This is a genomic window from Rothia endophytica (assembly GCF_928381505.1).
GTDB lineage: Bacteria > Actinomycetota > Actinomycetes > Actinomycetales > Micrococcaceae > Rothia > Rothia endophytica_A.
Genome location: NZ_CAKMSJ010000004.1, coordinates 57,672 through 173,014, shown reverse-complemented (window position 1 = coordinate 173,014; position 115,343 = coordinate 57,672). Strand labels below are relative to the sequence as shown.

Sequence of the window (115,343 nt, the reverse complement as noted above, 5' to 3'; positions counted from 1 at the left end):
AGAGCACGTTGCCGGTAATCAGCTGGGCCTTGAAGAGTTCGTCCGCCAGGGCGGCATCGTTCGTGGTGGCGACGCCTGCCAGTAGGTCAGCGTGACCGCTTAGGTACTTGGTGGCGGACTGCACGACGATATCGGCACCTAGTTCTAGGGGGCGCTGCAGGTAGGGGGTCATAAAGGTGTTATCGACGACCAGCAGGGCACCGTTGCGGTGAGCGATTTCAGCTATTGCTTTGATGTCAATAACGCGCAGGGTGGGGTTGGTGGGGGTCTCCAAAAAGATCATGCCCACGTCTTTGCCCTCAAAGTCAGCGTCGGTGAGAGCGGTGAAGTCGTGAACGAACTCGTAGCTGACCCCGCGCTTGGGCATCTCGATGGTTGCCATGCGGTAGTTACCGCCGTAAACGGGCATGCCCAGCATAATGGTCTGACCTGCCTTAAGGATTCCCATGGCAGCGGCGGTAGCGCCCATGCCAGTGGCATAGACATAGGCGTGCTCAGCGCCTTCTAGGGCGGCCAGAGTGATTTCGGCATTGGAACGAGTGGGGTTACCGCCGCGCTGGTATTCGAAGGGGCCTTCGGTGCCGTCAGTGGGCTGGCCAAAAGTGGTTGAGGTATAGATGGGGGGAACAACCGCGTTTTCTTCGAGGTCGTGGAGGGCATGAATAGCGCGAGTAGTAAAACCTGCCATGGGTCGTTTGCCTTTCGGATACATGGGCGTATTGTCTGAGCCTATACCCGGCGTGGCCAGCTAGGACAATTATTGTTACAAGTTTATGACCTGCCTCTAGGGCATTCGACAGGCATGTAACTAAGACCACGAACCACAGCAGGGAAAGTTGCTACCCCCCTAGGCATCCTGACCGGTGGAAGCGTACCGGTCTCGCAGAGCATTCAGTTTCTTCACCGCCGTGTCGGTAAGTTCCCACAGGGTCTCCTCTGCGCCCGGGCGGCAGGGGTTAGCAAAAACTACTGGCTCCCCGTCCAGATGTAATTTTTGGAGGCTAACAAGGGCGTTAAGACACTGACGCTCCGGCTTGGTCGTTAATTCTTGGGCTGAACTGAGAGTGACATAACCATGGGTAACGATATGGTGCAGTAGAACCAGAAGGTCAAGGTCCCGGCGCAAACGTCGAGGGGCTAGCTCTCTAACAAACCGCGCCCACACCATATCTTGATCATCAGCAGTCAGTAGAACCCTCACAGCATAACCATCAGCTACTTCCTCAATCCGTGGGGCAGGCATGCCACGCTTTAGCATTTCTCGACGCATGGTAGCGATACCTCCGCCCTGGTAATCCATCAGGCGAAGCTCAACCAACACCTGGACCAGAGCATTGTTCCGGGATCTGGGTGGGTGGCTTTCAAGATTCTCGGAGGTCACCCCGCCAAAGAACCCGCCAATAGAAACAACCATCACATCACTAGCTGAATGCCATATATCCACAGGAGCGGGCGATGCCCAGTCTCGATGCGCTACCCCGTTAATAAGGGCTTCTTTAATAGCCCGCGGGGGCACTTGAGTGAGCAACCTTCCCGGCTTCTCATAGGTTGCCAGATCAACATCCTGCAGGCTCTTGTAGTCGCCTTCACCGGTTTCAGCCGCACATTCAAGTTCAGTTTCCAGGACGCAAATACGGGTTGCACGATCAATGTGGGTGAACACCGTGGCAAGTTCCTCCAGCAGGGAGACACGCGGAGGCGTCTGGCCTTCCTGATAGATCGGTGGCAGCACAGAGTATTTACGGTTTTTGGCGAAGAAGCGGTAGATAATATCTGGCTGCCCACGTCCAATAAACAACAGGTAACCAGCGTTGGTGAAGGTGTTCTGGGCAGTTACCACTCCCAGCCGGCGCAACAAATCCTCATCATCAGTCCTAGATAAATCTAGGTGGTTGGGCAGACCCGTTGCCGCCAAAAAACTACGAGCGGCGTCTAAGGCGGCAGGGCGCATGTGGTAAATAGGGATTTTAGAATCTTGCGCTGACCAGTCAAAGCTCAAGCTTCGACCCTGTCTCTCTAGCCATGCTTCCTTGGTCACTGCGACACACTGGTCTTTGACTCTCCAGTGAATGACTCCTTTCCAGGGCACAGGCTCTATAGCTTGCGGAGCGAGGATGACGAGCAACCTACGGCCCCTAATGTGCACCTCCTGGATGCTCACGGTCAGTTGGTGCTCAGTGAGCGTGTAAATACGCCCCCGCAACCAGGCGGCGTCCATCTCTGTGCCGATAATGTCACCCCCATCTGCCACTCCCACAATCAGGGCACCGCCGTGTTCAGTGTTAGCCATGCAGGTGGCCTCCCCCGCCAGCGCAAAGGCGGCCTCCTCATTATGTGGGTTTGAGGGAAGTATTTCGCCGCGACCGTTACGCCGGCCAGCTTCTTCTTTGAAGTCTAGGTAGCGTGATTCATAGGTGTGAGACCAGATGTTATCTTCTAAAGCTCCCAGCACACGATTGACCTCATCGCGCACCGGATCACCGCGCAAAAACTCGTGCATAGATTCACCCTACATCTTTTGTGACACGAGTTACGCACGTGTACCAAAAGTTCTTAGGCCAGCCATCGGGAGTCTACTGCCCCTGGGGACACCCGGGTAGACAAAAGCGCCACCTCTTGAAAAAGAGATGGCGCTTGGGAAAAGCTAGAGAGGCTTAGACCTTACAGGCCAGCAGGTGAGACGAAGATAGGTGCTGAACCGGTGGGCAGGTTGACTGAGAAGATGGAGGTTCCCATGCCGTTCCAGCCGCCGTGCACTGCCTGGCCGTTGCCAATGTAAACAGCGATGTGCTGCTGACCGAAGCCGTTGGAGGCGTAGAGTACGAGGTCGCCAGGCTGGGGGTTAGAAGTAACGGTACCCAGTTGCATGTAATCCATGGGCCAGCCGTGGAAGTTGATACCAGCGGCGCGCAGTGAGTTGGTAGCCAGCATGGTGCAGTCGGTCTGAGCGTTCATCGCTGCGTAACCGCGGGCAGCTGCAACTACAGCATCACGCTTAGCTGAGTTGCTAGCTGCTGACAGCGCAGGCTGCGGTGCAGAAGCCGGAGCAGCAGGTGCAGCTTCAACAGCAGAAGCAGGTGCAGCTTCAACAACAGGAGCAGCTTCAACAACAGGAGCAGCCTCGATAACCTCTACGGTTTCAGCCTGAACGGCAACTTCTGCGGGAGCTTCTTCAACAGGTGCTTCTTCAACAGGAGCCTCTTCAACTACTACCTCAGCTACAGGAGCTTCCTCAACGGGAGCCTCTTCAGCAACAGCTTCTTCAACAACGGGGGTTGATTCAACGGGCTTCTCGGGGGCCACAACGTAAGCGGGCACGCCCCAAAGAGCAATCTTGCCCTCGCCGGCCAGGGCTAATGACTTGAGCAAGGGGGCAGAAACTACTGCACCGTTATCTGCGGTGGTCTGCGGAGCTTCATTGGTTGCGTTAGCGGCTGCAAAAGCACCGCCTGCTAGAACTACACCTACCGCACCTACTGAGAGTGAACGACGCACGTTAATACCTTTTCCTTCGTTAGAATTTCAGCAACCCGCCTGTTGTACTGGGCTGTCTTTGGCTCTACTTGCTTCGTGGAAGTTCCCAGAAGCTGATTGGGCTCTGAACAGCATATAACGATTTGGTAACGATGTATACCAAATCGTTATAAAACTCTGCTCAAGATGCCTCCCTCTGGCCCACGGAACACCGAAAACCCTGTAAATTAGCTGTTTTTACTCCCCAGTGTGCAATTCATCACCCCGGGGGTTAGCATGTCAACAAATAGCTTCAAAGTATGGAATGTTGGCGCGGCGCATTCTTTGCACCGTTGAGGGGCAGAGAGCTTAATCTCCGCGTGACTTAAGAGTGACCGGGGGTAGCTGAGGGGCAGGGATCACGGGCATACTCTCCCCATACTCTGCCGGGAGTAGCACGACGCCGCCAAAGCGTGGGTAAACCCCCGCCGCGGTTTCAGGTGTGGCCCCTTCTGCCAGGGCACCATCCGTCACGACTCCCTCTTCAGCACCGGGCTCAAACAGCTCTACTTGCGCTTGCCAGGCGGCGCGGGCGTCCACAATATCCTGGTGGTTTCGCCCGATGAAGTTCCACCACATGGTGATGTGCTCGCCAAAGGGCTGGCCACCTAGAACGATGAGGCGGGTCTCCCCCACCGTTTCGATGGCTAGGGTATCTGAGCCGGGCTCAAGATAGAGCATCTGGTCTGCCTCGATACGGCGACCCTGCACGATAGCGGCTCCGGTGTCCACCAAGATGCCACGTTCGAAAGTGGGATCCAGGGTCAGGGTGAAGTGTTGGTGCGGAGCATCCGCAGGTGGGTTCTTGGCAGCTTCGGGGTCTGATCCCGGCGCGCCCACCATAATTTCAGCTCCCAGTAGGGGCGAAAAGGTTTCAACCGGAGAAGTCCCCTGCAGGGTAGCGTTACCCATAGTGAGGGAGAGCTCGCCCAAAAAGACGCGGGCCTGCAGCGGGAGGGTGGTCGCACCGTCCGCCCCCTGGCGGGCGGCAAAGGTGAGGGGCGGAGGAACAAAGTTCTCAAAAGCGGGTTCAGCATTAAGGTGAGCCTCAGGTAGTGCAATCCAGAGCTGCACCCCGTGGAGCACCTGGGTGTCGGCGGTGGAATATTCACTGTGGTTAATGCCGTAGCCAGCTGTCATGAGGTTGAGTTCACCGGGGCGGACGTCCGCTACAGTGCCCAGGGAGTCCCTGTGCTCAACGGTTCCGGTGAAGATCCAGCTGGCGGTTTGCAGGCCGGTGTGGGGGTGGGGTGCTACGCGCATGCCGCCGGTGGACGCCACGTCATCGGGGCCGTAGTGGTCGATGAAGCACCAGGCGCCGACCATACGGCGTTCCTTAGAAGGAAGAAGACGGCGTATGGTCATGGCGCGCAAGCCGCCCAACGGAACGGGGCGGGGCTCAAGAAGTTTCATGGTTTTAGCCTAACCCGCACCGAGAATTGGTGAAACCTTCAGATGCGCGGAAGAAGTGAGGCGCACTTGAAGTTTTCAGCAACAGCCACTGCCGGTCTCAGCCTGTGACTGGGACCGGCACCCAACGGTTAAGGGCAAGGAAATCACGAGTGCAATCATGGGTAAGTGTGCCTAGGCCAGTACCTGCCGTTTGGAGGAAATCACGCCGGTCACAAAGCCTGCGAGGTGCAAACCACCGTGGAAGCGGGCGTGCTCAATTTTGACGCAGCGGTCCATCACTACGTTCAGCCCGGCACCCTCCCCCAGTCGCGCGGCCTCCTCATTCCACGAGCCCAGCTGCATCCACACGGTCTTAGCGCCGGCGTCGATAGACTCCTGCACTACGCCCGGCAAATCCTCGTTGCGGCGGAAAATCTCCACCATATCAGGGGCTTCCGGCAAATCAGCCAGGGAGGCATACACCTTCTGACCCAGAACTTCCTTACCTTTGGCAGCAAGAATAGGGTTCACAAAATACAGGGTGTAGGGGCTAGAGGACTGCAGATAGGTTGCTACGAAGTAGGAGGAACGCGAAATTTTATCGCTCATACCCACAATGGCAATGCTCTTCGTATCGTGCAAAATCGCGAGACGTTCAGGGGCGCTGGGGCCTTCCCAGGTACGTTCAGTCATGGCTTATGCCTCCTTCTTGGGGCGGGAAATCTCGCGAGCGGCGCGCTCGGCGGCGTGGGCTGCGGCATCTGCCTCTAGTGCCTCTTTCTGCGCTAGGGCTTCTGCCTCAGCGGCTGCACGGCGTTCGACCAGCTGATCAGCGCTAGCAACGCCCACGGTTTCACCGGCGTAGTTGCGCCCGGATGCATGGGTGAGTGCCTGGTCCAAATCCCAAATGATATCCTCGGGGTCTTCGAGACCCACCGAAATGCGAATCAAATCTTCGTTGACGCCACCGGCAGCCAGCTGCTCAGCGGTCAGCTGCTGGTGGGTGGTGGACGCCGGGTGCAACACCAGCGTGCGGGCATCCCCGATGTTAGCCAGGTGGGAGGCCAGCTGCAGGGCACCGATGAACTCGGCACCAACGTCTCGGCCACCAGCTTTCTCGGTGGCAGCAACGCCGAAGGAGAAGACCGAGCCCACGCCCAGGGGCAGCAGCTGCTGGCCACGCTCGTAGTGGGGGTGGGCAGGCAGACCAGCGTAGTTGACGTAGGAGATGCGGGGGTCAGCATCCAGCCATTCGACCACAGCGCGGGCATTTGCCAGGTGCGCGTCCATGCGCTGCGCCAGGGTCTCAACGCCCTGCAGAAGGTTGAAAGCTGACTGGGCGGGTAGAGAGGGGCCGAAGTCGCGCAGCTGTTCGCTGCGTAGCTTGGTCAGGAAGCCGTATTCGCCGAAGTTACCCCACCAGGAAATGTTGTTGTAGGAGGGCACCGGCTCGGTCATGGTGGGGAACTTGCCGTTACCCCAGTTGAAGCGGCCAGATTCAACCACAACACCGCCCAGGGTGGTGCCGTGACCGCCCAGGAACTTGGTCACCGAGTGAATCACGATGTCAGCCCCGTGCTCAATGGGACGGATCAGGTAAGGGGTGGAGAGGGTCGCATCGACCACCAGCGGAATATCGTTCTCATGAGCGACAGCTGCCAGGCCGGGCAGGTCAGCAATCTGACCCGAGGGATTAGCAACGATTTCAGTGTAGAGCGCCTTGGTCTCGGGGCGAATGGCGGCGGCATAGTCGGCAGGGTCAGTGCCATCGACAAAGGTGGTCTCGATACCGAAGCGACGCAGGGAGACATCTAGCTGGGTGATGGTGCCGCCGTAAAGGTTGGAGGACGCCACGATGTGGTCCCCCGCCTGGCAGAGGGCAGCGAAGGTAATGAACTCTGCAGCCATACCCGAAGCAGTAGCAACAGCACCGATACCGCCCTCTAGCGAGGCGATACGTTCCTCGAGGGCTGCCACCGTGGGGTTACCCAGACGGGAGTAGATATTGCCGTACTTTTGCAGGGCAAAAAGGTTGGCGGCGTCGTCCGCGTCCTTAAAAACGAAGGAGGTGGACTGGTAGATGGGCACGGCGCGCGCCCCGTGCTCAGCGTCGGGGGTGCCGCCAGCATGCAGGGCGCGGGTGCGGAAGCCAAAGGTATGTTCGGCCACGTGGTGCTCCTTGGAAAGGGGATAGGTATTCACTCTTCATAGTGGTCTAGCCCTCACCAGATAAACAAGTGTTTCTCACATTGCGTATTATGACGACGCGCCCCTACCGCCTGCTAGGTCACCGTGAGTTGCTGGACAAGGGTGGCGTTATCGCGGGTAAAACCGCTGTCGGTGGTAAAGGAGGTCACGTAACCCGCGTAAAGAGTCACTTCTTCTGCGCTTCTTCCAACCATGGATAGGCTGATTTCGCTCCCGGGCCAGGTAGCGGTTGCCGCATCCAACAGCACTGGGTTGGTGGAGGGGCCGGTGAAGCTGGTGACATAGAGACGGTAGCCAGTGAGATCAGGGGTGACTCCTTGAGCTGTTGTTACCGTTTCTTCCACTAGCCGGGGTGCGGTCCACGACTCGGTGCAATCATCCAGCAGCTGGGGTTCTTGCACGGAAACGCACTCTGCGGGCACCGCAAAGTAGTAGTCCAGGCGTGCTAGCTGGGCGGTGGCGTCCACGGCCTGGCCGCTTTCGTAGCCCACTGAGAAGCCTGCGGGTTCCGGGGCTACCGGCAAATCGGTAAAGAGGTTAAGCACCCGGTTGCCATCGCTGTTCAATGACAGGCGACCATTCTGGCTGCTGGCATTGTAGTAGGCATGGTCGGACACCGCGTGGGCAGCTGGCGCGGAGATAGCCAGGGTGGCAGCACCTGACCAGGCGGCACCTTTAAGAGCTGTTCTTCGAGAAAATGCGTTGTTCATGAGTCCCAGCCTAATAAAATTCGGGGCAGAATACTTGCCCGACCAGTGCATACGGCCTCTTATTTGTAATCTGGTTTCATATAAAAGTGGGGACACAACCCGCAGGGTGGGGCTTTCTGAGGGCACGTAAGGCGAGATTCTGGCTCCTGCGCCCAAGAAACACCGCCCGGCGTCCACCCTTAGGTTCTATGACCAAAATCCCCAGCTGACTCACCAGCAGCCTTCTGACTTTTCCCACGTAAGTAAGCAAGAATGAATACAGTTTTTCTGGCGAGGGATAAGCCCGCCTCTAGCATGAAAGAGGGCATGCATGCTCCAAAATATTATTGACTGGATCATCTCGGTCATGGAGGCCATCGGTTCACCGGGTGTAGGTCTAGCGGTGTTCCTTGAGAACGTCTTCCCTCCTATCCCTTCTGAGGTCATTTTGCCGCTGGCAGGTTTCACCTCCTCACAGGGGTCCATGAACGTGGTAGCCGCTTTCATCTGGGCAACCGCCGGTTCCCTTGCCGGCGCCTACTTTCTCTACTATGTCGGTGCCGCCATTGGCGCTGAGCGTCTACGAAAAATTGCGGCATGGATGTGGCTGGTCAAGGTCGATGACGTCGATAAGGCCCTCGCTTGGTTCGACCGCTACGGCAAGGTCTCCATCTTGCTCGGTCGCCTCATCCCCGGCGTGCGTTCCCTCATCTCAGTTCCCGCCGGTATCGACCGCATGCACCCCCTCACCTTCGGCCTCTACACCCTAGCTGGTTCAGCCGTGTGGAACGCCCTGCTCATCTGGTTGGGTTGGATTCTGGGTGAAAACTGGCACGCCGTAGAACACGTCATCGACCAGTACTCCACCGTGGTCTACGCAGTCATCGCCCTAGCCCTGCTTGCCTGCCTGGTATGGCTTATCCGCCGCGCTATCCATGAGAAGCACGACGTCGCCTAAAGTAATAAAGAAGGACGCCGCACCCGGGCCGGGTGCGGCGTTCTTACTTTTAAAGAGGAAAAACCACTTTACCTTGGGTAAATAATAAAAAGGGGGGGGTGTTGAACGTTTCAGACCAGCCAAAAACAAGTAGTCTTCTGATAATTGCTCCTGGGAGGATATGAACTTATGGACGTCGTGCTAGTCGACGAGCAGGGTCAGCCTGTGGGCGTCGCGCCCAAAAATATGGTGCACACAGCTGAAACGCCCCTACATCTTGCATTCTCGTGTCATGTGCTCAACGGGAACGGGGAAGTTCTGATTACCCGCCGGGCCTTGAGCAAAAAAACCTGGCCCGGGGTATGGACCAATTCTTTCTGCGGTCACCCCACGCCCGGCGAAAGTATCACAGACGCACTAACACGCCACGCACGGGGGGAGCTCGGTGCCACGCTAGAGAAGGTAAGCATCGAATTACCTGATTTCAGATATCGTGCCGTAGATGCCAGCGGTGTGGTTGAAAACGAAGTATGCCCGGTCTTTACCGCACATTTGAACGGTGGTTTGACCCCGCACCCAGCTGAGGTTCTAGAGTACCGTTGGGTTTCTCCATCTGACCTTAGGACTAGTCTTACCGCAACCCCTTGGGCCTTTAGCCCCTGGCTCACCTTACAGGCGCCTCTGATGGGACTCTATTCAAACTCCACTGCAGAAAAGGGCTAACAGTGCTAGCTCCACCGGTAAAAACCCAGCAGTCATTTGAAAACTACCTTTCCCAGCTTGTTGAGTTAAATACTCAATCAGCGGTCTCTATGGGGCCGCTCTATGAGCAATTATGGTTGAGTATTGCAACGCTCAGCGCATCAGGTAAACGAGTTCGCCCCACCCTGCTTCTCACCGTATTTGACGCGTACGATGGAATCGCTCATGACGCCGCACTAAAAAGCGCTGCTGCGCTAGAACTATTGCACATCGCTCTGCTCATGCACGATGACATTGTTGATCAGGATCTTGAGCGCCGCGGTTACCCCAACTCTATTCAGGTTTTTCGGGATGCCGCCCTGCATGAAAACCACCCATCTAATATCGCTCAGCGCTGGGGTGAGGCTAACGCTCTGCTAGGAGGGGATCTGCTGATTTCCCTTGCCTACAAGCTTATGGCCTTAATCGACGCCCCTTTCGAGGTGAGAGAGCACTTGCTATCTGTTTTTGAGGAGAGCGTGCAGCATGCAGCGAGTGGGGAACAGCTAGATTTGGCGTATGGGCTGGGTATTAGAACCCCGACCCTTGAGGATTTGCGGACGATGATGCATCGGAAGACGTCCGTCTGATCATGTTCACAGGAAATTCGACAGGCACAGTTTCCCCCCGCTCTGCAAGAACATCTTCTAGCCTTTACCACCACTCTAGGGGGTCGTCTCTCATGAATCACACTGACCGTCTGGGCCTTTACTCCTTAGCCGCGCGGCGTAGTAGCTACCCGGTGATTGGGGTTTACTCTAGCTCCTTTAGGCTGGCGAGTCTCATTTACCCGTCGGCAATGCGCGCTTCTATCGCGTGCATTTACGCACTGGTGAGAGTTGCCGATGAAATTGTTGATGGCACTGCTGCTGATGCCGGGCTCACCGTAGACCAACAGCGTCAGGCTTTGGACGTGTTAGAACGCGAGGTCGAGTTTGCCCTGTCTACCGGTTTCAGTAGCAATCTGGTGGTGCATGCCTTCGCGAGAGAGGCTCGTGCCTGCGGCATCACAGCTGACTTAACCCGGCCCTTTTTTGAATCCATGCGCATGGATCTTGATGAGGTCAACTTCGACACCGATGAGCAGTACCACCGCTATATTTACGGTTCAGCTGAGGTTATCGGCCTGATGTGTCTCTGCATTTTTCTTAAAGATAACCCCTGCCCCCCTCCTCAGCGGCAGGAACTTGAGGGGGCGGCACGGGCATTGGGTGCGGCCTTTCAGAAAATAAATTTCTTACGGGACTACGCTGATGATTCAACTCGCTTGGGGCGGAACTATTTTCCTCACGTGGAGGGCAAACTTAATGAAGACTCCTTGGGGGTGATCATCGCCGATATCGAGCAGGATTTAGCGCATGCACGCTCCGGTATCGACGCTCTGCCACGCCGCGCCCGGTACGCTGTCCGTAGCGCCACCGCTCTCTACAAGCACCTGCTTGAACAGCTTCAAGCGGCCTCCGTTCGTGATATTGAACGTCGCCGTTTCTCTCTTTCCACCCCGACAAAATTACGGCTAATTGGCAAAGAACTGATGCCACTATCGAAAGCAACGCTATGAAGCAAATTGTCATTATTGGTGCAGGTATTTCTGGTTTGGCGGCGGCCGCCCTGTTAGGACGTCAGGGGCACACCGTCACTCTTCTTGAAAAGAAAAAAACCACGGGAGGACGGGCAGGTTCCTGGGAAAAACAGGGGTTCAGGTTCGACACAGGCCCTTCCTGGTATCTAATGCCCGAAGTTTTTGACCATTTTTACGAGTTGATGGGCAGCAGCACCTCTGAGCAGTTGGACCTCAGCCGCCTTGACCCAGGTTACCGCGCCTACTTCGAGGGCCAGCAAGAGCCCTTTGATTTAGCAGGAACCACTGGAGCATTTGAGTCGCTCGTGGCCTTAGACCCCGAGCACAGGGAGGGAATCACAGCTTACGTAGAATCAGCCCGCGATACCTACAACATCGCTTTGAAGCGTTTTCTCTACGGATCTTTCCGTTCCGCTAAGGATTTGGTTCACCCCAGCGTCCTGCGTCGGCTCCCTCATCTGGTGGGACTGCTCAGCCGCTCACTGGATCAGAAGATTCAGGCGCATACAGCAGACCCACGGATGCGCCGTGTGCTGGGCTACCCAGCTGTGTTTTTAGGTGGCTCACCCCTAAAAACCCCCGCTATGTACCACCTGATGACGCATCTGGATGTAAATGCAGGGGTTCTCTACCCACAGGGTGGATTCAATCGCGTGGTAGAGAGCGTCGAGACTCTAGCCCGCCAGTCCGGGGCAACTATCATTACCGGCGCTGATGCCCATAAGATACTGGTGGACGAGGGCGTAGCCAGGGGTGTTGAATATATCGACAGCTCAGGTGAGAGCCATCGTATCTACGGAGATACCGTGGTAGCAGCGTGTGACCTACACTTTGTGGAACATCAGCTTCTTGAAAAAGAAAACCGCGATCATAGCGAGCGCTGGTGGGCTAAGGCAGACAGTGGACCTGGAGCGGTGCTCGCGATGCTGGGTGTTGAAGGGGAGCTTCCAGAGCTGGCACACCACACCCTCTTTTTTGCTGATGACTGGGAAAAAGGCTTTGCTGAGCTTGAAGGCAACACGTTACCTGAAACCCCATCAATTTATATCGGTAAGCCCAGCGCTTCTGATGCGTCAGTTGCCCCTGACGGTTATGAGAACTTATTTGTACTAATTCCCGTGGCTGCGCGTCCAGAATTCGGCCACGGTGGTGAAGATGGCACCGGAGACGAGCAGATTGAACGCTTTGTAGACCGAGCCATTGAGCAGGTAGCAGAGTGGGCTGATATTCCTGACTTGGCTGAGCGTATAGTGGTACGCCGTACCGTGTCACCTGCAGATTTTCAGCAAGAACTGGGGGCATGGAAAGGCACCGCTTTGGGGCCTTCTCACATCCTCACCCAGAGCGCGGTTTTCCGGGCTAGCAATAGGTCCAAGAAGGTAAAGAACCTGCTCTTTGCCGGCTCATCTACGATCCCCGGAATTGGGGTACCCATGTGTCTAATTAGTGCTGAGCTAGTGGTCAAAGAAATGATGGGTGATAAAAGCATGAAGGCGTTGAAGAGCCTATGAATTGGCTCTATCTCTTAGCACTTTTAGGCTCCATCGCTGGCATGGTGATTCTGGATGCCCGGTTTAAGGTGGCGCTCTTCCGGAGGGCCCTTAGTACCGTGCTGATGGTAGGTTTTGGGGTGGTTGCCCTCATCATCGTCGACTTTTATGCCATAGAGCACGCTATTTTTGTTCGGGGTGAGTCCCCTTATCTTCTGGGTATCTGGCTCACCCCGCATATACCCCTTGAAGAGCCTATTTTTCTGGCTTTTCTGAGTTACTGCACCTTGGTCATTTATGGGCTGCTCAACAGATGGGCAGAAACTCGACGAGGTCAAGAAGGCTTAGCTCCTAACGATTCAGCCAGCGAGGTGCAGGTGTGAGCCCCTATAGCCAGCTGGCATTAATCGTCGTCGGGCTAGCGGTTGCCCTCACCCTACTCGGAGCCGTGGTTCTGCGCCGTCAGTCTCAGCGTTTACCGTTGGCGGCTATGGCTCTCACATTGTTGGTGATGCTGACCCTTACCTTGATCTTCGATAACATCATGATCGCTGTTGATCTATGTCGATACCCTGAAGAGAACTTCTCCAATATCACACTAGGGCTCGTGCCACTGGAAGATTTTAGCTACCCCATCTTCACCGCTATGGTGTTGCCTATGTGGTTCGAGGTTCTCAATAAAAGATTCGCTCGCCAGAGACCCCCACAGAAAGCGAGCTAGCGGTGGCAGTATTACCTCTGTTCCAGCGGCTCTTCGTTGCCTCACGCCCCATTAGTTGGGTGAACACTGCATACCCTTTCGCTCTGACCTACTACCTCTTGACCGGTTCCGTTGATCTCACGCTAGTGGTTGGCACCTTTTTCTTCCTCGTGCCCTACAATCTGGTTATGTACGGGGTTAATGACGTCTTCGATTACGCTTCAGACCTCGCTAATCCCCGCAAAGGAGGGGTCGAGGGAGCTCTGCTTCCTCCTGAAAGTCACCGGGCAGTCTTGCTGGCCTGCGGTCTGTGTTCCCTACCCTTCCTCCTCTATCTTTGGTGGGGGTCACCGCTAGTAGCTGGCCTTTTCCTAGCCCTACTAATGCTCGACGTGGTGGGCTATTCCATGCCTCCCTTACGCACCAAAGAACGTGCATTTTTAGACTCCTTGACTTCTAGCATCCACTTCGTGGGCCCAGCCGTCTATGCCGTCTTCTTGACTGGCACCCCCTGGTCTGCCTCACTTATATTCATCATGGTGAGTTTCTTAGCTTGGGGCATGGCAGCTCACGCTTTTGGGGCAGTGCAAGATATCGTCCCAGACCGTGCAGCGGGGCTCAGCTCTATCGCCACCGTGCTCGGTGCCTGCACCACGGTACGCCTCGCCATAAGCTTCTGGGCCCTCAGCGGGCTTTTGTTACTCCTCGCGGGCTGGCCCATCAGCCTTCTCGCTGTTCTAGTCACTCCCTACATTGCGATGGCAGCACCCTTTATACACATCACCGACGACACGTCTATGAAAACCAATCGAGGCTGGCGCCATTTTCTGTGGATTAACTACAGCGTAGGTTTCTTGCTCACCCTGTTCATCATTGCAATCCACCTTATGGCAAATTAAACCCTCATAAAACTCATGGTAGGACGCCGCACCCAGGCCGGGCGCGGCGTCCTTACTTTTCTTGGGTTCGGTTACTTCCAGAGCCTGTTCTTAGCGTGCACACTGGAGGCCTTAATCTGCACCCAGTCAGGGCAGGGTAGGCGCAGTGCCTTCTCACAGCCAGACAGCGCGGTAATTATAGACTCACAGCGCTTATTGAACTCCCCTACATTGGTCTTATCAACAATCTGCCCCGGAAAGTGGCGGTGCATCTTAGAGACCGAATCAGAAGACTCCTGCAAACCGTGACCGGCATGTCCAGGGATATGCTTCACCAGAACTCGGCGCTCGCGGATTGCCTCAGTGAGTTTCTGCATCTCATCAATGACCTGCTGATTCTGCACGCCTTCAGTAACCCACTGGTTATAGCACCAGCGGTTATGAGCTAGCCGCAACACAAAGGTCAGGGCGCCCAGCGAGTCAGTGTGAATAATCAGCTGTCGACCACCGTGGTAAAAGATGTTGAAGGCAGCCAGCATGGCAGAAAGCTCACCGGTCATAATATTGGTGGCATCGTAATGAGAGTGAAAGAAGAAGCCGTCTTCACTCACACCGCCTATACCCATACGCCCACCTTTGAGGTAGCGCTTATTGTTGGTCGCCCTGAATGAACAGTCAGTGAAAACGCTGTACTCCATCAGTTTCTCGACGGGCAGGGGGGCAGTGTGCTTCTCCAGCTCGCCGTGAGCTAGGCGTGAGGCTTCGTCCATGAGGTGAGGCATCAGCTCACCCGCTTGAGTGCCGATGAGCTTCACATGAATCTCCCCTAGTGAGTGGACCTCGTAGGGGTTCATCACCTTATCTAAAGAGCGGTATTCCAAGAAACTCTTGAAAACGGGGAGCTTGCGAAAGAGCAGTTTAAGGTAATGCTTATCCGCTGCCGCTGTCATCAGATTGGTCTTGTACTCAGCCGGAATCACCTGGATCGCCGCTAAAATAGCGCGGCCCAGCATATCGGTATGCACCTCATCGCAGGGAGTCATCAGCGAGTGCGTCAACGATTCAGCAATCGGCTCGCACTCAATAACCTCACGGTCACCGTTCTCACGCGATATATAAATAAGAGTGGTCAGCCCAACATGGCAGTCCCCTGCCGCGCGTACCTGATCCATGATGACCGCAATAACGGCTACGCCCTGTTCAGTAAACCCTGCGGGGTAGGAGCTCGTATAATCCGGGGGCTCCCAAGTCAGCTCGCACTTTTTGATTTGTGCCGGTGTAATTTCCACATTATTCACCTCCGGTGGGGGTGTCTATCTTTGTTTTACTTACGCTTTAAAGCTATACCACCCCGTCGACGATTAGCCAACAGGCTAGAGGAACAGAGTAAAAGCAGCGGGGCAGGTCAGGGTGTGCCCAGTGGGTTCACTTTCTGCCATCAAAAATAAGGACGCCCGCCGCAACGTCACTGTTGCGGCGGGCGTCCTTAGCGTTGAGCGAGCCCTATTAGCTGATGGGTTTGAGAGAGCCAACCAGGGAGAAGAGGTCTTTGGGGTCCTGAGGGTCAGCAATAAGCTCAATGGAGTCCTGCAGTTCGGTGCCAGCGGTCAAGTCGCGCACACATCGCAAGGCTGCAAAGTCAGCAATAGCGAAGCCAACCGAATCGAAGAGGGTAATCTCTTCGGCTGAGCGGCGGCCAGGCTCCTCACCGGTCAGAACCTTCCAGAACTCCACCACGGGGAAGTCCTCTTCAACCTGCTGAATCTCACCCTCGATACGGGTCTGGGGCGGGAATTCAACGAAGACGGTGGAATCGCGCACAATCTGCTCATCCAACTCGGTCTTGCCGGGGCAGTCGCCACCTACAGCGTTAAGGTGCACGCCAGGCTTGACGTGGTGGCGGGCCAGGATGGTGTTCTGCGCTTTATCAGCGGTGCAGGTGGTGATGATGTCTGCGCCCTCTACTGCCTCGTCCACTGAGGATGTAAGGCGGATGCGGAAGCCCAGGGGCTCCATGTTGCGGCGGAACTTCTCCATCGCTTCGGGATCGGTATCGAAGATGACGAGGTCTTCGATGCCCATGGCGGCGCGGAAGCCCAGTGCCTGGAACTCGGACTGTGAGCCGGCGCCAATCATGGCCATGGTGCGCGAGTTGGGGCGGGCCAGTTTCTTAGCGACCATGGCTGAGGTAGCTGCGGTGCGCAGGGCGGTCAGCAGAGTCATTTCTGAGATGAAGGTGGGGTAACCGTTATCAACGTCCGCCAGCATGCCGTAAGCGGTGACGGTCTGAAAGCCGCGAGCAGGGTTTGAAGGGTGCCCGTTGACGTATTTGAAGGAATACTCTTCGCCGTCTGAAGTGGGCATCAACTCGATAACACCGAAGGGGGTGTGGCTGGCGACGCGAGCAATTTTGTCGAACTTTTCCCAGCGCTTGAAGTCGCGTTCTAGGTAGTCAATCATGGTGCCGATGATTTTTTCAACGCTCTCGCGCTGAATCCAACGAGCCATGTTGGTGACGTTAACAAACTGAACCATTCTAGAAAACTCCTCCTTGAGTTTGAACGGAAATAAACATAAACCTGTGACTGCGATAACGATACTCCGCTTTACCTACCACCGGTACATCAAAAATGTACATTTTTTGTAGGGTGAAGAGCAGATTGTATATACAGGGTTAGCATTATGTACATGAGATCCTTAAGCGACCTAGAACATCGACTGCTCACCGAGCTGCGCTCTAACGGCAGAGCACCAGTTTCGCAGCTCGCTGAGAAACTTGGTGTTACGCGCGCAACGGTAACCAAGAAGATGGAACAGCTGGAAACAGAGGGAATCATCGTGGGTTACACGGTGCGTACCGCTTCAGATGCCCTAGAGCAGGGTGTACGTGCCATCTCTATGGTGGTTGTTGAACGTAAGAACTCCAGCCAAGCCATTGCGGATGTGCGTGGCATCCCCGAGGTAACAGCCCTGCACACCACAAACGGTCACTGGGACTTGGTCCTTGAAATTGCCTGCCGTGATTTACCGGATTTTGACCGGGTCTTGCACCACATTCGTTCAGTTAAGGGTGTAGTCAACACCGAATCTAGCCTGCTGTTACGCACTATCAGCAGGTAGCTAATGACCAAGCTTCCCACGCGCTAAAAGGGCGGGCACTCGTGAAAGAGTGCCCGCCCTTCTTGACGGTAGCTAGCGCTCGTCGCGCTGTTCAGAGTCTCCCTGAGGGAGATCCTGATGGATGTTCACGGCCCCACGCTGACGTTCCAGGTAGGCATCAGCCGAAGGGACGTGGGCGACCACGGGGAAGTTACCGGTGTAGCCCTCGCGCACCCGGGCGATTTCGTTGACTCGCTTACGAACCAGGAACCACCCAATGATCAGGATGGGGATCATCAGCACGAAGGTACCCAGCGTCCAGGTACCTACCGGGTAATCAATAGCCATCAGTACAAGTACAGCAGCCAAGAAGACGAGGACGAGCTAGTCACTCACCGGTGAGAAGGGGGCACGGTAGTCCGGGCGCACATACTTGCCTTGCTTAGTCAATTTGATGAATTTCATGTGGGATAGGGTGATAGCTGCCCAGCCCGCCATGGTACCCAGGGCACCCATGTTGAGCACAATTTCAAAAGCGTTCTCGGGGACCACAAAGTTGAGGAAGACGCCAGCGACTGCAACAAAAGCGGTTATAACGATTCCCCCGAAAGGTACGCCACTCTTCGTTAGTTTGCCGGCAAATGCAGGGGCAGAACCAGCCTGAGCCATGGAATACATGATGCGGCCGGTGGAGTAAAGCCCAGCGTTAAGGGAGGAAAGCGCTGCGGTAATAACGACCAGCTGCATGATAGGAGCCGCGTAGTCCACCCCAATAGAACCAAAGAAGGTAACGAAGGGCGAGACACCTGCGGAGTAAGCAGTGTAGGGCAGCAGCAGGCAGAGCAAGAGGACAGAACCAACGTAGAAAACAGCGATACGCAGAATCACGGTGTTGATGGCCTGAGGGATGACCTTGCGGGCATCCTGAGTTTCGCCCGAAGTGGTACCAACCAGCTCAATACCGGCATAAGCAAAGACCACACCCTGCACCACAATGAGGGCAGGTAGCACGCCGTTGGGTAGCAGCCCCCCGTTATCCATAATGAGCGAGAAGCCAGTGGGGGTGCCGGTGGGAGTACCAAAAATAACCATGTAGATACCCACGATCATGAAGATGACCAGTGCGCCGATTTTGATGAGGGAGAACCAGAATTCCAGCTCACCAAAGACCTTGACCGAGAGCATGTTGAAGAAGAGCACAAAGGCAACCACGAAGAGGGCAATAACCCACTGGTCCAGCCCGGCAATAAACTCGCTGTACTGACCGAACCAGAGAATATATATCGCCACGGCGGTAGCATCTGCCACCAGAGTCATTGCCCAGTTGAGCCAGTAAAGCCAACCCGAAACATAGGCCGCTTTCTCACCGTAGAACTCGCGGGAGTAGGACACGAAAGAGCCGGATGATGGGCGGTGAACGATGAGCTCACCTAGGGCACGCAGAATGAGGTAGCCGAAGAAACCGCAAATAGCGTAAAGAATGAAGAGGGAGGGGCCAGCAGATTCAAGACGCGAGCCCGCACCCAAAAATAGGCCGGTGCCGATGGCGCTACCCATGGCAATCATTTGAAGCTGGCGGCGGCCAAGGCCCTGGTGTAGGCCAGCTTCCTCGTGGGCGAATGCGTCGTCAGACGCAATCTGTTGTGGTGTCTTTTGTGACATGACATCCCTTTTTCTCGTAGTGAGGGTTTCAAGTCACAGGTTCATAGTTAGCCAGATTACATTCATGACAGAACTTTGGGAAGTAGCCTCACTAAATTTCCCGGCCGTTCTTAAAATTTCTGGCAGGACTCGGTATGGAAGGGCGTGCCCAGCGGGTGGACGCAACACAGCAGGTTCACTTTGTACCATCAGAATAAGGACGCCCGCCGCAACATCACTGCTGCGGCGGGCGCCTTATAGATGATGAGCTAGGAAGCCTAAGCCTTCTAGTAGCCCTCGGGGAGGACGCGCACGCCACCCTTATCGGCTGAGGACGCCATCATGGCGTAGGCACGCAAGGCCTTAGAGACCTGACGTTCGCGAGGCTTAGTGGGCGCCCAGGGGAGGGGGCCTTTGGCGGCGCGGCGGGCTTCCAGCACCTCGTCGGGCACATTAACCTGCAGCAGACGCTCGTGCACGTTGATCTCGATTTCGTCACCGGTCTCAATCAGGGCAATAGCACCACCGGCTGCTGCCTCGGGCGAGACGTGACCGATGGAGATACCCGACGTACCACCGGAGAAACGGCCGTCAGTAATCAGCGCGCAGGTCTTACCCAGCCCCAGACCCTTGAGGTAGGAGGTGGGGTAAAGCATTTCCTGCATACCGGGGCCACCGCGGGGGCCCTCGTACTGGATGACGACGATGTCGCCCTCTTTGACGTTCTTCGAGAGAATTTCGAAGACGGCCTCGTCCTGGGACTCGACCACAAAGGCACGGCCCTTGAAGTGAAAGAGCTCCTCGTCGATACCAGCGCTCTTGATAATCGCACCGTCTAGGGCGATGTTGCCGCGCAGAACTGCCAGGCCACCGTCCTTGGTGTAAGCGTGCTCAACGCTGCGGATGCAGCCGTTCTCGGCGTCGGTTTCCAAGGATTCGTACTGGTTAGCGGTAGAGAACGCCTGGGTGGTGCGCACGCCGCCGGGGGCTGCGCGGAAGAGTTCCTTGGCACGGTCAGACGCAGAGCCGGAGCGGACGTCCCACTCCCCCAGCCAGGTGTCCAGGTTATCTGCGTGAACCGAATGAACGTTTTGCTTGAGCAACCCGGCACGGTTGAGCTCACCTAGCAGGGCAGGGATGCCGCCGGCGCGGTGCACATGTTCGATGTGGTACTTGGTGGAGTTGGGGGCTACCTTGGCAAGGCAGGGAACTCGGCGGGAAATATCGTCGATATCCTGCAGGGTGAAATCAACCTCAGCCTCGTTAGCAATCGCCAGGATGTGCAGCACGGTGTTGGTGGAGCCGCCCATAGCCACGTCCAGTGCCATAGCGTTCTCAAAAGCCTCTTTGGTGGCAATGGAGCGGGGCAGTACGCTCTCGTCGTCCTGCTCGTAGTAGCGCTTTGCCAGATCGACGATGGAGGCGCCAGCATCCAGGAAGAGCTGCTTACGGGCAATCTGGGTTGCCAGAGTGGTGCCGTTACCGGGCAGGGCAAGACCGATTGCCTCGTTCAGGCAGTTCATGGAGTTGGCGGTAAACATACCGGCGCAGGAACCGCAGGTAGGGCAGGCATTCTTTTCAATCTGGGCAAGCTGTTCATCGGTGACGGACTCGTCGACCGCCATCGACATGGCATCGACCAGGTCCAGGCGGTGTTCAACAACGCCCTCAATGCCTTCGCCGGATTCCATGGGACCGCCGGAAACAAAGATGGTGGGGATGTTCAGGCGCATGGCTGCCAGCAGCATGCCGGGGGTGATCTTGTCGCAGTTAGAGATGCAGACCAGGGCATCCGCACGGTGAGCGTTGACCATGTACTCCACGGAATCCGCAATCAGGTCGCGGGAGGGCAGGGAATAAAGCATGCCGTCGTGACCCATGGCGATGCCGTCGTCCACCGCGATGGTGTTGAATTCCTTGGCGACGCCGCCAGCTTCTTGAATGGCACCAGCGACCAGGTCACCCATGTTTTTGAGGTGGACGTGTCCAGGCACGAACTGGGTGTAGGAGTTGGCGATAGCAATGATGGGCTTGCCGAAATCGTCATCGCCCATGCCGGTAGCACGCCAGAGCGCGCGGGCACCTGCCATGTTCCTGCCGTGAGTTGATGTTCGCGAGCGCAGTTCAGGCATTGTATTCCCCTTGATAACTGGTGGTAGTCGTCTTTGGGTATATAGTCTACGCCGGGGCGCCGGTGAGGGTACATGCACCCCCTGGTGTTCTCAGATAGTGGAGTTTTAGACGGTGATGGGTTTTTCTATGAGCAGCACCCGGGTCGGGTCACGGTTGCCCGCCACCCACCCCGGTATTACCCTGGTTAGGCCAGAGGGATACACACCTCAGTGACGAGCTGATCGGCGGGAACCTCATCCGGCGTAGTGAGATAGAAGCTGAAGTTTCTTGCTTCAAGGGAACCTCCACCCATAGGCACAAGCCCGTCCTCGGCGATTCTTTCGGCTAGCAGATTATATGCTTGCGTGATGCCTTCATAGGGGCCAACTAACCTAGCCACTAGGCAGTCGCGAGCAGGGAGCTCATGAATCATCAGTGGAGTAGCTACCTGTGTTCCTAACGCGACAGGAACAAAAATCTCCTGGTCCACATCACGCTCGGTGTACTCCCTATCGTGTTCGATCACCCCGCAGGGTGCACCCGCTTTAATTCCTTGACGGTCTAGCTCCGGCATCATGCGTTCCCAAAGCAGGTGCTCATCTGAGTAGGTAGGGATAACGCCACGTAGGGCGACAATAGTCATGGCGTCGATAGTGCGCCGTTCAATGGTGATGTCCATGCTGATTTCTCCTTCAATAAGGCGGTTGATAAGAGCCAGCCGAGCCTGGGCTGCGCGCGTCTCTTCAAGAACGGTCTGACGTTGGAGTTCCAACGCAGCTGACCATGTTTGAGTACCGCGGGCAACGAGAAGAGCTGAAATAGCTGAAACGCCAAACCCGACGTCGCGAAGGTTCCGAATATCAGCGGCATCCCGCAACTGGTGAGGTGCGTAGCGGCGGTATCCGGTCCAGGGATCAACGTGAACAGGGACGAGCACACCGTGAGCGTCGTAGTGCCGCAACATACGCACAGATAGACGTGTCAGGGAACTGAACTCGCCAATAGTCATGAGGTTCGTGGTTTCAGCCATAGTCCCAGTATGTGCCCTTACATCATGTCAGGGTCAATACAGACGTTTAATGAGGCTTGCTCTTATTAATGAGGCTTGCTCTTATTAATGAGGCTTGCTCTTAAGGGTGGCGCCTCACGACGCACGCCACAAGAATGTTTTATGTAAGTCCCCTGTCACAAACCTGACACAGAGAAATATTGAAGGACTTAGCTTCAGGGCTTGGGGTTAGCAGCGGGCAAAGGGTTTGCTAGAAATACGGTACTTTCACATAGGTAAGCGCCGCTACAGCCGTAGGATCAACCCGAGGAGCAGCAATGCCCATCAACACAGACCGTATCTTGACCAGCCACGTCGGCTCACTGCCGCGCACCGACCGCCTGCGTGAGGCAAACGCCCGCCGCCAGGCAGGTGACCTGCCCGAGGCAGACTTCCAGCAGATCCTCACCGAAGAGGTCCGCGCAATTGTTGCACGGCAGGTAGAGCTGGGCATCGATATTGTGAACGACGGCGAATACGGCCACGCCATGACAAATACCGTGGATTACGGTGCCTGGTGGACCTATAGCTTTGCCCGCACCGGTGGGCTAGAGCTAACGGAGGATAACCCGGCGTTTGAAGTTGTGCGCTCCACCCCCGGGGACCTGCGCTACACCAGTTTTGCTGACCGCCGTGATCGAGCTGCTTTCCTCAGCGCCTACGACGAGGTGGTAGACGTTGATCTCAAAGTCGTGGATGCCTTTCCTGCCGCCACTAGCGCTATCAGCTACATCGGCCAGGAGGACGTCGCCAGCGATGTCCGCAACCTCACCGGCGCGCTCAAGGGTAGCGGGGCGCACTCAGGTTTTATCGCAGCTCTTTCCCCCGGATCTGCAGCCCGTATTGGCAACAAGCACTACGCCACCGACCGCGACTTCCTCTTCGCCTGGGCTGACGTGCTCAAGCAGGAGTACAAGGCAATTACGGACGCCGGGCTCACCCTGCAGATTGATGATCCCTCCATCGCAGAGGGCTGGGATCAGATCAACCCCGAACCCAGTGTCAGTGACTACCTGGCCTTTATTCAGGACTCAGTAGACGCCCTCAACTACGCCCTGGAAGACATCCCCACCGAGCTCACCCGCTTCCACCTCTGCTGGGGCTCCTGGCACGGCCCCCACACCACTGACCTGGAATTCAAGCACATCGCCGAGACCATGCTCTCCATTGATGCGCAGGGCTACACCTTTGAGGCCGCTAATGCCCGCCACGCCCACGAGTGGAAGGTCTGGAAGAACCTAGAGCTACCGGAGGGTAAGTACATTGTGCCCGGTGTCGTTTCGCACTCCACCAACGTGGTGGAGCACCCCGAACTGGTAGCTCAGCGTATCGAGCAGTTTGCCTCGGTAGTGGGCAAAGAAAACGTCGTAGCCTCCACCGACTGCGGGCTGGGCGGGCGCATTCACCCTGAAATCGCCGTAGCTAAACTGGCATCCCTATCTCAGGGAGCTGCGCTGGCCACCCAGCGTCTCTTCTAAACAGGAAGACGTATATTCACAGAGCTGGCAGGTTGGTTGTGCCCGGCCCCGACCAACCTGCCAGTTAAGCAGTGCCCACGAAGCCCGTTGATAGCTATTCCGTGCCATACACTTATCAGCGAGTCTCACGCTAGCCTTACCTCCACCCCCTAAAATATTAAAAACGCATCAGGAATTGCGAAATGGTCACTCAGCTCTTGCATTTTCTGCTCACTATCATTTGTTTAGGGGAACCACATGGGAAAGTTTGAACGCATCTATCACGACCTCGCCCGTGATATCGATGAAGGTAAATATAAAGTTGGAGACCTGCTGCCCAGCGAAAAAATGTTGACCGAAAAGTACGGCGTTTCTAGAGAAACAGCACGCAAAGCGCTAGCTATTCTTACCGACCGCGGCTACATTCAGCGCATTATGGGCAAGGGCTCACTGGTCGTTGACCACAAACGCTACTCCATCCCGGTATCCTCCCTCGTCAGTTACAAGGAATTTGCTGAATCTGCCAGCAAAACCGCTCATACTGAACTCATCTCCATTGAAGAAGGCATACTCCCTCCCGTGCCTTTTCAGCCCCTTGCAGTCGAAGAAGAGGTTACCTCCATCCCCGTAACCCACATCATCCGCGTACGCCATATGGACGGAATCCCCGCAATCATCGATCATGACTACATCGCGAAAAGCGTCGCTCCTGCCATCCCCCAGAAGGCAGCAGAAGGCTCTCTCTACCAATATTTTGAAGAGGAGCTGAACCTCAGCATCGCTTCGTCTGCCAAGCAAATTACGGTGGAGCAGGCCACTCCTAACGATGCCAAATACCTCAATCTGCACGCAGGTGAATATGTAGCTGTCACTACCTCAATCACTGTATTAGAAGATGGAACAGCTTTTCAGTACACCATCTCACGGCACAGAGCTGACAAGTTCCGCTACCTAGATTTTGCTCATCGCCGTCAAAACATTCCTGAATCTGAATAAAGTGCCGGGAACTTTTTATCGCCTAGCTCCGCACCTGTCTGACAGGTAAGATTGAAGCGTGTCCTAGTGGCACGCTTTTCTTTTTCACCATGCACCCACTGCGCCAGCAAAGGCGTCTACGAGAGCAGTCAACTTTATGAGCATGCGCAACGCCGTCATCTACCAGATCTACCCAAAGTCTTTCTACGACTCCACCGGTAGTGGCACCGGCGACCTGCGCGGCATCATCCAAAAAGTGCCCTACATTGCCTCACTGGGCATAGATATGGTCTGGTTCAACCCCTTCTTCATCTCACCCCAAAATGACAACGGCTACGACATTGCCGACTACTACAACATTGATCCCATCATGGGCAGCATGGCCGATGTTGAAGAGCTCATTGCGGCCCTCAAGGCGGAGGGCATCGGAGTCATGTTCGATATGGTGCTCAACCACGTTTCCACCGAGCACGAATGGTTCCAGCGCGCCCTAGCCGGCGAGAAGGAATACCAGGACTTCTTCTACCTCCGCCCCCTGCAGGCAGACGGATCACTACCCACCAACTGGGAATCCAAGTTTGGTGGTAAGTCCTGGAGCCAATTTGGTGAAACCGACCTCTACTACCTTCACCTCTACGACACCACCCAGGCTGACCTCAACTGGCACAACCCCCGTGTTCGTCAAGAACTCTTTAAGGTCGTCAACTTCTGGGCTGATAAGGGCGTGCGCGGTTTCCGCTTCGACGTCCTGAACGTCATTGGTAAGGACAAAACCCTGCGAGACGCCGCACCCGGCGAGAATGACAAACTGCTATATACCGACACCGAACAAGTGCACCCCTGGGTGCAGGAACTGAACGAGGAAACCTTCGGCGGCCTGGAGGGCGCAATCACCGTAGGTGAAATGTCCTCCACCACCATCAAGAGCAGCGTGCGCTACACCAACCCCGCCAACCGCGAGCTGGATATGGTATTCAGCTTCCACCACCTCAAGGTGGACTACATAGACGGCCAAAAGTGGTCAGATACGCCCTTCCGCTTTATGGAACTCAAGCAGCTACTCACCGACTGGGCAGTGGGTATCCAGGCAGGCGGGGGCTGGCAGGCGTCCTTCTTCAATAACCACGACCAGCCGCGCGCCCTCAACCGCTTTGGCGACGCCGGCACCTACCGGGTACAGTCCGCCCAGATGCTGGCAGCAGTCACCCATCTAACTCGCGGCACCCCTTTTATCTATATGGGTGAAGAGATTGGCATGACCGATCCGGTCTATGAATCCATAGATGACTACGTGGATATTGAGAGCCATAACGCCTACAAGATTCTTTGCAATGAGGGCATTCACCCGGCGGACGCCTTTGAAATTATCACTAAGAAGTCCCGTGATAATTCGCGTACCCCTATGCAGTGGACGTCCGGAGCTAACGCCGGTTTCACCTCGGGGAAGCCCTGGCTACGCCCCACTTCCCATGCTGAGATCAATGTTGAGGCCGCGGAGCGCGAGGGGCAGATTCTGCCCTTCTACCGCCGTCTGGTTCAGCTGCGCCACGAGATACCGCTGGTTGCCGAGGGAACCTATGAGCCCTTCGCCCGCGAACATGAGAGCGTCTACGCTTTTGTGCGCGAACACGAAGGTCAGCGGCTGCTGGTTCTCAACAACTTCTATGGCACCGAAACCGAAGTGAAGATTCCCGCGGCTTTCGCTGCCGGTAGTGTGCTGCTCAGCAACTACGAGCAGACCGAACTGGGTGAAACCGTCACCCTGGCCCCTTACCAGACCCTTGCGGTTCTGGCTGGCTAGAAAACAGACTGAGGCGCGATACTTCTTGTGTGCCGCGCCCCGGTGCAAGTAGCTTAGAGGTACTCGAAGTTAATCTCGGTTTCTGCATCGAAGAAGGTACAGCGGGTCGGCGCGATTGAAATACGCATGCCCGCTTCGATTTCGTGCTTGCCCAAGAGGCGAATTGCCAGTGAGCCGGTACGCAGGGTGCCGGGAAGTTCACCAGCAGGGCGCACGTAGGCGAAGGACTCTGCGCCCAGCTGTTCCACGTGGGTTACATCAACCGGCACGCCGTCGTCCTCAATATCCCAGTGTTCGGGGCGAACACCAACGATTACCTGCTCCCCTACCTTGCCCACGAATTCCTCGGGAATTGGCACCTCAATACCGGGGGCGATCTTGGCGGTGGTCACCGGGCCTGGAACCACCGGAACCTGCTCAATCAGAGCCATCGACGGTGAGCCAATAAAGCCCGCCACGAAGGTGTTGCCGGGGTGGCGGTAGAGGTGCATGGGCTCATCAACCTGCTGCAAGATGCCATCTTTGAGAACCGCCACGCGGTCGCCCATAGTCATCGCTTCGGTTTGATCGTGGGTCACATAAATAGTGGTGACGCCCAGTTTGCGTTGCATCTCGGCAATCTGTGCGCGGGTAGAGACACGCAGGCGGGCATCCAGGTTAGACAAGGGTTCATCCATGAGAAAGACCTGCGGTTCGCGCACAATAGCTCGCCCCATGGCAACACGCTGACGCTGTCCACCGGACATATTGGCGGGTTTGGTGTCCAGCAAAGGCTCCAGTTCAAGCATGGCCGCAGCGTTCTCTACTCGCCGGTTGATTTCGTCCTTCGCCATACCCGCGTTCTCCAGCGCAAAAGCCATATTCTGGCGCGCCGTCATATTGGGGTAGAGGGCGTAGGACTGGAAAACCATGGCGACGTCCCGGTCGCGCGGGCGCAACTCCGTCACGTCCTTACCGCCAATGAGCACGCTGCCCTCGTTGACCGGTTCCAAACCGGCGACCATGCGCAGGCAGGTCGATTTGCCGGAGCCCGAAGGCCCAACAAGGGTGAGAAACTCACCGTCCCGCACGTGAATATTCACGCGGTGCACAGCGGCAGGGCGTGCGGGGTCGTAGATGCGGGAGATGTGCTGAAGTTGGACGTCGACCATGGTTTTCCTTGTACTGACGGGCGTGGTTTAGAGATGGGGCTTGATGTCGCGGTCGATGACCTTCTGGGTTTCCTCCTGCAGGGAAGAGAGAACCTCAGTAACATCCTGACCTGCAACGATGCGGTCCAGTGCTCCACCGATACGCTTGCCACCACCGTTGACGAAGACACGGGCGTAATCCTGGGACGCAGTATTTTCGCTCAGCTGTTCAATGGCGGTGCGGGCGTTGGGGTTCTCGTTCAAGAAAGCTGCCTCGTCTGGGTGTTCGGCGGCGTCCTGACGCACCGGCATGTAGCCGGTTGCCTGGGTGAACTCGATGGTGTTCTCGGTGTTAGTGAACCAGTCAATGAACTTAGCTGCCTTAGCCTTGCGCTCATCTGAGATGCCTGCGGGGATCGACAGACCAGCACCGCCGGTGGGGCATCCGGGCGCAGGGCCGGGCATAAAGGCGGTGATGAAAGGGACGCTGGCGCTTTCGGTCATGCCGCCCAGAGAGCCGGTGGATGCCAGGGTCGCAGCGGTGTTACCTATGCCGAACTCATTTTCGGCGTCCTTAGAAATGACGATGTGGCCAGCTTTAACCTGGTCCTGTAAGAACTTAGCTGCTTCTACTGTCTTCTCGTCAGTGAAGGTGGGATCCCATTCCTTGGAGTAGTGACCGCCGAAGGTCCACATCATGCCCTGGAAGTACCAGTCCAGGTAGTTTGACCCGTCGGGGATCGACAGAGCCGCCTTACCGCCGTTAGCTTCTAGAAGTTTAGGCGCCCATTCAGCGAATTCCTGCCAGGTTTCGGGGCCGCGGTCGGTGGGCAGACCAGCTTTAGCTAGCAGGTCAGTGTTCAGGTACATGAGGCAGGTTGAGCGTGAGTAGGGTACGCCGTAGTGCTTGCCGTCGTAAACGTAGTCGCCTAGCAGGGTGTCAACGTAGGTGGAGGTATCGATACCTTCTGACTCCCAGATATCGTCCAGCGGGGTGGTTGCCTCGGTGAAGGCGAAGTTGAACCAGGTAACGTCTGATGCAACGACGATATCGGGTAGCTGGCCACCGGATAAAGCTGCGTTGAACTTCTGTGCCAGCTCCTCGTAGTTGGCGCCGGCGTCAATGAGTTGCACCTGGTCATCGGGGTTATCTGCGTTCCACTGGTCGATGAGCTTCTGCTCAACATCGCGGGAGCTACCGGGGTGGTTTGACCAGAATTGTAGGGGGCCGCTAGCTTCCTGCCCACCTGAGGATGAGGTGGAAGTGCCGGTTCCGGCGCAAGCGCTCAGTAGGGCGGCAGAGAGACCTAGGCCTGAGATGCCCAGCATGTGACGGCGTGAGATGTTCATGTGTTCTCCTGTGAGGTAAGAAGAGGTGGGTTGTTGGGTGGGGGCTAAAGGGGTGCAGGCGGCAGGCGGTCTAGCCCTTGACTGCACCTGCAGTGAGACCCTTAATCATGGATCGCTGCAGGAGAAGGAAGACGAGAATCATGGGCAGGGTTGCCAGAATGGTGCCCGCCATGACGGGGCCCCAGTTGGTGAGACCCTCATTGTTTTGAAGCAGGGTCAGGCCGATTTGCAGGGGTGCCACACGCCCGGTGTCTGAGATGAGGAAGGGCCAGAGGTACTGGTTCCATTCATTGACCGAGGTGATGAGGATAAAAGCCATCAGGGTAGGCCAGGACATGGGCAGGACGACCTTGAAAAGGGTCTTGAAGAAGCCCGCGCCGTCCATGGTTGCCGCTTCCATAATCTCAGCCGGTAGGGAGCGGAAGTGGTTGCGCATGAGGAAGGTGCCGAAAGCAACGCCGGCCAGGGGCACGATAATACCGGTGAAAGTGTCACGCCAGCCCAGCTGAGAGACCAGAGCGTAGTTGGAGATAATGGTGATTTCGTTGGGTACCATCAAGGTGCCAATCACCAAGAAGAAGAGGGCATTGACGCCGGGGAATTTTATAAAGGCAAAGGCGTAAGCGCTGAGCACCCCCAGAGAGACCTTGATGACCACCAGAATCGAGGTGATGATGATGGAGTTCATCAGGTACTGGTCGAAGTTGAGGGTGTTCCAGACGTAGGAGAAGTTCTGCGGAACCCAAACGCTGGGAACCCACTTGATAGGGTCAGCGTAGATATCGGCGTGATTCTTCAACGAAGTGATGACCACGAAGTAGAGGGGCAGGGCGATTACCAGGGCGGCAATGATGGCACCGGCGTAGCCACCGATTTTGCTCAGTGGGCTAATGCCCAGAGCCACCTGTTGCCGTGGCTTTTCTTTGCGTACTTTGGTCTTACCCGTAGCTTTGGAGCCGCGGCTGGCAGTCTCTTTTTTGGCAACAGGCGGGATGACCTGTTTGAAGGCGTCCTCAGAATGATGAGTGCTCATGGCTTACTTATCCCTTTCCTGCATACGAACCTGAACCACGGTGATAATTAGAACCGCCAAGAACATGATGGTTGCAATGGCAGCACCGTAGCCTGCACGGGAATTAACGAAGGTCTCCTGATAGACCTGGTAAACCAGGGTGGTGGTGGAGGTTTCCAGGGGGCCACCGCGGGTCATCACGTTGATGATGTCGAAGACCTGTAAGGAGTTCAGTAGCACGGTGATGGAGAGGAAGAAGGTGGTGGGACGCAGCTGCGGCAAGGTGACCTTGAAAAACTTGCGGAGGCGCGGGGTGCGGTCAATTTCTGCCGCTTCATCGAGATCTTTGCGCAGACCCTGCAAGGCGGCGAGGTAAATGACGAAGGTATAGCCCAGGTTCTTCCAGATATAGGTGGTCGTAATCATGAACAGGGCCCAGTTGGGGTTGGTGTAGAACTGGGGCGAGTCAAGACCGACCCTGCCGAGAAGGTCTTGAATCAGACCGTAGCCGGGGTCAAAGACAAACTGGAAGGCAACACCAACCGCCGCACCCGAAATAACGTAGGGGGCAAAGACCAGCGAGCGGACCGCGTTGCGCCCCTTGAGGGGCCGGTCCAGCAGCAACGCCAAAGCAAGACCAAGAACCATCGATCCAGCAACAGCAGCCACCGTGAAGATGGCGGTCTGCAGGACAATCTGCCAGCTGACGGGGTTTTGTGCCCATTCGATGTAGTTATCAAGACCGACGAAGGTGGCTGGGCGCGTGGAGGCGATGTTCCAGTTATAGAACGACAAACGAATGTTATCGATCAGGGGTCGGTAAGTGAAGACCAGTAGCAGGATCAGGTTGGGCAAGACCAGGGCAAGACCCAGCAGGGTTGCCTTGGTTCCGCGCTTGTATTTGCGCTGGGGCGGTTCGTGGGTGGGAGTCGAATTTTCGAGTCCAGGAATGGTGGGTGCGGTCACATAGCTGAATTTATCCTAAAAAAATGAACAGGTAGTGTATTGCATCACTCCGGCAACTAAATCGTGTCGCACTTTTAGGTTACTTCACCGGTCAGCATTCACCCCTGTAGCCAGTGCGCCCAGCCGTCCTGATGCAGCACTCTACATTTTGACGCTGCGCAGAGTTCGCAGAGCCACAAGAGCTGCGAGCACCATGACCGCCGCACCGATTAGGGAGGTGTAGACCGCTCCAGAGTCGAAGGCATGACGGGCTGAATCCAATAGTTGCTCAGCCAGGGCGGGTTCTAGATGCTGGGCAACGCTGGTGGCCCCACCCAAGGTTTCACGGGCCACATCAGCTGCAGCGGCATCCACCCCTTCGGGAACAACCACCCGAGCAGCATACACCGCGTTCAGAATGGACCCCAGCACGGCGGTGCCCATCACCGAACCAGTTTCGTAAGCAGTCTCAGAGATAGCGGACGCCGCTCCCGCCTTGGGTGCGGGGACACTGGTCATAATGATGTCATTGGAGAGGGTCTCGGCCATACCGATACCTGCACCCAGCAGAGCGAAAGCCAGAATAATACCCAGATCAGACTCCACCCGTGCTGAGTAGGCTACCAGCGCAAAGGCTAGAGAGCTGAGCATCAGCGCAAAAGCCACCACATGGGAGGGCTTAAAGCGCTTGACCATCTTGACCACCAACAGCCCCATAATCACCGTTGTGGCAAGCCCGGGCAGCAGCAAGAAGCTTGCCTGCAGGGGTGAATGGCCACTGACTAACTGCATATGCTGGGAGACAAAGTACAAGAAGCCAACCAGAGCAAAGACTGCCAGTAGATTGGCGGCTACCGCACCCGAGAAACGCGGGTTGGTGAAAAGGCGGACGTCCAACATGGGGTTGTTGCGTGCCAGCTGGCGGCGAGTGAAAAGCACACCTGCGATCACTGCTACCACTAGGGTGAGCGCGGTTTGCAGATCAAACCCAGCGGTCGCAAAGTGCTTGATGGAGTAAACCAGCGGTGCCATGGTTAGCATGACCAAGGCGATAGAGAGCGGGTCAATAGCACCGGGATTAGGGTCTTTAGATTCAGGCAACACCAGGGGCCCGGCAATGAGTAGAGGCAGGAGCACCGGTACCGCCATCAAGAAAATTGAGCCCCAGCTGAAGTGTTCAAGAAGCACTCCACCAACGATAGGCCCCAGGGCAGCGCCACCTGAGAAACCCGCAGCCCAAATAGCGATGGCGGTGCGACGCTCAACAGCGTCTTCAAACATATTTCTGATGATGGAAAGGGTGGCGGGCATCAGCATGGCGCCGAAGAAGCCCATGGCGGCACGGGCTACGATGAGCCAGTCAGCGGTGGGGGCGAAGGCAGCAGCTGCCGAGATGACAGTGAAACCCGTGCCACCGACCAGCAGCAGACGGCGGCGGCCCAGGCGGTCCCCCAGACTACCGGCTGGCACCAGTAGACCCGCGAGAATGAGCGGGTAGATATCGGTGATCCACAGCAACTGGGCACCTGTGGGATTAAGCTGTGCAGAAATGACCGGCAAGGCAAAGGAAAGCACAGTGTTATCAACAGACACCAAAAGCACCGGTAGCATCAGCACAGCTAATGCCCACCAGCGTTTGGGGTAGGGCGTTGTTGATACGGGGTTCACGGCCGGGATTTGGCCGGTTACCGAGCGCATGGGCACCTCAATGTTTGAAGGGGTTTGATGGTTCTTACCCAAGACACTGTACCGTCTGGACGGTTCTTGCTCAAGGCTTTTGCGTGTATTCTGGAGTACATGAGTGCACGCGAAAAGATACTGGATGCCTACGAAAGAGTGCTTGTTGAGAACGGCGAACGCGCCGCTACTTTAGAGGCCATAGCCAAAGCTGCAGGTGTCTCTAAGGGGGGTTTGCTCTACCACTTCAAGGACAAGCGGGCTTTGGCATCCGGGCTTTTGCAGCGCCTTGAGACCCTAGCTGAAGACGACGCAGTTCTCATGAGCCAGGACCCCGCTGGGGCCACCAACTATTATGTGCGCACCTCGGTCTGGCAGGACTCCTCTCTGGACCGCACCATCATTTCAGTCACGCGCCTGGGCAATGAGTTTCAACCAGCGGTGAACACCGCCATGAAGCGGGTGCAAGACCGCTGGCTCAGCCTGCTTGAGGATGAGGTGAAGGACCCCCACGTTGCGCGGGCAATTTTGCTGATTGGGGACGGTCTCTACTACAACGCGGTGCTATCACAGGCAGGGGACAGCAGCGAGAAAGTAACCTCAGCACAGGGGCAGAGCCCCTCTCCCAGTCCAGCAGATATCGAAGGTCTACTGGGGGCTATCAGCAAGCTGGTAGACAACGCAGCCTAGAGCCGCTCAGGCAACCCATAGGTCCTGAGCCCCTAAAATAACTAACCTATTGGTGAAGGTGGGTACCTTGTAGCAGTGATGCCGGGTGGTTGCCCTTGGCTCTCAGCTCTCTTACGCTGGGCTATCGCCATCTCTCCCACCACTGCTATAGCACCGCTGAGTCAGTCATTTCCTCATCTGAGAATTTTTTAGACCCATTCTTTTGACCATGAACGGCATGATGCAAACCTTCCCTACGCTCATCCAACTCAGTTGCTATGCGGGCAGTTTCGGCCAGTCTTTCAACCAGGTGTTCAGGCACAGGGAAAGGCTCTTCTTCCCACTAAATCATTACATCCCACCCTTAATGTGACGTGCCCTGGTTCACAATTCTTCATACCTGGACTTTTCATGTCATCCTCTGTCTTCTGTTTGCCAACCCCTAAGAGACATGATTAGAGTCAAACCCAACAAAACCATCAAGAGCGACCGAGAGACCTGGCTCAGTGACGTCGCAGCAACCAGCCCTTTGAGGCCCGGTGCTCCCGCCAGGAGGCGATGGAATCCTTTTTCCGCTCCGGCCCTTCCCTCTGGATAGGCCTATGCTGTTCTAGGTTTTCCTCGCATGTCTACGAGGAGTAAACAGTGATTCAACTGGATAACGTTTCGGTGAGCTACGGACGCGGCGAGCGCGAATTCTGCGCGGTCAAGAATGTCTCTCTCCATGTTCCCAAGTCATCTATACAAGGCATCATTGGGTTCTCTGGGGCAGGTAAGTCAACGCTTCTTCGTTCGATAAATCTGTTGGAACGTCCCAGTGATGGGCGGATTCTCATTGATGGGACTGACCTGACCAATCTCAACCCAGCGCAGCTACGCGAAGCCCGCCACAACATTGGCATGATTTTCCAGCACTTCAACCTGGTCAATAACCTAACCGTGCGCAAGAACGTTGAACTTGCCCTGAAGTTTGCTGGTGTTAGCCGTGCGTTTAGGAAAGAGAAGGCGCGCCAGGCTCTTGAAATTGTGGATTTGGCGGGCAAAGAAAACGCCTACCCCGGGCAACTGTCAGGGGGCCAAAAACAGCGGGTAGCGATAGCCCGCGCCCTAGCGCCTCAGCCTCAGATTCTTCTCTGCGATGAGCCGACCTCCGCCGTCGACCCACGCACCACTGGAAGTATTTTGCAGTACCTCAAAGATATTAATACCGAATTTGGAATTACCACCGTTCTGGTTACCCATGAGATGAACGTAGTCAAGGCTTTGGCCGATGAGATTGCGATTCTTGAGGGCGGCGCCTTGGTTGAGCAGGTGAGCACCAAAGATATTCGCCGTAAAAATTTCATTCCTACTAGCGACATCGGCGCCTACCTGCTTGATGACTCCATCAGGCTTAACCCCACCATTGAGCTAGCCGCGTCAGAACACGTCCAGTCTGTAGAGGAGCTACACCATGTTTGAGCGCATTGTTGAAATTTATCCGGAACTTCTGACAGCCCTGGGGCAGACCTTTACCATGATTGCAGTAGCCATTCCCCTGGCCGTTGCCGGTGGTACCCCTCTGGGGATTCTGCTGTACCTTTGGGGGCCAGATGGGCTCTCCCCTCGACCTAAAGTGCACAAGGCACTCGACACCGCGGTGAGCATAGCCCGCTCTTTTCCCTTTCTGATTTTGCTCATTGCCATCATTCCCTTCACCAGACTTTTGGTGGGAACAACCATCGGCACCGCTGCGGTCATCGTCCCTCTCACCATCAACGCAGTGCCCTACTTCGCCCGTTTTGTAGAGCAGAACCTCACACAGTTAGGTCAGGGCACCGTAGAAGCAGCCCTTGCTATGGGAGCTAAACACCGCCAGGTTATTTCTCATGTTCTGTTGGTGGACGCAATTCCCGCCCTGGTTGGGTCTGTCACCATCATGACGGTCAGCTTTATTTCTTACTCAGCTATGGCAGGGCTGGTGGGCGGTGGAGGTATAGGCGACTTCGCTATCCGCTACGGCTACTACCGTTACGAAACTCCGCTGATGGTCCTAGCGATTCTTCTTATGATTGCCCTGGTATCTCTGGTGCAAGTCAGCGGATCTCGTCTTTCACGGGCCCTCGATAAACGCTAACACTATAAAAACTTCACCCTGCACGAGGATAACTATGTCTACTTTTAGCCAGCGCCCCCGCCTACTGTTGAGCGCTTTTGTTATGAACACTGGCAATCATATTCGCGGCGGTCAGTGGCGCCATCCCGATGCCCAGCAGCACCGTTTCAACGAGCTAGCCCTCTGGACTGATTTAGCCCAGCAGCTAGAAGCTGCCCACTTTGACGCGCTCTTCCTGGCAGATGTGGTGGGCCTGTATGGAAACCATGAAGGCAACACAGACTCACTTATTCGTAAAGGCCTTCAAGTTCCTTCCAACGACCCGCTGGTACTGGCATCAGCTCTGGCTGCTGTCACTCAGAACCTGGGGTTGGCTATTACCTCATCGGTGATTCAGGCGCACCCCTTTACCTTTGCCCGCCAGCTCTCAACCCTTGATCACCTGAGCGGTGGCCGGGTTGCTTGGAACATTGTTACTAGCTCTTTAGAAAACGCCCACAAGAACTTTGGCAGTTCCTCCATCACGGAGCACGACCAGCGTTATGACTGGGCAGATGAATATTTGGAGGTCTGCTACAAGCTCTGGGAGAGCTCCTGGCAGGAGGGTGCGCTGCTCACAGATAAAGAGTCCGGTATCTTTGCTAACCCGTCAAAGGTTCACAAAATCAACCATTCTGGCCAACGTTACTCCGTGGAGGGGCCGCATTTGGTGTCTCCTTCACCCCAGCGAACTCCGCTACTGTTTCAGGCAGGTAACTCCACCCGAGGCACGGTATTCGCCGGTCAACATGCCGAAGCTGCTTTCGTTTTTGCTCCCTCTCCCGACTACGCTCAGAGGTTTTCAGAAAAGCTGCGCGTGCAGGCAGAGGCAGCAGGACGGCGCCGGGAGGACATCAAGCTCTTTGCGGGCTTGTCCTTCACGGTTGGCTCCACGGAAGAGGAAGCTCACCGCCTGCACGAAGCAGAGCGGGAGTACCTAGATGTTGATACGGTGCTGGCCCATATCGGTGGCAGCCTGGGCGTCGATTTAGGTGGAGTTCCCTTAGATACACCCTTAGGTGACATCGAAACCGAAGGCTCACGCGGGATCCTAGATGCGATTAAGGCCTCTACCCCGGGCCAGAATCCTACCCTAGAGGACGTTGCCCGCTACCGTACTGAAGCCCAGCACCTGGTAGGAACCCCAGAGCAAATTGCCGATCAGCTAGAGCGCTGGCAGGACGCCGGAGTGGCTGGAATTAATGTCATCAACTCCTTCTTACCCAGCTCTTATACGGACTTCATCGACCATATTCTGCCCGAACTGACCCGCCGCGGACTAGCCCAAACGAGCTATGCCCCCGGGACTCTGCGCGAAAAATTTGGGGAATCCCAACCCTACAGCGCCAACCCCACTGCAACTTTTTACCGCACACACTAAAACCTCTTCTTATCCTAAGGACGTACACCATGAGCCTCTCTATCAACCGCCGACAGCTTCTCATCAGTTCAGGCATCGCAACCCTAGGCGCACTGGCCTTCAGTGCCTGCGGCACTGCCGCTAGCGGTAACGATAAAACCATCACCATCATCGCTACTGAATCAGCCCCCTACCAGGAGCCCACCAAAATCGCCCAAAAAATTCTGAAGGAAAAAGGCTGGGACCTACAGGCAACCTACGTCACCGATATCGTGCAGCCCAACCTCGAGGTTTCCCAGGGCACCTATGACGCTAACTTCTTCCAGCACGGGGCATACCTGCAGCAGTTTAAGCGGGACAAGGGGCTTGATTTGGTGCCCCTTTTCTACGAGTACACGTCCCCCGCTGGTATCTGGTCACAGAAGTATTCATCCCTGGATGCCCTGCCTCAAGGGGCGAGGATCGCCATCCCGGTCGACACCTCCAACAACGGCCGTGCTTTAGCTCTTCTTGCCCAGCATGGTCTTCTCACCCTGACCGAAGGTAAGCCCGTGACCCATCTTTCTCAACAAGACATCCTAGAAAACCCCAAAGATCTTCAGTTCGTAGAGGTCGACCAGCAGTCTCTGTCCAAGACCCTACCCGACGCTGACGCCGGTTTTCTTTTTGTCCGTCTCGCCTCAGAAATTGGGTTGGAACCTCAGGCCGCGCTGGCTTTTGAAACCACTGAAGACGCCCTGCCCTACATTTGCCTGGTAGCTGCCCGTCCAGATTTTGTTGGCACAGAGAAAGCTCAGGCGCTACAAGATGCCTTCCACTCAGATGAGGTTCGGCAGTGGTACAAGGACTACATCGGCGGGGTGCTCGATACCCCCTGGGACCGAGACATTAAAGCTGATTTTGCCTCCTGGGACGTAGACGCCTAACCCCATCTGGAGAGAAGAACGACAAATGACACTTTCAATTTTGCCCACTTTTACCACCGTCCAGCGGAAGGCAAGCCACAAGCACTGGGTGGAGGTTGCCCATACAACCGCTGAGAAACTGCGGGCAGACGTGGTGAAGCGCGACCGCGCTAATTTACCGCCGTTTGCTGCTAAGAAAATACTGCAAGATTCCGGCCTTCTTCCCCTCAACATCCCTCGCTCGTTAGGCGGTGAAGGTCTAAACCTGCATGAGGCTTTTGAGCTGGTTCAGATTATTGCCCGGGCTGATAACTCAACGGGGCAACTCCTAGGGTACCACTACCTCTTTCAGGTTTTCCCCTACTTGGATATTGAGGGTGAGCGCGCTCAGCAACTGGCAGCAGACAGCATCACCAACCGTTGGCTATTCTCGTCCACAGGCACACCTCAGGGGAGCCAGGTGCAGGCACAACGGGTAGAAGGTGGCTACATCATTAATGGTGTTAAGCCTTTTGCTACCGGTAGCAGGGTGGCAGATCAAATTTTTGCCCGCGTCTTCACTGCTGAGGGGGACCGCATTGCTCTGCTGGTTGATACCACTTTGGATGGGGTGGTGCTGCACGATGACTGGGATGTTTTGGGATCCCGTGGGACAGCAACCAATAGCATTGAGTTCCGGAACGTTTTTGTGGCCCAAGAAGCGGTCATTGCCGACGTTGGACCAACAGACGCTGACCGGGAAGCCTATAAGACCCTGTCAACCCTCGGTTTTCAATTGCTCTTTAGCACGGTCTACCTGGCTGCGGCAGAGGGCGCCTTCCTTGAGTCGGTAGGGTACACCCGCAATACATCGCGGCCCTGGTTTCACGCTGATGTACAAAAAGCCACAGACGATCCCTATATTGTGCGCACCTATGGGGAGCTGGCCAGCAAACTACAGGCACTGAGCGCTCTAGTGCAGCAGGCGACCGATAGCTTGGATTGGCTCATCAGCCAGGGTAAGGGAATCACTCTTGAGCAGCGCTCAGCGGTTGCTGAGAATATTGTGGCTGCCAAGATTACTGCCCACGAGGTGAGCCTGGAGGTCACTCAGAGAGTCTTTGATGTGACCGGTGCAAGAGCCACCAAGACCGAACTTGGGTTAGACCGACACTGGCGAGATGTCCGCACTCATACCCTGCATGACCCTGTTGCCTATAAGTGCAAGGAGCTGGGCACCTACCTGCTGAACGATGAGTTGCCTGTTCCTAGCGCCTATCAGTAAAACGCAGAGACGCGACCTCCCCGCACAGGTAAACTGCGCGGGGAGGATTGGCAGGTTTTAGAGCCACTCTTTCTTTTTGAAAACCAACCAGAGTCCCAGGGAAACCGCCACCATCACCCCTAACGCAAAGGGGTAGCCAAAAGTCCAGTGGAGCTCGGGCATATCGTCAAAGTTCATGCCGTAGATTGACCCGACGATGGTAGGGGCAACGAAGATAGCTGCCCACGCTGAAATTTTCTTCATGTCATCATTCTGACGTTCAGCAACAATCGTGGCATTGACCTGCAGAGCATTTTCTAGGGAAGTGAACAGGTCATCCACCCGCTCGCTCACGTGCACCGCATGATCGTGCACATCGCGGTAGTGGCGCAGGAGTTCCAGGGTTTCTTCTTGTTGCCGCTCGGCACCCGCGTTGGCTTGCGTGCGGAGCCTGCCCATAATGAGCTCTAACATCTGCGCCACCGGTTTGACGGCGCGCTTGAAGTCACTGACTTCATTGAGCAGCCCGTAGATGCGCTGGGAGATTTCTGAGGCTTCATAATTATCTCCAAAGAGGGAGTCTTCAATCTCGTCCCCGTCATTTTCTAGGCCCTCGACTACGGGTATATAACCATCAACTAGGCCATCCATGAGCTGGTGTAAGAATTTCATGGGGGTGGGCTCGTCTTCAAGACGGGCGAAAGCGGCTTCCATGACTTCTTGGGAGTGAACTTCTGAGCGCAAGGAGTCTTTATTAAGCCAGATTACGAAGCGTGGACCAACAAAGACGTGGGCCTCACCGAACCTGATTTCCTCGAGTTCATCGACATAGACGGTGGGCTTAAGCACCATAAAGTAGATATCACCGTATTTTTCCATTTTGGCGCGCTGGTGACCAAATTCAGAGTCTTCAACCGCCAGACGGTGCAGGCCAAAGGTGTCAGTGAGCCAGGCGAGGTCAGTATCTGTGGGGTTGCTGATCCCGATAAAGGCTTGTTCACCGGCCCGGTAAGCATCGATGGTCTGTTGTACCGAATCGCTAGGTCGAGCAGCACCGGCGTCAGGGTTGAGGACATTCAGGAGAATAGGCATGGTTTCTATCTTAGGGCAGGACGCAGTGCGCGGCAGGGTCAGCGGCCTACATAGCAGGAGCCCCCACTGAGCAAGGAAGACTAGGGTTGATTTTCCTTCATGAGCACCGGGCGAGGAATCCGACGTAAAGCTCTGTAGAGGATGGTGCCCTGAAGGATGCCCAGGGCATACCCCAGGTCACTGAAAATCTTCACCCTTGTCTCTAGGTCGCGATAACGAGCCAGACGGTAGGGAGTTTTGAGCAGAACGGGCATCTGCTTGATGACCGAGGTATCTGTCTGCACCTGCGCAGGGAAACGGCGTGTCACCAGCACATCATTGAGACCGTAGAAGCGTTGACGTTTCAGCTGTTGAGCCGGGCTGTGTGAAATTCTATAGGCAATTGCTGCCCCGTAGGCTTCTACCTGTCGCATACCTGCTAAGCGAGCGCGGGCAAAGAAATCCCAATCATCCCCGCCCCGGGTGTAGGAGGAATCGAAGCCTCTCAGCTGAAGCCCTGCCTCCCTGCGAAACGCTAAAGACCCCCCACCGATGAAGAAGTGAGTTTCAATGGGGGCAGAAGGGTCAGGGTCCTGAATAAAGACGTCCTGCCATTTAGGTTCAGTGAATAGCCGCTGCACCTCGGGGTGCTGCAGCCTCAGCCCCCCTTCGTCACTGATATAGAGGTATTGACCTAGCACGTAGGCATCGGGATAGGTGCACATTGCATCATACATCGCACGCACCCACCCCTGGGATACGAAATCATCAGCATCACAAATCATAATAAAATCGCACTGCGATTCTTGAATCCCCACGTTCCGGGCGTGGGAAACCCCCTGAATCTGAGAAGAATCCACGATGCGCACGTTGAGCCGATTCCAATACGGTTCAACCGCCGTTACCAACTCATCTGTGCTGCCGTTATCACTGATAATCACTTCAAAGTTGGGTGCTGACTTTTGGCGTGATAGGCATTCCAGCTGGTCACCAATGGTGTGGGCGGCATTGTAGGCAGGAATAATAACGCTGACTAGAGGCTGACCTGGCACCCTTGCAGTAGGGTGGGCAGCGCGGTAGTCCGCCCAGGACCGTTCCCTGTCATGGTGAGCATGCGCCAACGTCTCGCTCAGTGAAACCTGGGCTACTTTGGCCCTGCGGGCAGTGTTCTGCTCCGACCAATCCCCCACCTCAAAGGTGGGAGCAGGGCCGAGATCCATCAGACCCACGGAAGCACGTTGCCCCCGAAGCTCGCTGGCAACAGCGTCCCACCAGGAAACGGAGAAAATGGCCAGCTCACGCGAACGAGATTGTAGGTGAGCAGTAATATCTTCACGACGTTCAATCGCTTCAGTGAGAGCTTGACCAGCAACCTCAGCGATAAGCTCTTGCGACACAGCAAAACCCTCAACACCGTAGTGGGCCATCAAGCCCGCTATCCGTATATCGGTGAATGCATCCGGTATGAGCGCAACATATGGAACACCAGCTGCCAGAGAGAAAACACCGGGGTGGTAACGGTTAGAAAAGTTGAGGTGAGCGCCTTGGTGTATCGCTACCGTAGAATCTGCGTGCAGGATAGGAAGCACCAGGCAGGGTGAGGTCATCCACTCAGCGATGCGCCGTGCAACAATAATGTCGTCAAGGGCTTCCCCGGGCATACCCTTATGTTGCACCAGCACGGTGGTAAACCCATACCTTCGGTAAATATCATCCAACAGCACAGCGATTGTTTGCACTTCAGAGTCACTCAAGTTGGTGAAGGTGGCACAGATATAGTCGCTGGGGAGCGTAAAATCCGGGGCGTGGGGAAGGTTCCGCTGACCTACCGAGTAGAAAGTCGCGTCATCCACGCAATGTCTCACATCTATTCCTAGCGCACGCACTCGGTCGAAGGAGGTCTGCTCGCGCATACCGACCAGCTGTGCAACGCTAAGAAGCTCCGCCAGGGTACGTTCGTCCCGGTCGGTCAGAACAGGGCCAATAGACTGCCCTGAAATCACTAGAGGAATCCCGAAATGCTCTGCCACCAAAGCATAGGCTGCCCGCTCATACAGAAGCCAACCGAAGACAGAGTTCATGTTTCCGCCACCAGCTATCAGAATGCCATCCATGGCAGAAACATGATGTATGAACTCGGAAATCTCCCGCGCCACTCGGGCACCACTCAGACAGGCTCGCACCTCTTCAAGATATTCTTCACGGCGAGCAGGCTCACCCGGAAAAACCAGGGTCTCGATATAACCTTGGGCAGAGCGAATGTAGGCGCGGGAGTGATCGGTAGAACGAGTAGCGATATAGGTTTCAAAACCTCGCTCTTCTAGAGCTACTTGGGCAGCGATACCCATGGCCTCATCACCGACGTGGTAATTTTCTTGCCCAAGATCCGCAAGAATTAGGACCTTTGGCACGTGATATACCTCATTCCGAACCGTGAGCTGCAGATTTCAATTAATGACAGAAGATAAGACCGCCAATGACGCGGCGTAACTGTTTCCACCAGCTACTGAGCCCACCATGGCGGTCTTTTAGTGACTTCGACGAAGCTGTCTAGCTTTCAATCAGGTCGCGGACCACAATGGTCTGCTCGCGGCCGGGGCCGACACCGACTGCAGAGATGCGGCAGTCTGAGATTTCCTCCAGCTTTTCCACGTACTTCCGTGCGTTTTCGGGGAGGTCCTCCAGGGTCTTGGCCTCGGTGATGTCCTCGGTCCAGCCGTCGAAGTACTCGTAGATAGGCTTAGCATGGTGGAACTCTGACTGGGTCATGGGCATCTCGTCATGACGGACGCCGTCCACATCGTAGGCCACACACACGGGGATCTTCTCAAGCCCGGTGAGCACGTCCAGCTTGGTGATAAAGAGGTCGGTAAAACCGTTCACGCGCGCTGCCTGACGTGCTAGCACTGCGTCATACCAGCCGCAACGACGGGGGCGGCCGGTGTTCACACCAAACTCGCCGCCGGTCTTCTGCAGGAATTCACCCATCTCATCAAAGAGTTCGGTGGGGAAGGGACCAGCGCCTACGCGGGTGGTGTAAGCCTTCTGAATACCGATGACTCGGGTGATGCGGGTGGGGCCTACACCGGAGCCAACGGATGCACCGCCAGCGGTGGGGTTAGATGAGGTGACGAAGGGGTAGGTGCCGTGGTCAACGTCCAAGAAGGTCGCCTGGCCGCCCTCCATCAGCAGGGTCTTGCCCTCATCCAGTGCCTTGTTCAGCAGCTGAGTGGATTCAACAATCATGGGGCGCAGGCGGTCAGCGAAGCTCATGAAGTAATCCACAGTTTCTTCAACCTCGACGTGGCGGCGGTTGTAGACCTTGACCAGCAGTTCGTTTTTCTGACGCAGGGCACCTTCGACCTTCTGGCGCAGGATGGACTCGTCCAGAATGTCCTGAACACGAATGCCCAGGCGGCCAATCTTGTCCATGTAGGTGGGGCCGATACCGCGGCCGGTGGTACCGATGGCGCGCTTACCCAAGAAGCGCTCGGTGACCTTATCCATGGTCTGGTGGTAAGGAGCTACCAGGTGTGCGTTAGCTGAAATTTTTAGTTTGGAGGTATCAGCGCCGCGTGCTTCAAGACCGTCAATTTCTTCAAAAAGAGCCTCGGGGTTAATCACCACACCGTTACCGATAACGGGTACAGCGTTGGGTGACAAAATGCCTGCCGGAAGGAGCTTAAGCTCGAACTTCTGACCGTTCACAACTACGGTATGGCCTGCATTATTACCGCCGTTAGGCTTCACCACGTAGTCAACGCGGCCACCCAAAAGGTCAGTCGCTTTACCCTTACCTTCGTCGCCCCACTGGGCGCCGACGATTACGATCGCTGGCATATATTCTCCTGTACTAGGATCTTCACCGGCCGGATTTCACGGCGGTGTGGTGTGGAACGAGAATCCAGTATCCAAGGCAGGTTTACGCGGAAAAATCAGAACACACCAGCTCCTAAGAATACCCGTTACCGGGGCGGGGTGCTATCTTTGCCCGATATTTCACCTCCTCAACAGTTGGCCCTGACGTGGAGCAGTCAGTAGATGCGAAAGTTACCACTGAAAACACGTGTCACAGCCCACCTTTTCAGATAGAGTGAGTCACATCACCCGCATACGTATTGGATCTACCCAGAAGGAATCCCCATGAAAGAAACAAACTCGCGTCAGCGAGCTCTTCGTTCATGCGCGGTAACGACGCTAGGGCTGGCTCTCGCTCTCCCTCTCACCGTCCTACCCACCGCACATGCAACAACCGATGCAGATGCAAATCTCGCACCAGTATCATCCCTCCAAGATGCCCTACTCTCAAATTCTGACGGTCAGAAGGTTAGCTCTAACCTCGATGACGCAGAGGGCCCCGTTGCTGTTTTCGTGCAGTTCAAGGGCCAGGGTGCCTACGAAGCTACACAGCCTAGGAGCGTCCTCGACGGGACATCAGACCCGGTTGATACCGCTTCGCAGGTTCGCAGCATTCAAAGCGCCGTTGAATCTCAGGCAGCTCAGGTGGCCGGCGAATCAGGTTCTGACGTCATTTATACCACCTATAACTCGGTACGAGGCGTCGCTCTTCAGGGCGATGCGGAGTCCCTGCGCAAACTTGCCGAACGCAACGACGTTGAGCGCATCTCACGTATTATTCCCAAGGAACGAGTCAACGGCACATCAGACATTGATACCGCAGCACTAGCAACCTGGGTCAACACCGGCAAAACCGGTAAGGGTGTCACCATTTCTGTAGTAGACACCGGTGTCGATTACACCCACTCAGCCTTTGGTGGCCCCGGCACCGATGAAGCATACCAAGAGGCTCAGGCAATGTCTGAAATGCCTTCAGCCGATAGCGGCCTTTATAACCCCGAAAAGTTTATTGGCGGTTATGACCTCGCAGGTGATGACTACAACGCCTCTGATCCCACCAAGAACGTCCCTTCACCCGATAGCAACCCCCTGGACTGCGCAGAGGCAGGTCACGGTAGCCACGTAGCCGGCACTGCAGCAGCCTACGGCACCAACGCTGATGGAAGCACCTTTGACGGGGACTACTCTAAGCTGACCTCAGAAGATGTTCAGAAGATGCAGATTGGCCCCGGTTCAGCACCCGAAGCTCAGATAGTGGGCCTGCGCGTCTTCGGCTGTGAAGGCTCAACCAACCTCACCGGTCAAGCCCTTGATCGCTCCCTCGACCCCAACGGTGACGGCGACTACTCAGACCGCGTTGACATCGTCAACCTTTCACTGGGCTCAGACTTCGGCCCCATTGATGACCCTGACAACATCATCATGGATTCGCTCTACCGCAACGGTGTTCTTACCGTTACCGCAGCCGGTAACGCTAATGGCTTTGGCGGTCAGGGTGATACCTACTCTGTACTGGGCACTCCCGGTAACACCATCTCATCCCTCACCGTTGCTAACACCATTGGCTCCAAGGGCTACGCAGATGGTGCTGAAATCCTTGCACCCGCTGATATCGCAGGCCCCGTTGTCGGCGACTACAGCGTCAACTTCAACTACAACACCGCCACCGAAGAGCAGCTCACCGGCGAGGTCGTAGCAACCACCGCTGAAAACCCCTACGCTTGTGACGCCTACCCGGCAGACACTAACTTCGCTGGCAAGTGGGTCTTCATCGACTGGTCAGATGAAACCGGTGACTTCCCCTGCGGCTCAGCAGTTCGCTTCAACAACATCGAGAAGGCTGGCGCTAAGGGCGTCGTCCTGGCCTCCCAGGTTGTAAAGGAAGACTCGGGTATTGCTGGTAACGCAGGCATCCCCGGTGTTCGCTTGACTGCTACGGACGCCGAAAAGGCTCGTCCCGCTGCTGAAGCCGGCACCCTGAAAATTAAGCTTGACCCCGAGATGATCGGCGCTGCCCTCCTTGAAACCGGACAGCATGATAACGCTAACCCCTCGACCGCTCGCGGTCAGCACGGTTCAGCAGGTTTCACTAAGCCCGACGTTGCAGCCCCCGGCACCTCCATCAAGTCAGTTGCAGCTGGCGGCGGCACACAGCCTGCCGTGATGACCGGTACCTCCATGGCAGCTCCTCACGTCGCCGGTATTGCAGCTCTCGTGCTTGAGGCTCACCCCAACTACTCGCCTGCCTCACTCAAAGCAGCGATCATGAACTCGGCTAACCACGATCCCAAGGATCTGAAGGGCAACACCTACTCGGTAGAACGTGTTGGTGCAGGCCGTGTTGATGCCCTGCAGGCTGTGAACTCAGATGTTCTGCTCTACAACGCTGATCGCGCTGAGCAGGTTTCATCGAGCTTCGGTGTAACCGAGGTTGCTACCGGTGATGTCCTCACACAGACCCGCAACTTCACCGTTGATAACCGTGGCGATCAGGATCGCACCTTCGCCATTAACTTCAACGACAGCTCCTCCCTACAGGGCGTAGAGCTGTCCGCACCGGCCAACGTTACTGTTGCAGCTAACTCGAAGGCTACTTTCACCGTTACCGCAACCACTAACGGCGCTGAACTGGCGAAGACCAGGGACCCTGCTCAGCTCGAGGAACACCGCGGTATTGCTCGCCAGTACCTGGCTACCCTGTCAACCCGCATGATTCTTTCTGACGGTGAGACCACCCTGCGCGTTCCTGTACAGGCTGCTCCTAAGCCCGTTTCAGAGATGAAGGCCGAGGCTATCCACTTTGGCGCTACCTCCGCTCAGGAAAAGGTCAAACTCTCAGGTACAGCTCTGAACCAGAACGGGTACGTATCAGGACTGGGTGCCTTCCAGCTCGGTGCTGAAAGCGCCCGAATCCCCACCGGCAAGCTCGGTCAGCCCTCTTTCCAAGCAGTTGACTTGCAGTACGTTGGTGCCAACTCCACCATTCGTGAACTCGGTGGAGTTCAGAACGGCATCCCTGCCGGCGCTATGTTGAACATTGGTCTGTCGACCTGGGGCAACTGGGAAACCATGACCCCCTCTGTAGCGTTTGAAGCAAGCATCGACGTGAACAACGACGGTGTACCTGACTTTACTGCTGTAACCACCCGCATCACCGGTGTTGACTACCCTGTCGTCAACCTGCTGCGTCGCATGGATAACGGCTCCTGGAGCCCCGTTGACAGCCAGCCCCTCAACGGCGCTTTCGGTGATGTTGACACCAACATCCTCGACACCAACGCCGCTGTTCTCCCTATCTCACTGAACGCACTGAACCTGACTCCCGCTCAGGCTCAGAGCCTCAGCTACAAGGTACACGGCATCGCCAACGATGAAGTCATCGAAAGCACCGACTGGATCAAGTACAACCCCTACAATCCCGCACTGTCTTTCTTCTCTAACCAAAAGCTAACTGATTCGCTCTTCATCGATGCTCCGGACACCGAAATTACCGCGATCCGGACCTCAAGCGACTCAACCCGTGCTCTCTTCTTGCACATGCACAACTCAACCGGCGACCTCTCAGGTATCAACAAGGGTGTTGTAGGCAATAAGGCACAGGTAGTAGACGTACAGAACAGCCCGTCAGCTCCCACCGTAATGAACCCCCGCTTCACTGATGTCCCCTCTGATCACCCGTTCTACAACGAGATCAACTGGCTTGCAACACGCGGTATCACCACCGGCTGGTCCGATGGCACCTTCCGCCCCAACAAGTCAGTAGAGCGCGGCGCGATGGCAGCCTTCTTCTACCGCATGGCAGGGTCACCGGCTTACACCGCACCCACCGAATCACGATTCAAGGATGTTCCCACCGATCACCCGTTCTACAAAGAAATCAGCTGGTTGGCTGAGCAGGGTATCACCACCGGCTGGGATGACGGCACCTTCCGCCCCAGCGAACCCGTGAACCGTGACGCGATGGCAGCCTTCTTCTACCGCATGGCAGGGTCACCGGCTTACACCGCACCCACCAAATCACAGTTCAACGATGTTCCCACCAACCGCCAGTTCTACAAGGAAATCAGCTGGTTGGCAGAACAGAACATCACCAACGGTTGGGATGACGGCACCTTCCGCCCGAGTACCCCCATTGAGCGTGGTGCGATGGCAGCCTTCCTCTACCGTTACGATGCAAACGTGCTCAGCAAGTAAAGAAATAGCTGACACAAGGCTCGAATGTAGGTAGAAATGGTGCCCCCGATTTCAACATCGGGGGCACTTTTCTTGCCTCCCGAGCATTCCAATTCTGCTTTCGATTCGCACACGCTACGATGGTTCTAAGACGTCACCTTCCCGAATTTAGTTATCGTGAGGCCCATGAATACCCCCTCTGTCGCCATCATCGTCCGAACCAAGGACCGCCCAGTTTTCCTAGCGCGTGCTCTCTCTAATATCGCGGAGCAAACCTTCACTGACTACACCGTTGCGCTGGTCAACGACGGCGGCGATGCAGGGGTAGTCGATACCCTCCTAGCAGAACAACCTGCTGAGTTCCGCAGCAAAGTTCGGGTCTTACACCGACCCGAGTCAACCGGCATGGAAGCCGCAACCAACGCAGGCATCCACGCAACTAACAGCACTTTTATTGCGGTGCACGATGATGACGATCTCTGGGAACCTACCTTTCTTGAAACCAGCGTGCGCACCCTGGTCGAAACCGGCGCTGCCATGAGCGTGGTCCGCACCGACGAATACTTCGAACGCATCACCGATGATGGCTTTGAATTTATCGACTCCGTACCTTTCTGGGGCTACCTCGAATGGATGAGCATTCAGGATTTCTTCCGCATCAACCGCGCGGTGCCCATCAGCATTCTCTACCGCCGGGAACTCCACGACACTCTGGGTTACTACAATGAGTCTCTGCCTGTGGTGGGTGACTGGGAGTTCAACGTACGGGTGGCGTCCGCCCACGAAGTGGTTTTCATTAAGGAAAATCTAGCCCACTGGTCGAAGCGTGTAGAGGCCACCGGCGCTAACGCTAACTCGGTTTACGCCGGGCAAAATCTGCACACCGCCTACGATTCCAAGGTGCGAGCAGAAGCTATCCGTGAGGACCTCGCAGCAGGTGGCCACCCGGGCCCCTACCTCTACCAGGCCCACCTTGCCAACGAGGTTCAGGACGCTGTGCACCGGGTGCTAGAAGTAGCCGAACGTAACCAGCATTTGCTGGGGGCGCTAGAGCAACGTATCACAGAGCTCGAACGGCAAAATGCCCACCTCAACCAGCAGCTAAGCCGCATGAACCCAAGAAAAATCGCACGACGATTGACCGGTGGTCTCTCACGACGCGGTACAGGCCAGTAGAGCCGGAGAAGCGAGGCCCTAGGGCAGTTTCATCAATTGGCATCAACGCTGTTGGTCCCGGGCAGGTTTGCTTATTAGCTCAGTACCTTAATAGTCATGGGGTAGGTGTAGACCTCGCCCTGGTTAGCTTTGATTGCTGCAAGGATATGGAGCACCACCAGAGCTACCCAAATGGCAAGTAAGATGGCCCAGGTGAAGATTCCTGCAAAACCAAGGGTCAGAACTGTTACCAGAATGGTAGCGATATAGGCCAGCCAGAGGGTGAAACTGAAGTTGAAAGCACCGGCAGCGGCGGCACGCACAAAGGCGTAACCGGGGCGGTCCTTATAGATAAACCAGAAAATCAGCGGGCCAATAAAGCTGGCAAAAGAAGCGGTAAAGACAATACCCAGCAGACCCGAAAGGTGGGCCAGGGTTGCCATCGCTTTTGCGTCGGAAGGGATAGGGTTGCCGTACGCGTCGAAAGCTTGCGCGGGCTGCTGCCCGTCAAAGTTCTGTCCGTATGGTTCAGTCATGATGTGTGCCTTTCTCTATTACTGCCAGCCTACTCAAGGGCTCGGGCGTCGGTAAGAGAAAAGCCCCAATATCATTCCCAAGGATGATAGGGAGGCTCCCAGCGGTCACAGAGTAAGATTGGAGTATGCGCGAACTACAGGCTCACATCATTAAAGAATTGGGCGTGAAGCCCACCATCGATCCGGCAGAAGAGGTGCGCAAGCGCGTCCAATTTCTGGTGGACTACCTCAAAGCCACTGGCACCCGCGGCTTCGTCCTGGGCATCTCAGGCGGGCTAGACTCCACCCTGGCAGGGCGGCTCTGTCAGCTAGCTGTTGAAGAGCTAGAACTTGAAGACATTGAAGCGGAGTTCATCGCCGTGCGTTTGCCCTATAAGGTTCAGGCGGATGAGGACGACGCCCAGGCTGCTCTGCGTTTCATCATGCCGCAGCAGACCGTCACCTACAACATCATGGACGCAGTGGACGGCTTCGAAAGCGCCTTTGAAACCGCTACCGGGCGCGAAATCGCTGACTTCAATAAGGGTAATGTCAAGGCTCGTGCCCGCATGATTGCCCAGTACGCCCTGGCCGGGGAGAAGAATCTGCTGGTTGTGGGTACCGACCACGGTGCTGAGGCAGTCACCGGTTTCTTCACCAAGTTCGGCGACGGTGGCGCAGACATTATGCCCCTGCACGGTCTCAACAAGCGTCAGAACCGCGAGCTACTCAAGGTGCTGGGGGCTGAGAAGCGGCTCTGGGAGAAGGTGCCCACCGCTGACCTTCTAGACGGCAAACCCGGCAGAACCGATGAGGACGAGCTGGGGCTGACCTACGACCAGATTGATGACTACCTTGAGGGTAAAGACACCAACCCGGCGGCTGCAGAAAATATCGAGGGTAAGTTCCTGCGCTCCCGCCATAAGCGCACCACCCCCGTCACCATCTTTGATAGCTGGTACAAGTAGGTAGCGCCCCTCCGCGAATGTGCGTCTTATCGCCGAGCGTGCGACTTTAGGTCGCACGCTCGGCGTTTTAGTACACGTTCGTTAGCTGGCATGAGCATACCCGTCGATTACGGAGCCTTACCCTTACTTACAGGGTGAAGAAGCCTTCGATGGCGCCAGTCAGGTGCGCCATATCTGCCACGCTGACCATCTCGCGCGCCGAGTGCATGGAGAGCAGCCCGACGCCGACGTCCACGGTGCGCATCCCCAGACGCGTGGCGGTAATGGGGCCGATGGTGGAGCCACAGGGCACGTTGTTGTTAGAGACAAACTGCTGGTAAGGAACACCGGCTTTGGCACAAGCCTGGGCGAAAATACCCGCTCCTACAGAATCGGTGGCATAGCGCTGGTTGGCGTTGATTTTGAGCAGGGGGCCGCCGCCGGGAACGGGGCGGACGGTGGTGTCATGGTGACCAACGTAGTTGGGGTGCACCAGGTGCCCGGCGTCCGCTGATAGGCAGACTGACTCGGCGACAGACCGGCGGTAGGTCTCCAGGCTTTCACCGCGGGCTTCTGAGAGCCGCACCAGGACGTCCTCAAGGAAGGGGCCAGCGGCACCCGATCGAGTTTCAGAGCCAATCTCTTCGTGGTCGAAAGCGGCAAACATGAGGGTGTGGTCACCCACTGTTCCGGCGTCTGCCACCCGCTGTAGCGCGGTGAGGCCGGCGTGGACTGAGGAAAGATTATCCAGGCGTCCGGAGGCAAACAGCTCCCCGTTTTCACCAAAGGTGCGCGGGGTCTGGGCGTCGGCAAAGAGTAGGTCGTAGCCCACGATTGCTGCAGGGTCTAGAGCGCCGCCTTCGGCCCGTTCGGCCAGGTAGGCGAGGACGTCCCCGCGGGAATCCCCGAAACCCCAGACCGGGTAGAGATTGGCTTGCTTATCCAGTTTGAGCCCGGAGTTGGCTTCACGGTCCAGGTGGATGGCCAGCTGCGGGATGCGGGCGATAGCATCGGTGGCGACTAAACGGGTCTCAAGCTGCCCATTCACCAGCACGGTCAGACGGCCTGCCAGGCGCAGTTCGCGATCCAGCCAGGAGTTCAGCAGAGGGCCGCCATAGACCTCAACCCCCACCTGGTTCCAAGCCAGAGTACGCACCGATGAGGCAGGCTTGACCTTGAAACCCGGTGAATCGGTGTGGGCACCTAGCACACGGTAGCTCTGGTGGGTGGGTGACCCTACCCAAGCAATGATCGCCCCGTCGCGCACCACAAAGTGCTTGCCGGTGGCGGCTTCATCGCTCCAGGGCTGGCTCTCCTGCAGTTCAGTAAAACCGGCATCCGTCAGACGGCGAGCACTCTGCGCTGCAGCGTGGAAGGAGGTAGGTGACGACGCCACAAAATCGGCGAGTTCAGCAATATTGTTCTGGGGGTCAAGGGCTTGGTGAGTCATAGAACACAGTCTAGCGAACTGCTAGCGGGCGCCGGTAACCTCGTCCTTAACCCAGACCTGAGCGGTGCGGGTACGCGCCAGCTTCCGTTTCTTAGCCGCCCAGAGCACCACCAGAACAAAGACGCCCTGGGTGATAACTGCCGATACCAGGTTGACCCAGGTGGAGCCCTCCAGGACGAAGGGGTCAGCCAGGCCGTAAATGCCGAAGGTCATAGCCACCAGGTTATTGACGACGTGCAGGGCAATCGCTGCTTCTAAGCCGCCGGTACGCCAGGTGACAAAACCAGCGGCTAGCGCCATGACCAAGATGGAGAGCTGCGCCCAGAGGTCGTAGGCGTGGCCCAGCATAAAGAGCGGTGCAGGAAGGACGATAGCCCAGGCGGGGTGCTTGAGCCAGCGACCTACGGTTTGTAGTAGGTAGCCGCGGAAGACCAGCTCCTCAGCGTAGGCTTGAAAGGGAACGATGAGTACCACCAGCAAGAGCAGGATTGCCAAAGTGTTGCCCTGAGTTTTGGACTCGAAGGTCAGGTTCCCCCCGGTTGCAAGGTCAAGAGCGACAGGGAACACCACAAAAAGCAAGGCAGCGATACCGCAGCAGGTCAGTAGCCAGCCCCAGCGCATGCGCCCTACCACCGAGTGAACCAGCCCCCAGGGTTTGGGGCCGATGATGAGGCGGGCCAGCCACATGACCGGGAACATGAGCGCCACTGAGCCGAACATGAAGGCGAACATGAGCGGGGATTCCAGGGCGGAGCTCTGGATCCGCTGCATGGTGGAATCAATGTCGTTGAGCCCCAGCATGTCTCTGCGATTTGAGATGCTCATAATAACTAGCGGAATGCTTATCAGAAGACTCAGCACTAAATACAGAGGTACACCAATTGCGGCTTCTACCAGGGGTGACCACCAGCGGTTCTTGGGGTCTGCCAATGCTAACCGGTGGTAGCCCAGCTCTTGGGTTTCAGCACGGTAGCCCGGACGCCACCCCGGCGGTGGCACCTGTAGGGGCGGGGTCTGATTGTCAGGAAGTGGTTGGACCGGAAGATCACCATACTGAGGTTGTTGCGGCTGCTGGCCGTAGTGTCCCTGTAGTGGTTGGGGGGCGTGCGGGGCGGCGTTATGACCGGGTGCGCTCCAAGGGGTGTGCTCTCTGCTGTTTTCGCTCATACTCCAACCTTACGCAAGAAAACCTACCGTCACAGAATTTTTAGCAGGCCAAGAGCGAAGGGCAAGGCGGTACGGTAGAGGTATAGAAATTCAGAAAGGCATACCCGTGGCTCTCATTTTCAATCCCCCGCCCAATTGGCCCGCACCACCCACCAAGGATTGGACACCGCAACCAGGCTGGCAACCTGACCCCGCCTGGGGCGAGGCACCTGAAGGCTGGGATTTTTGGGTTGAAGAAAATGACCTAGATAGCACCCGCCGGGGTCATACAGACGAGGCAGACCGCACCGAGTTTCTGTCGCCCGAAACTGAAAAAGATTCAGCAGGTACCAACCCCTATGCCGCTGTTTCTGAAACGATACGCCAAACGCTGCCGGAGGATCAGCAACCCTCACTTGCCAGCGATGAAACAGCAGGGAGTCTACGGGCAGATGGTGCTGCAAGCGATAGATTTGATGACGCAGCAACCGTCCCCCTTGGTACCGAAGCACAGCCCGGCTTCACCGGCGCTTACCCCGGTTCTTCAACTGGGACCTATCCCAACACCGGTGGGCCAACAGGGCCAGGGGCCTACAGCGGCGCGGCGCCCTACAATGGTCAGCCAGCAGGTGAACAGCCTAAGAGCAAAACCGGGCTGATCATCGGCGTTATTGGCGGCATCCTCTTGCTGCTCTTAGCCCTCATTGTTGGTCTTATCTTTGTCATCGGTGGGATTACTTACAACACTTTTACCACCACTGATTCAAGTAATTCAGATAGTTCCTGGCTCTCAGACAGCGGCTCCAGTGATTCAAGCGATACTAGCAATAGCGGCTCAGCCGATTCACCCGTCTACAGTGGCAGCGGTGACAGCACCTTTGACATTGAAAAGCCGGGCGGGGCTGACAGTGTGGTCTGGTTGGAGTACTCCTTCACTGGTGAGGACGAGTACTCAGACTTCCGCGTCCGCTCCCTCGATGCAAACGGAGAAACTAACAGCTCTGTTTATAGTTCCATTTACGGGCAAGAAGGCAGTGGATCCTACTGGTTAGATTCAAACCTCTACGACGCTGAGGACCGCACCGTCCAGCTGGAGATTGAAGCTGAGGGCGACTGGACGATTACCCTCCACACCCCCGATAAGGCACCGGCGCTGAAGTCCGGCGAAACCCTTACGGGCGAGAACGCTACTGCCTTCAGGATTGATGAGGACGCGGAGATAACCGCCGATATCAGCTTCAATGCCACCGATGAATACGGCGGTGACCTTGAGATTAATTCCAGCACCGGATCAGTGGATGACTATGAGGTAACGGTACTACGCACCAGCCTCAGCCCCTTCAAGGGCAGCATCACCTTCCCCACCGGCAAGCAGTATATTTCGATGGAACCCTACTCCGGTTCGTGGGAGATTAAGGCCCACTAGCTCAGAGACAAAATGCCCGGGCGGGTTTCCTACAGCTAAGGAAACGCGCCCGGGCATCTCTTTGTGCGTTTAGATTTCCTGCGCTCGGGGCTTTCGGTAGCACCAAACTGTTGCCAGCCAAATGAGGGTGAGCAGGGTCAGTGCCGCCATCGGCAGAGACGAGATGAACAGCGATGATGCGCTGAGCTCGTCCAGGTTGTGAGTGGTGGGGTCCAGCTTAATAGCAAGCTTCATGGGGCCATAACTCACCCCGGCAACCCCTACCAGCGCCAGTGCACCCGCCAACCAGCGCACCCCAGTGGGAGCTGACCGGAAGAAGACCGGGAAGGCGTCCAACACCAGGGCTGCGATAAAGACCGGCAGCCAGATGAAGTGGTGGGACCAGGAGATGGGCGAGAGTGCCATCATCAGAAAAGCGTTGAGCGAGATTTCTGAGAAGACCATACCGCGGCGGTGGAGCACCGGGATGGCAGCGGCGGTTCCCACAAAGAGCAGGGCAAGGATGCCTAGACGCAGGGCAGAGAGTAGCGGCCCTTCGTCCAGCCCCAGGTGCATGAGCAGACCCTGAACAGAGATGTTATCGACGTAACCGATGTTGCCCACGCGTGAGGGGTCTGAGATCGCGAAGAACCAGAAATCAAAGGCTTCATCACGCATGAAGATAAAGCCGGCGGCAACGGTTGCCGCAAAGCTAGCGCCCAGAGCCAGCACGCCCTTATAGTCCCGGCGCATGAGCAGAATCAGACCAAAGGCAAGCGGGGTGAGCTTGATGCCACCAGCAATACCGATGAGGACGCCGCGGGGCACCCGGGTTGCCGGACGCAGCAGGTCAACCATAACCAGCAGGAAGATGAGCGGGTTGATTTGACCCAGCTCGATACCACGGTCCCAGGGCGCTACCAGCGTCATGAGAGTCGCCAGAAAAACCACCAGGGTGTAAGACCCGAAGAAGCTCTCACCGTGTACGCTATAGCCGCGGGCATGGGCGTAGTTGAGCAGCAAAACTGCTAGCCAGAGCGCAGCCAGCAGCGCTAGCAGGGTCATAAAGCCCGAGCCTGCTGCCAGCGGCAGAAAGGCGAAGGGAGCAAAGACCATCACCGCAAAGGGTGGGTAGGTGAAGGGCAGGGTAATGGGCTGACCATTCTCTAAGTGGTAGTCATAGAGACCCTTACCCTCATACATTCCGGCAAACATGACCCCAGCACCGCTGCGGTAGACCGCAAAGTCCTGACCAAAGACCACCATGGAGGTGTGGAAATGGTCGCGGGCGATGTAGATGAACCAGGCGGCGGCCAGCAGCAAAAAAATCCAGTGTCTACCGCGCACCGGAGCATCAAGTTTGAGCAGACCCAAAGGCTTACTCGCCCGTCGCAGTTGAGCTGTTGCCGGCGTCCTTTTTAACGGCTACCAGGTTGGTGCCGCGCTGGGTCTTCTTACGGCGGGGTTCACGCGCCGACTTCTCTTTTTTGGGCAGGGCAGCGATACGCAAGCCCAGCTCTAACACCAAGAGACCCAGTGCCGCGTAGTAGACGTAAGCGGATGGGTAGAAGTAGTAGAGGCTCGCGGTCATACCCGCGAAGCTTGCAGCCAGTGTCACCACGGCAAGCGCCACAATGATGATGTGCAACAGGGCAAACTGCCCGCTACGTTCCCGGTTCTTCCAGGAGATGTAAACCGCCATCAGCGCAAACAGCACGGGAAAGAAAACCTGCCCGGTGAAGCTCATGGTGTTCTCGGTGTAACGGAAGATTGCGAGTGCCTGCATAATTGCGGTGGCGCTCAGCAAGAGGGAGGCTGGCAATGATTTCATGAGTCACCACTTTACCGGCTGGGCGCGGGCGGCGCGATGCAAAGGGTTAGAGGGTGATGAAGTAGGTGAAGACGGCGATGGTAAAGATGCTGCCAGCGGTGAGCGCGCAGGCGAATTCAACCAGCATGCCCAGCCCCATTGAGCGCAGGGCGGCGCCGGTGTTGCGCAGGGAGGTGGTGAAATCGCCGCTGCTGCGGGTGGTTTCGCTGATGAGGAGAGCCACGGCGAAGCCGACGAAAAGACCAACCACGGGAATGACGAACATACCGATGACCGCACCGATAACGCCCCAGAGGATGGACTTGTTGGGGATCGCCCGCTTCTTCATGGTGCGGCCGGTCAGTGCCGCCTGGGCTAGCATGCCCGCAATGACCAGGGCGCTGCCAAGGCCCAGCGTCCACCAACCTTCGGGGCCGCGCACCGTCAAGCCCCAGAGGATTAGGCCGACCAGTACAGCGAAGGACCCGGGCAGAACGGGGTAGATGATGCCGATACAGCCCACGGCAATCAGCAGGGCGGCGATGATGGTGATGAAAATGATCATGGGCTTAACTCTATCGGTTCGTGATGGCTGGGCGCCGCGCGTATAATCGGTACAGCTAATACTAATTTTTGGAGTGGTAATGACCGGGCAGGACGCTGGCAGGCAGGCAGAGCAGCAGGGTGCAGAGGGTGCCAACGCAAATAAAGCAAGTGCGGCTAGCACCGGTGCGACCGGGGCTAATGTTGGCCTGGGCCAGGCCCGCCGTGAAACTCTAACCCTGGGCAGCCGTCCGGTAGATGCGCCGGGCTCCCCCGTCAGCAGCCAGCAGGCAGGCAGGATTGCCAGCGGCAGGGCAACCTGGCACCGCCGGGCGTCCAAACCGGTCACCTACTGGATTGTTGCTCTCTTTGCGGTGCTCATGACCCACCGGTGGATCCCGGAATCCATCTGGCTCATGGTGCACATGGTGACGCTTGGCTTGATTACCAACTCCATCCTCATTTGGAGCCAGCACTTCACCGAAGCTCTACTCAAACACCGCCTGCCGGATTCTGCCCGCCCAATACAGCTGGTGCGCATTTACACGCTGAACGCCAGCATGATCCTGCTGATGCTCAGCATCGTTTTTAACATTTACCCCCTCACTATTCTGGGCTCCTTGGGCGTGGGCGCGGTCGTCGCCTGGCACGGTCTTGCCCTACTGACCCAGCTCAAAGCGGCCCTGCCCGCCCGCTTTAACTCGACCGTCAAGTACTACATTGCCGCCAGCTGGCTGCTACCTCTGGGGGCGACCTTCGGTGCGATTCTTGCTCATGACGGTCTGAACGCTAGCTGGCACGGCCGTCTCTTGCTGGCCCATGAAGCTGTCAATATTTTGGGGTTCGTGGGGCTGACGGTGGTGGGCACCCTGATGACGCTCTGGCCCACCATGCTGCGCACCAAGATGCTGCCCAGCGCGGTCACTGATTCCCTGCGAGCGCTGGGCGTCATGTGCGCTGGCCTGGCAGTAACGGTGGGTGGCGCCTTGGCTGGGCTCAACCTGCTGGCAGGTGCCGGGCTGGTTATCTACGCCGCCGGACTACTGCTAGTAGCTGTGCTGCTGGTCAGAACCTGCCGCCAGAAGAAGCCGGTAGAGTTTGCCACCATGTCAGTGGCAGCCGGATTCGCCTGGTTCTTTGTGGGCACTCTCTTCACCGCCTACCTGGTCTTTACCTCACCTTTTGACACCCTGCCGTTGCGCAGTATGACCCCCATTCTGGTGGTGGGCTTCCTGGTGCAGGTGTTACTCGGTGCTATGAGTTACCTACTGCCCGCCCGGATGGGCGGCGGCCCCAAGGCTGTACGCCAAGCAAACTGGGAGTTCAACCGTTTTGCCGCCGGTCGCGTCCTCATGGTTAATCTCTGCCTGGCGATCTTTGCCCTGCCGGTCAGCTTTACCGGCTCCCTGGTGCGCACCCTGGTATCCCTGGTAGGTGCCTTCACCCTCTTTGCTTTTGTGCCGCTGATGATCCGCGGGGTCAAAAAATCGGTGGCGGTCCGCAAGGAAATGATTCAGGCGCGAGCCCGCGGTGAAGCCCCCAAGCCCGACCCCGAAGCGCTAACCCCGACCCCGCTGCCCCACCTGCGGAATGCGCTCATCGGTGCACTGGCAGTCATCTTGGCAGTCACCGCCGGCATAGCCGCCGACCCTGCCTCTGTGGGGCTGAACTTTAGCCGCGGCGCCACGTCCACCGGTACCGGGCAGACCACCACCATCTCGGTGGAGGCAACCAGCGATATGCGCTTTACCCCCGACACCGTGGAGGTGCCCCTCGGCAACCGCCTGGTCATCGAGGTCACCAACACCGACACCGCTAACGCCCACGATCTGACGTTTGCTAACGGCACCTCCACCGGCCGCATCGACCCCGGCGCCACCAAGACCGTGGACGCCGGCATCATCACCGGCGCACTGGATGGTTGGTGCTCGGTCGTGGGGCACCGCGCCATGGGCATGACTTTCACCGTCACCACCACCGGCACCCTGGAAGGCGGACACCAGCATGGGCAGAACGCCAGCGGCACTAGTGCTGATGGTGCAGCTGGCACCGGTGCGCTCTTACAGGGCACAGATATTGATTTGCAGGGGGAACCCTCCGAGAATTTTGAAGCCCGCTCCCCCGTGCTAGAACCAGTAGAGGCCGATGAGATAGTGGACGGCAAGACCGTGCATCGCCAGACTCTTGAGGTCAACGAACTTCAGCGCGAAATTGCCCCCGGTGTAGCCCTGGACGCCTGGACCTTCGGTGAGGACTACATGGGCCCCACCCTCCACGGAAAAGTTGGCGATATTTTTGAAATTACATTAATTAACAACGGCACCATGGGGCACTCAGTGGACTTCCACGCTGGCACCGTCTCACCCGATGAGGTCATGCGCACCATCGCCCCGGGTGAGAGTCTGGTCTACCGTTTTGAAGCGGTAGCCAGCGGCATCTGGCTCTACCACTGCGCCACAGCGCCCATGAGCGTGCACATGTCTGCCGGCATGTTCGGTGCAGTCGTCATTGACCCACCAGATCTGCCAGACGTTGAACGAGAGTACCTGCTGGTTCAGAACGATGTCTACCTGACCGAAACCGGCACTGCCGACGCTCAGTCGGGTGGCGGCGTCCTGACCGCTATCAGCCCCGAGGGCATCGCAGCGGGCACCCCCAGCCTCACCATGTTCAATGGGCACGCCACCCAGTACCTAGAGAACCCCCTGACCGCGACCACCGGTGAGCGCGTGCGCATCTGGGTGTTGGCCGCCGGGCCTAGCGGCGGGACCAGCTTTCACGTGGTCGGCAGCCAATTCGACACCGTCTATAAGGAAGGTGGTTACCTCCTGGATGAGGGTGTGGACGCCTTCGGCAAGGCCGGCGGCGCCTCCCAGGCACTGGACCTTGCCCCCGCCCAGGGTGGCTTTGTCGAGATGACCTTCACGGAGCCAGGCACCTACGTCTTCGTCAACCATGACTTTGCCCAGGCAGAACGCGGGGCTAAGGGACTCATTGAAGTGACGGACTAAGGACAGGATGGGCACCCCTCACGAGCATGGGGCAAGCCCCCTGCTCATGGAGGATTACCCGTGCTGGTCTGGGACACCACACCGTAAGTTCGGTTACCCGGAACTGCGTTTAGTGCACAGGTGAAGTAATCTAGAAATCAATGACTTCTGAACCTAAACAGCGAAGCCCCCTGCTCCGAGCAGGTGCCGGGCTTCTGGCCCACTGGCAGGTGGTGGCGTCCGCAGTGCTCATGACTGCGGGTGTCGCCGGGCTTTCTGCTACCTATGAGGACTACTGCGGGCAGACCGATCTGACCTTTGCCCCCACCGAACTGCGCGACGATATCGAGGCAGCAGCCCAAGTAGCGGGCATGCGCCCGGGCGTGCTGGCAGCGCAACTTGAAACGGAGTCTCACTGGCGCAACTCGGCCCATTCCCACGCTGGCGCTCAGGGTCTGGCACAGTTCACCGATGAAACCTGGGAAATCTGGGGTGAGGGCGACATCAACGACCCAGAAGCCTCTATCGCCGCCCAGGGGCGCTACCTCGCCTACCTTTCAGAACGACTGGCACCCTACGCTAAAGACGGGGTCAGCCTGCAGGACGTCACCCTAGCCGGTTACAACGCTGGGCCCGGTGCGGTTGAAGAACATGATGGCATCCCACCCTACTTTGAAACCCAGAACTACGTGGTCAAAATTGATGACCTCGCCAATTCCAAGTACGCGGTGACCTGCTCACCTTCAACCGAATACCGCCAGGCCAAACTGGTCATAGACTAGATTTTTACCTGAGCTAAGGGGCGCGAGAATCTTCTCACACCCCTTTTATCTACCCTGCTCAGACTCTGGAAAGTTAGCTGATACGCGTCAGGACTTTAGAGTAACCAGCTGCCGGGTAAACAGCATTCTGGGTGGGGTTAGCTCCACCGAACTCGATAAGATCAGTTGTAGCTAGCAGCTCTTCCATGAGCACCCTCAGTTCCAGACGAGCCAGCGGGGCACCTGGACATACGTGTAATCCCTGGCCGTAGACCAGGTTGTTCTCTTGGGAACGATGGGGGTTGTAGGTTGTGGCGTCCTTAAAGGCGTCTTCATCCCGGTTGGCAGATGCCCAGTTGATGGTAACCTTGGCACCGGCGGGGATGCTCCTGCCACCGATTTCTACCGGCTGGGTGGTGACGCGGCGGTTAGTGACTAGGGGGTCTTGAAGGCGCATGACCTCTTCAACGGCGGCAGCAATTTCAGCGGTCTTTCCTACTGCTAGGCTGGTGCGCAGGCGGTCTTGTTCCTGCGGGTGCTCTGCTAAGAAGGCAAGGATGATGCCGGCGCAGGCAGAGACGGTGGACAGTTCACCGACCGTCCAGTTGCGAATCAGGGAGATCAGCTCTTCGTCAGTCATGGTGCGGGGGCCGCCCAGGTCTTGGGGCAGGTCTATAACGTCCTGTATCAGTTCAGCGGTGATATCGGCAGCAGCGTCGGCGCCCCGGCGTTCGTCGAGCAGGGCACGGATGTAGCCATCAAATTCTAGGGCGATCTTGCCCATTTGTTCGCGGTCACCGGCAAGGGTAGCGCGGCGGTTCTTCTCTACCCACTCGATCAGGGGCTGCTCTAAGCTGGCGGGCCAGCCCATGAAGACATTCTGGATGCGCACGGCGTAGAGCTGGGCAAAGCCGGCCATGGCGTCGAATACTTCATTGCGAGGCAACTTACTGACCAGAGACTTCACAACCTGGCGAATTTGAGGCTCAAAGACCTGCATACGGTCAGGGGTGAAGTACTTGTCGTTAACAGCACGGAAGGCGGTGTGTTCGGGGGCATCCATACCGTTGGGGACGGCAATGTGGCGGGTTGATACCTTATTAGAAAAAATTTCTGGGTGCTCCAGGGCGTACTTGATGTCTGCGTTTTTGAGCAGGGAGTAGCCCATGTAGTCATCGTGAGCGACGGGGCATTTACTACGCATGGCGTCGTAGGCGGCGACCTGGTCGGCTTGGACGTCGGGTGCGCGGGTATCCCAGTCGTTGGGGGTTGTTTCTTGAGGGTTAGTCGTCACGGAACACTCCTAAATTGGCATATTGAATACTTATTTATATTTTCACCCTAACACCGCCACTCACCCCATTTCTGCACGTTAGAATGTGAATCATTAGATAAACCCCTATGGGAATCATCACCCCAAGGCTAGCCATCAAGCTTCTCTGCCATAAAAGTCGTGTTGAAATCTCTCCAAACTAACCCTGGCTGTTTAGGGTTAAAAGGGAAACCCACCACCACAGGAGGCACCCATGACCGATTCACTCTTCCCCCTTGGCAAGCCCGCTCCCGCCGGCTCCTTTACCGGCCAGGCCTACATGCACCCGCTGGCCCCCAGCAAGGAGCTCCAGTCCCTCGCAGTGACCTTTGAAGCCGAAGCCCGCACCAACTGGCACACCCACGATGTCGGCCAGCTGATCGTGGTTACCTCGGGCACCTGCGTCTACCAGCTCGAAGGCCAAGAACCTAAGCTGCTGACCCCCGGCGAAGCCTTCTTCTTCGAACCCGGCGTCAACCACTGGCACGGTGCCACCAGCGAGGGCCCCATGACCCACATCGCCGTGACCCCCTTCAACGACAAGGGTGAATTCGTCAACTGGGGTGAACCCGTGGACGATGACACCTTCAAGGGCTAGGGCTGCCCAAGCTCATTACTCGCCTGAACAACCACCAAAAAGGGCTGCCACCGGAATCAACCGGTGGCAGCCTTTACGTTTAAGAAAGCTCCTTGGGGGTTAGCGCTTCTGGTAGAGCGCCTTCTTCTGGAACTTGGGGTCAGAGGTGACCAGAATGCCCAAGGCACGGAAGACCCCCTCGTCCACTGAACCCAGGATGGTGGTGGTGTGCACGTCCGCACCGCGCAGGTTCTTGACCTGCTCAAGCGCTAGGCGGGCATCCTCATCGTGGGCAGCAGAGGTTGAGAGGGCAATCAGCACCTCGTCGGTATGCAGGCGGGGGTTGACGCTACCCAAGTGCAGGGTCTTGAGATCCTGAATAGGCTTGATGGACTTGTCAGAGAGCAGGTGCTTAGCGTCGTCCAGGCCAGCCAGGTGCTTGAGAGCGTTCAACAGGGCAACGGCAGAGCAGCCCAGCAGGTCGGTGGTCTTACCGGTCACGATAGTGCCATCGGCCAGCTCAATTGCGGCAGCGGGGGCGTCGGTTGCCTCAGCACGGGCACGCGCAGGTTCAACCACGGGACGGTCGGTGGCCTTCAGGTTGGCCTTAGCCATCACCACAGCGGCGCGGTCTGACTGAGTGGAGTTCAAGCCGCCGCGCGCCTCGTCCACCAGTGCCTTGAAGTAGCGGCGGATAATCTCCTGCTCGGAGGCGTAGCGGCAGGCGGCGTCATCGGTGATGCAGTTACCCGCCATGTTTACGCCCATGTCAGTGGGTGACTGGTAGGGGGTGGTGCCGGTCATTTTTTCTAGCAGAACCTTGAGCAGCGGGAAAGCCTCGACGTCGCGGTTGTAGTTGACCGTGGACTCACCATAAGCAGTCAGGTGGAAGTGGTCGATCACGTTGGCGTCATCGAGGTCAACGGTAGCCGCTTCGTAAGCCAGGTTGACGGGGTGTTCTAGGGGCAGGTTCCAGATGGGGAAGGTCTCGAACTTAGCGTAGCCAGCCTTCACACCGCGCTTGTTCTCGTGGTAAACCTGCGACAGGGCAGTAGCCAGCTTGCCTGAACCGGGACCGGGTGCGGTGACAACCACCAGGTTGCGGGTGGTTTCAGCGAACTCGTTGCGACCCAGACCGTCCTCAGACACAATTAGGTCGGTATTGGTGGGGTAACCGGGAATGATGTGGTGGCGGGAGACCTTGAGGCCCAGGCGCTCTAGGCGGTCTTTGAACTCGGCTGCCTTAGTGTTCTCATCTTCCATCTGGGTGATAACCACGTGCTCAACCAGGAAACCGCGGTCACGGAAAACGTCTACAAGGCGCAGTACGTCATCTTCATAGGTGATGCCCAGATCAGCACGAATTTTGTTGCGCTGAAGGTCTTTGGCATTCAGGCAGATAAGGATTTCGACCTCATCGCGAATCTGCTCAAGCATGGCGACTTTGTTGTCGGGGGTGAAGCCGGGCAGCACACGGGAGGCGTGCATATCGTCAAAAAGCTTGCCACCCATTTCAAGATAGAGCTTGCCGCCGATTTCTTCGCGGCGCTCCTGGATGTGTCGAGACTGCATCTCGATGTACTTCTCACGGTCAAAACCAATTGCATTTACCATGGAATACCAGTCTACAACGGGCAGGTTACCGCCACGTTTCACGGGTGTATTTTTTAGGTTTACTGCACCCCTTTTCAACTACTACAAAGGGCGGCGTCCCGGCAGCATTTCTACAGTATTTTGGCGGATTCTGCGCGGTGCAAAAATTGCCCTGAGATTTAACCATCACACTTTATAGGCTCAGATGTGGGCAACTTCTGCAGAGTCAGTAAAGACACCGGTGGCGCCCCAGTTGCGCAGTTCGTTGACACGGGCACGGCTGTTGACAGTCCACACGTTGACGTCGTAGCCAGCGGCCCGAAGCTGCTGGACGGTGGCTCGGGTCAGACCTTCGGACTGGATGTGCACAGCGTCCGCGTTGATAAGTTCTAGCACCGAAAGCCAGTCAGGTTGCAGCATCTCGCGGGTGAAGAGAGCGCCGACTCGGTACCGAGGTGCCCGGCGCTTGAGCTCAGCAAGCAGCAGGTGGTTGAAAGAAGAGACCAGCACCTGGCGCCCCGGCTCTAAACGGTCTAACTGCTCGATGACGGCGTCCACCAGTTGCAGAGAGCGTTCCCTGCCCTGCTCATTGGATTTAAGTTCAATGTTGGCGTTCAGCCCACGCTGGTTCATGAGGTCGATGAGCTGAGACAGAGTGGGCACCGGCTCACCGGCAAATTCGGGGGCAAACCAGGAGCCGGCGTCCGCTGATGCAAGTTGGTCTGCAGTGTGCTCGTAGAGGCTACCGGAGAGATTGGTGGTGCGGTCTAGGTCAGTGTCGTGCAGTAGGACGGGGGTGCCACAGGCAGCCAGGTCAACGTCGGTTTCACACCAGGTGAAGCCGGCATCTACGGCTGCGTTAAAAGCAGCCAGGGTGTTCTCTGGGTGGGTGGCGGATAGCCCGCGGTGCGCAAAAAAGATCATGCTTCTATTCTGGAGCAAATAGAGCGCTCAGCATAGGAAACAGCATCTGTAGAGCAACCAAATTTCAGGGGTACCTTCCGCCCAAAAGTGGTGATAAACCGCCACTCGCGGGCAGAAAGTATCACTTTTTTATCAAGAGGTGAAAGGGGCTAAAGTCCTCTGGAGAAGGCGCGCACCTGCACCCCGGCGTCCCCGAGTTTGCTGCGCACAGCACCGGCGAGGGCAACAGCACCAGGGGTGTCCCCGTGCACGCAAATACTGTCAGCTTCGAGTGCCACGCGGCTGCCATCTACGGCGATAACCTCGCGGTCCACCACCATGCGCAGCACCCGTTCCGCTACCTGGGCAGGGTCATGGATAACGGCGCCTGCCTCACGGCGGGAGACCAGCGTGCCCTGCGGGGTGTAACCACGATCAGCGAACGCTTCGTAGAAAACCTCTACCCCGGCGCCCTTGGCACGGCGTTCAATTTCGCTGTTGGGCAGGCAGAGCACCGACAGGTTAGTGCCGGACGCGCGATTGAGCTCTGCGAGCGCGGTGGCAACTGCCTGTGCCTGGGCTTCGTGGTGCACGATGGCGTTGTAGAGCCCGCCGTGGGGCTTGCAGTAGGTGACCTGCCCGCCGGTAATGCCGGCGACTGCTTGCAGGGCACCGATTTGGTAGATGACGGCGTCAGTGAGTTCAGTGGCGGTCATGTCGATGAAGCGGCGGCCAAAACCTGCAAGATCCGGGTAGGCGACGTGGGCGCCGATGGCTACGCTCTGGGCGACGGCGGCGGCGCAGGTTGCGCGCATGACGCTGGGGTCACCGGCGTGGTAGCCGCAGGCGATGTTGGCTGATGAGACGATGCCCATCATGGTTTCGTCATCGCCCATGGTCCAGGAGCCGAAGGCTTCGCCGGAGTCTGAGTTGAGGTCTACTGCCTGGGTCATAGAGTGTCTCCTTAAGCGGGGTCTGGGTTTGGTTTCTATTCTGCCAGGCACACACAGCAAGAAGGCCATCATCTCGCCAAATTGTTGAACAATTACTGGAAGGGGTCCCCTTCGGCAAGGGAAACCTCTTGCCGAAGGGAGGACATCACGCTGCCAGCACCTGTCCCAGGCGCTTAACGCCCTCGGTCAGCACATCCGGTTCAACCGCTGAGAAGGCAATACGCAACTGGTTGGCACCGGGATTGGCCAGCGCGCCGTCCACCTCAACCGGCTCGTAGAAGGCTGAGCCGGGAATGAAGACCACGCCAGCTTCGATAGCCGGCGCCAGGGCGTCCGCGGCATCCGCAAATTTTCCACCCTCAGGCAGGGTGAGCCAGGTAAAGAAGCCTCCGGTGGGTACCGTCCAGGTGGTGCCTTCTGGCATGTACTTCTCACACGCGTCGAGAACCGCCTGACAACGCTGCTGGTAGAGGGCAGCAGTCCGGCGGGTGTGAGGCTCCCAGAGCCCTTCACGCATGAAGCCCAGCACCAGGCGCTGGGACAGCACCGAAGGGCAGATAGTCACCGCTTCACCGGCAATCTGCAAGAACTTACGCACCCGCAGAGGTGCAACCATCCAGCCCACGCGCACGCCCGGCGAAAAGACCTTAGAGAAGGACCCCAGATAAAGCACATTCTCAGGGTCGTAGGAGTAGAGCGAGCGGTGATGAGAGCCGTCAAAAGCCAGCTGGCCGTAGGGGTTATCCTCAACAATCAGGACGTCAGCCTCCCGGCAGACTCGCACCAACTCGGCACGGCGGTGGTCCGAGAGGGTAATGCCGGTGGGGTTCTGAAAGTTGGGGATGGTGTAAAGGAACTTGACCTTCTTACCTTCAGCTCGAATCTCAGCGATCGCCTGCTCAACTGCGGCGGGGTCTAGCCCATCAGCGTCCAGAGGCACCTGGCGGACGTCCGCCTGGTAGCCCTCAAAGACGCCCAAAGCGCCGGTGTAGGTGGGGCCCTCTGCCAGGATGACGTCTCCGGGGTTGATGAAGAGTTTGGTGGCAAGGTCTAGGCCCATCTGGGAGCCAGCAGTCATCTGAATATCATCGAGCTGCGGGCTAAGACCCTCAGAACCCATAAAGTCGCAGACCAACTGAGCCAGTTCTTCCAAGCCGGCGCCAGAGCCGTACTGTAGCACGTCCAGGCCCTCTTCTTCGATGATGCGGGCGCTCATGGCCCCGAGTTGATCAAGAGGGAGCAGGTCAAGATCGGGGTTACCACCGGCTAGGGAGATGATGCCGGGACGCATAGCAACCTCAAAGACATCGCGCACCGCTGAGGGGCGGAAGCCCTCAGCCCGGGCAGCAAAATGATTCATAATGCGCGCTTCAGCCGGAGTGGCGCTAGCGAGGAGTTCTTCAATCTTTGACATGCTCTAGCCCTCTGCCTTCTCACCGTAGGTAACCGTGGCTTCACCGTAAGCAGGCGAGGTGGGCTGAGCGTTTACACCAGCGGCATGCAGGGAGATGAGCTCATAGACGACGTGGGCGCCTGCAAGGCCGGTTAGCTCAGCGTGATCATAGGGCGGGGACACCTCAACCACCTCAGAGCCCACCAGGTTAAGCCCGCGCAGGCCACGCAGGATTTCCAGGAGCTCACGGCTGGTCATGCCACCGGGCTCAGGAGTGCCAGTGCCCGGTGCGTGGGCGGGGTCGAGCACGTCAATATCAATGGAAACATAGAGCGGTCGCTCGCCAATACGAGCGCGTAGCAGCTCAATCACCTTGGTGACGCCCAGGTAATAAACATCGGCTGATGAGACGATACCGAAGCCGAAGCGAGCATCATCATCTAAGTCTTCAGTGCCATAGAGGGAGGCGCGGGTACCGACGTGGCAGAGGGCATCGGTGTCGAGCAGCTCTTCTTCAAAGGCGCGGCGGAAGGGAGTGCCGTGGGTGTACTCGGCACCAAAGTAGGTATCCCAGGTATCCAGGTGAGCATCAAAGTGCAACAGGGCAATTTTGCCGTGCTTCTTGTGCAAGTTGCGCAGGTTAGCCAGCGCGATGGTGTGATCCCCGCCGATAGAGACTAGCGTGGTGCCGTCTTTGGTGAGTTCATGCACGCCCTTTTCAATCATTTCGAGGGCTTCTTCAATATTGAAGGGGTTGCCGATGATGTCGCCGGCGTCCGCGACCTGCGCCTCCTTGAAGGGGGAGATATTGGCGGCGGGGTTGAAGGGGCGCAGCAGGCGGGAGGACTCACGCACATGGTTGGCGCCGAAGCGGGCACCCGGGCGGTAGGACACGCCGGAGTCCCAGGGGATACCGGCGATGACGATGTCTGCCTTCTCTACTTCGTCCAGGCGGGGCAGGCGGGCGAAGGTGCCGTTGCCAGCCCAGCGCGGCACCTCGGCGGCGTTGACGGGGCCAACCCGCTCGACGCCGTCGGCACCGGTTGCGATGACGCGGTTGGGTTGTGATGAGAAGAAGGCTTCTGCCACAGGAATCTCCTTTGGTTTGCGGGTGCAGGTCTGTCTGTGCGGAACTATCCGGGTGGTGGGGGCAGGGCGAGCGCCGTGTGAGTGCCCACACTTATTCGCTACCACTATAGCGGCAGGACGCGGGGGCGCGGGGTGTTTTTTGGGCCCCTACCGGTGGGGTTCCGATACTTATTCAGTGGAGGGCAAAGCCATACCGGGCGGCACTCCCCCCGATGGCGAACACCCACACTCCCCCGGCACAACACAGTGCCCAGCGGGGAGACGCGGGTGCATAAGTTTGCGGCAGGACGGGCATAAAAAATATGAGGGCACTATGGCGCAAAGTCCCACACTTTTATGTGCAGCCGGTTTGCCCCTAGTCTTCTTGGATTCGCCACCAGCTGGTGTGGCTTTGGTGTGGTTCTAGTTCAATGAGGCCTGTGCCGCTGTTGAAGGCGTTTGCGGGGGCTGTCATGGGTTCAGCAGCAAGGGCTCGCCGCTGAGTTCCGTCTGTATAGAACTGCAACCATTCGATACCGTCTCCGATTGTTAGTCGGGTGGCTTCACCGTTGGGAGCGGTGAGGACGATGTGTGCTTCTCCAGCAGTTTTTTGGATTCCTCCGAAGGCGTGGTCGAGATTTATGCCCTTGAGGGGGAGTGTGTCTGCGAGATTGAGGTCTTCGGTGAGGGGGAGTTCCTGGGTGGGAATCATGGATTCGTTGACCTTGAGGTAGGTAGAGACAGGAGCAGTGAGGTTCCATGAGTCGACTGCGCCGGGGGTTTCCTGTTCTGTGCCTGCCATGAGGTAGGGGTGTGCGCCGAGGGCGTAGGGGGCTGTTGTTTCTTCAGTGTTGAGTGCGGTGAAGGTTGTGGTGAGCCCTTGGTCGGTGAGGGTGTAGGTTGCGGTGAGTTTGAGGGGGAAGGGGTAGCCGGGTTGGGGTACTAGGTGGAGATTGGCAGTGACTGATGATGAGTCGGGGGTGTTAATTGCTTGGTTGAGTTCCCAGCGGGTCCAGTCAGCGAGTCCGTGGATTGCATTTCTAAGGGTGGGTTCATTGATGGGCAGCTGGTACTCGGCGCCCTTCCAGGTGTATCGGCCTTCTGCTATGCGGTTGGGCCAGGGGGCGAGGAGGGCGCCTCGGGCGGCTTCTCGTATTTTGTGTGGTGGGGCGGGGAGTACGAGCTGTCGCCCTTTGGGGGAGGTGAGCGATGAGAGGTTGGCACCGACTTCGGTAATTGTTGCTTGGTAGCCGGAGTGTTTGAGGGTGACTGCGGCTCCCTGTGGCTGGTTCTGGGTGGAGGTGGACATGGGGGTCTTACTCCTTCTCCGCGGATCGGGAGGGGGTGGCTACCAAGAACTCTGGGGGGCTGAAGCCTTCACGGTCGAATGCTTCTGCAACTGCTTCAGCGAGGTTCTCCAGGTTTTCAGTAGGAACCAGTGCAATAGCAGAGCCACCGAAGCCACCTCCTGTCATGCGGGCTCCTAGTGCTCCTGCTTCGCGGGCGGCGTTAACTGCGGTGTCTAGTTCGGGGCATGAGACTCGGTACTGGTCACGGAGGGAGTCGTGGGAGGCGTTGAGGAGTTCACCGAGCTTTTCCCATACGTCATCGGCTAGTGAGTTTACGTTGTCGAAGAGGGCGATACATTCTTCAACGCGGGCAATTTCGGTCCAGACGTGGCGTAGGGCATCACGGATTACTGCCCGGTCTGTTCCGTCGGGCAGGTTGTAGGAGTCTACGTTGTTATCCCACTGTTCGATGAGTTCTTGGGCTTCTTTGAGGGTGGGTGTTCCTTGGAAAGCGTCTCGCAGGTGGTTCACGCCCAGGGCTTCGCGGGCAACCTCGGTTGCTGCCCGTCGGGCGGCGTATTGCCCGTCGGAGAGGTGGTGGTAGGCTCGGGTGTCTATCACGAGTACGGAGAGGTTGGCTGAGGCGACGTCGATGGTAAGAGGGCGGGTGGAGAAGTCGCGGCAGTCGATGGCGAGGACGGAGCCTTCTTCTGCACGGAGGGAAATTGACTGGTCCATGCCACCTGTTGAGGCCCCTGCGATGTCGTTTTCTGCTTGGATACAGGCTGAGGCCAGTGCGGCACGTCCCTGGTCGGTGCTGGCGAGGAGTTCTCTAGTGGGCTGTTGGGCGGTTAGCAGGTCGTCAACGCCGAGAGCTACAGCGCACTCTAGGGCAGCTGATGATGAGAGTCCTGCACCCAGGGGGACGGAAGAGTCGATGGCGATGTTGGCGCCGAACTCTTCCGGCGAGAAACCAGCAAAATCGCCCTGCTTTTGCTGTTGCATAGCCCAGGGAACACCTGCAACGTAGGAGAGCCAGCCGGAGAGGGGCTGGGTGCCCACCTCAGCAAACTGAATGGTTTCAGTATTGTCATCAGGGGCGGTTGAACCGGCATCACCCTGAGCGGTGACTGCCGTAATTTTTCCGTCTTGGCGGGGGGCCATCGCTACGAAGGTGCGTTGGGGGAGGGCAAAGGGAAGGACGGTGCCACCGCAGTAGTCGATGTGTTCGCCCAGAAGGTTGACGCGCCCAGGGGCTGAGTACACTCCGTAAGGGGCTTCTCCAAAGGAGATATAGAAGCGGTCTTCGACGTTCTTGCGGAGTGTCTGTGCAGGTACGGTGTTCTTCCAGATAGCAGGCATGGTGTGTTTCCTTTATGCGTCAGAAGCAAGTTCTTTGAATCGGGTGGCGATACGCTCGGGTGTGGTGTCAGATACCCACGCGGCCATAGCGGATTCTGAGCCAGCCAGGTATTTCATCTTTCCGGGGGCACGCAAGAGGGAGAAAACGTGGAGGTACATGCGTGAGACGTTTTTTCCGCCGATGATGGGGGCCTGGTGCCAGGCTGAGATGTAGGGGAGTTTGTCTACCCCTTCGAAGAATTTGTCGAGTCGATGCAACAGGTCTAGGTACAGCTCGGTGAGTTCGTCTTTTTCTGCTTCGGTAAGTTCTGTGAAGTCACGAACCGGGCGTTTGGGCATGACCATAAGTTCTACAGGCCACTTGGCGGCATACGGTACATACGCCACAAAGGAGTCGGTTTTCCTAATAATTCGTTCTTCTGCTGCAAGTTCCGCAGCGAGAACATCTCCCAGGAGGTCTCCACCGGTTTCTGATGCCCATGCGTCTGCTCGCCGTGCAACAGAAGCTGTATAGGACGGCATGTAGGGGTAGGCATAGATCTGACCGTGGGGGTGGGGCAGGGTTACACCAATTTCTTCTCCACGGTTTTCGAAGGGAAAGACCTGTACGACTCCGTCGAGGGCTGAGAGCTCCTTGGTGCGGTGGGTCCAAGCTTCTACAACGGTGCGTGCCCGTTCATAGCTGAGGGAGCCAAAAGAACCGTACTGGTCTGAGGTGAAGCTGATAACCTCGCAACGGCCGCCTGGTGTGGTCTCCTTGAAAAGGGGCTCGTCTCGGAGGGTCTCTAGCGGCCCTTGCAGTGAAGGGAAACGGTTTTCAAAGACAACAACGTCGTAGGATTCTTCCGGGATTTCACCGGGTACGGTTCCTACGCCAGCAGGTGCCAGGGGGTCCTCATCAGCAGGCGGCAGGAAGGTTCGGTTGTTGCGGTGAGCGGCGATAGCAATTGATTCGCCGGTCAGAGGGTCGGTACGCACGCAGGCAGCTTCGTGGGGAGGCAGAGTGCGAGGTTTCAGGGGGCGGGTATCGCGGATGGTTCGGGTTTTCCGGCCTGAGACGTAGGGTTCAGAGTCATCGAAGAAGATGATTTCTCGCCCGTCTGCGAGGGTTCCTTTAGTAACTTTTACGTTGTTCATGCGGTAATCACCTTAGCTAAGTTGTCGGATAGGAAGTTGTGTCGTTCCTGGGTGAGTTCGTCGGTGACGACGGTGTCGATGTCTGCCCAGGAGGCAAACCGGGATAGCCCAGCCACATTCCATTTACTGGAGTCGAAAACAGCCACGGTGTCGTGGGCGTTTGCGATAAAAGTTCTGTTAGTACTGGTCTCGTTCATGTTGGGGGTGTACATGCCTTTCAGAGTCACACCGTGAGCACCCAGAAACAGAACATCGATGTTGAGGTTTGCCAGGGTTGCGTCCGCAAGCGGTCCAACGAAGGCGTCAGAGGGTGTGCGCTCACCGCCGATAAGGAGCACTTTGGGCTTGTTCCTTGTGTCAGCTAACCCGTGGAAGAAGTCAGAGACGGGGAGGGAGTTAGTGACGATGGTGAGGTTCTCAAGCTCTGTGCGGGCAGCTATTTCTTGGGCAAGGCGTGCGCTGGTTGAGCCTCCGCCGATTGCAATTGACTGGCCGCTGCGGACTAGCTGGGCTGCGGCCTTTGCAATTTTTGCTTTCGACTCTGCGTTGAGCATGGTCTTCTCAGCAAAGATTGGCTCATAGGTAGATTCAGAGATGGTTGCACCTCCGTGAACCCTGCTCAGTAACCCCTGTTCTTCTAGTTCTGCCAGGTCACGGCGAATCGTCATCGCAGATACATTCAGCAGGCCAGCCAGATCTTGGACCTGAACAGTGCCTTTTTCCTGTACTTTTGCAACGATTGCGTTGTGGCGTTGTTGAGCCAGCACTTAAACCTCATTCCGGTTGTAACGACTTCTTCTAAACTGAACAATATCAAACAAAAACGAGCGTTGCCAGAGCCGAAACGTGCTCAAAAGGAGTTTTTTGAACAAAAAAGAACGATTTTTTGTTCAGATATCTACACAAAGCAACAATCTTGAACTAATATGAACACCGTAGGGCTTGAACCTCAGCCCTCTCGATAGCAACAGGACCCGAGGTTCAGCCAATTCCATCAGGAAGAACAAGAGAGCATGTACCCCACCAAGCACCACGAGAGCCTCAACGTTCTCCACGAGAACGTCCTCGCCCCCCGGGCCTACTACGTCCCCGCCTCCCATGACATGGGCCCGCTGGTGAACAACCGTGAGTCCTCCGACCGCTTCCTCAACCTCAATGGAACCTGGCAGTTCACCTACTTCAACGACGATTCCGAACTACCACAGGACTTCCACACTGCCACATACGCCCACACCGACGCGTCCCCCATCATCGTCCCGGGCGCCTGGCAAACCCAGGGCTTCGACACCCACCAGTACACCAACTTCAAATACCCCTTCCCCCTTGACCCACCCTTCGTACCCCACGAAAACCCCTGCGGTCTTTACACTCTAGACTTCCAGTACGCCCAGGATCAGCAGGCCCCGCTCGCCCACCTCACCTTTGAAGGCGTTGATTCATGCTTCTACCTCTGGGTCAACGGAAGCTACATCGGCTACAGCCAGGTATCCCACGCAAGCAGCGAATTCGACATCACCGAATACCTCACCAACGGCTCAAACCGCCTCACCGTACTCGTCTACAAGTGGTGCGATGGCTCCTACCTTGAAGACCAGGACAAATTCCGCATGAGCGGCATCTTCCGAGACGTCTACATTCTCAGCCGCCCCCGCCACACCCTCTACGACTACTTCATCACCACCGACCTCAACGAAAAAACCAGCGACGCGACCCTCAACATCGCGGCACGCTTCCTCAGCCAAGAAACACACACCACACTCACCCTCACCAACGCTGAAGGCGAAGAGGTAGCGAGCTCCACGCTCACACCCAATGCTGCCAACCCCAACTTCACTCACTCAGCAACCCTTCATATCCCTAACGCCCACACCTGGAACCCAGAAAACCCCTACCTCTACACCCTCCACCTAAAAACCCAGGACGAGGTCATCACCGAACGTGTGGGCGTCCGCACCATTCGCATTGAACACAATGTCATTCTGCTCAACGGCAAGCCCATCACCTTCCGCGGCGTAAACCGCCACGACTCCGACCCCGTCACCGGCCCAACCGTGGACTACAACCACATCAAACGCGACCTCGGACTCATCAAACAGCACAACTTCAACGCTATCCGTAGCAGCCACTACCCCAACTCCCCCTACTTCTACCAAATGTGCGATGAGTACGGGTTCCTCGTCATGAGCGAAGCCGACAACGAAAGCCACGGTACCCAGGTCCAGTACCTCGAAGATGGCTCCTTCGACAACCAGGTAAATCACTGGAACGAACGCATCTCAGACAGCCCAGAATGGACTGAAGCAACACTCGACCGTGTCCAGCTCTGCGTGCTCCGCGAAAAGAACCGCCCCAGCATTGTCTCCTGGTCAGCAGGTAACGAATGCGGCTACGGCGTTACCCTCGAAGAGTCCCTCGCCTGGGTCAAGTCCTACGACACCACCCGAATCACCCAGTACGAAAGCGCCTACTACGACGACAAAAAGCGCCGCTACGACTACTCCAACATCGACCTCTACAGCCGCATGTACCCGCCCTTCGAGGACATCGAACAGTACCTCAACAGCAACCCCAATAAGCCCTTCCTCCTCGTCGAGTACGCCCACGCTATGGGCAACGGCCCCGGCAACCTCGAAGACTACTTCCAGGTCATCGACCAGAACCAGGCAATGTGCGGCGGCTTCGTTTGGGAATGGTGCGACCACGCCATCTACGCTGGTACCACCGAAAATGGCACACCCAAATACCTCTACGGCGGCGACCACGGCGAAGAAGTACACGACGGAAACTTCTGCATGGACGGCCTTGTCTACCCCGACCGCACTCCCCACGTTGGTCTCCTCGAATACCGCAACGTCTACCGCCCCCTCAGAGTCGTCTCCTTCGACACCGTATCCGGCTCCCTCACCCTCAAGAACTACCTTGACTTCACCGACGCACAAGAAGCCATAGAACTGAAATACACCTTCAGCCAGGACGGCGTAGAAGTAGCATCAGGCACCTACCACTTTGAGCAGGCATTCCTCCCCCACCAAGAAACCACCATTAACCTTGAGGCACCTTCGCTCACCAGCGGACGTTGCTACCTCCACATCGAATACATTCTCAAGAAGGACCTCCCCCTACTTCCCACAGGCCTCTTCCTCGGCCGCGACGAAGTACCCGTCCACACCATCAACCCCACCCATGCCAAGGCACTAGATATTCTGGGCACCACCAACAACGCACAGAACCTCGCTGTAACCGAAACAGGTAAGCACTACACCGTCCAAGGCGATGGATTCACCTACACCTTCAACCGACGAACCGGTGTATTCGACCAGCTCTCCACCAAAGACCACAACCTCCTCACCCAGCCCATGAACATCAATATCTGGCGGGCACCCACAGATAATGACATGTACATCAAACTCAAATGGGCAGAAGCGCACTACCACCAGGCCTACTCAAGGGTCTACACCAGCGGTTACACGCACACCGAAAACGGTGTCACCATCTCCTGCACCCTGAGCATGGTAGCCCCCACAGTGCAACCCATCTTCACCGGCACCGTCCTCTGGAACATCACAAACGACGGAAAAATCACCGCTCGATTCAACATCGAACGCGCCCCAGAATTCCCCGACCTCCCCCGCTTCGGAGTTCGCCTCTTCCTCGACAAGTCTTTTGCCGATGTTGAGTACTTCGGCATGGGTCCCCATGAAAGCTACAGCGACAAACACGAAGCAAGCTACCACGGCACCTTCCAATCTTCCGTCGAAGATCTCCACGAGGACTACATCATGCCGCAGGAAAACGGTAGCCGATTCGACTGCGACTACGTCCACTTATCAAGCCCCCACCATCAGCTCTCTGTAGCCTCCGAACACCCCTTCTCGTTCAGTGCCTCCCACTACACGCAGGAAGAGCTGACGAACAAAAACCATAATTTCGAGCTGGTCGAAGCTGACTCAACAGTCCTCTGCCTCGACTACGCCCACAACGGAATCGGGTCCAACAGCTGTGGCCCCGAAGTCTTAGACGAGTACAAACTCAACGCACAAATCATCAACTTCGGTTTCACTCTCGCCCCCACCCTATAGCGCGAGAAACAGACAAAAGGTAACACAATGAAAGAAACAAAATACCTGAAATGGTACAACGTAGTAGGTTACGGTTCCGGCGATGTTGCCGGCAACGTGGTCTACGCCTTCCTCGCATCATTCGTGATGATTTACCTTACCGACACGGTAGGACTCAACCCAGGAATTATCGGCACCCTCATTCTTGCCTCCAAGATTTTTGACGGCGTTTCCGACCTCTTCTTTGGGGCAATGATCGACAAAACCAACACCCGCATGGGTAAAGCACGCCCCTGGATGCTCTGGGGCTACGTCGGCTGCGCCGCAATGATTATCGCCATCTTCGCGATTCCGCCATCACTCGGTGATTTCGCCCAGTACGCCTGGTTCTTCATCGCCTACACCCTCCTCAACGGCGTGTTCTACACCGCCAACAACATTGCCTACTCCGCACTCACCTCACTCATCACCAAGAACGGTAACGAGCGCGTACAGATGGGTTCAACCCGCTTCATGTTTGCGTTCGGCACCAGCCTCCTCATTCAAAGCATCACCGTTCAAGGCGTCGAAATGTTCGGCGGCGGCGCAGAAGGCTGGCGCACCATCGCCATCATCTACGCCCTCATCGGCCTCGCCGTCAATACCCTCTCCGTCTTCTCCGTCAAGGAGCTCCCCAAATCAGTCCTTGAAGAAGAAACCCAGGCTATCCACATCATTCACGAGAAGAACAACCCTGTTCCCGAGAAGTACAGCTTCAAAGAATCCCTCGGTCTGCTCGGAAGCAACAAGTTCTACCTCCTGATTCTTGGAGTCTTCCTGCTCAACCAAATTTTCAACACTACACTGAGCATGGGCATCTACTTCATGACCTATATCCTGGGTGATGCCAAGCTCCTCGGCCCCTTCGCCTGGGCTATCAACGTCCCCCTCATCATTGGCCTGCTCTTCACCCCCATCGTGGTGAAAAAATTCCAAGGCATGTACAAAATCAACGTCATCGGCTACATCATCGCGTTCGTTGCCCGCGTTCTTGTAATCGTGGCAGCCTACATGGGCAATATCCCCCTGATGCTGGTCTTCTCAGGTATTGCCTCCATCGGAATGAGCCCCCTCCAGGGCACCATCAACGCACTCATCGCTGAAGCCTCGGAATACACCTTCCTCTCCAAAAAGAAGAGGATAGATGGCACCATGTTCTCCGCAACCTCACTGGGCGTCAAGATCGGTGGCGGTGTAGGCACTGCGCTCGCTGGCTGGCTACTCGCTTTCAGCGGCTACGTCGCTAACGCACCGGAGCAATCAGAATCTGCACTACAGATGCTCTACATCATGTACCTATGGATCCCGGCAGCGATCAACCTCATCATTCTTCTCCTGCTTACCCAGCTTAAGGTGGAGAAAGCCAACAAGGAACTAAGGGAAAACGCACCTATCAACTACACGGTGCTCGACAAGTAAAAGTATTCTGCTGAACCCCAAAAGCGTTGCACGCCATTCCCCTGGCGTGCAACGCTTTTATGCGGTTATTAGGTATTCCTCGTATCGAGGTCAGCGGGGAATCTACAAACGCCTTCCTAGGCTCACCAACAATTTCTATATGTGACAACCATCGCGTATGCTACATCACGACCTTAAAGCCGTATCACCACGAAGGGCGACCCATGAACCTCGCCATTATCCTGCTTTACCTCGGTGCCCTCGTTTTCTTCGGGTACCTCGGCAAGCGCCGCGCCAACAGTACCGAAGACTTCCGTGTTGCCGGGCGACGCCTGGGCCCGCTCCTTTATACCGGCACCATGAGCGCGGTAGTGCTGGGCGGTGCTTCCACAGTGGGCGGCGTAGGTCTGGGGTACAAGTTCGGCCTTTCCGGTATGTGGCTGGTCGTTGCCATCGCGGCGGGCGTCCTACTGCTCTCCCTGGTTTTTGCGCCCATCATTTCACGGCTCAAAATCTACACCGTCTCCCAAATGCTCACCCTGCGCTACGGGGTTCGTGCCACCCAGGTGTCCTCAATCGTTATGCTCGCCTACACCATCATGATCGCGGTAACCTCTACCGCCGCCTACGCCACTATCTTCCGCGTCCTCTTTGACATGGACCGCACCTGGGCGATTCTGCTCGGATCCATCGTGGTCATTGGCTATTCCCTCCTCGGCGGCATGTGGTCCATCACCCTGACCGACATGATGCAGTTCGCCATTATGACCGTCGGCATTTTCCTCCTCATGCTGCCCTTCTCCCTCTCCAAGGCAGGCGGGTGGGAGGGTCTCACCGAGCGTCTTGATGCCGAATTCTTCCAGCTCGGCTCTATGGGACTGGACTCCATCATCACCATGTTCGTCATCTACACCCTGGGCATTCTGGTGGGTCAGGACATCTGGCAGCGAGTCTTCTCCGCCCGCTCCCCCGAAGTTGCCCGCTGGGGCGGTGCCGCTTCGGGCGTATACATCTCCCTCTACGGCGTTGCCGGTGCAGTTATTGGTATGGCGGCTGCGGTACTCGCCCCTTCTCTTGATAGTCAGGACGACGCCTTCGCCACCATCGCACAGAATTTTCTACCTGCAGGTGTGGGCGGGGTGGTACTGGCTGCCGGTGTGGCCGCCATGATGTCTACCGCCTCCGGCGCATCGATTGCCTCAGCCACCGTGGCTCGCGTGGACGTTATCCCCTTCTTGACGGGCAAGCCCGCCCTTGAAGAAGAAGGCGGAGATTCGGGCGCCACCCTGGCAACTGACCGGATCTACCTGCTGATTCTCGGTTTGGTTGCTACCGTCCTGGCAATTTTCCTGACCGATACCGTCACCTCTCTGACCATCGCCTACGACATTCTGGTCGGCGGTCTGATGGTTGCTATTCTGGGCGGCCTGCTCTGGCGCCGTGGCACTGGTGCGGGCGCAGCGGCATCCATGCTAGTCGGTTCAGTGGTGACTCTAGCGTCTATGCCCATTTTTGGAGTGCTCGCTAACGAGCCTATTTACTACGGCCTAGCGTCCTCGCTGGTGGTTTATGTTGCGGTCTCGCTACTCACCAAGCCCACCTCGTCTGAGGTCATGAACGCCTGGGACGTCCGCCTGCAGCAACGCCACCAGCACTCAGTAAGACCCAGCTAGCGAGCGCTTAGCTGAAAGTACCCGTTTTGTTTCGAAAATACCCACGGTGGAGGGTGCCGACGAGACAAAGCGGGTATTTTCGTCTAATCAAGCTCCGCCACGCACTGCTGTTTTCAGCTTGCGGTCCCATTCTCTCGACAAGGTAGCATCTGACCGCCGATTAGTTCTCCCAGATACTATCCAGGCCCCAGAGGGTGATAGATTCGATGACCGCGCAGCCCGACTCAGCAGTCAGCACTAGCTCCCGTTCCCCTTCACCAAAGAAAGCAAAGGAAGTTACCGACTCAGCGCCGTCGTTAACAAATACCTCAATCGAGCCGCGATCAACTAAAACACGCAGTTTGAGTAGATCACCGTCAGGAGCTGGGGCAGCCCGATATCCACCGTCACAAGCGGTGAGACGACGGTCAATGAAGACCCGGCCTGATAGGTCATCGTGGCCAATGAATGCGTGGCTTCCATCTGCGCCCAAACCTACTTTAAAGCCAATCCGTTCCGCCTCACTTTCAGCCAGGTTCAATACCACTTCAAATTCGTAGGCGCCCACCCCCGAGAGTAGGGTCTTGCTCTCGTTAGGTTCCAATCGAAGGGCTCCCAACACGCGCTCCTGTCCGCGCAGCTGCTCCAATTCAGCAATAGGAGCATTTCGCAGAGACAAATCAGGCCCCAGGGTAAATTCACGCGGCACAGTCAGCTGACCTGCCCAGCCGTCCTCAGCTTGAGAAGCCAGCGGCAAGGTAAAGGAGCCCATCCAGCCGTAGCCCACCCTGCGTCCATCCGCGGTTTCAAAGGTCTGAGGAGCATAAAAGTTATGCCCCCAGTCGATGAGTCGATAATCGGTGAGCTGTTCAAATTCTCCACCAGGTTCCCAGTTTCCTACCACGTAGCCAGCGTTATGGCCGTTGCGGGATTCATACCCACGCTTAGCCACACCCATGGGGCAGTAAATCAGCACCCAGTGATCGCCGAGCTTGAAGAAGTCAGGGCACTCCAGCATGAAAACATCGGGGTCGGGGTCCTCAAAAAGAATGCAATCAAAATTCCATGTCAGCATGTCAGTTGAGGTGTACATCCACACCTGACCGCGATGCTCTGCAGAGGTAGCCCCGAATACCATGTACCAGGTTTCCCCTTCGCGGAATACCTTGGGGTCACGGAAGTTCGGTAGCTCAACAGGGCCCTCGACCACCACGCCTTTCTTCTCAAAGGTCACTCCGTCTGCTGACGTAGCAAGACACTGCACCTGGTCACTGCCTTCATCTTCATTCACCCCGTTAGACCACCTATGCCCGGTGTAATAGGCATACAGTAGACCGTCGTCACCGGTTACAGCGGATCCAGAGAACACACCATCACGGTCGGCTTCAAGAGTCGGCGCCAGAGCAATGGGTTCACGGCGCCAGGTCACCATGTTCTCAGATGACACATGCCCCCAGTGCATGGGGCCCCACGCAGTGGAGTAGGGGTGGTGCTGGAAAAATACCTGATAGCGACCCCCAAAGTGAGAGAGGCCATTGGGATCGTTAATCCACCCCGCCTTGGCTGCGATATGGAAGGAGGGGTACCAGCGTTGCTGCACCTGCGCTTGGAGTGCAGCATTGCCGGTTTCTGCGCGGGTCAGTTCGGTAGCGAGTCTTTGGGGATCGGTCGCGAGAGAATCAGGCTGGTTTGTCATGACGGCTCTTTCTATGGGAGGGTCTGTGCTGAGCAGGGAGTACGTATTAGGCAGCTACGCGGGCGCGCTTAGGCTGGCGAACAAAGGGGTCACCATCTACCTGTTCGTCATCGTTCTTGAGGATGAAGAGACCGTAGATGAAGGCAACTGCCACAACACCCGCCACAATGAAGAAGGTGGGCTGGTAGCCAAGAGAATCACGCACACTACCGAGAACCGGGGAGAGAATGACGTTACCGATCTGCGATGCGATCTGGAAACCAACCATGTAAAGGGTTGCAGAGAGTGCGGGATTGAAATGGAGGGTGAAGTAGCGGAAGACCGGCAGGATGCAAAGGGCCACTTCCGGAGCGTGCAGCATCTTGACGAAGGAGATGACTACGGGGTCAGTGAAGAGGGCACAACCCAAGATACGTACGAGCATGACGCCAATACCCATCATGAGAGTGGTCTTGACGCCAAAACGGCGCATAATCAGGGGTACGATTCCCATCATAAGAGCTTCAACAAAGACCTGTACGGAGTTGAGCACGCCATATATACGCTGGCCCTGTTCCTGGGTTTCGAAAAGGTTGGTGTAGAACTCGGGGAACATCTGTTGATCAAAGACGGTGTAGAAGGTCCAGGAGAGGAAGACGAATCCGATGACGGCCCAGAGGGACTTCAGCTTGAGAAGACCAACCATCTCGCGGATACCTGGGGTTGCATCAGCGACGTTGACGGCAATGGTATTGGCGGGGACGGGTTCATTTTTCCAGAAAACCTGAATCAGCAAGCAGAGGAGGCCAAAAAAGGAACCTAGCCAGAAGTTAATGTGGGGATTGATGGTGAAGAGGAAGCCAGCAGCTAATGCTACTAGGGCGTAGCCAATAGAGCCCCACATACGCGCCTGTCCATATTCAAAGTTATAGACGCGGCTGTAACGTTCACTGATTGCTTCGAGCAGACCAGCAGCTGCAAGAAAGCCAAAAGAGAGAACCACGGAACCCAGCACCGCGCCAAGCAAGAAGTTGCTTTCGAGAAGGGGCTGGTAAACCCAAATCATAAAGGGGCCGGTCAGTGCCATAATGACGCTGGCAAGGACAGCCAAATTCTTCTTGAGACCAAGACGGTCCTGAGTTGTGCCATAGAAGAGCATGACGACCAGGGTGCCGATAGAGTTGATGGAGTAGAGGGTTCCCACTTGGGTACCAGAGAAACCCAGCCCCTGTTCTTCGTTGGTGAGCCAAATCTGGAAGAAAGACCACCAAATGCCCCAGGACGCGAAGAAGAGGAGGAAGGTAGCGGAGCTTTGGAGATATGAGGGGTTTTTTAGCGCTTGCATAGAGTGACCTATCTGTGCGGTTGAAGCTGCTGACCGAAGGAGCCAAGGTGCTAAAACGATTTATCACGATTACACTAACACACTGCTAAAACGATTTACCAGCATTCATCTCTAAATTTCTTTAAACTGATAGAGAATGAACTTAAACCCCAACGAAGGCAGATATGGCACGACGAATTACTCTCGCCGACGTAGCGGAGCGCTCCGGCGCATCCAAAGCAACGGTTTCTCTCGTCCTCAACAGCAAAGAAGCCCGCATCTCGCCCGAAACTGTAGAACGTGTCAAAAAGGCGGCTCAAGAACTGGGATACTCTCCAAACCAGGCAGCACAAACACTTCGCACCGGAAAAACCAATACGCTAGCTTTCATCTCAGATGAGGTACTCACCACCCGCTTCGCCTCTGCCATGACTCACGGAATTCTTGAGGTCGCTGAACGTCACGCTCAGATGGTTCTTATGGCTGAAACCGAACACCAACCGTCCCGTTGGGCAAAAGCCCTAGATTCTATGAAAAGCCGCCAGGTAGACGGCTACATTCTGGGTCTCATGAGAGCTCGTGACCTAGAGAAGGTTGATATCCCCACCAACCAACCAGCCGTCGTAGTAAATGGCCGCGCCACAGGCATTGCATCAATCCTTCCCAATGAAGTTGCAGCCGGCCAGGCAGCCGTGAACTATCTGGTGAAATACGGGCACAGAGAAATTGCTTTCATCGGCCGTCCCGAAGACCCCACCGCAAACCCAGGCACCATGAACATCCCGCGCCGTATAGCTGGAGTTGACCAGGCAATGGCAGCGGCGGGGCTTACTTTTGCTGATGAGTACGAGGGTATTCTTTGGGAAAGTGAAACTGGCTACGAGGGCGCCAAAGCCATTTTGGCTCGCACCTCAGGCATTACCGCCTTCATCGCCGCTAATGATCGCGTAGCTTTTGGAATCTACCGCGCCCTGCATGAACAGGGGCTTGCTGTACCCAGCGATGTCTCAGTTATATCTTTTGACGATGAAGAACTCGCCAGCTACATACACCCCGGACTGACAACGCTACGGCTACCCTATGCAGAAATGGGGCAGGCTGCTACCCAGATACTCCTACAGGAAGACCCGGTGCAGCTTATTGATGGGGTTGAAGCCAGTGGCAACGAGGTCCTCATACCCATGCCTCTGATCGAACGTAGCTCCGTAGCTGCGCCCCCAAGCTCCCGCTCATAAGCAACCCATAAACATACTGTGGTCTGCATAACATTTCAGGGGTGGAAATATGCAATATTTATGCGCCCAGCACGTATGCTAAAGCGGACAACTGCTGATGAAAGGCACCCTCTTGGCACACTCTCCCCAGCGCGCAGGCACCACCGAGCCTCGCCGCAACGCCGGTTACGCGATTCTGGCAACCCTGCGTAATTACGGCATCGACACAGTCTTTGGCATTCCCGGCACCCACAACCTTGAGTTCTACCGCCATCTAGAGGAGCTGGGCATCAAGCCAGTCACAACCCGGCATGAACAGGGCGCCTCCTACGGCGCAGACGGTTGGTCGCAGACCCGCGGACTACCCGGCGTCGTCATCACCACTTCAGGCCCTGGCCTACTCAACTCCCTCTCGGGGGCAGCCACCGCCTACGCCGAATCCCGCCCCATGATTATCCTGTCCCCCGGCCGCCCAGTCGGGCACGAGTTCCGCGATATCGGCGCTCTGCACGAGACCAAAAACCCCACCGGCGCAGTCAACTCCATTGTTGAGTTCTCCCGCCGCGTGAACTCAGCTGAAGAGGCAGTGGATATCATTCACAACGCCTTCCGAGCCTTCGCACACTCGCGCCCCCGCCCCATCCACATCGAGGTGCCCCTCAACGTCCTAGAAGCAGAAATTGAGGTGGATGAGGCGCTGCTCGCCGCCCGCCCCCTGGGCAAGCCTCAGCCAGCACCAGCCGAGGACGTTGAAGAAGCCGCCCGCATACTGGCAGCATCTAAAAACCCGGTCATTATCGCCGGCGGTGGCTCCATCGCGGCGGCCAATGACCTGCTACTTCTAGCTGAGACCCTTGAAGCTCCGGTGCTGACCTCGGTCAACGGCAAGGGCGCCATTCCTGAGAAGCACCGCCTATCCCTGGGCGCAGACCTGCGCCTGACCGCCGCCCATACCTTCTGCCAGCAGGCAGATGCCATGCTGATTATCGGTTCAAAAATCGGTGAAGCTGAGCTCTGGGAGGGGGATATTCACCCTGCCGGACCGGTCATCCGTGTTGATATTGAACGGGCCCAGATGCTCACCAACATCACCCCTGATATTGAGCTACCGGGTAACTCAAAAGCTGTGGTACCCCAACTGCTCAAGGCGCTAGCGGCGCAGGGGGTCACCCAGGATTCCCGCCCGCACCGCGACTTGCAAGAAGTCTTTGATGCCCTCGACAATGAAGGACGCGCAATCGCCCCCGAACTCGCGCAGCTCAACGAGTTGATCATGGAAGTTCTGCCTGAGGACACCATCATTGCCGGTGACTCATCCCAAGTCACCTACATGGGCACGACCACCTTCTACCGGGCACCCAAACCCAACTCCCTGCTCTACATGGCAACCTACGCCACTCTGGGTTATGGTCTGCCCGCTGCGGTCGGCGCCAAGGTTGCCGCGCCCGAACGTCCGGTGGTCTGCTTACTGGGCGATGGCGCACTGATGTTTGCGGTGCAAGAAATCATGACGGCGGTGGAACAGAAACTTGGCCTACCCATTATCTGCGTGGATAACGGTGGTTACGGAGAGATCCGCCAGAACGAACGCGACCGCGGCATCGCAGACGTCGCTGTCAACCTAGTGCAACCAGACTGGGTAAAGCTGGCAGAGGGCTTCGGTGCCACCGGTTTTAGCGCCACCATGGACACCCTGGCGGATACCGTCACACGCGCCCTTGCCACCAAAGGCCCCAGCCTGATTCATCTGAAGATTGGGCAGACTCTGCGCTAGGAGCTAAGTGGGGAAGGTGAATGCGCATGTCACTTGCCCCAGCGCCTTCCCTGAATTCTAGGAGAACAAAACACCCCGTCTGATATCCAGCTCAAACAGCTGACAGACGGGGTGTTTTATGGGTGCGAGTGTTTTAGTGATTATTCGTAACGCAGAGCGTCGATGGGGTCCAACTTTGCCGCCTTATTAGCGGGGTAGTAGCCAAAGAAGAGCCCGATACCCAGCGAGAAACCTAGCGCCAGCAAGACTACACTGACCGGGGGGAAGGTCATTTCGCTGATGAAGGTGGAGCCGAACATGCCCAGGGCGCCGCCCAAAAGCACACCGATCACACCGCCAACTAGGCAGACAATCATCGCTTCAACCACGAACTGCAAACGAATGGCGCCGCGGGTGGCGCCTAGCGCCTTGCGTATACCGATCTCACGAGTACGTTCGGTGACGGTCACCAGCATGATGTTCATGACGCCAATGCCACCCACCAGCAAGGAAATACCAGCGATAGCCGAAATGGCCGCGCTGATACCGTCCAGAACCTGGTTAAAAGCGTCCGTGGATGCCTGGAAGTCCTGGATTTCTGCATGGAAGTTTTCATTGGATCGGTACATACCCGTCAGCACAGCCTGCAGCTGGGACTTAACCTGCACGAGGTCCTGACCTTCAGCCGGACGCACCGTGAGGCTAGCCCACGATTCCTCCTTATAACCCAGCGCACCGCTATTAGTGTAGGGCGTGTAGGTAATATCGTCGGTGGACGAGAGTAAGAGACCGCCAGAGGTGTTGGGGGCAAAGACACCCACTACCACGGCGCTGGAGCTAGAACCCTGAGCATCCAGCTCGACCTCCCCACCGATAGCGTCCTCTGGGCTATCGAAGAGGGAGAACATCTGGGATTCGGAAATCAAGATCACCGGGCGGCGGTGATCAATATCGGTCTGGGTCATGGTGCGACCGTAGGTGATATTGACTTTCTCAAGCTCTAAGAAGTCCAAGTTCACCGGGGAAACACTCGCTGACTGGCTCCGTTCCCCGTTATAGAGGGTCACGCCCATACCACCGTAGGCACTACCCACCGGCACACCGGAGATTTTATCCCCCATAGCGTCCTTGATGCGCTGAATATCATCGACATCAAGTTTTGAGGCTTCATCAGGGGCAGCTCCACCCCCACCGTACATGGCGGCATAGGGATCATTACTGGTTGATGTGTCCTCTTCTCCCTCCTTGGGTCGCTCGGTCACCTGCACCATGAGGTCATTGGCGCCAGAACTGACGATGGACTGGGTGGTCTGCATCTTGAGCGCATGACCCAGAGTAAGAATGGCAATTACCGAGGAGATACCCACGATGATGCCGAGCAAGGTGAGGAAAGAGCGCATCTTGTTGGTGCGTAAGCTACTGAAGGCTAGCGAGATTGATTCGCGAATGTTCATGCCTGTCCCCCTCCTTGCGGGGTAGCTGCAGGGGGCGCAAGGACGCTGGTGGGCGAGGTCGCCACAGGCCCTGCGGCAGGTGCCCCCAGGTAGGGGGTGGCGGCGTCCTCACCGCTCACGATTCTGCCGTCTACCATGGTCACCACGCGGGTGGTTTCGGCGGCTAGCTCGGAGTTGTGGGTGATGAAGACAATGGTCTTGTTCTGCTCGCCGTTGAGCTGGTGGAAGAGGTCCATGACCATGCGCCCGGTCTGGCTGTCCAGCGCACCGGTCGGTTCATCGGCTAGCAAAAGCGGCGGGTCGTTGGCGAGCGCGCGGGCGATAGCCACGCGCTGCTTCTGTCCACCCGAGAGCTGAACGGGATTGTGCATCATTCGGTCAGCCATGCCCATCTGCTCTAGCAGGTGCTCAGCACGTTCGCGGCGTTCTTTGACGTTGATGCCGGCGTACATCATGGGCATCTCTACGTTTTTAAGGGCGGATATTCTGCCGATGAGGTTGAAGCTCTGAAAGATGAAGCCGATGTTTTGGCTGCGGTAGAAGGCAAGATCGTCATCGTCGAGCTGCATGATGTCTTCGCCGTCAAAGGTGTAGTTACCCTGGTTGGCACGATCCAGCAGACCAATGATGTTCATGAGCGTGGATTTACCAGACCCTGAAGCGCCCACTACTGAGACAAACTCACCACGGTTCACGTGAAAGTTCACGCCGGGCAGGATAGTAATTTGGCTTTCGGTGCCCACATTGAAGCTTTTGACAATGCCCTGCATGTCTAGCAGCCTCTCCGAAGGCGCCCCAGGCAGAACCAGGGTAGGGTCAGTTCCCGGCTCTATAGGTTGCCAGGCACCAGGCTGCCCTGGCGGGTTGTATTCGTAGCCGGTCACGGGCTACCAGCTCCTTCCCGAGCCGAGGGTGACGTTCTGGCCTAGCTGGGAGCTGTACTTCTCACCGGGGGTGAGCACCATGTCGCCCTCAGCAACGTCACCGCCGGTCACGGCGATATCAACGTCGTTGGCTAGGCCGGTTTCAATGGAGCGCTCCTCGAGGGTGTAGGTGCCGGAGTCGGTGGGTACTGCCACGACCACTGCTTTGGCGCCGGCGTCATTGGTGTAGACAGCGTCCAGGGGGAGGGAGAGGGTGGAGGCTTCTTCAGCGGTGATGATCTGTGCTTTGACGCTGGAGCCCAGCTGCAGACCTTCGCGATCACCGGTTACTTCGATTTCAACGGTGAAGGTGGGGTCACTTGAACCTGCTGAGCCACCTGCGGGGGCGCCCGCTGCTTCTGAGTTGGACTGCTGCACGGAGTCAGCGATGGAGGCCACCGAGGTAACGGTGCCGGTGTATTCCTTGGAGCGGGTGCTGCCGGAGGTAAAGGTGACCTTGTTGCCTTCCTTGATGGAAGCGATATCTGCTTCACGCACCTTGGTGGTGATGGTGAGCTTGGAGTCATCACCGATAGTGACGACCGGGCCGGTTGCAGGAGCGCCGGGCTTAGCCACGTTCATCACCACACCGTTGATGGGTGAGGTAATGGTTGCTGAGTTGATATCGCCCTGCAGCTTCTCGAGGGACTGGTCGCGAGTGGTCTGCGCAGTAGTCAGGGCGCTGCGAGCGGTTTCAAGCTCGGTGGCCAAAGTGGCGAGCTGAGTGTCAGCTGCACTGCGCGCAGTGGTGACACCGGTATCAGCGTCAGCCTTAGCTCCTGCTGCGATGCGCTGGGCGCTCTCTGCTGCACGAACCTCAGCTGCCAGAGCAGGATCATTGCCCGATGCGGCGAGCGCCTCGCGCTTAGCTGCAAGGTCGCCATTAGCAGCGGTGAGCTGCTCATTAGCAGTTCGCTGGGCTCCCTGAGCCGCGAGAACCTCAGGGTTAGTGCCGTTATTGATGCCGGCGCTGTAGTTATCGTAGGCGCGCTGCGCTGCAGTAAGGGTGCTCTGAGCAGCAGTGAACTGACCGTCCAGGGCAGTGCGCTGGCTATCCAGCTCACCCTGCAGGGCTGAGGCGTCAATGGTTGCTACGGCCTGCCCCAGTTCCACGCGATCACCGGGTTCAACGGTGACAGAACTGATGGGGGAGGTAAGGTGCGTGGTGACCGATTCTACGGTGCCGGGGCTGACATGCCCCTCAACCCTCACACGGTTGCTTACATCTGAGTTGCTCAAAAGCAGGTAGTCGGTGGCAGGGACTTCTGATGCATTTTCATCTTTACCGCTGAGTAATGACATCAGAAGAGCGCCGATGAGCAGGAGTGCCAGCAGGCCAGAGCCCACCCAAATCAAGGTCTTGGTGAGGGTAGACATCTTCTTACGGCGCACGGGTCGGGAGCGCCGGGACGCCGGGGGCTGGTGTGCCGGAGCGGCTGGTTCGAGGCTGGGGTCGTTCTGCATCGGGGTCGCTTTCGATGATTGGGAGGTGAGAGAGGCTAGTAGCCCTGTCTTATGCCCCAGTATAAGGAGCCTCTCCCCGCTATTTCAGCTTCTCACCGCTAGATTCCCAGAAATCATACCTAGGGATGACTCACGCTCTCCCCGCCCTCAGCCCCTAGGCTGAGCCGACCCTGCTTACTTAAAGAAGGAGCTACCCCGGGCGTCCTGCTCTGGCGATACCTCGGACCGCTCATGTGCCTGCACGATCATCTGCGCCTGCTGTTCGGGACTGTAGGTTTCATCGACCACGCGCACCACCTCAGCGATGTCGTACGTTTCATTCTCGGTGAGGTAGTTAGCGGAGTCGGTCAGCACGTCCCGCACCCGTTGCTCCAACTCTTCTAAGGTAGCAATGCCCGCTTCTTGCAGCACCACAGTCTCCTCTGCGACGTCTTCCTCGGTGGCCTGCGGGTCATCCTCAGACTCATAGAGGGTGAAACTATAGGCGCGCTCATCACCAATATGGGCGATGTTCATAATAATGGTGAAGATTCTGCCGGTCAGCTCAACATAGGTCTTATCAAGCTCAGCGGTCTCAACCATCACCCCAGCTATCGATTCCGGGGCGTCATACTCAAAAGCGAACTCAAAGTCAGTGGCAAGGGCATGAGCAAGCGGGGCGATACCGCGATCAAATGTAGGCATGCTCCAAGACTACCGGCAGGAGGCCTATCTGGTGATACGCCATTAGGCTTTTGGTACCGCCAGCTCCCCCATCGCATACTGGGCCTTGCCAAAGCCGAAGCTCCAGTCATTAAAGGTGTTCTCAACATAGCCAATAAAGATATCCTCACCCGCTACCCCCACCTCGGCAAGTTCACTGGCAATTCGAGCGTACAGTTCCTGTTTAACCTCCGGGGTGTGGCCTTCCTGAGTAAAGATCTGAATCATCACTACCCCGTCACTGCGTTCAAAGCCGAGCCCTGCATCCTCTGCAATAATGCTTCCGGGCTCATGACGGTTAATAATCTGAAAGCGATCGCGAGGTGGGATAGCGTAAACAGCAACGATTGCACTATGAATGGCATCGGCAATGTTGCGGGCGCTTTCGGGAGTGTAAGTGTTATTGAGATCAATGCGGACGAGGGGCATAGCGACTTCCTTCTATGGGGTAATCTGACACAATCAACACTAAACTTTGTCCTAACAAAGTTCAACCCTTGTCTCACTTTTATCAACATAGGTGCTACCTCCAGCAGCATCCGAGCCTTTCCTATATACTCAAATTGTCCTTACATAGTGACATTCCAACTATCCCTGCTCACAGAACATGTTTTCCGATGTTTACGCTTTCTTCTCTATCCATCGATAGAACCTCCCCCGTACCGCTCTACCACCAGTTGGTCAGCGAAATCAAGAATGCAATCTCAACCAGCACCCTCACGGCCGGCACCATGCTCCCCAACGAGCTAGAGATCGCCGCTCAACTCCACCTCTCTCGCCCCACCGTGCGCAAAGCAATGGACGAGCTGGTTAGAGCAGGACTACTGGTTCGCAAACGCGGAGTGGGCACCCAGGTTGTTGCTAACGAAATCCGCCGCCCCCTCTCCCTGACTTCGCTCTATACCGACCTGTCCCAGAGCGGCGTCACCCCCGGCACTAAGGTTCTCACCTTCGAAATCATCGATTCCCCCACCGATATAGCCCAGGAACTGCAACTTACTAGCGGCGAGCAGGTCTACCACCTCTTGCGTCTGCGTCTCGAAAACAACCAGCCACTGGCCGTAATGGAAAACTGGATTCCTGTAAAACTGGGCACCATTAAACCAGACGATCTCACCCAGCAGGGTCTCTACGACATCCTGCGCGCCCTAGGAGTCACCTTCTCCTTGGGGCATCAGACGGTTGGTGCAAAAATAGCCGACACTTTTCAGGCAGAAACCCTCGATATTGAGCTGGGTGCTCCCTTGGTCTCCATGAAACGCACCGTTATCGATGACATCGGCACCCGCGTGGAAACCGGTAGGCATGTCTACCGCGCCGATCTTTATAGCTTTGAAATGACCCTCTCAAACTAAACACAACCCAAGGGCGCAACCTGTACACGCCCCGGCATCCTACTCACCCCGCAGCAGACACAGCTATTCAAAGGAGAAAATATGTCAGAGTGGTTTTACCCCGCAGGTAGCGCAGCAGAAGGCCCCTGGGACCTATCGCTGGGCACCCACGATTCAAGCATTACGGTAGCAGGTTGGGCTCATACCGGCATCAAAACCGCAACCTTCGACGACCAGAAGATCACCCTCGAAGCCGCCAGTGAAGAGCGCATTATTGTGCCACTGACAGGTGACATTACCGCTACTGTAAACGGTGAGACCTACAAGCTTGCCGGGCGCGAATCGGTCTTTCACGGCCCTGCCGATGTGCTCTACACCGGCATTAACCGCGCCGTCACTCTGGAGGGTGCCGCAGGGGTGCGGGTAGCAATAGCGACCGCGCCTGCGAAGGCAGATTACCCGGTACGTCATCTGACCCGCGCAGAAATCCCTCTTGAACTGCGCGGTGCGGGCAACTGCTCCCGCCAAGTTCACAACTTTGGCACCCCCGCCACCCTAGAAGCTGACCGCTTCATCGTCTGCGAAGTCATCACCCCAGCAGGTAACTGGTCTTCCTACCCGCCACACAAGCATGATGAAGAAAAAGAGGGCGAAACCGCCCTTGAAGAGATTTACTACTTTGAGACCCGTAAGACCCCCGGCGCGCCAGAAGAAGCCAAAGATGCCATTGGCTATCAGCGAGTCTATGCCTCTGATGAGCGCCCCATTGACGTCAATGAAGAGGTGCGCACCGGTGACGTCGTACTGGTTCCCTATGGCTGGCACGGCCCCGCTATGGCGGCACCCGGCTACGACCTTTACTACCTCAACGTCATGGCTGGCCCCGGGCGTGTGCGAGACTGGCTCATTTCTGATGACCCCCACCACGGTTGGGTGCGTTCCACCTGGGAAGGCCAGGACATTGACCCACGCTTACCCTTCACTGCCTAGATAGAATGCCTACCTGGTTCAGCTCCCACCCTGCAAGACTGTGGGTGCTGAGCTCAGTGAGGTTCCCATGACCTACGAACTGAGCTTAACCGCCTGGATGCTACTGGCAGTTGCTGCCCTTCTGGTAGGCGTTTCTAAGACCGCCCTGCCCGGGGTGAATATGGTTTCTGTAGCCATTTTTGCGGCTCTCATCCCAGCAAGAGAGTCAACCGGCGCCTTGCTTTTACTCCTGATGGCTGGGGATATTATGGCACTCCTTGCCTACCGGCGCCATGCCCATCTACCCACCCTGGCAAGACTGGTTCCCGCCGTCCTTCTAGGTCTACTAGCCGGCGCCGGTTTCTTACTGATAGCAAATGATGCCTGGGTTCAGCGCGCTATCGGCGGACTGTTGCTGAGCCTTATGACCCTGACCCTCTGGCAGCGGCATCGGGCTACACAGGCTAGAAGTAAAGACGGCGCACCCACCCCTCAGAACAGGTCAGGAGCCCGCTGGCTCTACGGCTCCCTGGGCGGCTTCTCCACCATGGTTGCCAATTCGGGTGGGCCGGTGATGAGCATGTATTTTCTTGCTGCCCGCTTTGAGGCGGCAGCATTTCTGGGCACTGCTGCCTGGTTCTTCGCGGTGATGAACGCGGTCAAGTTGCCCTTCTTAGTGGGTATGGGATTGGTGAATACCCAGACCCTTACTCTGGATATCTGGCTTTTACCCGCCGTCCTTGCCGGGGGCCTACTGGGACGCTGGTTGATTTCAAGGATTGACCAGACGCTCTTTGAACGTCTGGTCATCTGGATTACCGTGCTCGGTGCACTCTGGCTACTAGTGCGCTAGGATCCCCTCAATTAAGTTAGACGGCTTGTCGCGCCGAGGTAGTGCCCTCCACCGGTTGCACAGTTTCCCAGCGTCCGCTGTTTGAGGAATCCTCAGCCGCCTGCACCACGCGGTTAGCTAGCAGTGCATCATGGACATCGGCATTCAGGCTCTCCCCTCCGGTGTAGGCAATCAGGAATTTCTTCGCCTCAATGACCTTCAGGTCGTCATAGCCCATGGAAGTTCCCGCACCCGGCTGGAACTTAGCAAAATCACCAAAATCGGCACCCGCCATCACCCTGGTATAGCCCACTGTGGGGCCGGTACGGCCCAGCGCTACCTCAAGCTCATTCATGCGCTCGAAGTCCCAGCGCACCGAGCCCTCAGTGCCATAGATTTCGATGGAGTACTGGGCGCGGGGGCCAACCGCCACGCGGGAAGCCTCAAGGGTTCCCACTGCACCAGCTCCAGCGGCGTCCTGCCCAAAACGCACCAGAAGAGCCGCGTAGTCCTCATTTTCAACCGGTGCCATCTCCCCGTTTTCAATAACGGCAAAATGGGTACCCTGCCCTACCGGCAATTTAGGGCGCTCGGTGTAGACCATGGAGGTCAACGCACTCACCTCTGAGATGGGCCCAACAATATAGTGGGCAAGATCTGCCAGGTGCCCCATAAGGTCCCCAAGAACCCCCGTTCCAGCGAGTTCTCTGATAAATCTCCAGGAGAGCGCACCCTTAGGTTCTGATGAGTAGTCAGCAAAGAAAGCACCACGTACATTGGTAATACGACCCAGCGACCCGTCGGCAACCAGCTGTCGGGCATATTCGATGGCAGGGGTATTACGGTAGTTAAAGCCCACCGCGGTTTCCACGCCCGCTGCGTCAGCGGCTTCTACCACACTCAAGGTCTCGTCAGCAGAGCGGCCCACTGGCTTCTCAATCCAGAAGGCTTTACCGGCGGCAGCGGCTGCCCTACCCATCTCTGCGTGCAAAAAGTTGGGCGCACAGATAGAAACTACATCCACATCGGGGTGCGCTAGCACTTCCTGGTAATCCATAGTGGACGATTCAAAACCTAGGACATCGCGCGCGTAGTCTGCGCGGTCGGGGGCGGTATCTGCGGCAATAACCAGCCGGGGCTTTATGCCAAGTTCTGGGTAAACGATAGGTAGGGAAGTATAGGCACGGGTGTGCACCTTACCCATCCACCCAACGCTGATAAGGCCTACGCCAATAGTCTTCTGTTCCATAGTGGTCTCCTGTAGAGGTACTGATAAAAACGACACAGACAGTACGCAGGTCTACAGAAAGAAGGTGTCTTTCCCCAGAACTATACCCCACCCCACCAATATTTTGGAGCGTTCCAAACATTAAGGTAGAAACACTGACCCAAACAGGACCTGTGCGAAAATATACCCATGCCCACTCCCCCAAAACGTGCCACCATCATGAACGTCGCCACAGAAGCCGGTGTATCAAAGTCCTTGGTTTCTCTTGCCTTTAAAGACCCCAGCAAGGTCAGCGATGAGCGCCTCAAGCGTATCCGTACGGCGGCTGACAAACTGAACTACTCCCCCAGTTTTGTGGCACAAACACTAACGTCCCAAAGCTCACCCTTTGTAGGGATTCTAGTGCTCGACTTACATAACCCTATCTTCATTGAGATTGCTAATGCTGTGCGCCGAACCCTGGCGCAACACGGTGAGTTTGGGCTGATGATGAGCGGCAGTGAGGAATCCAGCGACCAGCCGGGGCGCCCCTACGGCACCCTAGACCCCCAAGTGCTCCATATGCTCCAGAGCCTACGCCCCAAAGCTCTGATAGTGGTGGGCACAGCCAATCAGGAAAAAGAGTTACCCGCAGGGATCCCCATTATCTACGCGAGCGCAGCAGCCGCCGCAAGCTCCCACCATACCTGCGTACGAGCCGACGACATGGCGGGCATGGAACTCCTGATTGACCACCTCACCGACCTCGGCCACCAATCCATCGCTTTTGCAGCGGGCAGTTCCGGTGCGGTCACAAAGGAACGGCAGGAGGCCTACGAGAACCTGCTGGCAACGCGCGGCTTGAAGCCCACCGTCCTCACTGGGGACTATACCGAAGCAGGTGGCTACCAGGCAGGGAAGGCCCTCCTGGAGGTAGAGCCCCGCCCCACTGCCGTCATTGCGGTTAATGACCTTTCAGCACTGGGACTCATCCGGGCAGCCGAAGAAGCTGGCGTAAAAGTTCCCGAGGATCTGGCAGTAGCAGGTTTTGACAACATTCAGCTGGCTGGGATTCCGCGAATTTCACTCACGTCAGTAGACCCAGATAAGGCAAAAATCGGGGAACTCGCGGCATTTGCTGCTATGGAAGGCATCGCCCAGGGAGCTACTCGGGTAGAGCTCCTCGAGGTAGCACCCCGACTCATGGCACGCACTTCCACACTGGGAGCTGGCACCTAATCACCTCCACAAAAATGTGACCTCCACTATCTTTTTTAGATTTTTTTCTGCATTATCACTTTTTGAACCGGTTCAAATATGCAAAGATGGGTTTGTTCTTACAAATTGCCCCAATGGGGCATCCAACTCCCCCGCATACCTAGCGGGCAAAATCACCAGGAGTTCCCGTGTCACCCAAGGAAATCTCAGTAGCAGTTATCGGCGCCGGAATGGCAGGTCAGGGTCACGCCTTTGGCTACCGCATGGCAAGCGCAATCCACAACTCCGACCTACCCAAGGTACGCCTCGCCGCAATCGCCGACCCAAACCTTCCACTTGCACAAGAAGTTGCCGCTCGTTACGGCTACGAAAAGGTCTACGCAGACTGGACCGAAGTTGCTAATGACCCAGATATCGACGCCGTATCCATCGTGGTCGGTAATGCCCTCCACCTCCCCATTGCTAAGGGCCTACTGGAAGCAGGTAAGCATGTTCTCTGCGAAAAGCCCCTAGCCGGCACCATCGAGGATGCAGAGGCAATGGTTGAACTTGAAAAGCAATACGGTGAACAGCTGATTACCGCCGTTGGCTACACCGTACGCCGCACCCCAGCGCTCAATGCCATCAAGGCAAAGATTGATAATGGGGATTTTGGCCCGGTAGCAGGTTTCATTTCTAACTACCTGTGTGACTATGGTTCAGATGCGGAGGCTCCCATGACCTGGCGCTACCGCGGCGGCCCAGGCTCCGGCGCCCTGGGCGATCTGGGTTCCCACACCATTGACACCGGAGAACAGCTCAATGGCAAAGTGGTCTCGGTACGCGGCGCCTACCTCTCCAACACCATCACCACCCGCCACCTGCCCGCCGGTGCTGTTGTGGGCCACGGGAAGGTGGAACTGTCAGAGGAAACTGAAGAAGTAGGCAACGAAGACACCGCAACCTTCACTTGCATCTTTGAAAACGGGGCAGTGGGCACCTACACCATTTCCCGGGTTGCCTACGGTAATCCCAATGGGCAGACCTACCACGTTTACGGCCCGCAAGCGCAAGCTGCTTGGGACGTACTGCGCCCGGCAGAGTACATATACAATGATGCTGCGACACCTGCTGATACAGCTGGCCCTCGCACCGTAGTCATCAATAACCACACCCCTAACTACGCCAGCTCGCTGGCAATGGACGCCCCCGGCGTGGGTTATAACTACAGCCAGAACTTTGCCTTCCAGGCTCGTGCCTTCCTTGAACAGGTTGCCGGCATCACCGGGCACCTGGAGCCCTGCGCCACCTTTGCCGACGGCCTTCACACCCTGCAGGTCATTGCGGCGATTGCAGAGTCTGCAGATAAGAACGGGGCAGAGATTCATCTAAACTAGAGGGAAACGGTTGCCTGAAAGGCACCCCTACCAGAGGCGCCTGCGATGACTATCGCAGGCGCTTTTGCATGCCCTGCGTAAAGAGGCATTTTCGGCTTACCCCAACCCACAAAACTAAAGATCTGCGCCCTTCAACTAAAAGCTGGCAGGCCACTGTAAAAATAATTTGACAACCCACGCTAGTAGTATTGTCAATATGTTAGGACATAAGTATAGTGTGTTGTGACACAGATGTTACGCAGGTTATACCGAGACCTACCCTCCACTAACTGTCATTGAAGACACAAGGAGTCTCATTGAAAATTGCACTGGACCCTACCCCCTTCCACCACAGCCACTCACTGCTGGAGTTCCCCAAGATCGCTAAAGATATGGGCTTCGACTACCTACAGATGACCCCTCACAAGGACTTCATCCCCTTCTACAACCACCCAAAGGCAGATGATGATCTTGTTCAGAAACTTGCCCGGGCAGCAAAAGATGCTGAAGTAGAAATCGCTTCCCTCCTTCCCGTCCTACGGTGGTCCTCCCCTGACCCCGACGCCCGCGAAGCAGCGGTTCGCTACGGTAAGCGAGTTCTGCAGATTGCAGTAGACCTGGGTGTTCAGCAGATCGGCACCGAGTTCTCGGGCCGCCCAGAACTTGCAGAAGAATCAGAGCGCGCCTTCTACCGCACTATGGAAGAGCTCCTGCCCATTATTGAGCGTGAAGGTCTGCACGTTGCAATTGACCCGCACCCCGATGACTTTGTAGAGAATGGTCTTGAAGCCTGGCGCGTTATCCGCGGCGTTAACTCTAAGAACCTGGGTATGGTCTACGTAGCCTCCCACACCTTCCATATGCAGGAAGAGCCCCTGGAGATCATGCGAGAAGCAGGCGACCGCATCCGCATCGTCCATGTCTCTGACACCATGAACCACCACGCTTCCCACGGGCTTCGCTACATCACCAACCCTCCCGGCAACCCCGTTCGCGTGCACCAGCACCTCAAGATTGGTGACGGTGATGTCAACTGGGATGAGTTCTTCAACGGGCTAGCCGAAATCGGCTTCCTGGACGACCCCAATACCGTGATGGCATCCTCCGTATTTGCAGAGAACGAGAATGCCGTAGAAGTTTCCAAGTATCAGTCACAAACCATGCGTGAACTCACTGAGCGCGCACGCAGCGGCAAGTAAGCCGCCTGTCAGAAAGAGGAACATCTTATGTCTTCTCACACACCCAGCGCAGCTGAGGCAAATCTGCCGCCGCTGACCAAAGGTCCCCACTCCCGCCGTCTCGGACAGGTCGCAACCGTAGCGACCCTTGGCGGCCTGCTCTTCGGCTATGACACCGGTGTCATTAACGGAGCAATCCAACCAATGAGCGCCGAACTTGGGCTAGATTCTAGCCATATCGGTGTAGTCACCTCATCACTCCTGGCTGGTGCAGCATTTGGTGCGCTTACTATCGGCAAGATGGCAGACGCTATGGGTCGTCGCGTCACCATCCTCTTCCTCGCAGCGCTCTTCTTCTTTGGCTCAATTGCCTGCGCTATCGCACCGGGGCTGGGCATCCTCATCATCGGTCGCGTACTCCTCGGACTTGCCGTGGGCGGTGCCTCCACCGTGGTACCTGTCTTCCTTGCCGAACTAGCACCCTACGAAATCCGCGGTTCGCTCTCAGGTCGTAACGAAATGATGATCGTGGTTGGCCAGCTTGCTGCCTTCGTCGTCAATGCGATCCTGGGTAACGTCTGGGGCCATCATGACCACATCTGGCGTGTCATGCTCGCGGTCTGCGCCATCCCGGCAATCTTCCTCTTCATCGGTATGCTCCGTATGCCTGAATCCCCCCGCTGGTTGCTCACCAAGGGTCGTAAAGAAGAAGCCTTCGCTATCCTTGCTACCATCCGCTCAGAAGAGCGCGCAGCAGCCGAAGTTCGTGACATCGAGCGCACCCTGGCTTCAGAGGAAACCCTGGTTTCCCCCTCCGTCTCTTCCATGCTGAAAGACAAGTGGATTGTTCGTATCCTCTTTGTGGGCGTCGCCCTCGCTGTATTCCAGCAGCTCACCGGTATCAACTCGATTATGTATTACGGTTCAATCGTTCTTGAAGAGGCCGGCTTTGCCGCGAATGCAGCACTTATTGCCAATATCGCCCCCGGTGTCATTGCAGTTATCGGTGCATTCATTGCACTGTGGATGATGGAAAAGATTAACCGTCGAACCACGGTCATTACCGGCTACTCTCTGGTAACTATCTTCCACCTGCTCATCGGCTCCTCTGCCTTCTGGCTACCCGAGGACGCTGCAATCCGCCCTTGGGTTCTACTGGTTCTCATTGTTGGGTTCGTAGGTTCCATGCAAACGTTCCTGAACGTCGCAACTTGGGTACTTCTCTCCGAGATTTTCCCCCAACAAATTCGCGCTTTCGGTATGGGCTTTGCAGTCTTCTGCCTCTGGACCGTGAACGCCATAGTTGCATACGTTTTCCCCGTAGCACTTGAAGCAGTAGGTCTAAACAACACCTTCTTCGGCTTTGCCGCTATTAACGCGGTTGCCGTACTGGTCATGATTAAGTTCCTCCCCGAAACCCGCGGTAAGAGCCTTGAAGAGGTTGAAGTCGGTGTTACCACTGGCGCGATTTATATTGTAGAACCCAAGAAATAAGACCGCTCCGGTTACCTTCTTATCAATACTCCGGGGTTAGATTCCGCAACCCTCATAACCCGTTTTCTGCCGGGCAACCCTCTCGAGGGTCTCCGTCCAGAAAACGGGTTATTTTTTCATTTTTTGTTTTCCCTAGAAATAGTTTCCAATGTGCCCCTACTTTCGATGACATGCACCATTTTCCCGCCCTTCCCCGCCTCAAACCCCTCAAATTCAACTAGAATCAATGGGACGAGGGAAGTTGATGAAGAGAAAACAAAAAAACTCCGCCTCAACAACAGCTCATTCGTTATACGTCAGAGACAGCTTCCCCGCCCAACAAAGGACAGATACAGTAGTGCCTACTCCTCCACCCGAAGCTCCGGTAGCGGTATCGTCGAAGAGCATCATTCAGCTCTCCCTCTTACTTCTTCTCATAATTGATTCTGCTCTTAGCCGCTAATGTGGCACATATAGCTGGAGCTGATGGCGCGGGAAGAATACTAAGAATCTTTAACCCCGTCTCCTGGAATGGCGACCATGACGGCTCGCACCTTGAAGTATGGGGGCATATCAAGCTTTTTGCTACGTCTGCCCTCCTGATAGCCTTAGCTTTCAGCTATCGCAGCTTGCTCCTGGCAGCCTGGGGTGCTGTTCTACTGTTGATTAAGGTAGATGATCTCTTTCAGATACATGAGCAGGTCGGAGAGGTATTCGTTGTAAAACTAGGGCTTGAAGGCGGCTTTGGTCTGCGCCCTCAAGACTTCGGTGAGCTGTTGGCTTGGGCTATCTTGGGCACCGTAGCTTTATTGGTCTTGTTGATTGGCCATATTAGAACCGGACCTTGGGAGCGTAGACAATCCTTGTTCTTCGCAGGAATACTGGCGCTCTTAGCAGTATTCGCTGTCGGTGTAGACATGCTCCACATCATTGTTCACGACAGTCTCTCTTACCTTGCGCTCCACGCGGTTACCCTGGCAGAAACCGCCGGAGAAATTATCCCGATGTCGCTATTCCTCGCTCTGGCTATCAAGTTAGCGGTTGCTCCACACACTAAAAGCAAACCCCTTTCCACTTAAGAACGACCACCGTCTACCTCTCGGTAGACGGTGGTTGCCCTTATGATATGGGTGCCAGGGGAGACTAAAGCCTGCTCTTACCCCAACTCGTGACCTACTTGTACAGGTCAGGCTTCTGGTTGAGGCTAACCTCAACAATCTTGCCGGAGGCCTCGGCTTCAATACCCGCTTCACAGCAGGCTACGGCTGCATAGCCGTCCCAGGCTGAAGGGCCAACCTGAGTACCAGTCAGTGAAGCGTCTACCCAAGCCTGGACCTCGGCATCGTAAGCATCAACGAAACGGGGCTCGAAACTTTCACAAACCTGGTCTTCACCTACAGATACATGCTTTTCTTCGAAAATACCCTTAGTGGTCACAGCATAACCGTACTGGGAAACCACGTGGGTATTGACGGTAACCAGGATTCCACCCTCAGTTTCAATGAGCACCTGAGCAGGGTCGTTCAAGTCTGCTGAGGCGTACTTGCTCTTCTTACCTGCGCGTACCTGCACATTTTTGATTTCTTCACCGGTTAGGAAGCGGATGCCGTCAAACTCGTGCACCACGGTGTCGTCAATGAGGTTGCGGCCGGTGTAGGAGGCGGGCACGTCGGGGTTGATATGCTCGCAAGATAATTGCAGAAGCTCACCGTGCTCACAGCCTTCCACCAAAGAGCGGATCTGCTGGTAGCCCGCATCAAAACGGCGCATAAAACCTACTTGCACCAGTCGCTTACCTGCCTCGACCTCAGCCTGAACGATTTCCCAGGAGGACACCGAATCGGTGGTCAGCGGCTTCTCACACAGGATAGGCAGCCCCTTCTTGATAGATGGCAACAGCACGGGGGTATGTAGGAAACCTGGAGTAGCGATTAGCACTGCATCAAACGCATCTGCTTCAAGTGCAGTTTCAAAATTAGTAAAGACCTGGGCACCCTCGATACCCTCAACCGCCTGCTTTGCCTTCTCCTCATCAATGTCGATGACGGCAGATACCGCTGCGTTGTTAATGGTTGAGTGGATGCGCTTGATGTGGTCATAGCCCATGCGGCCTGCACCAACGACACCAATTCGAAGTTCGTTATCCATGAGTTGTTCTCCTCTAGAGAGTAGGTAGAGCGCGGACGCCGCGGTGGCGGCATCCGCATAAAAGGTTATGGTGTTAGGAAATCACGGTGCGGGAGCCGCAACCGAGCAGGTACTGCTTAGTGCGCTTAGCAATGGGCAACGGAGTATCGAAGCTATTGACGGGGTACATGTCCTGCTCCACGATGCCATAGAGGGGGCGACCTAGCTTCTCTGCAGCCTCAATAACCTTGGAAAGGTCAGGCAAACCGTGGGGAGGCTCGCACATAACACCTGCAGCGGTAGCGTCCTTGAAGGTCATATCTTCAGCGCGAACCTTGGCCAAAAGCTCAGGATCAACCTGCTTGAGGTGCAAGTAGCCAATGCGATTGGGGTACTTTTCGATGAGTTCTACTGATGAAGCGCCACCGTATTCTGCGTGGCCGGTATCCAGACACAGGGTGACAAGCTTAGGGTCAGTAACCGCCAGGAACTTCTCAATATCAGCCATAGTCTCAACATGAGAATCAGCGTGAGAGTGGAACTGCTGGAACAAGCCGAAATCGCGCTGCAAGGTTTCACCCAGGCGGTTATGGCCAGCTGCCAGATCATCCCACTGCTTATCATTCAGCACACGAGACTCAAGAGCTTCGCCGGTCTTATCATCACGCCAGAGTGCAGGAATAACGACGATGTGCTGAGCACCCATAGCGGCAGTCAGTTCAGCAACCTTGCGGGCGGGCTCCCAGGCGACGTCCCACTGATCTACGCCGCGGTGGAATGCGGTAAATACGGTACCAGCTGATACCTGAAGGTCACGTTCCTTGAGTTCTTTAGCGAGAGTCTCGGGGTCTGCGGGTAGGTAGCCGTAGGGGCCAAGTTCAATCCACTTGTAGCCAGCCTCAGCGACCTCGTCCAGGAAACGCTGCCAGGGGGTCTGTGCGTCGTCTTCGGGGAACCAAACACCCCAGGAGTCGGGGGCGGTGCCAATGATGAGCTTGTTATCGGTCATGCTCTTTCCACGCTTTCATCGTTGAAAATCTTGCCTGTATCGGCGAGTGGCTGCTTCAATCCCAACCACACTATGTACTGACATACTATCAAATACTAGTGCCCTTGGTCACTATCTGTGGAGCAAAATATGCAAGAAAAATACCAGAATCCGTGAAGACAAGACTGCCACCGTGCGCAAAAAGAAACGCAGGTGACAGTCCAGCTATTTTCCTCAGCAAAGAGGATTATCGGTGCTTCTAGCCGTTATTACGAGACTCAAAATTGAAGGAAGCACCTGAGGCATCCTTACGCTCCGGGAAGCGCTGGGTAACAGCCTTGTTGCGGGTGTAGAACCGCAGGCCATCTTCGCCGTAGATATGGTGTTCGCCGAAGAGCGAGTCGTTCCAACCACCAAAGGAGTGGTTAGCCAGCGGCACTGGAAGGGGTACGTTCACACCGACCATACCAACCTTGATGTCGCGGGTGAACTTACGGGCTGCATAGCCCGAATCGGTAAAGATACAGGTACCGTTGCCAAAGGGGTTGGAATTGATAACCTCGATACCCTCTTCCAATGAATCCACACGGACAACAACCAGCACGGGGCCAAAGATTTCCTCAGCGTAAGCGCTCATCTCTCGCTTGACGTGGTCGATCAGGGTGGGGCCAACAAAGAAGCCGTTTTCATGGTCAGCAACCACCAGGTCGCGGCCATCCACAACAATAGCTGCACCATCGGTCTCAGCTTCGGTGATGATGCGCTTGACGCGGTCGCGGGAAGCTTCGGTGATGAGCGGGCCCATGTCGGCACCTGCCTCCATACCGTTAGCTACCTTTACCTCGCGAGCCTTAGCAGCTACACGCTCTACTACGATGTCAGCAGCGTCGCCAACAGCAACTGCTACCGAGATTGCCATGCAGCGCTGACCGGCAGCACCAAATGCAGCGGCGGTCAGGTGATCGGTAACCACGTCCATATTGGCGTCGGGCATAATCAGTGCGTGGTTCTTAGCGCCACCCAGTGCCTGAACGCGCTTGCCGTTAGCGGTTGCAGTAGCGTGGACATGCTTAGCGATGGGGGTTGAGCCAACAAAGGAGATGCCGTCTACATCCTTGTGATTGAGCAGACCGTCAACCATTTCCTTGCCACCGTGCAGAACATTGAAGACACCGGCGGGCAGGCCTGCTTCTTCCCAGAGCTTCGCCATGAAGTTGGCAGCACCGGGGTCACGCTCTGAGGGCTTCAAGATGAAAGCGTTACCGGCTGCGATAGCAATGGGAGCCATCCAGAGCTGGATCATGACAGGGAAGTTGAAGGGGGTGATACCTGCGACCACGCCTAGGGGCTGGCGCAGGGAGAAGGCGTCAATGCCAGTTGCTGCCTGAGGGGTGTAAGCACCTGAGATATGGTTGGTGATACCGCAGGCGTACTCTACGATTTCCTGGCCGCGGGCGATTTCACCCTTGGCGTCGGAGAGCACCTTACCGTGCTCACGTACAACCAGTTCAGCAAGTTCGTCGGTGTTAGCAACCAGCAGCTCGCGGAACTTGAAGAGGACGGCGGTGCGGCGTGCCAGGGAAAGTTCACCCCAGCTAGCAGAAGCAGTCTTTGCGGCTGCTACTGCTGCCTGCAGTTCGGCGTCCCCACCCAGGTGCAGGGTGCCGATGGTTTCACCGGTAGCGGGGTTCAGAATGTTCTGGCGTTCGGTGCCGGCGCTGGCAACTTCTTCGCCGTTGATGTGGTGCTTGACTTCGTAAGTCATGATGTTCTCCTTGTGATTCTCTTGGGGAGTAAAACTTGTGGTTTTCCGGTACCCGGGCTCCATCGACGATAAGGACGCCGAGGAGCGCGGAATCGGTAGCTTAGAGGTAATTACGCTGCTTGGTCTTCCAGTCAGCGTAGGTTTCGTAGGCACGCTGGGTTGACTCGAGCTCTGAAACGCCGGTCACGGGAACATCCCACCATGATTCTGATGAAGGTGCATCCAGCATGGGGTCGGACTCTACATGGATAACGATGGGACCTGATCCTTCGGGCGCTGCCTTTGCTTCAGCAACAGCTGCCATGAGGTCTTCGCGCACGTTCTCGCCAGGAGCTACACTGATGACGCGAACGCCCAGGGACTCAGCGTTGGTCGCGAGGTCGATAGGCAGCTTCTCGCCGTGGTCGAAGCTGTGCTTTTCGGCGTCGTGCATGCGGTACTTGGTACCAAAGCGCTGGGAGCCCAGGGACTCAGATAGAGCACCGATGGAAGCGTAGCCGTGGTTCTGGATCAGAACGGTAATCAGCTTGATTCCTTCAGCAACAGCGGTAACCAGCTCGGTGTGCATCATCAGGTAGGAGCCATCGCCCACCATGACCACTACATCGCGGCCGTCACCGGTTGCAAGCGATGCTCGCTTAACGCCCAGGCCGCCGGGGATTTCGTAACCCATACAGGAGTAGGCATATTCGACGTGGTAGCCGTGGGTGTCCTTGACCCTCCAGAGCTTGTGCAGGTCGCCAGGCAGTGAGCCAGCAGCACAAATGACTACGTCGCGGTCGTCCATAGCCTCATTGACTGCACCAATAATCTCGTTCTGGCTCATCAGCGGGCGGTAGCGCTCAGCAAAAGCAGCATCTGCAATGGCATCCCAGCGCTTCTTCTCTTCAACAACCTGGGTTGCCTGCTCGTCGCTCACGCTGAAGCCGCTCATGGCGTCGTTAAGCTTGACCAGTGCCTTACGGGCATCAGCAACAACGGTCAGGGAAGTACCCTGCTTACAGGCGTCAAAGGAAGCCACGTTGATGTTTACAAAGCGCACGTCCGGGTTCTGGAAGGCAGTGCGGGAAGCAGTGGTGAAGTCCTCATAACGAGTACCGATACCAATGATGAGGTCGGCGTCGCGAACCAGTGCGTTAGAGGCGGTAGAACCGGTTGAACCGACAGCGCCAAGGCACAGTGGGTGGTCCCAATCCATGACACCAACACCTGCCTGGGTGTAGGCAACGGGAATGCCAGTAGCTTCAGCGAACTTCTTGAGCTCATCGGTTGCAAATGCATAGTGAACCCCGCCACCTGCAATGATGACAGGTTTCTTTGCAGATTGGATAGCTTCAACAGCCGCACGGATCTCTACGTCCTCAGCCTCGGGGCGGCGAATGCGCCACTCACGGGGCGCCAAGAATTCCTCGGGAACATCAATCAGTTCAGCCTGGACATCCTGAGGCAGAGCGATGGTGACCGCACCGGTTTCAACGGGATCAGTCAATACGCGCATACCGTTGATCAGTGACGCAAAGACCATTTCGGGGCGCCAAACGCGGTCAAAATAACGAGAAACCGGACGGAAGATATCGTTGACGGTGATGTCGCCGGCGTCCGGGCGCTCGAGCTGCTGCAACACGGGGTCAGCCGCACGGGTAGCAAACTGATCCGAGGGCAAAAGCAGGGCAGGCAGGCGGTTAGTGGTTGCCAACGCAGCACCGGTCACCATGTTGGAAGAACCGGGACCGATAGAAGTGGTCACCGCGTAGGTTGCACGGCGGCGGGTATGGCGGGCATAGCCCACAGCCTGGTGAACCTGTGCCTGCTCATTGCGGCCCTGGTAGTAAGGCATAACTTCGGGTTCAAGCTCCTGGAACTGGCGCAAAGCCTGCCCCACACCAGCAACATTGCCGTGGCCAAAGATGCCAAACATGCCGGGGATAGTACGCTCGCGGTAGGTCTCCCCACCGACTTCATCAACGGTGTACTGGTTGCCCAGGAACTTTACGACCGCCTGAGCCACTGACATTTTTTGAGTTGCCATGATCTTCTTTCTCGGTTTCAGATCTAAAAAGTATGTTTGATTTACGCTGAGGTGTTCAGCAGGGAGGCCGCGGTTGCCACAGCAGCGGCGACGTCACCGTCTTCGGGGTAAAGAAGGGTTCTGCCCACGGTCAGACCCTGCACGCCGGGCAACTTAAGTGCTGCTTCCCAGGTAGCAAAGACCTCGTCGGGTGAACCGCTGGGGTCGCCCCCCAAAAGCACCGTAGGTAGGGTAGTGGACGCCATCACGCGCTCCATCTCACCTACAACCGGTAGCTTCATCCAGGTATAAGCGCTGCTAGCACCCAGAGCGCTGGCGATACCTACAGACTTGATGACGGCGTCAGCGCTCAGGTCGTTTTTGATAGCACCGTTCACGGTCTCCGAGATAAAGGGTTCAACCATGGCGTACATGCCGCGCTCTGCTAGGGAATCAACTGCCTTTGCAGTTGCCTCTAGAGTTGCCACGGTTGCCGGGTCACCGTAGTGGATGCGGGTGAGCATCTTGCCGCCATCAGCTCCCAGCTTCTCCAGCACCTGAGCGGTGTGACCGGTGAAGCGGTCGTCCATCTCGTTAACCAGGCCGGAGAGGCCGCCTCGGTTCATGGAACCAAATACCAACTTGCCCTCAAGAGCACCGAGTAGGAGCAGGTCATCGAGGATATCGGGAGAGGCAAGCACGCCGTCCACTGCTGGGTTTGCCAGTGCTACCTGTAGGCGGTCCAGCAGGTCACGGCGGTCAGCCATTGCCAGCGTATTGTCGCCCACCTTGTTGGCACCGCGAGCAGGATGATCAGCTGCAACAATAAAATTCTGCTTGCCGTAGATGGCACCGGGGTGGCGCTTACGGCTGGACGCAGCGCGGAAAACTGCTTGTGGGTCTTCTAGCCGGGTGCGAGTCAGGTGCTCGTACCGCCTGGGGGCGCGTTCTTCGGTGAGGTTAATGGTCATTACTAGTTCCTCTTGTTCCTGGGGCGGTTAGAAACCGCGGCCGCGTTCTTCGAGCAGTGCCTTAACTTCCGCTTCAACAGGCATAGCTTCTGAGCAGGCGATTTGGGAGGCAACGATAGCACCAGCTGCGTTAGCGAAGTCGAGAACCTGCTGCAGGGGCCAACCGGAAAGGATGCCGTGAGTGAAGGCGCCACCGAAGGAGTCACCTGCACCCAGGCCGTTAGCAGTTTCGACGGGTACGGGAGCAGAAACGATGCGCTCAGTGGCGGTCTTTGCCATAACACCGTTAGCGCCCATTTTTACAACGGCAATCTTGACGCCAGCTTCCAGCAGACGATCTGCCTGCTCATCGGGGGTACCATCGCCTACTGCAGTGGCGCACTCTTCACGGTTACCAATAGCAATGGTTGCGTACTTGAGCGATTCCTTGGCCGCTGCAGTAGCGTCCTTCGGGTTTTCCCAGAACATGGGGCGATAGTCCAGGTCGAGGATAGTGTGCTGACCTTCAGCCAGTTCTTCGCGGGGACGTGCTGCGTGGGCGTGGAGCTGGGCTTCACGGGCAGGTTCCTGGCACAGACCGGTGAGGGTGGTCCAGAAAATCTGAGCGTTCTTCACTTCTTCGGTATCGACCTGTTCCTTAGTGATCTGCAGATCAGGTGCAGTGGGGAAACGACCGTAGAAGTAGAGGGGGAAGTCCTCTGGCGGTTTAATCGCACAGAAAGTAACGCAAGTCTGCAGACTGTCGTTCACCAGCACGTTGGCATCATCCGAGCCGTAGCGGTTCAGTTCACGCCGCAAAAAAACCCCAAAGGGATCATTACCCACGCTGGTAATCACCGAGGTCTTGTGCCCGTATTTTGCGGCAGCTACAGCCACGTTTGAGGGGGAGCCACCCAGGTACTTGCGAAAGGTGATGACGTCTTCAAGGCCGACGCCGATATCATCGGGATAAACATCTACACTGATGCGGCCCATGGTCAGCAGCTCGTACATTCGGTGTCCTTTACTAGCTTTGCGCGGTTCGGCTTCTTGCCGAGGAGGTCTACTACTAGCGTGCACTATGTCACTTTGTCCTGTCAATCTTTGTACTGACATATTGACAAAATTTCTTTATCTTTACAGAATGGTTGTGAGCCAAATAATAAGAAGGCTCAGATAAGACCTCCGGGCACCCAACAACCGACTAACACGCACCCCAGGGTGCGCCCGGCGTCCATTTTGAACCGCTCCAATTACTTGGTTTGGACGCTGATTTTCAAAGGAGAAACCTATGAAACTTGGTGTCTACAGCGCGATCCTGCACGACCGCCCCCTGGAAGAAGCCCTCAGCATCGTCGCTGACCTCGGCCTCTCAGGTTACGAACTCAACACCGGAGGCTTCCTGCCCCCGGTACACGTACCCGTTGATGAAATTCTCAATAACCCCGAAATCGCAAAGGACTACCTTGCCAAGTATGAAGCAGCCGGTGTAGAAATCGCAGGCCTCAACTGCAACGGCAACCCCCTGCACCCCAACTCCGAAATCGGAGAAAAGCACGCAGAAGACCTGCGCAAGTCCATCCGCCTCGCACCCCTACTGGGTCAGACCCGCGTGGTCACCATGAGCGGTCTGCCCGGTAGCGAGCCTGGCACCAAGCACCCCGCCTGGCACGTCAATGCATGGAACTCTGGCACCCTAGATTCCATGGACTACCAGTGGGACGTTGCCGTAAAGTTCTGGAGCGAAATTGAAGAACTCGCCGCAGAGCACGGCGTCAAAGTAGCTCTCGAACTCCACCCACAGAACCTGGTCTTCAACCCACCCACCGCTAAGCGCCTGGTAGAGCGCATCGACGCTAAACACATCGGCGTTGAGCTGGACGCGTCCCACCTCTTCTGGCAGCAGATGGATCCCGTTGCGGCAGTGCGCTGGCTGGGCGATCTCACCTTCCACTCAGCAGCTAAGGATGTACGCATCAACCGCGAGAACGCCGAGATTTACGGTGTACTGGATGAGCGTTTCCGCCGTCTCTCCCCCGAAGAAAACCGTGTCAATCTGGGTGGTGATGAATGGGTCAACGAGTGGCCCAAGGATTCAGCCTGGGACTTCGTAGCAGTGGGTGTAGGACACGATGCCGCCTACTGGGCAGAGTTCATGAAGGCTCTCTACGAGGTAGATGAGAACATGTGGGTCAATATCGAGCATGAAGACACCTCCATGGGCGCCATCGAGGGCTTGGAGTACGCTACCCGCACCCTGATAAAAGCCGCTGATATTGCAGGCATCAAGGTCAAGTAGCCTCACACACTAAAAGCCCCCAGCGCTAAAGGCGCAGGGGGCATTTTTTCATAAGGAAAGCCCGAAAGGGGCGCCGCTACATTTCTTTACCCGAGGTTTCGGGTACACGCAGACGGGTAAAGACAATCAAGCCGATGCCGATGACTGCAAAGAGGGCGAAGGTGGTACCCAGCCCCAAACTGGCGAGGAAGAGGGGGAAGGTCAGAGATACCGCGAAGTTGGCAATCCAGGATACAAAAGTAGCCACACCCATACCGGCGCCACGCACAGAAGCCGGGAAGATTTCGCTCATGAGCACCCAGGTCACCGGCGATACCGCACCCTGCTGGAAGACCAAGAAGACAATAGAGATAAAGAGGGTTGCCCAGGGGCGAGCAGACGCATCCAGCAGCTGGGAGCTGACCGCCAGCGCTGCCAGTGAGACAGTAGTCCCAGCCAAACCAATGGTCAGCACGGTGCGGCGCGGGAAGCGTCCAACAAACCACAGACCAAGGGCGGCACCAACTACCGAGAGCACACCATTGGAGATATTGGCGGTCAAGGCTGCATCTGTAGAGAAGCCTGCTTCGCGCAGCACCTGAGTTCCGTAGTACATGAGGGCGTTGACGCCGGTTGCCTGCTGCACAATACCGATTGCAGCAGCAACAAGCAGGAGGGAGCGCAGTGCAGGATCCCGCCACAGCTGACGGACGGCACCGCGCTGCACGGTGGAGTCCTTGCGGTAGCGCGGGGACTCCGGAACGATGAGCATACCCACAAAAAGCAGGACGGCAGGTGCAATTGAGATGGCGAACATGACTCGCCATATGGAGCTCTCATGAGCAAAAGCAGTGCCGATGAAGGCGTTGGTGACGTAGGCTGCCAGCTGACCGAAGACAATCATGAACTGGTTGCGGGTCACTACCGAGCCGCGGCGGTTAGCCGGCGAAATCTCCGCCAGGTAGATGGGTACCACTGCTGATGCCGCACCTACCGCCAGACCAATGATGACGCGGAAGACGATAAAGACCTGCAGAATATGAGCGGACGCCAGCCCCAGCGAGCCCAGGGCGAACACGACAGCTAAAGCGAGGAGGACGCGGCGGCGTCCAAAGCGGTCAATCAGCTGACCTGCTACCAGAGCACCGAAAGCAGCCCCGAGAGTAAGGGCTGAGGTAGCAATGCCCTCAGCTGCCGGCGAGAGGTGAAAGTCCTGCTGCAGGAAAGGCAGAGCACCGTTGATAATGCCGGTATCGTAGCCGAAGAGGAACCCGCCCAGGCAGATAATCCAGGTGTAGAGGTTCACCCTGCGTGGGTGGGTTGTATTCATGGCGCTCCTTGATAGACCTGAGATATTCTAACGCTCTTTTTCTTGTGCGTGAGCGTACCGGTGGACCGCCGCACAGATGCGCGCCATGATTCTCAGGTAACGTTCAGACTTATTGAATGTGAGCTGTAATATATGCTGTATGACTGAGAACAGTAACACTCCCACCCCCGAAAATAATTCCCCCAACGCTCAAAGCTACGGTTCTTACGGTTCCCAAAGTGGAACCTCGCAGAACGGCGGGGCTTACCAACAACCCCACGGCGCTCCTACCTACGGCACATCCGCAGCTGACCCCCAGCAATCCGGCGGTAAGAAGCCCAAGAATACGGTTGGCATCGTTGCCCTGGCGCTTTCTGCGCTTGGTTTTGTGCTGGGTCTCTTCCCCGCAACAGCCCTCTTCGGCTGGCTTCTGCTCTTTGCCGGTTTTGTGACCGGCATTGTTGGTCTTTTCCAAAAATTTAAGGAAAAAATTACCTCCATTATTGCTATTGTGCTATCTGCCGTTGGAACGATTGCTTCAATCATCGCCATGGTTGTTTTCGCGGCAAATACCATTGCAAATGATCCCGAGTTTGAACAGATGATACAGGACGCTCAGGCCTCCGTATCCGCTACAGCAACCCCCAGCGCGTCAGCAGCTGCCGATGACACCTCAGCCGCTGGTTCTAATGAGCAGAGTGCCGCTTCACTTGACGGCGTGCTCAAGTTTGGGGAAACCGCTGAATACAATGACGGCGTTAAAGTAACCGTCTCAGAGCCCCGCACCGACTACACCCCCAGCGATACTGCTGCTGGTGATGATAATGATGCACTCAAGAACTATGTAGTGTTTGCTGTGACCATTGAAAATGGTTCACGGGAGACCTTCGATCCCGGCATGTTCTTGGCTAGCGGCAATTCAGCAGGCGTTGAAGCTAACCAGATTTTTGACAGCGAACAGAACTTGGGTAGTGCTCCCTCAACCAAGCTCCTGCCTGGTGACAAGGTAACCTTCGATATGGCTTTCGCTGTGGCAGATGCTAATGACATCACTCTCGAAATCAATACAGATTTTGAGCGCGACGAGATTCTCTTCACCACCAAAGATATCTAAGCTCCTTCTCGTCTCTTTATAGAAGTTCAGCAAAAAGCCTGCCCCCGTTATCTGGGGGCAGGCTTTTTGGGTTACATCAGTGAGCGGACGCAGCCTAGAAGGGGGCGATCTTGGGCGGCGCGGGGAAGATGGCGTCCAGCTGGGCCAAGTCGTCCTCGCTGAACCGGGTGGCTACGGCGGCAGCATTGGTGCGCACCTGGTCAATGGTGGTAGCGCCAGCGATGACCGATGACACTGGGTGCTGCTGGGCCAGCCAGGAGAAAGCGACCTGCACCTCGGTCAGTCCGCGCTCGGCGGCAAACTCCGAGAAGGCACGCATCTGACCCCAGTCAGCCGAGTCCAGCAATTCGGGCTTAATGCGGGTTAGACGCCCCTCAACAGCGTCCTTACCGGGGTTGTACTTGCCGGTCAGCAGACCATTAGCCAGCGGGAAGTAGGGCAGGACACCCAGACCAAACTCGCGGGCAGCCGGCAGTACTTCTAGCTCGGCGCGGCGATCCAGCAGGTTGTAGTGGTTCTCGGCGGCAATGTAGCGAGTGCCTAGCTGTCGCCCCACATATTCCGCCTGAGCTATCTGCCAACCGGAATGATTGGAGCTTCCCACGTAGCGCACTTTGCCCTGCTCAATCAAGGTGGCTAGTGCCCCCAGGGTTTCTTCCACGGGGGTAGCGGGGTCAGGGGTGTGGTGGAAGTAGAGGTCAATATAGTCAGTACCCAAGCGGTCCAGGGACGTTTCGATAGCGCGCATGATGTAACGACGGGAGCCTCTCACCCCGTGATCAGCGCCGTTGGCGCCATCCATATCCATGCCAAATTTAGAAACAATCACGATTTCATCCCGGTCAATGCCGGTATCTTTGAGCGCCTGGCCGAACATGGTTTCAGATACCCCAGGTCGAGCCCCGTAAATATCGGCAACGTCAAAGAGAGTGATGCCCTGCTCCACGGCGGCTGCCAGCACATCGTTGGTGCCGGCCTGGGTTTCGGTGGCAGTTTTGCTTCTACCTAGGTTGTTACAGCCCAGGCCAACGGTTGATACGGTCAGGCCGCTGCGGCCCACTTGGCGATATTGCATACTCATGCTCCCACTCTAGGGGCAGAAGCCGGCGGTTACACAGTGTTTCTCCCGGCCCAATACCAATAAATGGCCTGTTCCCGTCGTTTTGGCCTGACGGCGTCAGGCCAAAACGACGGGAACAGGCCACTGGGAATTGGGTGAGGAAGCACTGCTCCCCCCGTCTCAATGTAACTGCCTAGTGCGCCATGGCAGCACCGTGACCGGCCGGTTTGCCGCGCGGCACAAAGAGGGCGACCATCACAGACCCCAAAGAAAGGAAGACTGCCACTAAGAAGGCTAAGTGAACACCTGCCATGTAGGCATCAGTGCCTGCTCCGCCGTGAGCTGCTGCTCCCACACTCATGAGTGCCACAAAGACCGCTGTTGATGCGGCGCCAGAGACCTGCTGGAAGGTGGTCATGGCCGAGGAACCAAAGGCAGTCAGCTCACCGGGCAAGGATCCCAGCCCCAGGCCCATCATGGGGGTGTTGATGAAGGGCAGAGAGAAGGTCATCAGCATATAGGTGGCAATGATGTACCACTGCGGAGTGGTCTGAGAGAAGGTGCTCATCAGCCAGATAGAACCGGCCAAGAGAACGGCGCCGGGCAGAACCAGAGCTCGTGCACCGAAGCGGTCAGACATGCGTCCTACCAGGGGGCTGAGCACAGCCATGAGTACACCGCCGGGCAAAAGCATAAGGCCGGTTTGCAGGGCGCTAACACCCAGCACGTTGGCGGTATAAAGCGGGATCAGGATAGAGGTGCCCAGCATGACGCCCATGCCAATGGAGGTCATGAGTACAGTCAGCGTGAAGGGGCGTGAGCGGAAGATACGCATGTCCATGAAGGGGCCGCGATCCTGCAGCTTGAGCTGGCGCCAGACAAAAATTGCCAGAATAATAGCTGCTGCGATGACAACAACCCAGGGGTTGACGGGCAGGTGGGCACCACCGTGGTCTGAGCTACCGCCCATGGAGGAAAGGCCTAGCACGAGGCCGCCGAAGCCCAGGGTAGAAAGCAGCATGGAGAGCGCATCCAGCTTCTGACTATTGCCGGTGGGGGCGTCCGCAGGGGCTAGCTTCATGCCCACCAGCAGGGCTGCAATACCGATGGGGAGCACTAGCCAGAAAAGCCAGCGCCAGGTTCCCACGCCCAGGATCAGACCGGAGACGGTGGGGCCCATAGCGGGGGCAGCAGAAATCACCATGCCGATAATGCCCATGGCCTGACCAATCTTGCTGGGGGCTACCATGCGCATCATGGTGGTCATGAGTAGCGGCATTATCACACCGGTACCTGACGCCTGCAGCACGCGGCCGGTCAGCAGCATGCCGATACCGGGTGCGGTTGCTGCCACCAGGGTGCCCAGCGAAAAGAGCAGCATGGCACCCATAAACACAGTACGAATGGAGAAGCGGGAAATGATGAAGCCCGATGCCGGGGTCACTACCGCCATGGTCAGCATGAAACCGGTGGAGGTCCACTGAGCTGTGGAAGCGGTGATGTTGAGGTCGCGCATGATTTCAGGCAGCGCAACGCCGAGAAGAGTTTCGTTCAGGATGAGAACGAAACCAGCGATGACCATAATGGCAAGCAACAGAAACTCAGCTTTTTCCAGCTTGTGCGCTACCGGCATCGATGCGGTAGGCGGGGCGGAATTAACCGCTTTTTGAGCGCCTGTTTCAGGAGTGTGTGACGGTGTATGCGTAGAAGACATAAAGCTCAAGATTACAGCCTTTAGAGCGAGCGCATAAGTGGGTCTTGCTCACAGTACTCGCTTCTCACCTAGAAACTTTTCGACCGTAATGGGTTAAATACTCTCTCTTTTTAACCCATTTTGGGGGAATTATTTTTAGCGGTGGCGCTGAGGGTAAAAGGTGAGTGAGCCGCTCACGCTGACAGCCAAACGGCAAGTAACAAGCCTTCTAGCAGCGTCCTGCCGCCCTAAACTGGGGGGTATGACACATTCCGGTATTGACACCAGTTTCTTGAACCCAGAGATTACCCCCGGCGATGACTTCTTCCGTCACGTTAACGGCACCTGGTATGACTCCCATGAGATCCCCGCTGACCGTTCGCGTGACGGTGGCATGTACACCCTGCGCGATGAAGCAGAGAAGAACGTGCGTGCCATTGTTGAGAAGTTTGCTGCTGATGAGCCCTCTTCACGAATTGGCGCCCTTTATAACTCCTTCATGGACACCCAGAAGATTGAGGCGGACGGAGTGGAGCCCCTGCTGGCCGAGGTGCAGCCGGTACTTGAGGTTGCCACCCCCGACGCCTTCGTCAAGGTCATGGGTGAGTTGGACGCCAAGGCTGGCCACGGCTCCGCCTTCGGCTGGTACACCAGCATCGATGCCATGAACCCCGAGAAGTACGTGGTCTACTTAGCGCAGACTGGGCTGGGTCTGCCTGATGAGTCTTAC

General features: G+C 56.6%; 94 protein-coding genes, 1 pseudogene and 1 riboswitch (2 of these 96 cut by a window edge). Of the genes and pseudogenes, 41 read left to right on the top strand and 54 right to left on the bottom strand.

Annotated features, from left to right (window positions below):
• The 7 genes from L6990_RS06420 to L6990_RS06390 form a co-directional block, all read right to left on the bottom strand.
• Window positions 1-688 carry the 5' portion of a trans-sulfuration enzyme family protein gene (locus L6990_RS06420; RefSeq protein WP_237203253.1) on the bottom strand. The gene continues 449 nt to the left of window position 1, outside the view, so 688 of the gene's 1,137 nt are visible here — the first part of the coding sequence; it begins with the start codon at window positions 686-688; its stop codon lies beyond the left edge, outside the window.
• Window positions 689-847: 159 nt separating this feature from the next.
• Window positions 848-2,500 carry an RNA-binding domain-containing protein gene (locus L6990_RS06415; RefSeq protein ID WP_237203252.1) on the bottom strand — a complete coding sequence of 551 codons (1,653 nt, stop codon included), beginning with the start codon at window positions 2,498-2,500 and terminating at the stop codon, window positions 848-850.
• A 161-nt stretch (window positions 2,501-2,661) separates the two neighbouring features.
• Window positions 2,662-3,495, bottom strand: coding sequence for an NlpC/P60 family protein (locus L6990_RS06410; protein ID WP_237203251.1), 834 nt, complete (start codon window positions 3,493-3,495; stop codon window positions 2,662-2,664).
• A gap of 327 nt (window positions 3,496-3,822) precedes the next feature.
• Window positions 3,823-4,926, bottom strand: coding sequence for a pirin family protein (locus L6990_RS06405; protein WP_237203250.1), 1,104 nt, complete (start codon window positions 4,924-4,926; stop codon window positions 3,823-3,825).
• Between the two features lie 171 nt (window positions 4,927-5,097).
• On the bottom strand, window positions 5,098-5,598 hold the full coding sequence (locus L6990_RS06400) for a CoA-binding protein (protein WP_237203249.1): 501 nt from the start codon (window positions 5,596-5,598) through the stop codon (window positions 5,098-5,100).
• 3 nt (window positions 5,599-5,601) lie between these two features.
• Entirely contained in the window at window positions 5,602-7,074 is a 1,473-nt protein-coding gene (locus tag L6990_RS06395; protein ID WP_237203248.1) for an O-acetylhomoserine aminocarboxypropyltransferase/cysteine synthase family protein, read from the bottom strand.
• Window positions 7,075-7,187: 113 nt separating this feature from the next.
• A complete protein-coding gene (locus L6990_RS06390) occupies window positions 7,188-7,823 on the bottom strand; it encodes a hypothetical protein (protein WP_237203247.1) in 636 nt (211 codons plus the stop codon).
• A 310-nt stretch (window positions 7,824-8,133) separates the two neighbouring features.
• On the opposite strand from L6990_RS06390, the gene L6990_RS06385 reads away from it, so the two are divergent.
• The 8 genes from L6990_RS06385 (at window position 8,134) to L6990_RS06350 (ending at window position 14,151) form a co-directional block, all read left to right on the top strand.
• Entirely contained in the window at window positions 8,134-8,760 is a 627-nt protein-coding gene (locus tag L6990_RS06385) for a DedA family protein (RefSeq protein WP_237203246.1), read from the top strand.
• Window positions 8,761-8,928: 168 nt separating this feature from the next.
• Window positions 8,929-9,462, top strand: coding sequence for an isopentenyl-diphosphate Delta-isomerase (gene idi, locus L6990_RS06380; protein ID WP_237203245.1), 534 nt, complete (start codon window positions 8,929-8,931; stop codon window positions 9,460-9,462).
• Between the two features lie 116 nt (window positions 9,463-9,578).
• The gene (locus tag L6990_RS06375) at window positions 9,579-10,070 is read left to right on the top strand and encodes a polyprenyl synthetase family protein (protein WP_237203244.1); all 492 of its coding nucleotides are present in this window, start codon (window positions 9,579-9,581) and stop codon (window positions 10,068-10,070) included.
• A 92-nt stretch (window positions 10,071-10,162) separates the two neighbouring features.
• Entirely contained in the window at window positions 10,163-11,041 is an 879-nt protein-coding gene (locus L6990_RS06370) for a phytoene/squalene synthase family protein (RefSeq protein WP_237203243.1), read from the top strand.
• Window positions 11,038-12,573, top strand: coding sequence for a phytoene desaturase family protein (gene crtI / locus L6990_RS06365; RefSeq protein ID WP_237203242.1), 1,536 nt, complete (start codon window positions 11,038-11,040; stop codon window positions 12,571-12,573). The genes L6990_RS06370 and crtI overlap by 4 nt, the downstream gene beginning before the upstream one ends.
• Window positions 12,570-12,935: a lycopene cyclase domain-containing protein gene (locus tag L6990_RS06360; RefSeq protein WP_237203241.1), complete on the top strand. Its 366-nt coding sequence runs from the start codon at window positions 12,570-12,572 to the stop codon at window positions 12,933-12,935. The genes crtI and L6990_RS06360 overlap by 4 nt, the downstream gene beginning before the upstream one ends.
• The gene (locus L6990_RS06355) at window positions 12,932-13,273 is read left to right on the top strand and encodes a lycopene cyclase domain-containing protein (RefSeq protein WP_237203240.1); all 342 of its coding nucleotides are present in this window, start codon (window positions 12,932-12,934) and stop codon (window positions 13,271-13,273) included. Before L6990_RS06360 ends, L6990_RS06355 begins: the two co-directional genes overlap by 4 nt.
• 2 nt (window positions 13,274-13,275) lie before the next feature.
• A complete protein-coding gene (locus tag L6990_RS06350; RefSeq protein WP_237203239.1) occupies window positions 13,276-14,151 on the top strand; it encodes a prenyltransferase in 876 nt (291 codons plus the stop codon).
• A gap of 71 nt (window positions 14,152-14,222) precedes the next feature.
• Here L6990_RS06350 and L6990_RS06345 read toward each other — a convergent pair whose 3' ends face one another.
• Together L6990_RS06345 and L6990_RS06340 are read right to left on the bottom strand one after the other, a co-directional pair.
• Window positions 14,223-15,419: an RNase H family protein gene (locus L6990_RS06345; RefSeq protein WP_237203238.1), complete on the bottom strand. Its 1,197-nt coding sequence runs from the start codon at window positions 15,417-15,419 to the stop codon at window positions 14,223-14,225.
• A gap of 217 nt (window positions 15,420-15,636) precedes the next feature.
• Window positions 15,637-16,665 (bottom strand): ornithine cyclodeaminase, encoded by a 1,029-nt coding sequence (locus L6990_RS06340; protein WP_237203237.1) that lies wholly within the window; start codon window positions 16,663-16,665, stop codon window positions 15,637-15,639.
• A 153-nt stretch (window positions 16,666-16,818) separates the two neighbouring features.
• On the opposite strand from L6990_RS06340, the gene L6990_RS06335 reads away from it, so the two are divergent.
• Window positions 16,819-17,250: an Lrp/AsnC family transcriptional regulator gene (locus L6990_RS06335; RefSeq protein ID WP_237203236.1), complete on the top strand. Its 432-nt coding sequence runs from the start codon at window positions 16,819-16,821 to the stop codon at window positions 17,248-17,250.
• A gap of 72 nt (window positions 17,251-17,322) precedes the next feature.
• Here the strand turns inward: L6990_RS06335 and L6990_RS06330 are convergent.
• From L6990_RS06330 to L6990_RS06320, 3 genes and pseudogenes are all read right to left on the bottom strand, one after another.
• A pseudogene (locus L6990_RS06330) lies at window positions 17,323-18,891 on the bottom strand (amino acid permease).
• A gap of 266 nt (window positions 18,892-19,157) precedes the next feature.
• Window positions 19,158-21,002 carry a dihydroxy-acid dehydratase gene (gene ilvD / locus L6990_RS06325; protein WP_237203235.1) on the bottom strand — a complete coding sequence of 615 codons (1,845 nt, stop codon included), beginning with the start codon at window positions 21,000-21,002 and terminating at the stop codon, window positions 19,158-19,160.
• A 185-nt stretch (window positions 21,003-21,187) separates the two neighbouring features.
• Complete coding sequence (locus tag L6990_RS06320) at window positions 21,188-22,012, bottom strand: MerR family transcriptional regulator (RefSeq protein ID WP_237203234.1); 825 nt, start codon at window positions 22,010-22,012, stop codon at window positions 21,188-21,190.
• A gap of 296 nt (window positions 22,013-22,308) precedes the next feature.
• Here L6990_RS06320 and L6990_RS06315 point away from each other — a divergent pair, with 296 nt between their 5' ends.
• From L6990_RS06315 to treC, 3 genes are all read left to right on the top strand, one after another.
• Window positions 22,309-23,508 carry a cobalamin-independent methionine synthase II family protein gene (locus L6990_RS06315; protein ID WP_237203233.1) on the top strand — a complete coding sequence of 400 codons (1,200 nt, stop codon included), beginning with the start codon at window positions 22,309-22,311 and terminating at the stop codon, window positions 23,506-23,508.
• A gap of 237 nt (window positions 23,509-23,745) precedes the next feature.
• Window positions 23,746-24,483 (top strand): trehalose operon repressor, encoded by a 738-nt coding sequence (gene treR / locus L6990_RS06310; RefSeq protein ID WP_237203232.1) that lies wholly within the window; start codon window positions 23,746-23,748, stop codon window positions 24,481-24,483.
• Between the two features lie 136 nt (window positions 24,484-24,619).
• Complete coding sequence (gene treC, locus L6990_RS06305; protein ID WP_237203231.1) at window positions 24,620-26,263, top strand: alpha,alpha-phosphotrehalase; 1,644 nt, start codon at window positions 24,620-24,622, stop codon at window positions 26,261-26,263.
• A 53-nt stretch (window positions 26,264-26,316) separates the two neighbouring features.
• Here the strand turns inward: treC and L6990_RS06300 are convergent, their stop codons facing one another.
• From L6990_RS06300 to L6990_RS06280, 5 genes are all read right to left on the bottom strand, one after another.
• Window positions 26,317-27,414, bottom strand: a complete 1,098-nt coding sequence (locus L6990_RS06300) for an ABC transporter ATP-binding protein (protein ID WP_237203230.1) — start codon at window positions 27,412-27,414, stop codon at window positions 26,317-26,319.
• A gap of 27 nt (window positions 27,415-27,441) precedes the next feature.
• The gene (locus tag L6990_RS06295; RefSeq protein ID WP_237203229.1) at window positions 27,442-28,743 is read right to left on the bottom strand and encodes an ABC transporter substrate-binding protein; all 1,302 of its coding nucleotides are present in this window, start codon (window positions 28,741-28,743) and stop codon (window positions 27,442-27,444) included.
• Window positions 28,744-28,813: 70 nt separating this feature from the next.
• Window positions 28,814-29,776, bottom strand: a complete 963-nt coding sequence (locus L6990_RS06290) for a carbohydrate ABC transporter permease (RefSeq protein ID WP_237203228.1) — start codon at window positions 29,774-29,776, stop codon at window positions 28,814-28,816.
• Window positions 29,777-29,779: 3 nt separating this feature from the next.
• A complete protein-coding gene (locus tag L6990_RS06285) occupies window positions 29,780-30,721 on the bottom strand; it encodes a carbohydrate ABC transporter permease (protein ID WP_237203227.1) in 942 nt (313 codons plus the stop codon).
• A gap of 141 nt (window positions 30,722-30,862) precedes the next feature.
• Entirely contained in the window at window positions 30,863-32,398 is a 1,536-nt protein-coding gene (locus L6990_RS06280) for an MFS transporter (RefSeq protein WP_237203384.1), read from the bottom strand.
• Between the two features lie 99 nt (window positions 32,399-32,497).
• On the opposite strand from L6990_RS06280, the gene L6990_RS06275 reads away from it, so the two are divergent.
• On the top strand, window positions 32,498-33,067 hold the full coding sequence (locus L6990_RS06275; protein ID WP_237203226.1) for a TetR/AcrR family transcriptional regulator: 570 nt from the start codon (window positions 32,498-32,500) through the stop codon (window positions 33,065-33,067).
• Window positions 33,068-33,212: 145 nt separating this feature from the next.
• Here the strand turns inward: L6990_RS06275 and L6990_RS06270 are convergent, their stop codons facing one another.
• Entirely contained in the window at window positions 33,213-33,368 is a 156-nt protein-coding gene (locus L6990_RS06270; protein ID WP_237203225.1) for a hypothetical protein, read from the bottom strand.
• Between the two features lie 151 nt (window positions 33,369-33,519).
• A riboswitch (SAM riboswitch) is annotated at window positions 33,520-33,611 on the top strand.
• A gap of 80 nt (window positions 33,612-33,691) precedes the next feature.
• Here L6990_RS06270 and L6990_RS06265 point away from each other — a divergent pair.
• Genes L6990_RS06265 through L6990_RS06245 form a run of 5 tightly spaced genes read left to right on the top strand, consistent with a single transcriptional unit; the run spans window position 33,692 to window position 38,709 of the window.
• A complete protein-coding gene (locus L6990_RS06265; protein ID WP_237203224.1) occupies window positions 33,692-34,507 on the top strand; it encodes a methionine ABC transporter ATP-binding protein in 816 nt (271 codons plus the stop codon).
• The gene (locus L6990_RS06260) at window positions 34,500-35,162 is read left to right on the top strand and encodes a methionine ABC transporter permease (RefSeq protein ID WP_237203223.1); all 663 of its coding nucleotides are present in this window, start codon (window positions 34,500-34,502) and stop codon (window positions 35,160-35,162) included. The genes L6990_RS06265 and L6990_RS06260 overlap by 8 nt, the downstream gene beginning before the upstream one ends.
• A 34-nt stretch (window positions 35,163-35,196) precedes the next feature.
• On the top strand, window positions 35,197-36,561 hold the full coding sequence (locus L6990_RS06255) for an LLM class flavin-dependent oxidoreductase (protein ID WP_237203222.1): 1,365 nt from the start codon (window positions 35,197-35,199) through the stop codon (window positions 36,559-36,561).
• 29 nt (window positions 36,562-36,590) lie between these two features.
• A complete protein-coding gene (locus L6990_RS06250; RefSeq protein WP_237203221.1) occupies window positions 36,591-37,466 on the top strand; it encodes a MetQ/NlpA family ABC transporter substrate-binding protein in 876 nt (291 codons plus the stop codon).
• Between the two features lie 25 nt (window positions 37,467-37,491).
• Window positions 37,492-38,709, top strand: coding sequence for an acyl-CoA dehydrogenase family protein (locus L6990_RS06245; protein WP_237203220.1), 1,218 nt, complete (start codon window positions 37,492-37,494; stop codon window positions 38,707-38,709).
• A 57-nt stretch (window positions 38,710-38,766) separates the two neighbouring features.
• Here the strand turns inward: L6990_RS06245 and L6990_RS06240 are convergent, their stop codons facing one another.
• The 3 genes from L6990_RS06240 to L6990_RS06230 all read right to left on the bottom strand — a co-directional run bounded on the left by L6990_RS06240 (window position 38,767) and on the right by L6990_RS06230 (window position 43,599).
• Window positions 38,767-39,780, bottom strand: coding sequence for a magnesium and cobalt transport protein CorA (locus L6990_RS06240; protein ID WP_237203219.1), 1,014 nt, complete (start codon window positions 39,778-39,780; stop codon window positions 38,767-38,769).
• Between the two features lie 80 nt (window positions 39,781-39,860).
• Window positions 39,861-42,170 carry a glycosyltransferase gene (locus L6990_RS06235; RefSeq protein ID WP_237203218.1) on the bottom strand — a complete coding sequence of 770 codons (2,310 nt, stop codon included), beginning with the start codon at window positions 42,168-42,170 and terminating at the stop codon, window positions 39,861-39,863.
• Window positions 42,171-42,309: 139 nt separating this feature from the next.
• On the bottom strand, window positions 42,310-43,599 hold the full coding sequence (locus L6990_RS06230) for an adenylosuccinate synthase (protein WP_237203217.1): 1,290 nt from the start codon (window positions 43,597-43,599) through the stop codon (window positions 42,310-42,312).
• A 303-nt stretch (window positions 43,600-43,902) separates the two neighbouring features.
• On the opposite strand from L6990_RS06230, the gene L6990_RS06225 reads away from it, so the two are divergent.
• A complete protein-coding gene (locus tag L6990_RS06225) occupies window positions 43,903-47,811 on the top strand; it encodes a S8 family serine peptidase (protein WP_237203216.1) in 3,909 nt (1,302 codons plus the stop codon).
• A gap of 165 nt (window positions 47,812-47,976) precedes the next feature.
• On the top strand, window positions 47,977-48,966 hold the full coding sequence (locus L6990_RS06220) for a glycosyltransferase family 2 protein (protein WP_237203215.1): 990 nt from the start codon (window positions 47,977-47,979) through the stop codon (window positions 48,964-48,966).
• Window positions 48,967-49,040: 74 nt separating this feature from the next.
• Here L6990_RS06220 and L6990_RS06215 read toward each other — a convergent pair whose 3' ends face one another.
• A complete protein-coding gene (locus tag L6990_RS06215; RefSeq protein WP_237203214.1) occupies window positions 49,041-49,481 on the bottom strand; it encodes a DUF4870 domain-containing protein in 441 nt (146 codons plus the stop codon).
• A 125-nt stretch (window positions 49,482-49,606) separates the two neighbouring features.
• Here L6990_RS06215 and nadE point away from each other — a divergent pair, with 125 nt between their 5' ends.
• Window positions 49,607-50,428 carry an ammonia-dependent NAD(+) synthetase gene (nadE, locus tag L6990_RS06210; protein ID WP_237203213.1) on the top strand — a complete coding sequence of 274 codons (822 nt, stop codon included), beginning with the start codon at window positions 49,607-49,609 and terminating at the stop codon, window positions 50,426-50,428.
• Window positions 50,429-50,555: 127 nt separating this feature from the next.
• On the opposite strand, the gene L6990_RS06205 is transcribed toward nadE, so the two are convergent.
• On the bottom strand, window positions 50,556-51,857 hold the full coding sequence (locus L6990_RS06205; protein WP_237203212.1) for a M18 family aminopeptidase: 1,302 nt from the start codon (window positions 51,855-51,857) through the stop codon (window positions 50,556-50,558).
• Window positions 51,858-51,878: 21 nt separating this feature from the next.
• Window positions 51,879-53,024 carry a CPBP family intramembrane glutamic endopeptidase gene (locus L6990_RS06200; RefSeq protein ID WP_237203211.1) on the bottom strand — a complete coding sequence of 382 codons (1,146 nt, stop codon included), beginning with the start codon at window positions 53,022-53,024 and terminating at the stop codon, window positions 51,879-51,881.
• A 106-nt stretch (window positions 53,025-53,130) separates the two neighbouring features.
• Here L6990_RS06200 and L6990_RS06195 point away from each other — a divergent pair, with 106 nt between their 5' ends.
• On the top strand, window positions 53,131-54,429 hold the full coding sequence (locus L6990_RS06195; RefSeq protein WP_237203210.1) for a hypothetical protein: 1,299 nt from the start codon (window positions 53,131-53,133) through the stop codon (window positions 54,427-54,429).
• A 69-nt stretch (window positions 54,430-54,498) separates the two neighbouring features.
• Here the strand turns inward: L6990_RS06195 and L6990_RS06190 are convergent, their stop codons facing one another.
• Genes L6990_RS06190 through L6990_RS06180 form a run of 3 tightly spaced genes read right to left on the bottom strand, consistent with a single transcriptional unit; the run spans window position 54,499 to window position 56,783 of the window.
• A complete protein-coding gene (locus tag L6990_RS06190; protein ID WP_237203209.1) occupies window positions 54,499-55,782 on the bottom strand; it encodes a glycosyltransferase 87 family protein in 1,284 nt (427 codons plus the stop codon).
• Between the two features lie 4 nt (window positions 55,783-55,786).
• Window positions 55,787-56,239, bottom strand: a complete 453-nt coding sequence (locus L6990_RS06185; RefSeq protein ID WP_237203208.1) for a hypothetical protein — start codon at window positions 56,237-56,239, stop codon at window positions 55,787-55,789.
• 46 nt (window positions 56,240-56,285) lie between these two features.
• On the bottom strand, window positions 56,286-56,783 hold the full coding sequence (locus tag L6990_RS06180) for a DUF456 domain-containing protein (protein WP_237203207.1): 498 nt from the start codon (window positions 56,781-56,783) through the stop codon (window positions 56,286-56,288).
• A 79-nt stretch (window positions 56,784-56,862) separates the two neighbouring features.
• Here L6990_RS06180 and L6990_RS06175 point away from each other — a divergent pair, with 79 nt between their 5' ends.
• Together L6990_RS06175 and L6990_RS06170 are read left to right on the top strand one after the other, a co-directional pair.
• Window positions 56,863-59,772 (top strand): multicopper oxidase domain-containing protein, encoded by a 2,910-nt coding sequence (locus L6990_RS06175; RefSeq protein ID WP_237203206.1) that lies wholly within the window; start codon window positions 56,863-56,865, stop codon window positions 59,770-59,772.
• Window positions 59,773-59,912: 140 nt separating this feature from the next.
• Window positions 59,913-60,533 (top strand): lytic transglycosylase domain-containing protein, encoded by a 621-nt coding sequence (locus tag L6990_RS06170; RefSeq protein ID WP_237203205.1) that lies wholly within the window; start codon window positions 59,913-59,915, stop codon window positions 60,531-60,533.
• A 73-nt stretch (window positions 60,534-60,606) separates the two neighbouring features.
• Here the strand turns inward: L6990_RS06170 and L6990_RS06165 are convergent, their stop codons facing one another.
• Window positions 60,607-61,806, bottom strand: coding sequence for a cytochrome P450 (locus tag L6990_RS06165; RefSeq protein ID WP_237203204.1), 1,200 nt, complete (start codon window positions 61,804-61,806; stop codon window positions 60,607-60,609).
• 232 nt (window positions 61,807-62,038) lie between these two features.
• Here L6990_RS06165 and L6990_RS06160 point away from each other — a divergent pair, with 232 nt between their 5' ends.
• Window positions 62,039-62,422, top strand: a complete 384-nt coding sequence (locus tag L6990_RS06160; protein ID WP_237203203.1) for a cupin domain-containing protein — start codon at window positions 62,039-62,041, stop codon at window positions 62,420-62,422.
• Between the two features lie 99 nt (window positions 62,423-62,521).
• Here L6990_RS06160 and L6990_RS06155 read toward each other — a convergent pair whose 3' ends face one another.
• The 9 genes from L6990_RS06155 to L6990_RS06115 all read right to left on the bottom strand — a co-directional run bounded on the left by L6990_RS06155 (window position 62,522) and on the right by L6990_RS06115 (window position 72,866).
• Window positions 62,522-64,015, bottom strand: a complete 1,494-nt coding sequence (locus L6990_RS06155) for a DUF1846 domain-containing protein (RefSeq protein ID WP_237203383.1) — start codon at window positions 64,013-64,015, stop codon at window positions 62,522-62,524.
• Between the two features lie 180 nt (window positions 64,016-64,195).
• Complete coding sequence (locus L6990_RS06150) at window positions 64,196-64,918, bottom strand: glycerophosphodiester phosphodiesterase family protein (RefSeq protein WP_237203202.1); 723 nt, start codon at window positions 64,916-64,918, stop codon at window positions 64,196-64,198.
• A gap of 149 nt (window positions 64,919-65,067) precedes the next feature.
• Entirely contained in the window at window positions 65,068-65,850 is a 783-nt protein-coding gene (locus L6990_RS06145; protein WP_237203201.1) for a LamB/YcsF family protein, read from the bottom strand.
• Between the two features lie 145 nt (window positions 65,851-65,995).
• Entirely contained in the window at window positions 65,996-67,264 is a 1,269-nt protein-coding gene (locus tag L6990_RS06140; protein WP_237203200.1) for an aminotransferase-like domain-containing protein, read from the bottom strand.
• Window positions 67,265-67,267: 3 nt separating this feature from the next.
• Window positions 67,268-68,293, bottom strand: coding sequence for an agmatinase (speB, locus tag L6990_RS06135; RefSeq protein WP_237203382.1), 1,026 nt, complete (start codon window positions 68,291-68,293; stop codon window positions 67,268-67,270).
• A gap of 394 nt (window positions 68,294-68,687) precedes the next feature.
• Window positions 68,688-69,620 (bottom strand): aldose 1-epimerase family protein, encoded by a 933-nt coding sequence (locus tag L6990_RS06130; RefSeq protein ID WP_237203199.1) that lies wholly within the window; start codon window positions 69,618-69,620, stop codon window positions 68,688-68,690.
• A gap of 7 nt (window positions 69,621-69,627) precedes the next feature.
• Entirely contained in the window at window positions 69,628-70,962 is a 1,335-nt protein-coding gene (gene galK, locus L6990_RS06125) for a galactokinase (protein WP_237203198.1), read from the bottom strand.
• 12 nt (window positions 70,963-70,974) lie between these two features.
• A complete protein-coding gene (gene galT, locus L6990_RS06120) occupies window positions 70,975-72,099 on the bottom strand; it encodes a galactose-1-phosphate uridylyltransferase (RefSeq protein WP_237203197.1) in 1,125 nt (374 codons plus the stop codon).
• Window positions 72,096-72,866 carry a DeoR/GlpR family DNA-binding transcription regulator gene (locus L6990_RS06115; RefSeq protein WP_237203196.1) on the bottom strand — a complete coding sequence of 257 codons (771 nt, stop codon included), beginning with the start codon at window positions 72,864-72,866 and terminating at the stop codon, window positions 72,096-72,098. The genes galT and L6990_RS06115 overlap by 4 nt, the downstream gene beginning before the upstream one ends.
• A 246-nt stretch (window positions 72,867-73,112) precedes the next feature.
• On the opposite strand from L6990_RS06115, the gene L6990_RS06110 reads away from it, so the two are divergent.
• The 3 genes from L6990_RS06110 (at window position 73,113) to L6990_RS06100 (ending at window position 79,267) form a co-directional block, all read left to right on the top strand.
• Window positions 73,113-76,178: a glycoside hydrolase family 2 TIM barrel-domain containing protein gene (locus L6990_RS06110; RefSeq protein WP_237203195.1), complete on the top strand. Its 3,066-nt coding sequence runs from the start codon at window positions 73,113-73,115 to the stop codon at window positions 76,176-76,178.
• A gap of 27 nt (window positions 76,179-76,205) precedes the next feature.
• Complete coding sequence (locus L6990_RS06105) at window positions 76,206-77,615, top strand: MFS transporter (protein ID WP_237203194.1); 1,410 nt, start codon at window positions 76,206-76,208, stop codon at window positions 77,613-77,615.
• 203 nt (window positions 77,616-77,818) lie between these two features.
• Window positions 77,819-79,267 carry a sodium:solute symporter gene (locus tag L6990_RS06100; protein WP_237203193.1) on the top strand — a complete coding sequence of 483 codons (1,449 nt, stop codon included), beginning with the start codon at window positions 77,819-77,821 and terminating at the stop codon, window positions 79,265-79,267.
• Between the two features lie 160 nt (window positions 79,268-79,427).
• On the opposite strand, the gene L6990_RS06095 is transcribed toward L6990_RS06100, so the two are convergent.
• Window positions 79,428-80,942, bottom strand: coding sequence for a glycoside hydrolase family 32 protein (locus L6990_RS06095; RefSeq protein WP_237203192.1), 1,515 nt, complete (start codon window positions 80,940-80,942; stop codon window positions 79,428-79,430).
• A 46-nt stretch (window positions 80,943-80,988) separates the two neighbouring features.
• Complete coding sequence (locus L6990_RS06090; RefSeq protein WP_237203191.1) at window positions 80,989-82,266, bottom strand: MFS transporter; 1,278 nt, start codon at window positions 82,264-82,266, stop codon at window positions 80,989-80,991.
• Window positions 82,267-82,430: 164 nt separating this feature from the next.
• Here L6990_RS06090 and L6990_RS06085 point away from each other — a divergent pair, with 164 nt between their 5' ends.
• Together L6990_RS06085 and L6990_RS06080 are read left to right on the top strand one after the other, a co-directional pair.
• The gene (locus tag L6990_RS06085) at window positions 82,431-83,480 is read left to right on the top strand and encodes a LacI family DNA-binding transcriptional regulator (RefSeq protein ID WP_237203190.1); all 1,050 of its coding nucleotides are present in this window, start codon (window positions 82,431-82,433) and stop codon (window positions 83,478-83,480) included.
• A gap of 112 nt (window positions 83,481-83,592) precedes the next feature.
• Window positions 83,593-85,233: a thiamine pyrophosphate-binding protein gene (locus L6990_RS06080; protein ID WP_237203189.1), complete on the top strand. Its 1,641-nt coding sequence runs from the start codon at window positions 83,593-83,595 to the stop codon at window positions 85,231-85,233.
• 140 nt (window positions 85,234-85,373) lie between these two features.
• Here the strand turns inward: L6990_RS06080 and L6990_RS06075 are convergent, their stop codons facing one another.
• The 5 genes from L6990_RS06075 to L6990_RS06055 all read right to left on the bottom strand — a co-directional run bounded on the left by L6990_RS06075 (window position 85,374) and on the right by L6990_RS06055 (window position 90,184).
• Complete coding sequence (locus tag L6990_RS06075; RefSeq protein WP_237203188.1) at window positions 85,374-86,666, bottom strand: ABC transporter permease; 1,293 nt, start codon at window positions 86,664-86,666, stop codon at window positions 85,374-85,376.
• Complete coding sequence (locus tag L6990_RS06070) at window positions 86,663-87,550, bottom strand: ABC transporter ATP-binding protein (RefSeq protein WP_237203187.1); 888 nt, start codon at window positions 87,548-87,550, stop codon at window positions 86,663-86,665. The genes L6990_RS06075 and L6990_RS06070 overlap by 4 nt, the downstream gene beginning before the upstream one ends.
• 3 nt (window positions 87,551-87,553) lie before the next feature.
• On the bottom strand, window positions 87,554-89,053 hold the full coding sequence (locus L6990_RS06065) for an efflux RND transporter periplasmic adaptor subunit (RefSeq protein WP_237203186.1): 1,500 nt from the start codon (window positions 89,051-89,053) through the stop codon (window positions 87,554-87,556).
• A gap of 174 nt (window positions 89,054-89,227) precedes the next feature.
• Window positions 89,228-89,737, bottom strand: a complete 510-nt coding sequence (locus tag L6990_RS06060) for a hypothetical protein (RefSeq protein WP_237203185.1) — start codon at window positions 89,735-89,737, stop codon at window positions 89,228-89,230.
• 42 nt (window positions 89,738-89,779) lie between these two features.
• Window positions 89,780-90,184: a tautomerase family protein gene (locus L6990_RS06055; protein WP_237203184.1), complete on the bottom strand. Its 405-nt coding sequence runs from the start codon at window positions 90,182-90,184 to the stop codon at window positions 89,780-89,782.
• Between the two features lie 188 nt (window positions 90,185-90,372).
• Between L6990_RS06055 and L6990_RS06050 the strand changes: the two genes are divergently transcribed.
• From L6990_RS06050 to L6990_RS06040, 3 genes are all read left to right on the top strand, one after another.
• Window positions 90,373-91,110, top strand: a complete 738-nt coding sequence (locus L6990_RS06050) for a GntR family transcriptional regulator (protein WP_237203183.1) — start codon at window positions 90,373-90,375, stop codon at window positions 91,108-91,110.
• An 81-nt stretch (window positions 91,111-91,191) separates the two neighbouring features.
• Entirely contained in the window at window positions 91,192-92,079 is an 888-nt protein-coding gene (gene iolB, locus L6990_RS06045; protein WP_237203182.1) for a 5-deoxy-glucuronate isomerase, read from the top strand.
• Between the two features lie 67 nt (window positions 92,080-92,146).
• Window positions 92,147-92,911, top strand: coding sequence for a sulfite exporter TauE/SafE family protein (locus tag L6990_RS06040; protein ID WP_237203181.1), 765 nt, complete (start codon window positions 92,147-92,149; stop codon window positions 92,909-92,911).
• A 16-nt stretch (window positions 92,912-92,927) separates the two neighbouring features.
• Here the strand turns inward: L6990_RS06040 and L6990_RS06035 are convergent, their stop codons facing one another.
• Window positions 92,928-94,139, bottom strand: coding sequence for a Gfo/Idh/MocA family protein (locus L6990_RS06035; protein WP_237203180.1), 1,212 nt, complete (start codon window positions 94,137-94,139; stop codon window positions 92,928-92,930).
• Between the two features lie 168 nt (window positions 94,140-94,307).
• Here L6990_RS06035 and L6990_RS06030 point away from each other — a divergent pair, with 168 nt between their 5' ends.
• From L6990_RS06030 to L6990_RS06010, 5 genes are all read left to right on the top strand, one after another.
• The gene (locus tag L6990_RS06030) at window positions 94,308-95,336 is read left to right on the top strand and encodes a LacI family DNA-binding transcriptional regulator (protein ID WP_237203179.1); all 1,029 of its coding nucleotides are present in this window, start codon (window positions 94,308-94,310) and stop codon (window positions 95,334-95,336) included.
• Between the two features lie 167 nt (window positions 95,337-95,503).
• Window positions 95,504-96,691, top strand: coding sequence for a Gfo/Idh/MocA family protein (locus L6990_RS06025; RefSeq protein WP_237203178.1), 1,188 nt, complete (start codon window positions 95,504-95,506; stop codon window positions 96,689-96,691).
• A gap of 296 nt (window positions 96,692-96,987) precedes the next feature.
• Entirely contained in the window at window positions 96,988-97,869 is an 882-nt protein-coding gene (locus tag L6990_RS06020; RefSeq protein WP_237203177.1) for a sugar phosphate isomerase/epimerase family protein, read from the top strand.
• 27 nt (window positions 97,870-97,896) lie between these two features.
• Window positions 97,897-99,342 (top strand): sugar porter family MFS transporter, encoded by a 1,446-nt coding sequence (locus tag L6990_RS06015; RefSeq protein ID WP_237203176.1) that lies wholly within the window; start codon window positions 97,897-97,899, stop codon window positions 99,340-99,342.
• Window positions 99,343-99,785: 443 nt separating this feature from the next.
• Window positions 99,786-100,400 (top strand): hypothetical protein, encoded by a 615-nt coding sequence (locus L6990_RS06010; RefSeq protein WP_237203175.1) that lies wholly within the window; start codon window positions 99,786-99,788, stop codon window positions 100,398-100,400.
• Window positions 100,401-100,494: 94 nt separating this feature from the next.
• Here L6990_RS06010 and L6990_RS06005 read toward each other — a convergent pair whose 3' ends face one another.
• From L6990_RS06005 to iolC, 6 genes are all read right to left on the bottom strand, one after another.
• Window positions 100,495-101,469: a Gfo/Idh/MocA family protein gene (locus tag L6990_RS06005; RefSeq protein ID WP_237203174.1), complete on the bottom strand. Its 975-nt coding sequence runs from the start codon at window positions 101,467-101,469 to the stop codon at window positions 100,495-100,497.
• 73 nt (window positions 101,470-101,542) lie between these two features.
• Window positions 101,543-102,457, bottom strand: coding sequence for a sugar phosphate isomerase/epimerase family protein (locus L6990_RS06000; RefSeq protein ID WP_237203173.1), 915 nt, complete (start codon window positions 102,455-102,457; stop codon window positions 101,543-101,545).
• A gap of 238 nt (window positions 102,458-102,695) precedes the next feature.
• On the bottom strand, window positions 102,696-104,201 hold the full coding sequence (locus tag L6990_RS05995) for a CoA-acylating methylmalonate-semialdehyde dehydrogenase (protein ID WP_237203172.1): 1,506 nt from the start codon (window positions 104,199-104,201) through the stop codon (window positions 102,696-102,698).
• 100 nt (window positions 104,202-104,301) lie between these two features.
• A complete protein-coding gene (gene iolD / locus L6990_RS05990) occupies window positions 104,302-106,215 on the bottom strand; it encodes a 3D-(3,5/4)-trihydroxycyclohexane-1,2-dione acylhydrolase (decyclizing) (RefSeq protein ID WP_237203381.1) in 1,914 nt (637 codons plus the stop codon).
• A 56-nt stretch (window positions 106,216-106,271) separates the two neighbouring features.
• Window positions 106,272-107,180 carry a Cgl0159 family (beta/alpha)8-fold protein gene (locus tag L6990_RS05985; protein WP_237203171.1) on the bottom strand — a complete coding sequence of 303 codons (909 nt, stop codon included), beginning with the start codon at window positions 107,178-107,180 and terminating at the stop codon, window positions 106,272-106,274.
• Between the two features lie 27 nt (window positions 107,181-107,207).
• The gene (gene iolC / locus L6990_RS05980) at window positions 107,208-108,173 is read right to left on the bottom strand and encodes a 5-dehydro-2-deoxygluconokinase (RefSeq protein WP_237203170.1); all 966 of its coding nucleotides are present in this window, start codon (window positions 108,171-108,173) and stop codon (window positions 107,208-107,210) included.
• Window positions 108,174-108,450: 277 nt separating this feature from the next.
• Here iolC and L6990_RS05975 point away from each other — a divergent pair, with 277 nt between their 5' ends.
• A complete protein-coding gene (locus L6990_RS05975) occupies window positions 108,451-109,458 on the top strand; it encodes a sugar phosphate isomerase/epimerase family protein (protein WP_237203169.1) in 1,008 nt (335 codons plus the stop codon).
• Window positions 109,459-109,534: 76 nt separating this feature from the next.
• On the opposite strand, the gene L6990_RS05970 is transcribed toward L6990_RS05975, so the two are convergent.
• A complete protein-coding gene (locus L6990_RS05970; protein WP_237203168.1) occupies window positions 109,535-110,767 on the bottom strand; it encodes an MFS transporter in 1,233 nt (410 codons plus the stop codon).
• Between the two features lie 139 nt (window positions 110,768-110,906).
• On the opposite strand from L6990_RS05970, the gene L6990_RS05965 reads away from it, so the two are divergent.
• Window positions 110,907-111,860: a DUF308 domain-containing protein gene (locus L6990_RS05965; RefSeq protein WP_237203167.1), complete on the top strand. Its 954-nt coding sequence runs from the start codon at window positions 110,907-110,909 to the stop codon at window positions 111,858-111,860.
• Between the two features lie 94 nt (window positions 111,861-111,954).
• Here the strand turns inward: L6990_RS05965 and L6990_RS05960 are convergent, their stop codons facing one another.
• Both L6990_RS05960 and L6990_RS05955 read right to left on the bottom strand, forming a co-directional pair.
• On the bottom strand, window positions 111,955-112,935 hold the full coding sequence (locus L6990_RS05960; RefSeq protein ID WP_237203380.1) for an aldo/keto reductase: 981 nt from the start codon (window positions 112,933-112,935) through the stop codon (window positions 111,955-111,957).
• 178 nt (window positions 112,936-113,113) lie between these two features.
• A complete protein-coding gene (locus tag L6990_RS05955; protein ID WP_237203166.1) occupies window positions 113,114-114,634 on the bottom strand; it encodes an MDR family MFS transporter in 1,521 nt (506 codons plus the stop codon).
• Between the two features lie 241 nt (window positions 114,635-114,875).
• On the opposite strand from L6990_RS05955, the gene L6990_RS05950 reads away from it, so the two are divergent.
• Window positions 114,876-115,343: the 5' portion of a M13 family metallopeptidase gene (locus tag L6990_RS05950; RefSeq protein WP_237203165.1), read on the top strand. 1,512 nt of this gene lie beyond the right edge of the window; the window shows 468 of its 1,980 coding nt (coding positions 1-468); the start codon lies at window positions 114,876-114,878; its stop codon lies off the right edge, out of view.

What these genes read in the sequence shown, in the direction of transcription:
- L6990_RS06415 (WP_237203252.1), bottom strand. Translation starts at nt 2,500, where the DNA reads ATGCACGAGTTTTTGCGCGGTGATCCGGTGCGCGATGAGGTCAATCGT.
- L6990_RS06405 (WP_237203250.1), bottom strand. Translation starts at nt 4,926, where the DNA reads ATGAAACTTCTTGAGCCCCGCCCCGTTCCGTTGGGCGGCTTGCGCGCC.
- L6990_RS06400 (WP_237203249.1), bottom strand. Translation starts at nt 5,598, where the DNA reads ATGACTGAACGTACCTGGGAAGGCCCCAGCGCCCCTGAACGTCTCGCG.
- L6990_RS06390 (WP_237203247.1), bottom strand. Translation starts at nt 7,823, where the DNA reads ATGAACAACGCATTTTCTCGAAGAACAGCTCTTAAAGGTGCCGCCTGG.
- L6990_RS06385 (WP_237203246.1), top strand. Translation starts at nt 8,134, where the DNA reads ATGCTCCAAAATATTATTGACTGGATCATCTCGGTCATGGAGGCCATC.
- idi (WP_237203245.1), top strand. Translation starts at nt 8,929, where the DNA reads ATGGACGTCGTGCTAGTCGACGAGCAGGGTCAGCCTGTGGGCGTCGCG.
- L6990_RS06370 (WP_237203243.1), top strand. Translation starts at nt 10,163, where the DNA reads ATGAATCACACTGACCGTCTGGGCCTTTACTCCTTAGCCGCGCGGCGT.
- crtI (WP_237203242.1), top strand. Translation starts at nt 11,038, where the DNA reads ATGAAGCAAATTGTCATTATTGGTGCAGGTATTTCTGGTTTGGCGGCG.
- L6990_RS06360 (WP_237203241.1), top strand. Translation starts at nt 12,570, where the DNA reads ATGAATTGGCTCTATCTCTTAGCACTTTTAGGCTCCATCGCTGGCATG.
- L6990_RS06340 (WP_237203237.1), bottom strand. Translation starts at nt 16,665, where the DNA reads ATGGTTCAGTTTGTTAACGTCACCAACATGGCTCGTTGGATTCAGCGC.
- L6990_RS06335 (WP_237203236.1), top strand. Translation starts at nt 16,819, where the DNA reads ATGAGATCCTTAAGCGACCTAGAACATCGACTGCTCACCGAGCTGCGC.
- ilvD (WP_237203235.1), bottom strand. Translation starts at nt 21,002, where the DNA reads ATGCCTGAACTGCGCTCGCGAACATCAACTCACGGCAGGAACATGGCA.
- L6990_RS06320 (WP_237203234.1), bottom strand. Translation starts at nt 22,012, where the DNA reads ATGGCTGAAACCACGAACCTCATGACTATTGGCGAGTTCAGTTCCCTG.
- L6990_RS06315 (WP_237203233.1), top strand. Translation starts at nt 22,309, where the DNA reads ATGCCCATCAACACAGACCGTATCTTGACCAGCCACGTCGGCTCACTG.
- treR (WP_237203232.1), top strand. Translation starts at nt 23,746, where the DNA reads ATGGGAAAGTTTGAACGCATCTATCACGACCTCGCCCGTGATATCGAT.
- treC (WP_237203231.1), top strand. Translation starts at nt 24,620, where the DNA reads ATGAGCATGCGCAACGCCGTCATCTACCAGATCTACCCAAAGTCTTTC.
- L6990_RS06300 (WP_237203230.1), bottom strand. Translation starts at nt 27,414, where the DNA reads ATGGTCGACGTCCAACTTCAGCACATCTCCCGCATCTACGACCCCGCA.
- L6990_RS06295 (WP_237203229.1), bottom strand. Translation starts at nt 28,743, where the DNA reads ATGAACATCTCACGCCGTCACATGCTGGGCATCTCAGGCCTAGGTCTC.
- L6990_RS06290 (WP_237203228.1), bottom strand. Translation starts at nt 29,776, where the DNA reads ATGAGCACTCATCATTCTGAGGACGCCTTCAAACAGGTCATCCCGCCT.
- L6990_RS06280 (WP_237203384.1), bottom strand. Translation starts at nt 32,398, where the DNA reads ATGCGCTCGGTAACCGGCCAAATCCCGGCCGTGAACCCCGTATCAACA.
- L6990_RS06275 (WP_237203226.1), top strand. Translation starts at nt 32,498, where the DNA reads ATGAGTGCACGCGAAAAGATACTGGATGCCTACGAAAGAGTGCTTGTT.
- L6990_RS06260 (WP_237203223.1), top strand. Translation starts at nt 34,500, where the DNA reads ATGTTTGAGCGCATTGTTGAAATTTATCCGGAACTTCTGACAGCCCTG.
- L6990_RS06255 (WP_237203222.1), top strand. Translation starts at nt 35,197, where the DNA reads ATGTCTACTTTTAGCCAGCGCCCCCGCCTACTGTTGAGCGCTTTTGTT.
- L6990_RS06250 (WP_237203221.1), top strand. Translation starts at nt 36,591, where the DNA reads ATGAGCCTCTCTATCAACCGCCGACAGCTTCTCATCAGTTCAGGCATC.
- L6990_RS06245 (WP_237203220.1), top strand. Translation starts at nt 37,492, where the DNA reads ATGACACTTTCAATTTTGCCCACTTTTACCACCGTCCAGCGGAAGGCA.
- L6990_RS06240 (WP_237203219.1), bottom strand. Translation starts at nt 39,780, where the DNA reads ATGCCTATTCTCCTGAATGTCCTCAACCCTGACGCCGGTGCTGCTCGA.
- L6990_RS06230 (WP_237203217.1), bottom strand. Translation starts at nt 43,599, where the DNA reads ATGCCAGCGATCGTAATCGTCGGCGCCCAGTGGGGCGACGAAGGTAAG.
- L6990_RS06225 (WP_237203216.1), top strand. Translation starts at nt 43,903, where the DNA reads ATGAAAGAAACAAACTCGCGTCAGCGAGCTCTTCGTTCATGCGCGGTA.
- L6990_RS06220 (WP_237203215.1), top strand. Translation starts at nt 47,977, where the DNA reads ATGAATACCCCCTCTGTCGCCATCATCGTCCGAACCAAGGACCGCCCA.
- L6990_RS06215 (WP_237203214.1), bottom strand. Translation starts at nt 49,481, where the DNA reads ATGACTGAACCATACGGACAGAACTTTGACGGGCAGCAGCCCGCGCAA.
- nadE (WP_237203213.1), top strand. Translation starts at nt 49,607, where the DNA reads ATGCGCGAACTACAGGCTCACATCATTAAAGAATTGGGCGTGAAGCCC.
- L6990_RS06205 (WP_237203212.1), bottom strand. Translation starts at nt 51,857, where the DNA reads ATGACTCACCAAGCCCTTGACCCCCAGAACAATATTGCTGAACTCGCC.
- L6990_RS06200 (WP_237203211.1), bottom strand. Translation starts at nt 53,024, where the DNA reads ATGAGCGAAAACAGCAGAGAGCACACCCCTTGGAGCGCACCCGGTCAT.
- L6990_RS06185 (WP_237203208.1), bottom strand. Translation starts at nt 56,239, where the DNA reads ATGAAATCATTGCCAGCCTCCCTCTTGCTGAGCGCCACCGCAATTATG.
- L6990_RS06180 (WP_237203207.1), bottom strand. Translation starts at nt 56,783, where the DNA reads ATGATCATTTTCATCACCATCATCGCCGCCCTGCTGATTGCCGTGGGC.
- L6990_RS06175 (WP_237203206.1), top strand. Translation starts at nt 56,863, where the DNA reads ATGACCGGGCAGGACGCTGGCAGGCAGGCAGAGCAGCAGGGTGCAGAG.
- L6990_RS06170 (WP_237203205.1), top strand. Translation starts at nt 59,913, where the DNA reads ATGACTTCTGAACCTAAACAGCGAAGCCCCCTGCTCCGAGCAGGTGCC.
- L6990_RS06160 (WP_237203203.1), top strand. Translation starts at nt 62,039, where the DNA reads ATGACCGATTCACTCTTCCCCCTTGGCAAGCCCGCTCCCGCCGGCTCC.
- L6990_RS06155 (WP_237203383.1), bottom strand. Translation starts at nt 64,015, where the DNA reads ATGGTAAATGCAATTGGTTTTGACCGTGAGAAGTACATCGAGATGCAG.
- L6990_RS06150 (WP_237203202.1), bottom strand. Translation starts at nt 64,918, where the DNA reads ATGATCTTTTTTGCGCACCGCGGGCTATCCGCCACCCACCCAGAGAAC.
- L6990_RS06145 (WP_237203201.1), bottom strand. Translation starts at nt 65,850, where the DNA reads ATGACCCAGGCAGTAGACCTCAACTCAGACTCCGGCGAAGCCTTCGGC.
- L6990_RS06140 (WP_237203200.1), bottom strand. Translation starts at nt 67,264, where the DNA reads ATGTCAAAGATTGAAGAACTCCTCGCTAGCGCCACTCCGGCTGAAGCG.
- L6990_RS06130 (WP_237203199.1), bottom strand. Translation starts at nt 69,620, where the DNA reads ATGTCCACCTCCACCCAGAACCAGCCACAGGGAGCCGCAGTCACCCTC.
- galK (WP_237203198.1), bottom strand. Translation starts at nt 70,962, where the DNA reads ATGCCTGCTATCTGGAAGAACACCGTACCTGCACAGACACTCCGCAAG.
- galT (WP_237203197.1), bottom strand. Translation starts at nt 72,099, where the DNA reads ATGAACAACGTAAAAGTTACTAAAGGAACCCTCGCAGACGGGCGAGAA.
- L6990_RS06110 (WP_237203195.1), top strand. Translation starts at nt 73,113, where the DNA reads ATGTACCCCACCAAGCACCACGAGAGCCTCAACGTTCTCCACGAGAAC.
- L6990_RS06105 (WP_237203194.1), top strand. Translation starts at nt 76,206, where the DNA reads ATGAAAGAAACAAAATACCTGAAATGGTACAACGTAGTAGGTTACGGT.
- L6990_RS06100 (WP_237203193.1), top strand. Translation starts at nt 77,819, where the DNA reads ATGAACCTCGCCATTATCCTGCTTTACCTCGGTGCCCTCGTTTTCTTC.
- L6990_RS06095 (WP_237203192.1), bottom strand. Translation starts at nt 80,942, where the DNA reads ATGACAAACCAGCCTGATTCTCTCGCGACCGATCCCCAAAGACTCGCT.
- L6990_RS06090 (WP_237203191.1), bottom strand. Translation starts at nt 82,266, where the DNA reads ATGCAAGCGCTAAAAAACCCCTCATATCTCCAAAGCTCCGCTACCTTC.
- L6990_RS06085 (WP_237203190.1), top strand. Translation starts at nt 82,431, where the DNA reads ATGGCACGACGAATTACTCTCGCCGACGTAGCGGAGCGCTCCGGCGCA.
- L6990_RS06075 (WP_237203188.1), bottom strand. Translation starts at nt 86,666, where the DNA reads ATGAACATTCGCGAATCAATCTCGCTAGCCTTCAGTAGCTTACGCACC.
- L6990_RS06065 (WP_237203186.1), bottom strand. Translation starts at nt 89,053, where the DNA reads ATGCAGAACGACCCCAGCCTCGAACCAGCCGCTCCGGCACACCAGCCC.
- L6990_RS06060 (WP_237203185.1), bottom strand. Translation starts at nt 89,737, where the DNA reads ATGCCTACATTTGATCGCGGTATCGCCCCGCTTGCTCATGCCCTTGCC.
- L6990_RS06055 (WP_237203184.1), bottom strand. Translation starts at nt 90,184, where the DNA reads ATGCCCCTCGTCCGCATTGATCTCAATAACACTTACACTCCCGAAAGC.
- L6990_RS06050 (WP_237203183.1), top strand. Translation starts at nt 90,373, where the DNA reads ATGTTTACGCTTTCTTCTCTATCCATCGATAGAACCTCCCCCGTACCG.
- iolB (WP_237203182.1), top strand. Translation starts at nt 91,192, where the DNA reads ATGTCAGAGTGGTTTTACCCCGCAGGTAGCGCAGCAGAAGGCCCCTGG.
- L6990_RS06040 (WP_237203181.1), top strand. Translation starts at nt 92,147, where the DNA reads ATGACCTACGAACTGAGCTTAACCGCCTGGATGCTACTGGCAGTTGCT.
- L6990_RS06035 (WP_237203180.1), bottom strand. Translation starts at nt 94,139, where the DNA reads ATGGAACAGAAGACTATTGGCGTAGGCCTTATCAGCGTTGGGTGGATG.
- L6990_RS06030 (WP_237203179.1), top strand. Translation starts at nt 94,308, where the DNA reads ATGCCCACTCCCCCAAAACGTGCCACCATCATGAACGTCGCCACAGAA.
- L6990_RS06015 (WP_237203176.1), top strand. Translation starts at nt 97,897, where the DNA reads ATGTCTTCTCACACACCCAGCGCAGCTGAGGCAAATCTGCCGCCGCTG.
- L6990_RS06005 (WP_237203174.1), bottom strand. Translation starts at nt 101,469, where the DNA reads ATGGATAACGAACTTCGAATTGGTGTCGTTGGTGCAGGCCGCATGGGC.
- L6990_RS06000 (WP_237203173.1), bottom strand. Translation starts at nt 102,457, where the DNA reads ATGACCGATAACAAGCTCATCATTGGCACCGCCCCCGACTCCTGGGGT.
- L6990_RS05995 (WP_237203172.1), bottom strand. Translation starts at nt 104,201, where the DNA reads ATGACTTACGAAGTCAAGCACCACATCAACGGCGAAGAAGTTGCCAGC.
- iolD (WP_237203381.1), bottom strand. Translation starts at nt 106,215, where the DNA reads ATGTCAGTGGCTCAGGCGGTCGTAAAGTTCCTGGGCAACCAGTACACC.
- L6990_RS05985 (WP_237203171.1), bottom strand. Translation starts at nt 107,180, where the DNA reads ATGACCATTAACCTCACCGAAGAACGCGCCCCCAGGCGGTACGAGCAC.
- iolC (WP_237203170.1), bottom strand. Translation starts at nt 108,173, where the DNA reads ATGTACGAGCTGCTGACCATGGGCCGCATCAGTGTAGATGTTTATCCC.
- L6990_RS05975 (WP_237203169.1), top strand. Translation starts at nt 108,451, where the DNA reads ATGAAACTTGGTGTCTACAGCGCGATCCTGCACGACCGCCCCCTGGAA.
- L6990_RS05970 (WP_237203168.1), bottom strand. Translation starts at nt 110,767, where the DNA reads ATGAATACAACCCACCCACGCAGGGTGAACCTCTACACCTGGATTATC.
- L6990_RS05965 (WP_237203167.1), top strand. Translation starts at nt 110,907, where the DNA reads ATGACTGAGAACAGTAACACTCCCACCCCCGAAAATAATTCCCCCAAC.
- L6990_RS05960 (WP_237203380.1), bottom strand. Translation starts at nt 112,935, where the DNA reads ATGCAATATCGCCAAGTGGGCCGCAGCGGCCTGACCGTATCAACCGTT.
- L6990_RS05955 (WP_237203166.1), bottom strand. Translation starts at nt 114,634, where the DNA reads ATGTCTTCTACGCATACACCGTCACACACTCCTGAAACAGGCGCTCAA.